This is a genomic window from Pseudaquabacterium terrae (genome assembly GCF_013266755.1).
Lineage (GTDB): Bacteria > Pseudomonadota > Gammaproteobacteria > Burkholderiales > Burkholderiaceae_C > Pseudaquabacterium > Pseudaquabacterium terrae.
Window position 1 is genome coordinate 108,512 of the sequence record NZ_JABRWJ010000008.1, and the last position, 114,069, is coordinate 222,580.

Sequence of the window (114,069 nt, forward strand, 5' to 3'; positions counted from 1 at the left end):
CACGGCGAGGGCCGCAACCCCGGCGCGCCTGACGTGCTGCTGCAGGCTGCGAGCGCCGCCGGCCTGGACGCCGAACAGGCCCGCGCGGTCATCGAATCGAACGCCTATGCCGACGAGGTGCGCGCCGCCGAGCGCCATTTCCAGCAGCTCGGCATCCAGGCGGTGCCGTCGGTGATCGTCGATGGCCGCCACCTGATCCAGGGCGGCCAGCCGCCGGAGGTTTTCGAGCAGGCGCTGCGCCGCCTGGCCGCGTCGGAGCAGGCTGCGCGATAGTCGCTTCATGATCCTTCGCCGTCGCGATGCCCTGATCACGCTGGCCGCCGGCCTCGTGCCGTTGCCGGCCGTGGCGGTCGAGCCGCAACCGATGCCCTGGCCGAAGGCCCGCGCGCTGCCGCCGCTGGCGCTGCCGGCGCTCGACGGCCCCGCCTGGGACCTCGCCGCGGCGAAGGGCCAGGTCGTCGTGCTGAACTTCTGGGCCAGCTGGTGCGAGCCCTGCCGCAGCGAGATGCCCTCGCTCGAGCTGCTGGCCGAGCGGCACCAGGCGCACAAGCTCGCGGTGATCGCTGTCAACTTCAAGGAGACCGAGGCGACGATCCGGCGCTACGTTGCGCAGTCGGCGTTGACCTTGCCGATCGTGCGTGACGCCGACGGTGCGGCCGCGCGGGCCTTCGGCGTGCGCGTCTTTCCGTCGACGATCGTGGTCGGCCGCGACGGCAGGCCGGTGTTCACCATCACCGGCGAGGTCGACTGGACCGGCGCCGAGGCGCGGCGCTGGATCACGCCGCTGCTGTAGCCTCGCGGCATTCCGATTCCCCAGGAGGACCGCTGATGACCCCCATCCACCACCCGAACCGCCGCACGCTGCTGATGCAAGGCTGCGCCGCCGCGGCGCTGCCGCTCATCGCTGGCCGCGCGGCCGCGCAGCAGCGCACGTTCGAGCCGCGCGTCGAGGCCTGGCGCAGCTTCGAGATCACGACGACGGTGAACATCGCCGAGGCGCAGGGCACCACGCGGATCTGGCTGCCGGTGCCCTCGCTGGAGACCGACTACCAGCGCTCGCTCGACAACGCCTGGAGCGGCAACGCCGCGGTCGCGCAATTGCTGTCGGACCCGGCGCGCGGCGCGCGCGTGCTGTATGCCGAGTTTCCGGCGGCGGTCAAGCAGCCGGCGCTGCAGCTGATCAGCCGCGTGCAGACGCGCAACCGCGCCGTCGACTGGTCGCGCTCGGCCAAGGTCCAGGAAGACCCGGCTGTGCTGCGCGCCGCGTTGCAGCCCGCCGAGCTGATGCCGCTCGACGGCATCGTGCGCAAGACCGCGCTCGACGCCACGCGCGGCGCGGCGACCGATGCCGACAAGGCGCGCGCGCTCTACCGCTGGGTGGTGGCCAACGCGCATCGCGAGCCCAAGGTGCGCGGCTGCGGCACCGGCGACATCAAGACGATGCTCGAGACCGGCAACCTCGGCGGCAAGTGCGCCGACCTGAATGCCGTCTTCGTCGGGCTGTGCCGCTCGGTCGGCGTGCCGGCGCGCGACATCTACGGCCTGCGCTTGGTGCCGTCGGCCTTCGGCTACCGCGAGCTCGGCGGCAACCCGGCCAACCTGAAGGGCGCGCAGCATTGCCGCGCCGAGGTCTTCCTGAAGGCCCACGGCTGGGTGGCGATGGACCCGGCCGACGTGCTGAAGGTGATGCGCCAGGAAACGCCCGAGTGGATCAAGGACCCGGCCCATCCGCTGGTCGCACCGGTGGCCAAGGGCCTGTTCGGCAGCTGGGAAGGCAACTGGCTCGCCTACAACGACGCGCACGACGTGCGGCTGCCGCACGCCGCGGCCAAGGCGACGCTGCCGTTCCTGATGTATCCGCAAGGCGAGAACGCGCAGGGCCGCTTCGACGAGCTGGCGCCGGACAGCTTCAAGTACACGATCAGTGCGCGGGAAGTCACTGCGTGAGAGGCTGCCATCGAGAACCCCCTTCGGGCGATTGAGAAGACCCGTCAGCGCCGCTCGTACACCAAGTAACGCCTCAGGCCGACTACCCGAAAGGGTCTTCGCTCCCTAGAGTGCGGAGCATGGAACTGGAACGCGCACGGCCCAATGGTGGGCCCCTGGTGATGCCGGCGATCGTGCTGACGATCGGCGCGGCCTTGTCGCTGGCACTGGGCCTCGCGGCGCGGCAGGAGATCGTCGGCGGCGCACAGCAGCGCTTCGATGCGCAGGCCCTCGAGCTGACGCTGAAGATCGAGGATCGCTTCGATGCCTATTCCGGCGCATTGACCGGCCTGCGCGCGCTGTTCGCCAGCAGCGAGACGGTCACTCGCCAGCAATTCCGCCAATATGTCGCGGGGCTGGCGCGTTCGGCCGAATACGCCGGCTTCCAGGTCCTGAACTACGCACCGCACGTGCCGGCGGCCGACAAGGCCGGCTTCGAGGCGCGGCTGCGCGCCGAACCCGGCGCCGGCGCGCAATTCGCGCGCGACTTCGCGATCAGCCCGGCCGGTGAACGGGCCGACTACTACCCGCTGACCTTCATCGAGCCGCTGGAGGGCAACGAGCGCGCCCTCGGCCGCGATCTGGGCGCCTTCCCCGAGACGCTGAAGGCGCTGCTCGAATCGCGTGACAGCGGCGCGCTGGCCTCCTCGGGCCGCATCATCGCCGTGCAGGATCGCGCCGGCGATGTCGGGCTGGCGATGCGGCTGCCGGTCTACCGCAGCGGCTGGCCGCTCGACAGCGTGCCAGCGCGGCGCGCGGCCTACCTGGGCTCGGTCGGCGCGGGCTTTCGGGTTTCGGAGCTGATGCGCGACATGGTGTTCGTGCAGGCCGCCAGCGGCTGGAACGTGCGGGTGCTCGACGGCGGCCCGCTCGCCGGCCCGCCGCGCGGCCACGGCGAGATCCAGCGCGTCGAGCACCCGTTGGCGGCCGATGCGCAACTGCTGTTCGACAGCACGCCGGCCGAGGCGCGCACGCTCGGCGCCCTGCCGGCCACGGCGCGCGCCGGCGCCGACGACCGCTTCCAGCGCACGCTGTCGTTCGCCCTCGGTGGCCGCGCCTGGGCGGTGGAGGTCAGTGCGCCGGCCGGCGCATTGATCAGCACGACGGCGCAGGCGCTGCCCTGGCTGCTGGGCATCGGCGGCCTGGCGATCAGCGTGCTGCTGGCCGGCATCGTCTACTCGCTGACCACCTCGCGGCGCCGTGCCGAGACCATCGCCCGCGACATGACGCGCCACCTGCGTGCCAGCGAGCAGCAGCTCGAGGAAGCACAGCACCTGGCCGGCCTCGGCAGCTGGGTGCTCGACACGACCAGCGGCCTGCTGCGCTGCTCCGACGAAGCGCGCCGCATCCTCGGCTTCGGCGACGACCTGTCGTCACCGGGCCTCGCGGCGCTGCTCGCGCGCGTGCCGGCGGAAGAGCGCGGCAGCGTCGACCAGCGCATCGCACACGCGGCGCTGTACGGCGGTCGCGTCGAATTCGAGCATCGCCTGCTGCTGCCCGACGGCAGCGAGCGTTGGGTGCAGTCGATCGTCGAGGCCACCGAGCAGGGCGGTCCCGCGGTACTGCGAGGTACCGTGCGCGACGACACGCAGCGCAGCAAGGCAGCGCTGCGGCTGCGGCTGGAGCACGAGGTCGCGCAGCGGCTGATCGGCGACGAGGAGCCGGTCAAGGTGATCACCGCCGTGCTCGAAGCCGCCTGCCGGCGCCTGGGCTGGGACGGTGGCGCCGCGTGGAGCGCCGGCGAGGACGGCCTGGCACGCTGCGGCGCGAGCTGGCACCTGCGCGGCGACACGACCGTCGAGCGCTTCATCGCGCTCGGCTCGCAGCGCGGCTACACGCGCAGCGAGGGCGTGCTCGGCCGCGCCTGGACCAGCGCCGAGCCGGTGAGCTTCGATCCGCGCGAGGCCGAGGCTGATCTCGGCCAGCTCGCCGACCGCGCCGGCCTGACCGCCGGCCTGATCGTGCCGATGTGCTCGGCCGACAGCCTGACGGCGCTCGAATTCTTCAGCCGCTCGGCGCGGCCGGTCGATGCCGAGACCATCGAGTCGCTGCGTGCGATCGCCGCGCAGGTCGACCAGTATGCGCAGCGCAAGCGCGCCGAATCGCGGCTGCGCTTCGTCGCCGGCCACGATGCGCTGACGGGCCTGGCCAACCGCAGCACGCTGCAGCGCGACCTGGTGCGCGCAATCTTCCGCAGCCAGCGCCATCGCAAGTCGTTCGCGGTGATGTTCATCGACCTGGACTGCTTCAAGCGCATCAACGACACGCTCGGCCATGGCGTCGGCGACGCGCTGATCAAGGCCTGCGGCGAGCGCCTGTCGCGCGTGTTGCGCGGCGAGGACTCGGCGGCCCGCTTCGGTGGCGACGAATTCGTGCTGATCATCGAGGACCTGGCGCTGCCGGGTGATGCGGCGATCGTCGCCGAGAAGGTGCTGGCCTGCTGCGCCGAGCCCTTCGTCATCGACGGCGCCGAGCTCCACGTCACCGGCAGCATCGGCGTCAGCGTGTATCCGGAGGACGGCATCGACGGCGAGGCGCTGCTGAAGAACGCCGACACCGCGATGTACCGCGCGAAGGACAAGGGCGGCGCCTGCTACCAGTTCTACACCGCGGCGATGAATGCGCATGGCAACGAGCGGCTGCGGCTCGAGGCGGACCTGCGCCGCGCGCTCGAACGCGGCGAACTGCAGATGCACTACCAGCCGAAGATGAATCTGCGCACGCAGGCCATCGTCGGCGTTGAGGCGCTGATGCGCTGGCGCCACCCGGTGCTGGGGCAGGTGTCGCCGGCGCAGTTCATTCCGATCGCCGAGGACACCGGGCTGATCGTCGCAATGGGCCGCTTCGCGCTGGAGGCCGCCTGCGCGGACGCCCAGGAATGGCGCCGCCGCGGGCTGCCGCCGGTGCAGATGAGCGTCAACCTGTCGCCGCGCCAGCTCACCGGTGCGACGCTGGTCAGCGACATCGCCGGCGTGCTGCAGCGCAGCGGGCTCGACCCGACGCTGCTCGAGCTCGAGATCACCGAGGGCGCGATGATGAAGAGCCCGGAGACCGCCGCGGCGCTGCTGCACGAGCTGCGTGCGCTCGGCGTCGGCCTGGCGATCGACGACTTCGGCACCGGCTACTCGTCGCTGTCGTACCTGAAGCGCTTCCCGCTGTCGACGGTGAAGATCGACCGCAGCTTCGTGCGCGACCTCTCGACCGACCCCGACGCGCGCGCGCTGGCCAACGGCATCATCACGCTCGCCCACGGGCTGCGGATGAAGGTGGTGGCCGAAGGTGTCGAGACCGCCGAGCAGCTCGAGCACCTGCGCAGCCAGGACTGCGACGAGATCCAGGGCTATTGGCTGTGCAAGCCGATGCCGGCCGAGCAGGCGTATGAGTTCATGGCCGAGCGCCGGGTGCCGCTTCCGTGGCAGGCGGAAGTGAATGCCGTTCGGCATCAGACCGCGCGGGGGCTGGTCGTGCACTGAGCCCGCCTCGGGATGTTTGTCGAGAAATTTGACGGTCGTCCGCGGGCCGAAATGTAATCGCTTGTCTAATCAAGCACATAGCGGCGCGGTACGGACATTGCTTCACGCTCGTGTCGGGCTTGTTCCGGGCCCCCGTTAGCGCGAGAGGTAGTTCAAATGAACTTGCGCAACAACCTTCTTGGAGCCGTCGTGTTGGTGGCGGCCCTTTGCGGCAGCACCGCCGCCCACGCATTAGCGGCACCGGTGTCCTGCGCCGGCCCGCCGGGGCTGCGGATCCTCACGATCGATCCAGCGCTGGTCGGCGGCCTGTGCCACACGCAGGAAGGCAACCTCCAGCCCGCCGACATCACTGCTCTGGGCCTCGATCTCTACGCCAAGGAGAATGTCGGCGGCCCGAGCGAGGATCCGTTCAACGTTCTGGACTTCACGATGAACGGCGCCGGCACCAGCGGCACGTGGACCATCGCTGCATCGGTGTGGGCGCTGTTCAACGAGGTCTACCTCGGCTTCCACTTCGGCGGCGGCGGCCAAGGCGACGAGAGCAATCCTGATTCGTTCATCGTGCAGCTGTCACCCTCCGACTTGACCGGCACGTGGTTGCTCGATGGCTTGCCGGGCGTGAAGCTCAACGCCCTGTCGCACATCGACTTGATCGTCTGCCAGGCCAGCGCGCCGGATTGCGAAGGCGGCGGCGGTGGTGGTGGTGGCGCGCCCGAACCGGCCAGTTGGCTGTTGGCCGCGATCGGCTTGGCCGTGGTCGGCGGCCTGCGCCGCATCGCCGCGCGCGTGCCGCCCCTCGCCTGAGTTCGGCCTAGTTGCTGACGCTGACCGTGACGCTGCTGGTGTTGCCGGCAGCGTCGCGCGCTTCGGCGCGCAACGTGTGCGTGCCGGTCGCCACCTTGCGGGTGTTCCAGGTGTAGCTCAGGCTGCTGCCGGTGCCGGTGGCCTTCAGCGTGCCGTCGATGTAGAGCTTCTGCGTGATGCCGGCGGCGCCGGCGTTGTCGCTGGCGGCCAGCGTGATCTGCACGTTGCCCAGGACGCGGCTGCCCGCGACCGGGTTGCTGATCGTCACCACCGGCGGCGTCGTATCGGCCACCACCGCATTCGCCACGTTGACCGACAGCGCCGTCGAGGCCTTGCTGTTGCCGGCGGCGTCGTAGGCGGTCGCGACCAGGCTCTTCATGCCGTTGCTGACGGTCGCGCTGTTCCAGCTGAAGGCGAAGGGCGCGCTGGTATCGGTGGCGACCAGGCTGCCGTTGACGCGCAGCTCGACCTTCGTGACGCCGACGTTGTCGCTGGCCTGCACGTCGACCGGCACGACGCCGCTGACGCTGGCGCTGGCCAGCGGGTTGATGATGCCGATGGTCGGCGCCGTGGTGTCCGGCGCGGGCGTGGCCAGTGCCGCGGCGACTGCCGCAGCGACATTCAGGCGGCCATGGCCGTAGACCGCGTCGCGGCCGGCCGCCCCCAGGTCGACTGATGAGCTGTAGAGCAGCGCCTCGACCTGGCTGCCGGTCAGCGCGGGGTTGGCGGCCATCGCCAGCGCGGCGGCGCCGGCGACGATCGGGCTGGCGAACGAGGTGCCGTTCCAGGCACCGTAGCCGCCGGCGCGCGTCGTGGTCCAGATGCCGGTGCCCGGCGCGGACAACGCGACGAAATTGCCCCAGCTCGAAAAGCTGGACTTGGCGTCGTTCGAGTCGGTGGCCGAGACGGGGATCATCGTCGTCGTCGGCGCGATCGTTTCGGCGATGTTGTTGTTGCCGGCGCAGACGACCACCAGGCCGCCCTTGTTCTTCATGTACTGCGCTGCGTTCTGAACCGACAGGCTGCCGGCGACGCCGACGTAGCTGATGTTGGCGACGCGCGCGCCGTTGTCGGCGGCCCAGGTCAGGCCCTGCGCGACGGTGCTCCAGTAGGCGTAGGCGTTCGCATCGGCGATGCGTACCGGCATGATCTTCGCGCGCCCGGCGACGGCGGCGACACCGACGGCGTTGTTGGTCGCCGCAGCCGCGGCGCCGGCGACAGCGGTGCCGTGGCCATGCACGTCGGCGGTGTTGTTGTTGTTGTCGATGAAGTTCCAGCCCGGCACCAGGTTCGCGGCCAGGTCGGCATGCGTGGCGGAGACGCCGCTGTCGAGGATCGCGATCGTCACGCCCAGGCCCTGCGAGCTGTCCCAGGCCGTCGGCGCGCCGATCTTGTTCAGATGCCAGGCACTGCCGGTGTACGGATCGTTCACCGCCATCGCCGCGGAGACCTTGCGGTCGAGCTCGGCGAACTTCAGGTGCGGGTGGTGCTTCAGCTGGGCTTGCACCGCGGTTTCGGAGGCGTGGGCCGGCAGGTCGACGATGTGCAGGTCGCTGTTGCCGATGCGGCGCGCCTTGCCGCCGTGCGGCTTGACGGCCTTGTCGAGGTCGTCGGCCGAGAGGCCGGCACGCGACATCACGAGCAGGCGGCCTTTGGCCCAGTCGGTCGCTTCCTGCGCGGTGGCCGGTCCGCAGAGGGTCAACGCGGCGAGCGCGGCGGCCAGGAGGGTGGGGAGGGGAGAAGGACGGGAAAACGTGCGCACAGAGTTACTTCCTTGCCGGGGCGGGCCCAGGCACTCTTTGGCCAAGGGGATGACTTGCAGGCTGCAGAAAGCAGGCCAGGTCGCGGGGCCGTTTACGGCCCGACACAACATCGACTTGGCATCCAGCGATCCGTGAATCTGCGCACGCGAGAAATCCACGGACAAGCCTCAAGGTTCGGCGCTTCGGGCCGAGCGGCCGCGATTCTGCCCGCCTGCAACTGACGAACGCCGGCTCAGGCGGTCACAAGGCGCGTCGATCTTGTAAGGACTTGCGACGAGGCTGCCGCTTTATGGCAGTCGCCGCGGCCTACGCACCGTGACGCGCGTACGCCAGGCCGATGTCCCACTGCGCCCGCAGATCGTCGACGAGGCCCGCCGCTACCCGCGCATCGCCGCGCGCGGCGTGCAGCGTCGCGCTCATGGCGTCGGCGATGCGCTCGATCACCTGCTGCGGATGGGCCACCTGGCAGACCGCCCGGCCGAAACCGAGCAAGGCCTCGGTGTCGGGGTAGGCGCGGCTGCGGTCGCCGCGACGCAGGCGCAGCGCGAGCGTGCGGTCCTCGGCCAGGAAGCCGCCCGGACGCTCGTAGCGGTAGATCGCCGTGGTCACGACATCGAACAGCGGCGACAGCCAGGGATGCGCCGGGTCGTCGTAGAGCAGGCCGAAGTTCTTCAGGTGCGCGTCGCCGTTGCGCACCATGATCGACAGCGCCACCTGCTCGAAGAGCCGCTGCAGGTTCTGAATCACGCGGTCGCCGCCGGTCAGGCGGATCGCCTCGGCCACCGCTTCGTACGAGCCGTGGTACTTGCGGTTCGACAGGCGATCGTGAACGCGCAGGCCCATCAGCGCGGCGATGTCCTCGAAACCCAGGCGATGGACGGGTCCGTCGCCGCCAAGGTCGAAACGATCGATCAACAACAGGCTTGCGTCGTCGTTCAGCTCGAAGCGCGGCACCGCGATGCCGGCCGCGGCGGCGGCCGACAGGCAGAGGAACTCGTTCGCCGCCAGTCGCGGGTAGTCGGCGCCTTCGGCCTTGACGATCAGGTCGGGGATCGGGACGGAAGTGCGCGAGGGCAGCATCAGCTTGGGCTGCACGCCGGCCACGCCGATCGAGCTGCCGAGGTAGGCGTCGACCAGGTCCTCGAACACCGCTCCAGCGCTGCTGCGCAACAGCTGCTGCCGGTCGACTGCCGCCGTCGCGCGCGCGGGCCGGTCGTCTAACGCATAACCGACGCGGCCGATGCCGTTGTCGCCCATCAGCGCGAGCAGGTGCATCTTCGTGATGCCGGACTTGCGAAAGCGCTCGTGGATGCGCTGGAACAGGTAACCCTCGGGCAGGTTCATGTCCATCGCCGGAAACAGCTCGCCGTCGCTGAACTCGATCGCCTCGGGCGGCATGAACAGGCTTACCGCCTGGCGCGCCGGCACCCCTTCGGCGTAGCGGAAGCTGTAGACGCTGTGCTTGATCAGTTCGCCGACCGGCGTGTTTGCGCTCGATACGCGCAGGCGGGCGATGCGTTCGGGCAGCACGGCGGGCCTCACTGCGATGCCGGCGGGTCGTCTTCCGGTGTGTCGAGCTCGGCGAAGTGCGCGCTCATCTCCTGCAGCGTCGGCCGGCCGGCGCGCGGGAGCGATAGGCCATGGCCGAGTGCCGCGAGGATGTTGAGCAGCGAGCTGACCGAGACGTCTTGCCCGCGCTCGAGCCGGTTCAGCACGTCGCGGCTGCGGCCGCTGTGGCGGGCGATCTCCAGGGTCGATTTGCCCGACGCACTGCGCAGCGCGCGGATGGCCTCGCCGAGGGCGGTGAGTGAAGTGATGCTGTCCGACATTCCGGACAAACTAGGTCAGAGACCGTCATTTGTCAAGTATTCAGGACAGCCGCACCGGCCTGAAAGCGCTCGCGGATCGCAGCAAAGGCCTGCAGGTACTGCGGAAAGCGCTGGTCGCGCCAGGCGATCTTCAGGGCGTCGCTGATGTAGGCCTCGTTCGGATGGTCGCGGAAGCGCGACACCGACCAGCCCATGCCGAAGGGGTTGTGCGCGACGCTGCGCCAGGGCTGCGTTGCCAGCAGTAGCGAGGCGGCGCGCTCCATCAGGAACACCTTGCGCTGCGCGCCACCGCCACCCGGGCCGGGGTAGCTGGTCGACGCGGTCAGCGCCGCCTTCAGGTCGTTGTCCGGGCCTTCGCAGAGGGCGAACATCGCTTCGTTGAGCTTCAGCCACTCGCGCCAGAACGCCGGCCGGGCGACGAAGTAGTTCGAGAACACCGTCTGGCGCGAATCCATCACCAGCGCGCGCAGCGGCAGCGGCCGGCCGATGTGGGCGAGGAAAGCTTCGTAGGCGGCGATCAGGCCGGGATCGAAGGTCTCGCCCTGCTCGAAGACATTCAGGAAGAAGGCGCCCATGTCGGGCTGCGGCGAGAACAGCACGACGTCGGCCTGCGGGGCCGACTCGCGCACGAAGGCTTGCACCTGCGCGTGCGACAGGCTGGTCTTGTGGCCGAACTTCGGCGAGAAGAAACCGTAGAAGGCGTCGTCGTCGAGCGGCTGGCTCAGCAGGTGGCGGCGGATCGGCCAGTACTCGTACCAATCCGGGCGCTCATTGCCCAGGTTGTCGAGCAGCGCGTAGCCGGGCTCGAGCTTGTCGAGCGTGGCCGGCGAATAGGCGATCTGGTAGAGGTGGACGGCAGTCTCCATGGCACAGGAGTCTCGCAGTCCGATTCGAGCCCGAAAGCGCGAACAGCGCCGCGGAGGCGGCGCTGTTCGCTCGGGGGGGCTGCAAGCCCCGGGGATCAGACCAGCGGCAGGGTGCGCAGCAGCTCGTCGTCGAGCGAGGCGCGCTGGGCCGGCATCACCGCTGCGTGGGCGCTGCCGCCGCTGCCGCCGTTGCTGCCGAGCAGCTCGCCGCTCGGCGCGGACAGCAGCTCGTCGAGCTTCGGCCCGGCGTCACGGCTGAACCAGACGTCGGCCATCTCGTGCGAGGCACCGTCGGCCGTCGTGTAGCTCGACACCAGGCCGACAGCGTTGCCGTTGTCGACGCGGGCGCTCGCCGCGGCGTCCAGGTTGAGCCCGGTGATGCCGAGCTCGACCAGTCCCTTCAGCTCGCCCAAGTCGGTCTTGCCGTCGTGGTTGGCATCGACCCACACCTTCAGCTCGCCGAAGTTCGCGTCGCTGGCGTTGACCACGCCGTCGCCGTTGCTGTCTTCGGCGGCCAGCGCCGCATACCCGTTGCCGGCGCGGTGGCCGTCGGCGAGTTGCGTGCCGGTGCCGTAGAGCTCGCGGCCATCGTCGATCTTCCCGTTGCCGTCGCGGTCGCGCACCAGCAGGCCGTCGTTGCTGCCGACCCAGCCGAAGCGATCGGCGCGGCCGGTGCCGGCGACGTCGAAGTGCACGCCGTTGGCCGCCGCCAGCGTCTGCACGCCGTTGCCGTCGAGGTCGAGCACGATCGGCGTGGCGCTCATCAGCGCGTCGACCTGCGCGTTCGACATCACCTGGATGTCGGCGGCTTCGAAGGCGTTGGCCTGGGCCGTCGTCATCGCCGCGATGTCCGCGGTCTCCAGGCCGGCGATCTGCGCGGTCTGGAAGGCGACGATCTGCGCCGTCGTCAGGTTGTCGATCTGCGCCGTCGTGAAGGCGGCGATCTGGCTCGTCGTCAGCGCAGCGAAGTTGGCGGTCGAGATGCCGGCGACCTGGGCGCTCGTGAGCGATCCCCACTGCGAGGTCGACAGCGAGTTCAGGTCGGACGAACCCATCGCATTGAGCTGCGTGGCGCTGAAGGACGCCAGGCTGGCGGTCGTCAGCGCGGCCAGCTGCGTGGTCGACAGCGCCTCGATCTCGGCGGTGCCGAAGGCGCGGATCTGCGTCGCGCTGAGCGCGGCGAAGTCGGCCGAGTCCATCGCGGCGATATGGCCGGTGTTGATCGCGACGATCTGCGCGGTCGTCAGGCCGCCGAGCTGCGCGCTGGTCAGCGCGACGAGCTCATTGGTCGTCAGGGCGTCGATCTGCGCGGTCGAGAAGGCTCGGATCTGCGCCGTGCCCAGGGCCGCCAGGTCAGTGGTTTCGAGGCTCGCGACCTGCGTCGTGCTCAGGCCGCGGAGCTGCGAGGTGCCGAAGGCGGCGAACTGCGTGGCCGACAGCGCGTTCAGGTCGGCCGTGTCCAGGCTGCCGAGCTGCGCGGTCGTCAGCGCACGGACCTGGTCGGTCTCCAGCGCGATGAGCTGCGTCGTCGACAGGCCGGCGAGCTGCGTCGTCGTCAGCGCGGCGATCTGGCCGGTGCCCAGTGCGGCGAGCGTCGTCGTCGACACGGTCGCGAGATCGGCGGCGCCGAAGCCGCGGATCTGCGCGGAGCTGAGCGCGGCGAACTGCGCGGTGGACAGCGAATCCATCTGCGTGGTCGACAGCGCATCGAGCTGCGTGGTCGTGAAGCCGCGCATCTGCGCGGTCGTCAGGCCCGCGAGGTCGGCGGTGTCGAGGTTGGCGATCTGCGTCGTCGACAGGCCGGCGATCTGCGTGGTGCGCAGCGCGCCGTACTGCGAGCTGCTCAGCACGTTGAGGTCGCTGGTGCCGAAGCTGGCCAGTTGCGCGGTGGTGAACGCGGCGACCTGGCCGGTCGTCAGCGCGACGAGCTGCGTGGTGGTCAGCGAGTCGAGCTGGCTGGTGGTCAGCGTGGCGATCTGGCTGGTGGTCATGGCCACCAGCGACGAGGTGGCGATCCAGCCGATGTCGGCGGTCTCGATGCCGCGGGTCTGTGCGGTGGTCAGCGCGGCGATCTGGCCGGTGGCGAAGCCGGCGAGCTGGCTGGTGGTCAGCGCCTCGATCTGCGCGCTGGTGAAGCCGCGCATCTGGGCGGTGCTCAGCGTGACGAGGTCAGCGGTCTCGAGGTTGGTGACCTGCGTGGTCGTCAGGCGGGCCAGCTGCGAGGTCGACAGCGCGCCGAACTGCGCGCTGGTCAGCGCGTTGAGGTCGGAGGTGGCCAGGCTGGACAGCTGCGCGGTGGTCAGCGCGCGGATCTGGTCGGTCTCCAGCGCGACGAGCTGGGTGGTGTCCAGCGCGTCGAGCTGCGTGGTGGTCAGCGCGGCGATCTGCCCGCTGCCCAGCGAGGCCAGCGTGGTGGTGCTGAGCGTGGCGAGGTCGGCGGTGGCGAAGCCGCGGATCTGGCTGCTCGACAGCGCGGCGAACTGCCCCGTCGACAGCGCGGCCATCTGGCTGCTGGACAAGGCGTCGAGCTGCGTGGTGGTGAAGCCGCGCAGCTGCGCGGTGGTCAGCCCGGCCAGGTCGGCGGTGTCGAGGTTGGCCACCTGCGTGGTCGACAGGCCGGCGACCTGCGAGGTCGACAGCGCGGCGAACTGCGCGCTGCCGAGCACGTTGAGCTCGGCGGTGCCCAGGCTGGCGAGCTGCGCGGTCGTCAGCGCACGGACCTGGTCGGTCTCCAGCGCGACGAGCTGCGTCGTCGTCAGGGCGTCGAACTGCGTCGTCGTCAGCGCGGCGATCTGGCCGGTGCTCAGGCCGGCGAGCGTCGTCGTCGACAGCGTCGCGAGGTCGGCGGCGCCGAAGCCGCGGATCTGCGCGGAGCTGAGCGCGGCGAACTGCGCGGTGGACAGCGAATCCATCTGCGTGGTCGACAGCGCATCGAGCTGCGTGGTCGTGAAGCCGCGCATCTGTGCGGTCGTCAGGCCCGCGAGGTCGGCGGTGTCGAGGTTGGCGATCTGCGTCGTCGACAGGCCGGCGATCTGCGCGGTGCGCAGCGCGCCGTACTGCGAGCTGCTCAGCACGTTGAGGTCGCTGGTGCCGAAGCTGGCCAGTTGCGCGGTGGTGAACGCGGCGACCTGGCCGGTGGTCAGCGCGACGAGCTGCGTGGTGGTCAGCGAATCGAGCTGGCTGGTGGTCAGCGTGGCGATCTGGCTGGTGGTCATGGCCACCAGCGACGAGGTGGCGATCCAGCCGATGTCGGCGGTCTCGATGCCGCGGGTCTGCGCGGTGGTCAGCGCGGCGATCTGGCCGGTGGCGAAGCCGGCGAGCTGGCTGGTGGTCAGCGCCTCGATCTGCGCGCTGGTGAAGCCGCGCATCTGGGCGGTGCTCAGCGTGACGAGGTCAGCGGTCTCGAGGTTGGTGATCTGCGTGGTCGTCAGGCGGGCCAGCTGCGAGGTCGACAGCGCGCCGAACTGCGCGCTGGTCAGCGCATTGAGGTCGGAGGTGGCCAGGCTGGACAGCTGCGCGGTGGTGAGGGCGCGGATCTGGTCGGTCTCCAGCGCGACGAGCTGGGTGGTGTCCAGCGCGTCGAGCTGCGTGGTGGTCAGCGCGGCGATCTGGCCGCTGCCCAGCGAGGCCAGCGTGGTGGTGCTGAGCGTGGCGAGGTCGGCGGTGGCGAAGCCACGGATCTGGCTGGTCGACAGCGCGGCGAACTGCCCCGTCGACAGCGCGGCCATCTGGCTGCTGGACAAGGCGTCGAGCTGCGTGGTGGTGAAGCCGCGCAGCTGCGCGGTGGTCAGCCCGGCCAGGTCGGCGGTGTCGAGGTTGGCCACCTGCGTGGTCGACAGGCCGGCGACCTGCGAGGTCGACAGCGCGGCGAACTGCGCGCTGCCGAGCACGTTGAGCTCGGCGGTGCCCAGGCTGGCGAGTTGCGCGGTCGTCAGCGCCCGGACCTGGTCGGTCTCCAGCGCGACGAGCTGCGTCGTCGTCAAGGCGTCGAACTGCGTCGTCGTCAGCGCGGCGATCTGGCCGGTGCCCAGTGCGGCGAGCGTCGTCGTCGACAGGCTCGCGAGGTCGGTGGTGTCGAAGCCGCGGATCTGCGAGGTCGACAGCGCCGCGAACTGCGCCGTCGACAGCGAGGCCATCTGCGACGACGACAGCGCGTCGAGCTGCGTCGACGTGAAGCCGCGCACCTGCGCGGTCGACAGCGCCGCCAGGTCGGCGGTTTCGAGGTTCGAGACCTGCGTCGTCGACAGGCTGGCGAGCTGGCTGGTGCGCATCGCGGCGAACTGCGCCGTCGTCAGCGCATCGAGCGAGCTCGTGCCCAGCGAGGCGAGCTGCACCGTCGACAGCGCGGCGACCTGGTCGGTCTCCAGCGCGGCCAGCTGCGTCGTCGAGAAGCCGGCGAGCTGCGTCGTCGTCAGCGCGCCGATCTGGCCCGTGCCCAGCGCTGCCAGCGCCGTCGTGCTCAGGGCCGTGAAGTCGCTGGTCGACAGGCCGCGCAGCTGCGCGCTGGTCAGCGCGGCGAACTGGCTGGTCGACAGCGCCGTCAGCTCGCTGGTGGTCAGCGCGTCGATCTGCGTGCTGGTGAAGGCCCGCATCTGCGTCGTCGACAGCACCGCGAGGTCGGTGGTTTCGATCGCCGCGAGCGACGTCGTCGTCAGCGCCGCCAGGCCCCGAGTCGGGATCGCCGCGAACTGGCCGGTCGTCAGCGCGACGATCTGATCGGTCGCGAACGCTGCCCAGTCCTCCGTCGTCAGCCCGGAAAGCGTCGCGGTCGACAGGGCGGCGATCTGCGAAGTGGTCAGGTTCGGAATGTTGGTGGCCATCTCGGACGTCCTTTGGCTCGAAATCGTGGTCAGTGATGCGGGTCTTGGTCTCTAGGGGGCTGGCGGGGAAGCCATTGACGGCTTGCCCTTCCTGCACTTCCTTCGTCCGGTTATCGGGCCTGACTTTCTGTAACTTGAGCGGCCGAACCGAATAGGCGCCGGAATGCCAACTTTTTCGGGCGTTCCGGGCCGGGGCTGGCACGGCGCTGGCGGGCGCGGCGGGATTACCCGGGGTTTCCGGCCGCTTATCCGGCTCAAGTTCGACGGATCGGCCGGCAACATGCCGGCATTGCGGCCCGAGAGGCCGTGTGACGCACTGCCATGGCCGACGCGCAAGACCGCAACCTCCCAGCCTCAGAACGCAAGATCCGCAAGTCCCGTGAAGACGGGCAGGTGGCGCGTTCGCGCGACCTGGCGCACCTGGCGATGGTGGGCGGGGGTGGGGCGCTGCTGGTGGCCTTCGCGCCCGCGCTGGCCGGCTGGATGCAGAAGATCCTGGCGTTGGGTCTGCGCTTCGACGCCAAGCTGTTGACGCAACCCGATGTGCTGACCCACCGCCTCGGCGAACTGGCCGCCGGCTGGCTGCTGGTGCTGCTGGTGATCGGCGGCGTCGGGCTGGCGCTGGCGATCGGCTCGGGCGTCGCCGCCGGCGGCTGGAACTTCACGATGAAGCCGCTGGCGCCGAAGTTCGACAAGCTCAACCCGCTGACCGGCATCGGCCGCATGTTCTCGGCCGACCACCTGTCGCAGGTCGGCAAGGCCTGCCTGCTGGCGCTGCTGCTCGGCGTGATCGGCGCTTTCTATCTAAAGGGGCACCTGGCCGAATTTCACGATGCGCTGAGCATGCCGCTGCCCCAGGCGATGAAGCACACCACGCAGGCGCTGCTCGGCGGGCTGATGCTGCTGGTGATCGCGCTGGTCGTCTTCGCGGCGATCGACGTGCCGCTGCAGCGCTTCATGCTCCTGAAGCGGCTGAAGATGAGCCACCAGGAGATGAAGCAGGAATACAAGGACGCCGAGGGCAACGTCGAGGTCAAGGCCAAGGTCAAGGCGCGCATGCGCGAGATGGCCAAGAAGCGCATGCTGGCCGCGGTGCCGAGCGCCGACCTGGTCGTGATGAACCCGACCCACTACGCGGTGGCGCTGAAGTACGAGGACTCGAAGATGGCCGCGCCGCGCGTCGTCGCCAAGGGCGCCGACCTGGTGGCGATGAAGATCCGCGACATCGCGCGCGAGAACAAGGTGCCGGTGCTGCAGAGCCCGGCGCTGGCGCGCGCGCTCTACGCCCACACCGAGGTCGACCAGGAAGTGCCGCAGCGCCTCTTCTCGGCCGTCGCCCAGGTGCTGGCCTACGTCTACCAGCTGCGCGCGGCGCTCGCCGGCCGCGGCAAGATGCCGGCCGACCTGGCGCCGATCGTCGTGCCGCCGGACCTGGATCCGCACAACAAGCCGGCTACCGGTGCGGCCGACGAGGCCGACGAAGCTTAAAGCGCGGTTTCCCCGCCGCTTATCCGGCTCAAGTTTCCCGGTCGACCCGGAACAATCGCGGCCATGAATGCGTTCATGGCTCAACTGCAGTCGCTGATCGGTCCCAAGGCGGGCGTGCTGAAGGCGCTGATGGCGCCGCTGTTCATCGTGATGGTTCTCGCGATGATGGTGCTGCCGCTGCCGGCCTTCGCGCTCGACCTGTTCTTCACCTTCAACATCGCGCTGGCGCTGATGGTGATGCTGGTGGCCGCCAACATGATCAAGCCGCTGGACTTCGCGGCCTTCCCGACCATCCTGCTGGTGACGACGCTGCTGCGCCTGTCGCTGAACGTCGCCTCGACCCGCGTCGTGCTGCTCGAGGGCCACACCGGCACGGCGGCAGCCGGCAAGGTGATCGAGAGCTTCGGCCACTTCCTGATCGGCGGCAATTTCGCGGTCGGGCTGATCGTCTTCGCGATCCTGGTCGTCATCAACTTCATCGTCGTCACCAAGGGCGCCGAGCGCATCGCCGAGGTCGGTGCGCGCTTCACGCTGGATGCGATGCCCGGCAAGCAGATGGCGATCGACGCCGACCTCAACGCCGGCCTGATCGACGAGAAGGAAGCCAAGCGCCGGCGCATCGAGGTCGGCGAGGAAGCGGAATTCTTCGGCTCGATGGACGGTGCGTCGAAGTTCGTGCGCGGCGATGCGATCGCCGGCATCCTGATCCTGGTCATCAACATCGTCGGCGGCTTCATCATCGGCATCGCGCAGCACTCGCTGTCGGCTTCGCAAGCCGCCGAGAGCTACATCCTGCTGGCGGTCGGCGATGCGCTGGTGGCGCAGATCCCCGGGCTGCTCATCTCGGTGGCCGCGGCGATGGTGGTGTCGCGCGTCGGCAAGGAAACCGATGTCGGCAGCCAGATCCGCAAGCAGGTCTTCGGCAGCCCGAAGGCGCTGGCCATCACCGCCGGCATCCTCGGCGCGCTCGGCCTGATCCCGGGCATGCCGCACATCGTCTTCCTGACGATCGCCGCCGGCATCGGCTGGGGCGCCTGGTGGATGGCGGTGCAGGCGAAGAAGGCCGCCGAGGCGCCGCCGCCGTCGACCCGCCCCGAGCCGCCGGCCAACGCCGAGGCCAGCTGGGACGACCTGCAGCCGGTGGACACGCTGGGCCTGGAAGTCGGCTACCGGCTGATCGCGCTGGTCGACAAGGCGCGCTCGGGCGACCTGCTCAGCCGCATCAAGGGCGTGCGCAAGAAGTTCGCGCAGGAGGTCGGCTTCCTGCCGCCGCCGGTGCACATCCGCGACAACCTGGAGCTCAAGCCCAGCGTCTACCGCGTGCTGCTGCGCGGCGCCGTGGTCGGCGAGGGCGAGGCCTATCCGGGCATGCTGCTGGCGATCAACCCGGGCGGCGCGACCATCAAGCTGCCCGGCACCGCGACCATCGATCCGGCCTTCGGCCTGCCTGCGGTGTGGATCGAGGAGCGCCAGCGCGAGATGGCGCAGATGAACGGCTTCACGGTGGTCGACTGCTCGACCGTCGTCGCCACCCACCTGTCGCACCTGATGCAGGTGAGTGCCGGCAAGCTGCTGGGCCGCGTCGAGACGCAGGCGCTGGTCGAGCACGTCACCAAGCTGGCGCCCAAGCTGATCGAGGATGTGATTCCGAAGATGGTCGGCATCGCCGCGGTGCAGAAGGTGCTGCAGCTGCTGCTGGAAGAGGGCGTGCACATCCGCGACATGCGCTCGATCGTCGAGTGCCTGGCCGAGCACGCCAGCACCGTGACCGATCCGGGCGAGCTGGCGCGGCGCATCCGCATCCACCTGGCGCCGGTGATCGTGCAGCAGATCTATGGGCCTACGCGCGAGCTCGACGTGATCGCGCTGGAGCCCGAGCTCGAGCGCCTGATCACCCAGGCGCTGACCTCGCCGCACGGCGCGGCGCTGGACCCCGGTGTGGCCGACACGCTGACGCGCGAAGCCGCCAATACCGCGATGCGCGCCGAGAACCTCGGCCACCCGGCCTGCCTGCTGGTGCCGGACCTGATCCGCGCGCCGATTGCCCGGCTTCTGAAGCGCGCCGCGCCGCGCCTGAAGGTGCTGGGCCACAGCGAGATTCCGGAGACGCATTCGATCCGCATCGGCTCGATCATCGGCCAGGCCGGTTGATGGACTCCGGCGCAGGACTAGGGCGGTTTTCTCCTCGCTTATCGGCCTTAGGTTTCGCAGTCACCCGGGAACAATGGCGTAACGCAATGCAGACCAGTTCTGGAGTTCCAGCATGAACGTGAAGCGCTTTACCGCCAAGACATCCCGTGACGCGCTGGCGCTCGTTCGCCAGGCGCTCGGCGATGACGCCGTCGTGCTCTCCACCCGCCCCGGCGCCGAAGGCGTCGAAGTGCTGGCGATGGCGCCGGACGGCCTGCAGCAGATCGAACAAGCCGCCGCCAGCGCGCCCACCGTGCGGGCCTCGGCCGAGCCGCGCGCGCCGCGGGTTGCCAATTCCGTCGCCGGCTCCGCCGGTGCCGCCGTCGACCTGCGCAATGCGCGCCAGGTCGAGCACCAGATCCCCGTGCTGCGCCAGGAAGTGGCGCCGCAGCGCAAGGCCCCGCTGGCGCAGCGCGCCGCGCGTGAACGTGTCGAGCCGCAGTTCGCCGGCGCCGAATCGGTCGAGAACGACGTCGAGGCGCTGGGCATGAGCACGCTGACCTTCCAGGACTATGTGCGCGAACGCATGCTCAAGCGCCGGCAGGCCGAGATGGACCAGGGCGCGCCGATGCTGTCCGAGGCGCCCGAAGCGCCGCCGGTGCGCCGCGCCGCTGCGCCGACCGCCGCGCCGCGCCGCGAGATCCCGGTGCTTCGCGACGAAGTGCAGTTCGCCGAACCCGAGCCGATCCGCATCGACCCGACCACCCATGCCGCCGCGCAACGCGACCGCAGCGAGATGATGGGCGAGCTGCGCTCGATGCGTCACCTGATCGAAGAGCGCTTCGGCATGCTGGCCTTCATGGAAAAGCTGCAGCGCAACCCGCGCCAGGCCGAGCTGTCGCAGCGCCTGCTCGACAGCGGCCTGTCGCCGGCGCTGATCCGCAAGCTGGTGGCCAGCCTGCCCGCCGATGCCACCGACGAGATGGCCTGGGCCGCCAGCGTGCTCGAGCGCAACGTCATCACCGACGAAGGTGAGCTGCCGATCGAGGACCAGGGCGGCGTCTACGCGCTGATCGGCTCGACCGGCGTCGGCAAGACCACGTCGACCGCCAAGATCGCCGCCGCCTTCGCGACCAAGCACGGCGCAGCAAACCTGGGCCTGATCACGCTCGACGCCTACCGCGTTGCCGCGCATGAACAGCTGCGTACGTACGGCCGCATCCTCGGCGTGCCGGTGCACACCGCGCACGACCGAGCATCCCTTGAAGATCTTCTCGACCTGCTGTCCGCCAAGAAGCTGGTGCTGATCGACACCGCCGGCATGGCCCAGCGCGACGCCCGCACCCGCGAGCTGATGGAGATGCTGCAGCACCGCTCGATCCAGAAGCTGCTGGTCGTCAATGCGGCCGCGCAAGGCGAGACGGTCGAGGACGTGATGGCCGCCTACGGCGCTTCCACCTGCCGCGGCGTCGTCATCAGCAAGCTCGACGAAGCCGTCAAGCTCGGGCCGGCGCTCGACGCGCTGATCCGTCACAAGGCCAAGGTCGTCGGCGTCGCCAACGGCCAGCGCGTGCCTGAAGACTGGCACCGTCTTTCAGCCCAGGCGCTGGTGCAGCGTGCGCTGCGCGGCGGTGGCGGTTCGTCGTGGCGCCTCGACGCCGCCGAAGTGAACCTGATCTTCGCCGGCCGCCATGCGGTCAGCAGCGCGGCAGCGATGCACGCCTGACGCTCACTTTCCAAGTCATCTCGAACGCTTCCGAACCACAAGCACGAATAACAAGCCGTCCCGAATGCGCGACTTGAACAACCCCCCCCGCCACGCACCGTTCGACCAGGCCCACGGCCTGCGCCAGCTGTTCGCGGCCTCGCGCCAGCGCTTCGTGCCGCTGGTGCACAACCCGCACGTCGCCTTCGGCGGCGTGGCGATGGAACGCCTGTGCGCGGCCTTCGGCGAAGCCGGGCTGCACACGCTGGTCGTCGATGCCGCGGACACCGCGAGCCCGGCGCACGAGCTGGCGCAGGTCGACCTGTCGGCCTGCATCGAGAAGCTCTCCGGCAGCGTCTCCTACCTGGCCGCGCGCGGCCTGCCGATGCGCTGGCTCGATGCGCGCGGCACCACCGGCGGCTTTCTCGCCGCGCTGGCCGATGCCGCGCCGCGCGCCGAAGTGATCCTGGTGCATGCCGGCGCGTCCGACATCGCCCGCCTGTTCTCGCGCCGCATGCCGCGCCCGATCCTGCAGGCCGCCGATGCGCCGCAAAGCCTGACGCATGCCTATGCGTCGATGAAATTGCTGGCGCAGCGCCTGTCGGTGCTGGCCTTCGACCTGGTGATCGCGGCCGACGGCGCCTCGCCGCGCGTGCCGCGCATCGCCGACAGCCTGGCCGACTGCGCCGACCGATTCCTCGGTGCCGCGCTCGCCGACTGGGCGCTGGCCGACCCGACCAGCGATCCGCATGAGCCGGTGCCGCCGGCGCTGTGCCGTCTGGCCGCTGGCCAGCTCAATGAGCACGGCCACGCCGACGCCTCCTTCCACCATCCCGATCCGGCCGCGCGCGCGTTGCCGGTGGCGCGCGGCTGGTCCGCTGCGCACGCGAACTGACCTCCCGGAGCCTGAACAACATGTACACCGCCAAAGGCCGCCTCGACGCCAACGCGATGCTCAAGCAGTACAGCCCGCTGGTCCGCCGCCTCGCGCACCAGATGATCGCCAAGCTGCCCGCGAACGTCGAGATCGACGACCTGATCCAGGTCGGCATGATCGGACTGTCCGACGCGCTGACCCGCTTCGATGCGGGCCAGGGCGTGCAGTTCGAGACCTTCGCCACCCAGCGCATCCGCGGCGCGATGCTCGACGAGCTGCGCGGCAGCGACTGGATGAGCCGCGGCGACCGCCGCCACCAGCGCTCGATCGAATCGGCGGTGCACAAGCTCGAGCAGAAGCTCGGCCGCGCGCCGAACGAGAGCGAGATCGCCAAGGAAATGGGCCTGACGCTCGCCGACTACCAGGAACTGCTGGGCAAGGTGCGCGGCACGCAGCTGGTCTACCTGGAAGACATGAGCGGCGACGACGGCGACGACGACTACCTCGACCGGCACATCGCCGCCGACGAGACCGCGAACCCGCTGTCGCTGTTGAACGACCATCGCATGCGCGAGGCATTGGTCGAAGCCATCAAGAACCTGCCCGAACGCGAGCAGTACGTGATGAGCATGTACTACGAGCACGACATGAATCTCAAGGAGATCGCTGCCGTGCTCGGCGTGACCGAATCGCGTGTGTGCCAGCTGCACAGCCAGAGCATTGCGCGGCTGCGGAGCAAGTTGCGCGAGTGGTGATCGATCGCAGCCGCCGTCGAGGCGACTGACAACGCAAAAGGCCGGCTTGTTGCCGGCCTTCGTGCTTCTACTTCTGGCGAGGCGCCGACGGCCGCAACGGCGCGGCAACGGCCCACGCCTAGCCTTCGGGGCATTCCTGCTACCCCCGAGGAGCCCCCATGAGACTGATTGCTTTCGCCTTCGCCGCCGCCACTGCGGCAGGCGGGCTGGCCAGCGGCCACGCCGTCGCCCAGTACCAGCCGCAACCGCGGATCCTGTACTCGGCGCCGCTGATGGGAAGCAACTCGTACACCTGCAGCGTGGCCAACGTTTCGGCCAATCCGGTCACGATCAGCCAGTTCCGCTTCGACACGCTGGACGGCCCGATCACCCAGCCGACCACCTGCAATGTCGGCATGTCGACGACGCTTGACCCGGGTGAACACTGCAGCACCACGTTGCCTCTCAACGGCCCCTTTGCAGGCCTCTTCACGGTGGCCTGCCGGATCAGGCATACCGGGGGCGAAAACGCGGTGCAAGGGTCCTTGCAGGGTTTCGGGACCCAACCCAGTGGCGCGCCGTCGCTGATGGGCGTCTCGCGGCTGCAGTCGGTGGGATTCACCGCGGCCCCTTGATCAGCTCTGTGCACCCACCGACGAAAGGACTCTTCATGCGACCGACTCTCATCGCCCTCGCCACCACCGCCGTGGTGGGATCGCTGGCCGGCGGCCACGCCGCCGCGCAAGTCCAGACCCCACCGCCGCCGGCCCAGGCCATACGCATCCTGGTCTCGGAACCGCTGAGGTCAGGCAATTGGTACGTGTGCACCGTGGCCAACGTTTCGGCCAGCCCGGTCACCCTCAGCCAATACCGCTTCGACAGCTCGAGCGGTGCAATCTACGAGCCGTCAACCTGCGGAGCGACACCCGTGACACTCGAGCCAGGCCGGCACTGCTTCACCTCCTTGAGGCTCAGTAGCCTCGAGGCGGGCCTCGCCAGCGTGGCCTGCCGCATCAGACACAGCGCAGGCGAGAACGCGGTGCTGGGGTCACTTCAGGGCTTCGTGGATGGCCCCGGCACCGCGCCCTACCTGATCGGCGTCTCGCAGTTGCGGTGGATCGGGGCGACCGCGGCACCCTGATCCGCCTCTTCGCGCGGCAACGCCGCGGCAACGGCCCGGCCCAAGGTGGGTGTGCGGCTCGTTTTCGTATCCACCGGAGTAACTGATGTTCAAAAACTGCTTGCCGGCTTGCGCCGGCGTCCTGGTTCGGCCTGCCCAAGCCCTGGGTCGGGACGCTTCGAAACGGCGGGCACGAGCCCGGCCCGCCGCAATCCTGTGCGGCGCCCTGTTCACTGCGTTGGCGGTCAGCGGGGCTGGCGTACAGGCCGCGATCGTGAACACGGCGCAGGTGGTGGTATCGCCCAGCTTCATCGGTGGCAGCGGCCCGTTCCACGAAGTGGTCAGCAACCAGTCCGGTGCGGCAAGTCTCAGCGGCAGCGCGACCGGTGGCGGCAACTCCAGTGGCGCTGGCATGACGTACGTCGACTGGGGCGTGGTCAAGCTCTCCGGTGAGGCGTTCGGTTCGCTGAACACCATATCCCGGGGCAGCTTTCGCGACGAGGTCCTGATCACCGCCCCGGGCGTCCCCACCGGCACCTTCGGTACGCTGATCTTTTCGATCATGGTCGACGGGTCGCTGGCCGCCGGTTCGGAAGGCGGCACCGTGGCAAGGTGGCAACTCGATGCCGACCTCGGCGGTGGCGCCTACGACATTTCCGCCCGCGGCAGGCAGAACGGCGCCGAGCTCGGTGGCGCGTACATCGGCAGCCCGTTCGGCGAGTTCAGCGGGACGGGGACGTTTCAGTTCGGCATCGCCTCGCAGCTGCTCGTCGAACTCACGGCCTCCGCGCAGGTCGGCTACAGCCAGACGTCGACCGGCCTGCCCAGCGCGTCGTACGACCTGGCCCACTCGCTGTACTGGGGCGGCATCAACAGCGTCTCGCTCAATGGCGTAGCGCTGTCCGACTACAGCGTCAGCTCCGGTTCGGGCACCGATTACCGCGACTCGATGGTGCCCGTGCCGCAGCCCGTGCCGGAGCCCGCTTCGCTGGGCCTGGCGCTGGCCGGGCTGGGCCTGCTGGCCGGCCGGCCGTGGCGCCGCCGGGGTTGATGTTCGGTTCCGTCCCGTTGGCGTCAGCGCAACGCTGGCCCGAATCGGGCGTTCGTGGCGGCCGGTGGAATGGAACCCGACGCTGAGTTGCGCGCCGAAGTCCGCACCGGGAAGTGGCAAGGAGTGAGGCAGTCGATGGCCTGCGACTGCGCACCCGCTGGCATGATCGCCCCATGCTGGCGCTCGAACTGCTCGGCCCCATGGCGCTGCGCCGCGATGGCCGGCCGCTGCCGTTGACAGTCAAGAAGACCCAGGCGCTGCTGGTTCTGCTGGCGCGCGGCGGCGTGCAGCCGCGCCTGCGCATCGCGGCGCTGCTGTGGCCCGAGCTCGACGAAAGTACCGGTCGGCGCAACCTGCGGCGCGAACTGGCCCGCTTGCGCGACGCCGGCGCGGCCGACGCCGTGGCGGCCGATGGCGACATGCTGGCGCCGGCCGACGAGCTCGTCATCGACAGCCGGGTGTTCGAGCACGGTCTCGCCGACGGCCGGCCGGACGACGCGCTGGCACTGTGGCGTGGCCCGCTCGCCGATGGCCTGGTGCTCGATGACGCAGCGCCCTTCGACGAGTGGCTGGCCCAGCAGCGCGAGAGCCTGCAACGCCTGCGCCAGCGCGCGCTGGAAGCCTCGGCGCAAGCGCATGAAGCGCGCGGCAACGCTGTTGCCGCGCTGCAGCGCATCGAGACGCTGCTCGCCGAAGACCCGCTGCAGGAGCAGCGCCACCGCGATGCGATGCGCTTGCTGGCCGCCTGCGGCCAGCGCGAGGCGGCGCTGGCGCAGTACACGCGCTGCCGCAGCCTGCTGCAGCAGGAGCTGGGTCTGCAGCCGATGGCCGAGACCGAGGCGCTGCTGGCAGCCTTGCGCGGCGGCGCCGCGATGCCACAGCAGTTGCCGCCGCAGACGCGGCCGTTGCCCCCGGCGGTCGCCGGCCCGGCCGCGCTGCTGCCCGAGATCCTGCCATTCGTCGGCCGCGAAGCCGAGCTGGCCTGGCTCGAAGGCGCCTGGCGCACCGGCAATGCAGTGCTGGTCGAAGGCGAGGGCGGCTTGGGCAAGACCCGGCTGGTGCTGGACTTCGTGGCCGCGCAGGGCCCCTACGCCGTCTGCCGCTGCCGGCCGGGCGACAGTGAGGTGCCGTACGCCGCCTTCACGCGCGCCCTGCGGGCGCTGGCAGGTCCGGCACCGGTGCTCGACGGCGTGCCGCGTTGGGTCGCCGACGAATTGGCGCGTCTGCTGCCCGAGCTGGGGGTTCCGCCGCCGGCCATCCGCTCCGGCGACGAACACAACCGCTTCTTCGAGGCCTGCGCGCAGGGCTGGCAGCTGCTGGCGGGCGAGAACTTCGACGCTGTCGTGCTCGACGACTGGCACCATGCCGACACCGCCAGCCACAGCCTGCTGGCCTTCGTCGCTCAGCGCCGGCGCGAGTTCGGTTGCCGCGGTGCGCGCGAATGCGTGGTGCTGCGGCCCGAGCTGGCGCCCGAGGCTATGGGCCGGCTGACCGACGGGCTGCAGGCGCTGACGCTGCGCTTGCCGCCGCTGGACGAGGCGGCAGTGTTCGATCTCGTGCGCCTGCTTTCCGGTGCCAGCGGCCCGCACCGGTTTGCTGCCCGGCTGCGCCAGGCCACCGCCGGCAACCCGTTTTTCATCGCCGAGACATTGCGCCACCTGGCCGAGCAGCAGTGGCTGGCCGCCGACGCCGGTGGCGTCTGGTACACGCCGTTCGACGATGCGATGCAGGACTATCACGAGCTGCCGGTGCCGGCCAGCGTGCGCGAAGCCGTGCTCGGCCGCGTCCAGCGTCTGGGCGCGGCGAGTGTGCGGGTGCTGGAAGCGGCGGCGCTGGCCGGTGAGCCGTTCGCGCCCTTGTTGCTGGCGCCGGCCTGCGCGCTGTCGGAGCTGGCGGTGGTGCTGGCGATCGAGGCAGCGGTGGCTGCTCAGCTGCTGCGCGAACACGAGTCAGGCGGTTTCGCCTTTGCGCACGACCAGGTGCGGCAGGCGCTGGAAGCGTCGCTGACGCCCGAGCGCCGGCGCCTGGTGCACCGCCGCCTGGCGCTGGCAGCCGTTGCGACCGATGCCGACCCGGCCCAGACGGCGGTGCATTTCGAGTCCGGCGGCGAACCGGCACGCGCGGTCGCGCTGCGGCTGGCGGCGGGTGACGCTGCGCGGCGCCTGTTCGCCAACCCGCAGGCCCACGAGCATTGGCAGGCCGCGTTGGCTGACGGGCCCACGCCGCGGCAGGCGCTGCAGCTGCAGCTGCGCTGCGCCCAGGTGCAGGCCGATCTGGGCGACGGACCCGGGGCGCTGGAGCGCATCAGCGCATTCGACGGCCTGTCGGTCAGCGCCGGCCTAGCGTCAGAAGAGAGCGGCCCGATGCTGCTGGCGGTGGCCGAGCTCGAGGCCGATCTGCAGCGCGCCGCGGCGGCGCTGCTGCGCATCGATGCCTTGCTCGCCGGCCCGTGCGACGCCGCTCTGCGCGCCAAGGCCTTGCGCGTGCGCGGCCACGCGCTGGTCAAGCTCGGGCGCATCGATGACGCGCAGCAGGCCTTGCAGGCGGCGCTGGACCTGGCCGCCAGCGGCCCGCTGGAGCAGTTCGCGCTGCTCGACACGCTGGCCATGATCGAGTACCAGCGAGGCAACCCGCTGCGCGCGCTCGCGCTGGTGCGCCAGGCCACGGCCTTGTCGAAGGCGCACGGTGATCGGCGCGGCAGCGTCATCGGCCACCACCACACCGGTGTCCTGCTGATGATCCTCGGCGAGGTCGACGCCGCCTGGGCCGAGCTGGAACGGGCTCGGGTGATGGCCGCCGAGATGCACCTGATCGAACAGGAACGCGACGTCATCCTCAACCTGATCAAGATCCACGCCGACCGCGGTGAGGTCGGGCGGGTGCTGGCGCTGGCCGACGAAGCCTGGCGACTGTCGCCCGCTTTCGCGCGGCCGCGCACGCGGCAGAGCCTGCTGCAGGCGCGTTTCCATGGCCACAGCGTGCTCGGACAGCTCGGGCCGGCACTGGCCATCGCCGAGCAGGTGCTGGCCGATGCCGAACGCGAGCCGGAGCCGCATGCCTTCCAGTACGCGGTGCTGGCGGTGCTGGACCTGCTGGTCTTCCTGGGCGATTTCGACCGCGGCCGCGCGCTGCTGCAGCGGCTGGCCGGCCGCGGCACCGATCAGATGGCCTACCTGGGCGTCAAGGTGGCGTTCAACCAGGCTTTCCTGGAGACGCGCGCCGGCAACCCGGTGCTGTCGCGGCACCTGTTGGCCGAGGTCCGTCTGCGTGCGACGCTGGAGGAGCCCCAGGATCGCGCGACGCTGGCGCTGCGCGAGGCCGAGTTGCAACTCGCCGAAGGTGACGCCCGCGCCGCGCTGGCCAGCCTGGAACCGTGGCGCGACGCGGTGCCCAACGTCGAGTTGCTGGCGCTGATCTGGGCCGTGCGGCTGGCGGCCCAGCAGCGTCTGGGCGAGGTGGCACAGGCCGACTGGCAGCAGGCGCGCGCCGCGCTGGAAGCCGGCCGCATGCCGGCGCTGGAGGCCCTGGAGCTGCAGCGTGCGCTGCTCGCCAGTGCGGCGTTGCCGCACGATGCACAAGCGCTGGCCGCGAGCGTGCAGCAGACCACCGCGCGCCTGGCCGACAGCCTGGCCGACTGGCCCGACCATCGCGCGCGTTTCCTGGCACGGCTGGCCGGCTGAAGGCGGCGGGCGTCGCCGCATCACCCCAATCGCCCTCGAGCAGCTCGCAGCAGCGCTGGTACTGCGCCAGCGCTGCGCCGGCCCCCGGCGCCGCTACGGGCGATACATCGTCTGAAGGTAGAACGAGCGCGGCGCCATCGGCAGGTCGTTGGGAATCGACAGCCCGGGCGCCAGCGACGGCTCACGCACGTCGGCGTTGAACAGGTTTCGCACCGAGGCGGTGACTTCCCACCCGAGGCTGCTGCGGCCGCTGCGCAATGTCATGTCAAGCGTCGTGTAGTCGCGGATCGCCGGCCGCGCATCGCCGGCTGCGCGCCGGCGGCCCGCCACGTGATTGACTTGCGCGCCGAGCAGCCAGCCTCCGGCAAAGCGCCCGTCCGAGCGGATGAACAGATGGTGGTGCGGTGCATGGCCGGCATCCCGGCCGCTGGCCGTGTCGATCGAGCGCTGCAAGGCGTAGTGGCCGGCGATGCGCCATGCCCGGCTCGCATCCCAGTTCACTTCCACTTCGGCGCCCCGGCCGCGCTGGCTTCCGGTGTTGTTGAACAGGCTCGCTTCCGACAGGCGGATGATCTGCCCCATGTCGTAGCGGAACAGGCTCAGGTTGACCCGCGTGTCGGGCCTTGCGTGCCATGCCAGGGCTGCTTCCAGCGTCTCGATGGTTTCCGGCCGCAGGTTCGGATTGCCGCGGTTCACCGGGTTGTTGATGCTGTAGAGCTCGATGAACGACGGGGCGCGGAATGCCCGCCCGTACAGCAGCTTGGCCGTGAGGTCCAGCCGCGCATCCCAGACCAGCGCGACGCGCGGATTGGTGGTGCCGCCGAAGTCCGAGAACTGATCGTGTCGCACGCCTGCGGTGAGCGTCCAGTCGCGCGCGAAGCTCCATTCGTCCTGCGCGTAGAAGTAGCTCAGCCTGCGGCGCTGCGGCGCGAGGAACGAGTCCGCCACCGGAAACTCGATCACCGCGGCGCCGGGCGTCGGCGTGGGCAGGCCGGCGAACGGCCCCGAGCTGATGAAGCTGAAGTTCTTGAGCTCCTGTGTCCGGTACAGGTCGAGGTCGTCGTGCCCCGCGCCGAGCCGCAGCTGGTGGTGGATGAACCCGGCATACGTGGCCACCGCCGACAGCCGGACATGCCGCTCCCAGAGGTTCGGCGCGCCGAACATGCCGTTGGGGAACGCGCCGCCGAACGCGCCGGGCGGGAACAGCTGCAAGGGCTGCGGGAACTGCTGCGTGTGGTACAGGGTGCTCGCACTGAAATCCGCGCGCCAGTGCTTCGCGATCTCGACATCGCTCCAGGAGAGATCGGTCGTCGCGCGCACGGTCCTGGCCCGGCCGACCGGGTCGAGCGCGCTGGCCACGCCCGGCCCCACGCCCCCGTTGTCGCGCAGCTTGTAGCCGGCACGCAGGCGCAGCTTGCCGCGGGCCAGGTCGAGGCTGCCGTCGAGCGCGTCGTAGAAGGTGTTGACCGGGCCCGGCGCCAGGCTCGCCCGCGTTCCAAAGAGTGAATCGAGAAGGGTCTGGGCGTCGGCCGCGACGGTGCGCCGCCAGCCCTCGGTGCGCCCGACGCGCAGGTAGGCCGCCACGTCCAGCTCGCCGAGCTTGCCGCCGTACTGCATCCACCCATCGCGGCTGCGGAACGACCCTGCGCGCGCGCCGAGCTCGATGCCGGGCGTCTCGGCGGCGGTCTTGGTGACGATGTTGATGACGCCGGCGTACGCGTCGGCGCCGTAGAGCGCGGAGCCGGGGCCGCGGATGACTTCGAGGCGCGCGATGTTCTCCACCGGCTGGCCGTACCAGACGTTGCCGCGGTTGCCGAAGAACAGCGTCGTCATCGGCACGCCGTTCTGCAGCACCAGCGTCTGCGCGTTGAAATCGCTGTGGATGCCGCGAATCAGGTACTGCGGCGCATACGCCTGCACGCTGCGGCTGACATGCATGCCCGGGACGGCTTCGAGCGCTTCATCGAGATCGACGGCGCCCATCGCGGCCATGTCGGCCGCCGTGATGACGGTGGCCACGGCCGGCGCGCGGCGCAGCGGCTGCGGGCGGCCGGTCACGATGCTGATCGTCGAGCGGTCGCCGAAGGCCATCGACAGCTCGTCTTCCTCGACCATCGATTGCGCTGCCAGGCTGCCCGCCTGCAAGGCCACCGCCCATGCGAGTGCCTGCGAGACACAGGTCGAATGGCGCATCCTCGGCCTCCTTCTCGGCGCTGCCGGCGAAGGATGCACCAGCCGCCCGAGCGGATCAAGGCGGCGTCAGCCCAGTCCGGTCCGTCGCCGCCCGGCCGGGCGGCCTGCCGCGGCGCCCGCTGCCGCGGCGGCCAGCGCCAGCAGTGCCAGCGCCAGCGAGCTCGGCTCGGGCACGCTGACCGCGGCGTCGACGCCCAGGATGTCCAGCGCCCAGGCGGCGCTGCGGCCGTCGAAACCCGTGTTGCCCGCGCCGAGGAAGCCGTCGCCCAGCGTCGGCCCGATGGCGAAGTTCGCGAACTGGCTCAGCGCCACCGTGTAGGTGCCGCTGGGCAGGCCCGTGACCGCCAGCAGCGCATCCAGCGCCGAGCCGGTCGCGGGATCGGTGGCCACGCTGGGGTCATCGTCATTGGACGTTAGCAAGATCGCGCCGATGCCGTTGCCCAGGAACAGGCTGACGATCGGATCGAAGCCGCCGGCGGCGATCGTGTCGCCCGCCGCGTTGATCCCGCCGGCATACGACCAGGTGCGCAGCGTCACGTCGGCGGTGGTGGCCAGCGTGAAGCTGAAGGTCTGCACGTCGTTGTCGCCCGCCAGGTTGCCGGTGAAGGACACGTTCGCGGCCCAGGCCGAGACGCTGCCCGCTGCCACGGCTGCCGCCGCCAATGCGGTTCTCAGAGTTCGCTTCATGGTTGCTCCGTCAGCCGGCCGGGCCGGCCGCATGTGTGGATGAAGGCGCCACCAACCGACACCCCTGTCCGGCTCGATGGCGGGTGGTGATACGCACGGCGGCCGCACACCGGATGCGCTGCGGCATGGATCCCCCCACGGACGTGGGGGGTGCGGAAATTCCGCCGCGCCGCCGCATCCGCCGCCGCAGGCGCCGCGTACAGCAGCAACCACGGCCCACGGTTCGTCGAGCCCGGGCAGTGCGCACGCACAGCTTCCGCGTTAGGAGGCTGCGGCATCAACCTTCTCGAGGAACTGAATCCATGACTCCGATCCGCAAGAACCCGCGACGCTGGATTCGCCGCATCGCCGCGCTCGCGCTGGCCGCCACCGGCATTGCCGCGCAGGCATCGAGCCACCGCGAGGCGCTGGCCGTGTTGAACGAACCCTGCGCCGACAACACCGACACCTACGCCTGGGTCAAGCCGGGCGCGCACGACAAGCTGTACCTGATCATGAACTTCAACCCGCTGCACGAGCCGGGCCAGGGCAACCAGGGTCTGCGCGCGTGCAACGGCTACCGCTACCAGTTCCACATCGGCATGGGCACGAGCCTGGCCGACCGCGTGGTCTATCGGGTGGAGTTCAAGAACACGCTGGTGCCCGAAGCGGCGCCGAGCCCGAGCGATCCGCTGGGCGGCGGCAACGAGCTGCTGTGGCAGCTGACCGGCGGCACTGAGACGATGAAGGTCACCCGCATCGTGCGCTCGGGCCGGCCGATGCCCATCGACGAGGCCGACCCGACCCGCACCACGGTGCTGGCCGACAACCTGCCGGTGCTGCCCAACAACCACGGCCCGCAGACCGACCGCCTGATCTACGGCCTCGGCACGTTCCAGGGTTACGACTCGGGCGACGCCACCAGCCGCGAAGTGGGGCTGTACGACCAGAGCTTCGTCGACCGCTTCATCCATTCACTGGCCAACGGCGGGCGCGTCATCGCCGGGCAGTTCGACGATCCCTACCAGCTCGACGAGAAGGGCGTCTTCGATCTCGTGAACCTCAACCGCGACGACCTGGGCGGCATCCCCGGTGCGCGCCGGCCGCCGGGCAAGGACGTGTTCACCGGCTTCAACGTCTTCTCGATCGCGCTCGAGGTGCCGATCACCGATCTGTTCCCCGGCGGCATCCCGCACAACGGCACGCTGGTGGCCAATTCCACCGACAGCCTGCTGCGGGTGCACTCCAGCATCAACCGCCAGCGCGTGCAGACGGTCGACATGGCCAACGCCATCACCGGCCTGAAGGGCGCGGGTGACTGGGTGCAGGTCGGCCGCAACGGGCTGCCGCTGTTCAATGCCGGCCTGGTGGGCACGCAGCGCCACACGCTGTACCTGCGCTCCGGCCCCGAGCGCGACATCACCAACTTCGGCGCCGACGTGCTGTTCCCGGTGCTGGTGCGCAACGCCGACGCGCTGGGCATCTACCGCGCGCTGGGCGTGCCGCAGTCCGCGGTGAACACGCTGAAGGGCCCGCGCCTGGACATCGTCAACGCCATCAACCTGGGCCGGCCGATTCCGGTGGCCGACGGCTTCACCGGCGACGTGATCACGCTGGACGCGGCCATCGATTCGAGCTTCCCGAACGGCCGCCGCCTCGGCGGCGGCACGGCGCCGAACCGCAACCAGGTGAACGTGAACACGGTGCTGATCAGCCTGATCGTCGCCGGCAACCCGGCCGCCGGCCTGGCCAAGGGGGTCGAGGTCAACGACAAGGACTACCTGAGCCGCTTCCCCTTCCTGGCCCCGGCGCACCAGGGCCTGCTGCAGGGCCATGGCGGGATCAACGTGCCGACGGTGCCGGACATTCCGACGCCGTGACCTGCGCGGCAGCGCGCGGTCAGACGTGAGACGTCAGGCGCGCGGTCGCGGCCAGCAACTGCTCGATGTCCTGCTGATCGTTCAAGGTCGACAGCGACACCCGCACGATGCTGTCCAGGCCGCGCGCGCGCACGTCGAGCGGCGTGTAGCGCACGCCGTTCGCGCCGACACGAATGCCTTGCTCTGCGAGGCTGGCCTTGACCTGCATCGCATCGATCCCGTCGACGGTGAACGAGACCAGGCCGGATTGCGTGCCGCTGCCGAGGTCGCACAGCTGCACACCGGGTACCCGCCGCAGCGCTTCGCGCAGCTGCGACGCGAGCGACTGGATGCGCGCTGCGATGCGCTCGACGCCGATCGCCAGCGCCAGCTCGATCGATCGTTCGAGCCCGAGCCACAGCGCCACCGGTTGCTCGCTGGTCTCGAAGCGCCGTGCGTCGTCGCGCAGCGGCGAGCCGTCGGGCGACCACGGCGCCGACAGCACGTCGACCCACGGCGGATCGAGCCGTTCGAGCAAGCCGCGCCGCACGTACAGCAGCGCCGTGCCGCGCGGCCCCCGCAGGTGCTTGCGGCACGCGCTCTTGAGGATGTCGCATTGCAGCGCCTCGACGTCGATCGGCAGCTGGCCGAGCGCCTGGCCCGCATCGATGAAATAGGGCACGCCGGCAGCACGCGTGATGCGGCCGATCGCCGCGGCATCGTTGATCAGGCCGCCATTGGCCGGCAGCCAGGTCAGCGAGACGAGCTTCACGCGCTCGTCGATCAGCGCGGTGAGCGCCTGCGCATCGACGCTGCCGTCGTCGCGGCAGGGAATCGCTTCGACGCGCGCACCAGCGCGCTGCGCGGCACGTTCGTAGGTCGCCAGGTTGCCGCCCCATTCCTGCCGCCCGACGAGGATGCGGTCACCCGGGCGCAGCGGCGGCAGCGCAGCGAACGCCGCGCCGAAGGCCGCCGAGCCGCTGCCGGCCAGCGCGATCTCGTCGGGGCGGGCGTTCAACAGCCGCGCCGCGCCGTCGCGCAGCGCCTGCAGCCGCGGCGCGACCGCGGCCTCGGCGTCCATCGCGCCGCAGCGCGCCTCGAGCCGCAGGTGATCGCTGATCGCCGTGTGCGCGGCCTGCGGCATCAGCGACGCGCCGGCATGGTTCAGGTGCACGGCGTCGCTCAAGCCGGGCGTCGCCGCGCGCAGCGTCTGCAGCTCGGCTGATCCGATCATGGCCGCGTACTTTCGCTGGCAGGACGCAAACGCAGCAGCGCGTCGACCTCGACCGCCGCACCGGCCGGCAGGCTGGCGACGCCGATCGCCGTGCGCACATGGCGGCCGCGCTCGCCGAGCGCCGCGACGAGCAGGTCCGACGCGCCGTCGGCGACGCGGCTGTGGGCGTCGAAGCCGGGGGCCGCGGCGATGAAGACGCCCAGGCGCAGAACATGCTCGATGCGCTCGCTGGCGCCGTCCAGCGCCGCATCGATCGCCGCCAGCAGATGCAGCGCGGCCTGCTGCGCCTCGTCGCGCGTCGCTTCGACCGACAGTCCGGCGCCGACCGGTCCGGCCTTGGCCGCGCCGACGCGCCCGATCTGCCCGGCCGTCAGCAGCAGCTCGCCGCCCTGCAGGCTGGTGAGGAAGTTGGCCACCGGCGGTTCAACGGCGGGCAGCGTGTGGCCGAGCTCGGCCAGGCGACGGGACAGTGCGCTCATGGGGATCCTTTCGGGTCAGGGAAACAGATTCGATCCAGCGCCGGCGCGACCACCAGCAGCAGCTTGCCGTGCGTGCCGCGCCCGGCCAGCGCGCGATGCGCATCGGCGGCGCCGGCCAGCGGGAACTGGCGATCGATGCGCAGCTGCACCGTGCCGGCGGCGAGCGCGTCGAACACCAGCGCGGCGCGCTGGCGCAGCGTGTCGGAGTCCGCCACGTAGTGCGGCAGCCGTGGCCGCGACAGCGTCAGGCTTTTCTGCATCAGCGCCAGCACCTCCGCGGTGCCGGCTGGCCGCTCGCGGCGCCGAACAACACCAGGTGGCCGCGCGGCGCCAGCGCCGCCAGGCTGCCCTCGAAGGTCGCGGCGCCGACCGAATCGAACACCCCCTTGACACCGCGGCCCTCGGTGCGCAGCAGCAGCTCGGCGCACCAGTCGGCGCCAGCGTCGTAGCGCAGCGGCTCGACGCCGATGCCACGCAACCAGGCCGCCTTCTGGTCCGACGAGACGGTGCCGAACGCACGATGGCCACGGGCCTTCAGCCACTGCACCAGCCAGCCGCCGACACCGCCCGCCGCGGCATGCACCAGCACCGCATCGCCAGGCGCGAGGCGGGCGACATCGTGCAGCAGCATCAGCGCGGTCAAGCCGTGTTCGAGCGCGGCGGCCGCGTCGCGCAAGCTGATGGCGTCCGGCACGCGCACCAGGTGCTCGGCGGGCACGGCGAGCTGCTCGGCGTAGCTGCCCTGCACGCCGGTGGTGAAGGCGACGCGGTCGCCGCGTTGCCAGCCGCTGCCGGCCGGCGCGGCCGCGATGCGGCCGCTGCCTTCGAGCCCGGGCTGCAGCGGCAGCATCACGCCGGGATAGCGGCCCTCGCACTGGTACAGGTCGACGAAGTTGACGCCGGCGTAGGCGATGTCGACGAGCAGCGCGCCTTCAGGCGGCGGCAGCTCGTTGAGCTCCAGCTGCTCCGGTCCGCCGAAGCGGTGAACGACGATGGCTTTCATGCGGTGGGGGACCTCGCTTGCACAATGCGGCGCGATCATCCCGGCCGCCGGCGGCGCTGAACAGCGAGGCCTTGGCACATTGACCTTGAGGATTTCGCACCATGCGCGACCGCTTGCCGCCGCTGTTCTCGCTGCAGGCCTTCGAAGCCGCGGCGCGGCTGGGCAACTTCTCGCGCGCTGCGGCCGAGCTGAAGCTGACGCCCGGCGCGGTCAGCCGGCAGATCCGCCAGCTCGAGGACTGGTGCGCGCTGACGCTGTTCGAGCGCCGCGGCCCGCAGGTGCGCCTGACGCGCGATGGGCAGGAGCTGCTGGGGCGCCTGGGCGCGCCACTCACCGCGCTGCATGAAGCGGTCTACCCGAGCGCCGACGCCGCCGCGCAGACGCTGCAGATCGAGACACTGGCGTCGACCGCGAAGGCCTGGCTGCTGCCGCGCTTGCCGGACTTCGTCGCGCGCCATCCGCAGGTCGCGCTGATCGTGCAGACCGACTACGCGCTGATCCGCCCGCCGCCGCGCGTGCCGATGGTCGCGCTGCGCCATGGCGCGCAGCCGGCGGGCGACGAGTTGGCGAGCGAGCGGCTGTTCGAGGACCGCCTGCTGGCGGTCGCCGCCCGGGCCGGCTGCAGGCCCTCGACGCGGATCTCCGGCGCTGGCCGGCACGCACCTGGCTGCAGCACATCAGCCTGGACGGCCGCGCGTGGTTCGACGCCGCCGGGCTGCCCACGGACTTCGAGGCCGCCGGCCCGGCCTTCAACGACGCCGACGTCGCGCTCGATGCCGCGCAGCACGGCCTCGGCGTCGCGCTGACGCGGCTGTCGCTGGCCTGGCCGCGGCTGCAGTCAGGCCAGCTCGTGATGGCCAGCCCGGTGGTCTGCCGCGCGCCGCGCGACAACTGGCTGATCCTGCGCGAGGACAGCGCCGCGCTGCCCGCGGTGCGGCACTTCGTGCAGTGGATCCGCGGCCAGGCGGCGGACTGGCGCGCGCAGATGGATCAGTTCGACGCCGATGCGTTACCGTCGCGCCCATCGTCGTAGCGTGGGAAAGGGAGTGCGCATGTCGGATTCGAACTCGGACCGCAAAGGCCTGCTGAAGAACATCGTCGACGGCGCCAAGAGCGTCACCGGGCTGGCGAGCAGCTCGCTGTCGGGTGCGGCCGATGCCGTCGCGCGCACGCTGCCCGATGCGCGTTCGATCAAGCAGGGCGTCGGCCGCGCGTTGATCGTCGGCGGGCGCACGCTCATCGATCCGAAGGTCGTGGTCGGTGAGTTCGCGGTGCAGATGGGCGAGCGGCTGGCGGCAGCGGCGCCCGACGACGACTGGCTCGCCCTGGCGGCGGTCGACGATGGCTTCGCGGTGCTCGCCCGCGGCCCGGAGTCCGACGTGCGCACGGCCATCGAGGGCGCGCGGGCCGAGGGCGCCTCGGTGTTGTTGTGCCGCGTCGTCGCGGCACACGCCGGCGCTTCGGGTCGTTGACCCCGGATTTCAGGACGCCGCGGCGCTAACGAACGACATACGCGGCCAGCGCGTCGACTGCGTCACGCCGGCTGGGCCCGCGGGCTGGCGGCGGTCTCGCGCGTCTTGTCGGCCGCCGTGTCGGGCCGCACGGCTTCGCGCTGCCCGAGCGTGAACTCGAACACCGCGCCCACGCCGGGCGCGCCGCTGGCGCTGATCGTGCCGCCGTGGCGCTGCACGATGCGCTGCACGATCGTCAGGCCGATGCCGTTGCCGTGGAAGTCGTCGTTGCGGTGCAGCCGCTGGAAGGGCTGGAACAGGCGCCCCACCAGCTCGGGCTCGAAGCCGGCGCCGTTGTCCTCGATGCGCAGCAGCAGCTGGCCTTCGGCATCGCGCTGGCCGCTGAAGGCGATGCGCGGCCGCGGCACGCGGCGCGTGAACTTCGCGGCATTGCCGAGCAGGTTCTGCAGCACGATGCGCAGCTGCTGCGGCGAGGCCCAGACGACGAGCGCGGGCTCGATCTGCCAGTCGACCGGCGCCGCGCGTTCGAGCACCGGCAGCTGCGCGATGACCTCCAGCGCCAGTGCGCTCAGGTCGACCGCCTGGCGCTCGATCGCCGCGCTCGACGAGCGCGCCAGCTCGAGCAGCGCTTCGAGCGTCGCCAGCATCTCCTGCGCGGCGCGCGACTGCAGGTCGAGCAATTCGCCTTCGCCCGCATCGAGCCGCGCGCCCAGGCGCTGGCGCAGCAGCTCGGCCAGGCCCTGCACATGTCCGATCGGCGTGCGCAGCTCGTGCGCCAGCTGGCGCGCGAAGGCATCGAGGTCGCGGTTGGCGAGCTCGAGCTCGCGCGTGCGCGCAGTCACCGCCAGCTGCAGCTCGCGGTTGTGGCGCTGCAGCATCTGCTCGGTCACCTTGCGCAGCGTGATGTCGCGGCCGACGCCGTGGTAGCCGACGAACTCGCCGCTGTCGTCGAAGCGCGGCGCGCCGGCCAGCGAGAGCCAGATCGTGCGGCCGTCGTCGCGCTGCACCGGGAACTCCAGCGCGCGGAAGGGCTGGCGCATGTCGAGCTCGTCGCGGTGCAGCGCCCATTGCTCGACCGCCAGCGCATCGGGATAGGCTTCCCAGCGCGTCTTGCCGACATTGCGCAGCACCAGGTTGCCGAAGCGCCGCAGCATGTCGGCCGATGGCTGCGGGAAGCGGTGCTGGTCGTCGGTGATCCAGTACCAGTCGGCCGACAGCCCGGCCATCACCGCATAGCGCTGCTCGCTGGCCTGCAGCCGGCGGAAGGCTTCCTTGTTCGAGGTGATGTCGCGCGCCACGCCTTCGTAACCGCCGAACAGGCCGTCGCTGCGAAAGCGCGGCCGGCCCGAGAGGGCGATCCAGCCGCGTTCGCGCGCGCCGAGGCCGCTGATCGCGATCTCGACGTCGCGGAATTTCTCCTGCCGTTCGAGCAGGTCGTGGAAGCTCGCCCAGCCCATCGCCGGCGGCTGCAGAAAGGCCAGCTCGTCGTGGCGCCGGCCGAGCAGGTCGCCCAAAGCGCGGCCGGCGGGCTTGGCGATCGGCGCATCGGCCGAGAGGTTCGACAGCTTGAAGCGCTGGTCGATCTCCCAGTACCAGTCGGTCGACATCTCGACGCGCGCGCGCCAGCGCCGCTCGCTCTCGCTGATCACCCCTTCGACCTGCTCCGCCAGATCGCCGAAGGCCGACGGCACCGCGCGGCGCGGTTCACGCAGGCCGGCAACGGCCGTTTCCCATTGGCCGCGCCGCAATTCCTTGGCGGTCTGGCGCAGCGTGTGCGCGGCGAAGCGTTGCGCGCGCCACAACACGCCGGCCAGCGCGCCGAGCAGCAGCAGGCTCACTGCGCCGGCGATCAGACCCCGCTGCAGCGCGGCGGCCGGCGCACCGGCGAAGGCCGGCGCCAGCCACCACAGCGCCGCCGCGGCGGCCAGCGCCGCGCCGACGCCCAGACAAGCCGCACCGAGCCGCAGCGCGGACGTCGATGACGCCGTGTCTGCGCGCAACGGAGAGGCGCTGTCGGACCAGGGCAAGGTTTCGCCGCCCGGGTCCGCAGGCAAAGCCTGGCGTCCGCGTGTCTTCAATGCTGTGATCCCCAGAACGACCTGTCATCGCGCGGCTGCTGCGTTGGCCGCCGCTGCGTGTCGAAATGTACGTGCTCCCGCCCCAGCTGTCGATTTCGCCCCGCCTCGTTCGTCGTGGGAGCAGGCCCCCAGGCGGCGGCAAATGCCCGCCGCCGCCCCCAAGGGGGTGAGTCACTCGGGAGCGGCCCGTCGTTGACTCAGCAGGCACCCCATGTGCCGCATCGTCCACCCCCAATGCCCAAGGAGGCTTTCCATGAGTTATATCGATGGATTCGTCGTCGCCGTGCCGACCGACAAGCGCGAGATCTACAAGACCCACGCGGCCAAGGCGGCGGATGTATTCAAGGAGAACGGCGCGCTGCGCGTCGTCGAGGCCTGGGGGGACGACGTGCCCGAGGGCAAGCTCACCTCGTTCCCGATGGCGGTCAAGCGCGAGGCGAACGAGACGGTGGTCTTCTCGTGGATCGAGTGGCCCAACAAGGCCGCGCGCGACCAGGGCATGGAAAAGGCCATGTCCGACCCGCGCCTATCGCCGGACAAGGCACCGATGCCCTTCGACGGCAAGCGCATGATCTACGGCGGTTTCGCGACGCTGCTGGACGTCTGATCGGCCAAGCGCAGCGCGCGCCCTCGGGCGCGCGCTGCATCCGAAAACCGTGGCTCAGGCCACGGCCCGCGGTCGTCGGAACTCAGGTCTTGGCCGACTTCTTGGCGGCGTCGCGGGCGGCCTTCTCGACGTCCTTCGCCTGCTTCTTGCAGTCGGATTGCGCGGCACCCTTGAGGTCCTCGCACTTCTCCTTGGCCACGTCGTACTCGGTCTCGGCCTTCACTTCGGCCAGCTTGACCGCGTGCTTCTGGTCGCCGGACTCACGGTACTTCAGGTCGGCCTTGGCCACCTTTTCCTTGGCCTTGGCTTCGGCCTGGCAAACGTCCTTGGCGTTGTCCTTCAGCGCGTCGCAGGCCTTCTTGTCGGTCTTGTAGGCTTCCTCGATGCGATCGTGCTCGGCCTTTGCCTGCTCCTTGGTGAGCTTCATGGTCGAGGGCGCGGTCGTGGTGGCCGAAGGCGAGGGCGCAGTGGGGGTCGTCGTGGTCTGCGCATAGCCGGACGACACGGCCAACAGTCCGGCCAGCAACAGCGAAAGCTTGGTGCACTTCATGATGGGATCTCGGTAGGGATGAGGGGCGCCAGTGTCGGCAAGATGGCGTCGGCGTGGTGCCGGCGCATGCCGAGACTTGGCGTCGGCCGTCACCTACGTGAGCAACCCTTGTGTCGAAGTGCTGCGTGCGCTGCACGCTGGCCGTCGCCCGCGTGGGGCGATGCCCCGCCGCTCAGGCGACGACGGAGGTGCCGCCGCGCAGGCCGTCGGGCAGGCCGCGTGCGCCGTACAGGCCGGCGGCAGCCGCCTTGTGCGGATGGTCGGGCAGCAGCACGTCGATCGCACGATCGAGCGCCGCGGTGGCGCGGGCCAGCGCTTCGCGTTGCGAGGCGACCTGGCCGCTGACGCGCGCCAGGCGGCGGCGCATCGGCTCGGGCACGCCGCCGTGGCGTGCCGCGTGGGTGAAACGCTGCACCGCAGCGGCGAGCGCACGGTGCAGTTCGTTGGCCTTGAACTCGACCGCCGGCGCGTCGCGCTCGCGCAGGGCGTCGGCCAGGGCCGTCAGGCCAAGCTCGACCCGCGCGACTGCGGCTTCGAGATCGCTGGTCTGCTGGAGGGCGTGCTGCTCGGCGGGCGTGGTGATCATGCGGCGTTTGAACCTGAGGGTTGCTGGGGACGAGGCTGCAGCCGGGTCGGCCGGCGCTTCGGGGCCGGCGTGAATGCCGCTTGTCAGCCGCCGCTGCGCGGGCTCAGCAATTCGTGGGCGTTGGCGATCAGCTTGTCGGCGATGGCCTCGGCATTGACTTCGAACTTGCCGTCGCGGATCGCCTCGGCGATGCGGCGGACCTTTTCAGCGTCGAACACCGACTCGCCGCCGCCGGCGCCGAGCAGCGCGCCGGCCGACAGCTCGACCTTGGCGCTCGGCTCGGGCGAAGGCGCGCCGGACGTGCTGTTGGTCTTGCGTTCGGTGATCGCCGGGGAGACGGCTGCTTTGTTTTCGAGGGAACCGATTTTCATGGTGGACTCCTGCGGGGCGGTCACCTGACATTGCCCCGAGACATGCTCGGGGTATCGGCCCGCGATAAGCCGGACTTTAGGGCTTTCGCACATCTTTTCGCTGGATCCCCCGATCCAGGGGGTCGAGCAGCGCGGCCGGCCGCAGCCGCGATTGTCCTCTGGGCGGGGATCTTGTTCACAGCGGAATCTCGACCCGGCGCTCACCCGCGGGCAAACCGCTCAGGATGCGGCCGGATTCGGTGCGCACGCGCACCGGCTGGCCCTCGAGGCCGTTGTTCAGCGCCTGTCCCTCGGCACTCACGGCGTAGCCATTGCCCACGGCGACGATGCGCACCAGGTCGCCGGCCTGGAAATATTGGCGCAGCTTCAGGTCGCCGCGGCGCAGCGTGTCGCCGGCAGCCAGCGGCCGCGCGAGCGTGCGGCCCAGGGGCGCGGCGAGCGTGGTGTAGGCCGGCTCGGGGCTGGCCGCGAGGTCGACCTCGGCCAGCATCAGGTGCCGCGCCTCGATCACAGAGCCGGTCGGCAGCGAGCAGGTCGCCACCAAGGCTTGGCCGAACAGCTTCACGGTGATCGGCAGGTAGACGTTCCACTTCGTCGGCCCCTGCAGGCAGCGCAGGCCGATGCGGCTGCGGCCGAGCGGGCGGGTGCCGGCAGGCAGGTAGGGCTGGATCTGCTGGCAGGGCGCGAGCTGCAGCCGCGCATCGAGCTGGCCCAGCTCGACCTCGACGCGCACCGGCGGCGAGCCGGCGGCCAGCGCCGCGTTCGCCGCTTCGGCGGCCAGACTTTGCAGCTGCTGCGCGAGCGCGGGGTCCAGGGTCGGTGCGCCCGGGTTGGCCGACGCAGCGGCGCTGGCCAATGCGCAGGCGACGGACAGGCTGAGGGCGATCTTCTTCATTCCTCCATGCTCGCCGGGAAGGCCCTGATGCAGTGGCTGGAATTGGGCGGTGATCGGTCCTTTATTCGGGCTCATGTTCGCGGGTCGCTTGCCCACAATGCCGTGGCATCGACCCCTATCCGCCATGCAACGCCTGACCTCCACGCTCGACTTCCACGCCCAGGCGCTGACGCTGCGGGCCGAGCGTCAGCGTCTGATCGCCGGCAACATCGCCAACGCCGATACGCCGGGTTTCGTTGCGCGGGACATGGATTTCGCCAAGGCGCTGCGCGAGGCCACGGGCGGCACGCAAGCAGTGCCCGGCCAGATGGCGGTGACCAGCGCCGGCCACATGGACGTGAGTGCCGGCGCGCGCAGCGACAACGAGCTGCTCTATGCCACCGGTCCGCAGGACAGCCTTGACCGCAACACCGTCGACCTCGACCGCGAACGCGCGGCCTTCGCCGAGAACGCGGTGAAGTACGAAGCGACGCTGCGCTTCATCAACGGGCACATGCGCACGTTGACCGAAGCGATGAAGAACCACAACGGTGGTTGACGACAAGGACTGAGCCATGAGCATGTTCCAGATCTTCGACGTCTCCGGCAGCGCGGTCAGTGCGCAGTCGCAGCGCCTGAACACCGTCGCCTCGAATCTGGCGAATGCCGACACCGTCGCCGGTCCCGACGGCCAGGCCTACAAGGCGCGCCAGGTCGTTTTCCAGACCACGCTGATGGGTGCGGTCGAAGGCGGCCCGCAGGGCGCCGGCGTGCGCGTGTCGAACGTGATCGAGGACGCCACCCCCGGCCGCCGCGTGCACGACCCGAAGCACCCGGGCGCCGACGCCACCGGCTACGTGACCTACAGCAACGTCAATCCGGTCGAGGAGATGGTCAACATGATCTCGGCCTCGCGCTCGTACCAGAACAACATCGAAGTGATGAACACCGCCAAGAGCCTGCTGCTGAAGACGCTGCAGCTCGGCCAATCCTGAAAGCCTGAGCGATGAGCAGTGTCGACACCAGCAACAGCACCAGCGCCGGCGCGGCGCTCGGCGCGACCAGCCCGACGGGCAAGGTCGCCACGGCCAGCGAGCAGACCGACCGGTTCCTGAAGCTGCTGGTCACGCAGATGCAGAACCAGGATCCGCTGAATCCGATGGACAACGCGCAGATCACGACGCAGATGGCGCAGATCTCCACCGTCAGCGGCATCGACGACCTGAACAAGTCGATCGTCTCGATGAATTCGATGATGCTGCAGTCGCAGTCGCTCGAAGCCGCGTCGTTGATCGGCAAGAGCGTGCTGGTGCCGGGCAACCAGCTGGCGCTGGACGCCGAAGGCACGGCCCACGGCGGCTTCGCGCTCGCCGGGCCGGCCCAATCGGTCAGCGTCAGCATCAAGGACGCCAGCGGCAAGGTCATCGACACCATCAAGATGGGTGCATCGGACGCCGGCCGGCTGAGCTTCGACTGGCAGGCACCGAATCCCAAGATGACGGGGCTCACCTTCGAGGTCAGCGCCCAGACCGGCGGCGTCAAGGTCGAAACCATGCCGCTCGTCGCCGACACCGTGCGCGCCGTCTACCAGGACGGCGGGCAACTCACCGTTGAACTCGACCGGGCAGGCGTCGTGCGCTACAGCGACGTCAAGGCCATCTCCCAATCCTGAGTCCTCAGTCCTCAGTCCTGAATCCCCGAAGGAGCCCACCATGGCATTCCAGCAAGGCCTGTCCGGCCTCAACGCGACCAGCAAGAACCTCAGCGTCATCGGCAACAACATTGCCAACGCCAACACCTATGGCGCCAAGGCCTCGCGGGCCGAGTTCGCCGACATGTACGCGAACGCCATGAACGGCTCGGGCGGCAATGCGATCGGCATCGGCGTGAACCTCGCCGCGGTGACGCAGCGCTTTACGCAGGGCAACATCACGACGACCGAAAGCGGCCTGGACATCGCCATCAACGGCAACGGTTTCTTCCAGCTCGATTCGGGTGGCACCACCGTCTATTCGCGCAACGGCCAGTTCCAGCTCGACAAGGACGGCAACCTGGTCAACGGCACCGGCGCCAAGCTGCTCGGCTACGCCGCGAACACCGACGGCGCGATCATCCCGTCGACCGTGCAGGCGCTGCGCCTGCCGACGGCCGGCGTGGCGCCCGCGTCGACCACCGAGGTCGGCCTCGAGCTGAACCTCGATTCGCGCGTCGGCGGACCGGCCGTCGCGCTGCCCTTCGACCCGGCCGACCCGACGAGCTACAACAACGCGACCTCGGTCACCGTCTACGACGCCAAGGGCCAGGAAATGGCGCTGACTTTCTATTTCCGCAAGGAAGACACGGTCGCCGACCCGACGCTGGTCGACACCTGGGACGTCTACATGACCGCCAACGGCCAGCCGATGCCCGCCGCCGGCGGCCCGATCATCGACAACATGCAGTTCGCCACCGACGGCGGCTCGATGCTGTCGCCTGCGGCTCCGGTGCCGATCACCGTCGATGCCGGCGTGCCGCTGACCGCCGGCGGTGCCTCGCTGCAGATCGACTTCGACCTCGACGTCGGCCAGGCCACGCAGTACGGCGCCGCCTTCTCGGTGACCGACCTGACGCAGGACGGCTACGCCCCCGGCCAGCTGACCGGCGTCAGCATCGACAAGACCGGCATCATCAAGGCACAGTATTCGAACGGCCAGTCCAAGGCAGCCGGCCAGCTGGTGCTGGCGACCTTCCGCAACCCGCAGGGCCTGCAGCCGATGGGCGGCAACGCCTGGTCCGCGAGCTTCGGCTCGGGCGACCCGATCATCGGCGCCGCCGGCCAGGGCAACTTCGGCCTGCTGCAGTCGGGCGCGCTGGAAGAGTCCAACGTCGACCTGACCGCCGAGCTGGTCAACATGATCACCGCGCAGCGCGCCTACCAGGCCAATGCGCAGTCGATCAAGACCGAAGACCAGGTCCTGCAGACCCTGGTCAACCTGCGCTGATCCGACTGACCGACCGATAAGCCAGGGGGCCGACGATGGACCGCATGATCTATCTGGCGATGTCCGGCGCGAAAGCGACGATGCAGCGCCAGGACATCGTCGCCCACAACCTGGCGAACGCGTCGACGACGGGCTTTCGCGCCGAGCTGCAGGCCTTCCGAGCCGTGCCGGTGGTCGGCGAGGGCGCCAGCACGCGCGTCTTCGCGCTCGAGTCGACGCCCGGCTACAACGCCGCGCCCGGCCCGGTGCAATCGACCGGCCGTGCGCTCGACGTCGCGATGAAGGGCAACGCCTGGCTCGCGGTGCAGGCGCTCGACGGCACCGAGGCCTACACCCGCGCCGGCAACCTCGACCTCAACACCGACGGCCAGCTGACGACGAGCAGCGGCCTGACCGTGCTGGGCGACGGCGGCCCGATCACCATCCCCGCGAACAGCGAGCTGAAGATCGGCGCCGACGGCACGATCAGCGCGAAGACCGGCAACCAGCGCCCGCAGGTCGTCGGCCGGCTGAAGCTCGTGACGCCCGAAGCGCCGCTGACGCGCGGCACCGACGGCCTGTTCCGCGCCGCCGAAGACCTGCCCGCCGATCAAACGGCGCGCCTGCAGGACGGCGCGCTCGAAGGCAGCAACGTCAGCGCCATCGAGAGCATGGTGGCGATGATCGCCGCCGCGCGCCAGTTCGAGCAGCAGATGAAGATGCTGCAGAGCGCGCAGGACAAGGAACAGGCGGCCTCCAAGCTGCTGTCCAGCACCTGAGCCTGCTTCCCGCTCAGCCGAAGAAAGCGCCGCCTCCGCGGCGCTTTTCGCTTGATGGCGACCCTCAAGTTCCGCGGATCATGACGACATCAATTTCCGCAGGAGCGTCGCCATGATGCGTTCGCTGTTCATCGCCAAGACCGGTATGGAAGCCCAGCAGACCCAGCTGGACGCCATCTCGCACAACCTCGCGAACACCGGCACCAACGGCTACAAGCGCAGCCATGCGGTGTTCGAGGACCTGATGTACCAGAACCTGCGTCCGGCCGGCAGCAACAGCGCCGACCAGACGCAGATGCCCGCCGGCCTGCAGATGGGCCTGGGCGTGCGTGCGGTGGCGATGGCCCGCAACTTCTCGCAGGGCAACCTGCAGGCCACCGGCAACTCGCTGGACGTGGCGATCAAGGGCCACGGCTTCTTCCAGATCCAGATGCCCGACGGCTCGACCGCGTACACCCGCGACGGCTCGTTCCAGCTCAATTCGCAGGGCCAGATCGTGACGCAGAACGGCTACGTGCTGCAGCCCGGCATCACGGTGCCGGCGACCGCCCAGGCGGTGACGATCTCGACCGACGGCACGGTGCAGGCCACGCTGCCGGGGCAGACGGCTCCGCAGTCGCTGGGCCAGATCCAGCTCGCGTCCTTCGTCAACCCGGCCGGCCTCGAGCCCAAGGGCGAGAACCTGTTCACCGAGACTGCCTCGTCGGGCAACCCGCAGGCCGGTGCGCCGCTGTCGGGCGCGCTCGGTGCGCTGGCGCAGAACCACGTCGAGACCAGCAACGTCAACGTCGTCGAGGAGCTCGTCTCGATGATCCAGACCCAGCGCGCCTACGAGATCAACTCGAAGGCGATCCAGACCTCCGACCAGATGCTGCAGCGCCTGGCCCAACTCTGATCGAACGAGCGCTTCGCATGAACCTCCGCGTCCTTCCGCTGTTGTCGATCGCTGTGTTGCTCGGCGGCTGCGCCGCGCTGCAACGCGTGCCCGATGTCGACGTGCTGCAGCCGACCTCGGCCGTGGCGGCGCCGCCGCCGCCGCAGGCCGCCGTCACCGGCTCGATCTTCCAGGTCGACCGCTACCGCCCGCTGGTCGAGGACCACCGCGCGCGCCTGGTCGGCGACACGCTGATGGTGCAGATCGCCGAGAAGATCTCGGCGACGCAGAAGGCCACCAGCTCGGTCGACAAGACCGGCGAGATGGACGCCTCGGTCAGCGCCTTTCCGGGCGTGAAGGCCAATTCCTTCGCCGCCGGCCGCGCGTCGCTCGGCACCAAGAGCGGCAACACATTTGCCGGCAAGGGCGTCACCGAGAGCTCGAACGACTTCTCCGGCGTGATCACCGCCACCGTCGTCAAGGTGCTGCCGAACGGCCACCTGGTGATCGCCGGCGAGAAGCAGATCGGCGTCAACGCCAATGTCGACGTGCTGCGCTTCTCGGGCCAGGTCGATCCGCGCTCGATCGCCCCGGGCAACAGCGTGCAGTCGACGCAGATCGCCAACGTGCGCATCGAGCAGCGCGGCCGCGGCCAGCAGGCTGAGGCGCAGTCGATGGCCTGGCTGGCGCGCTTCTTCCTCACCCTGCTGCCGATCTGAGGACGGCGATGAAAAACTCCCGCGCCGAACGCATCGTCAAGGCGGCGATCGCCGTCAGCGTCTTCCTCGCCAGCGCCGCCATCTGGTGGCCGGCGCAGGCCGCGCGCATCAAGGAGCTGGCCAGCGTGCAGGGCGTGCGCGCCAACCAGCTGGTCGGCTACGGGCTGGTCGTCGGCCTCGACGGCACGGGCGACCAGTCGACGCAGGCGCCGTACACGCCGCAGAGCCTGGCGGCGATGCTGCAGCAGATGGGTGTCACGCTGCCGCCGGGCGTCACGATGCAGCCGCGCAACGTCGCCGCGGTGATGATCACCACCGAGCTGCCGGCGTTCGCGCAGCCGGGGCAGCGGCTGGACATCAACGTCTCGTCGGTCGGCAATGCCAAGAGCCTGCGCGGCGGCACGCTGATCGCCACGCCGCTGAAGGGTGCCGACGGCCAGATCTACGCGATGGCGCAGGGCAACCTGATCGTCGGCGGTGCCGGCGCCTCGGCGGGCGGCTCGAAGGTGCAGATCAACCACCTCGCGGCCGGCCGCGTGCCCGAAGGCGCGACGGTCGAGCGCGCGGTGCCGACGCCGCTGGGACAGGGCGGCGTGATGCAGCTGGACCTGAATGCCAACGACTTCGCCACCGCCCGCGCGGTGGCCGCATCGATCAACCAGATCAAGGGGCCGGGCACGGCGCAGGCTTTCGACGGCCGCGTCGTCAAGGTGCGCCTGCCGGCCGACCCGGCGGAGATGGTCGGCTTCATCGCCGACATCGAGAACCTCAACGTCACGCTGGCCAGGCCGGCGGCCAAGGTGGTGCTCAACGCGCGCACCGGCTCGGTGGTGATGAACGAATCGGTGACGCTGGCCGAATGCGCCGTCGCGCACGGCTCGCTGTCGGTGTCGATCAGCTCGACGCCGGTGATCAGCCAGCCCTCGCCGCTGTCGCAGGGCCAGACGGTGATCGCCGAGAAGGCCGACATCGCGATCACGCAGCAGGGCGGTTCGCTGGTGCAGCTGCCGGCAGGCGCCAAGCTGTCTGACGTCGTCAAGGCGCTGAATTCGCTCGGCGCGACGCCGCAGGACCTGCTCGCAATCCTGCAGGCGATGAAGAGTGCCGGCGCCTTGAAGGCCGAGCTCGAAGTGATCTAGGTTCGTCAGGAAGCACCATGGCCGCCATCCCCAGCACCACCTCCCTGGCCAGCGATTCGCGCGGCCTGGAATCGCTGCGCCGCAATGCCGCGCAGGATCCGAAAGCGGCGGTGCGCGATGCGGCCAAGCAGTTCGAATCGCTGTTCATGAACGAGCTGCTGAAGAGCATGCGCGCCGCGACCGTCGAAAGCGGCCTGATGGACAACGAGGCCACCAAGCTCGGCACGCAGATGCTCGACAGCCAGCTGGCGACCAAGATGTCCGGCCAGCCCGGCGGGCTGGCCGACGTGATCGCGCGCCAGCTCGAGCGCCAGATGGGTTTGTCGCCGGGTCCGATCCCGAGCACGCAGCGCGCCAACAACAGCCTGCCGCTGGTGCCCAGCCGGCCCGACGCGACGCCGAAGATTCCCGAGAAGAGCGCCGCCGGCTTCGTCTCGCAGCACACGCGCGCGGCCGAGGCCGCCGAGAAGTCCACCGGCATCCCGGCCGCCTTCATGATCGCGCAGTCGGCGCACGAGACCGGCTGGGGCAAGAAGGAAATCGTCGGCCGCGACGGCACCAACTCGCACAACCTGTTCGGCATCAAGGCCGGCGCCAACTGGAGCGGCCCGACCGTCGACGTGATGACCACCGAATACATCGGCGGCCGTGCGCAGAAGGTGGTGCAGAAGTTCCGCGCCTACGCCAACCATGCCGAGTCCTTTGCGGATTACGCCAAGCTGATGAAGGACAGCCCGCGCTACCAGAACGTCGTCGCCGCGGGCGCCGACGCGAAGGGCTTCGCGCAGGGCCTGCAGCGCGCCGGCTACGCCACCGACCCGGCCTATGCCGACAAGCTGACCCGGGTCATCAACACCACGCTGCGCCTGCAGCGCGAACAGGCTTAAGGACTCGCCATGTCGATGCTGATGCAACTCGGCACGCGGGCGATGTTCGCCGCGTATGCGCAACTGCAGACGACCGGCCAGAACATCGCCAACGCCAGCACGCCGGGTTATTCGCGGCAGCAGGTGAACCTGGGCACCAGCGAGGGCCAGTACACCGGCTCGGGCTTCTTCGGCCGCGGCGTCACGGTGCAGAGCGTGACCCGGGCGACCAACATGTTCCTGACCGCGCAGGTCGCGGCCACCAAGTCCGAAGCCGCCGGCGACAGCGCACGGCTGGGCATGCTGCAGCAGCTGGAGAAGGTGTTCGGCATCGGCCAGTCGGGCCTGGGCTTCGCGGCGACGCGCATGTTCAATTCCTTCGCCGACCTGGCCGCGGCGCCGGCCGACATGTCGGCGCGCCAGGCGGTGCTGGCACGCGCCGAGGATTTCGCCTCGCTCGCGCGATCGTCGAGCGACCAGATCGAGATGCTGCAGGCCAATGCCTTCAACGACGTCAAGAACTCGATCAGCGACGTCAACACGATGGCCTTCGAGGTCGGCAACCTGAACGCCAAGATCGTCGCCGCGCTGGCGACGAACCACACGCCGAACGACCTGATGGACGCGCGCGATCGGCTGATCACGCAGATCAGCGAAAAGATCGAGGTGCAGACGATCAACGCGTCGGACGGCAGCATCAGCGTCTTCGTCGGCGGCGGCCAGAGCCTGGTGCTCGGCGGGCTGTCGAACAAGCTGGTGGCGCTGAAGGACGACTTCGACCCGTCGCGCGTGGCCGTCGGCATCTCGGTGTCGGGCTTCGTCACGCCGATGCTCGATTCGGCGCTCGGCGCCGGCGCGATCGCGGGCCTGGTCAAGTTCCAGAACGACGACCTGGCCGAAGCGCGCAACCGGCTCGGCCAGCTCGTCGCCAGCCTCGGCACGACGATGAACCTGCAGCAGTCCTACGGCATCGACCTGAGCGGCGCGCAGGGTTCGCCGCTGTTCAAGCTGGGCGCGCCGGCGGCGATGCCGCATGCGGCGAACGCCAGGGATCCGATGGGCGTGCCGATCGGCAGCGTCGCGCTGGCGATCACCGATCCGAGCGCGCTGCAGGCGAGCGAATACATCCTCGAACCCGATCCGGCCGCGCCCGGCAGCTACCGCGTCACGCGCGAGTCGGACGGCCAGATCTTCTCGCCGATCGCCGGCACGGGCGACATCGTCGACGGCTTCTCGATCACCTTCGGCGCACCGCCGCCGCAGCCGGGCGACCGCTTCCTGCTCAAGCCCGTCAGCACCGCGGCGATGAACGCGTCCACCGCGATCACCAATGCGCGCGGCATCGCCGCCGCCAGCCCGCTGCAGGCGGCCGTGCCGGCAACCAACACCGGCTCGATGTCGATCGGCTCGCTCGATGTCGTCGCCGCGCCGGGCGCCGCCTACCAGGCGATGACGGTCAGCTTCACCAGCGCGACCGGCGACTACGACATCCTCGACTCCGGTGGCGGCGTGCTCGCCTCCGGCACCTGGAACGGCAGCGCGCCGATCGCCTACAACGGCTTCGAGCTGTCGCTCAAGGGCGTGCCGGCACTCGGTGACCAGGTGGCCATCAACCTGACGGTGCTGCCCGGCTCGAGCAACGGCAACGCCTTGAGCTTCGACGGCCTCGCGTCGCGCCTGCTGATCAACGGCCAGACCGTCACCGACGCGTATGCCGAGACGCTGTCCGAGCTCGGCGTGCGGGTCCAGGGCACGGCCTCCGCCGCCGAGACCAGCGCCGCGGTCGCGCAGCGCAGCGAAGAGGCGCTGACGAGCGAAATCGGCGTCAACCTCGACGAAGAAGCGGCGCGCCTGATCCAGTACCAGCAGGCCTACCAGGCGGCGGCCAAGATGCTGCAGACCGCGCAGCAGGTGATGGACACCTTGATCTCGCTGGGCGCGCGCTGAACCGGAGCATTTGAATCATGAGTGGACGCGTCTCGAACACCAGCCGCTACGAATCGGCCGTTACGGTGCTGCAGCGCCGCCAGGCGGAAATGAGCGAAGCGCAGATGCAGATGACGAGCGGCAAGCGCGTCAGCAAGCCCAGCGACGACCCGACCGCCGCGGCGCGCGCCGAGCGCGCCTTCATCGCGCAGCAGCGCATCGAATCGGCGCAGCGCTCGGTCGGCGTCAGCCGCAGCGCGATGGCGCTGACCGAATCGGCGCTTGGCCGCGCCGGCGACCTGCTGCAAAACGCGCGCGAGAAGCTGATCTCCGCCGGCAACGGCACCTACAGCGGCGCGGAGCGCGCCGCGCTGGCCACCGACCTGGTGGCGCTGCGCGGACAGCTGCTGCAGCTCGCCAACCAGACCGACGGCGCCGGCGGCTACATCTTCGGCGGCCAGGGCACGCTGGCGCCGCCCTTCGTCGACAGCGCGGGCGGGGTCACCTTTGCCGGCACCAGCGGGCAGGGCCAGCTGTCGACCAGCGAGCAGATGCCGACCTCGGTCGACGGTGAGTCGGTGTGGCTGTCGGCGCGCAGCGGCAACGGCGTCTTCGTCACCGGCGCGGCGGCGGCCAACACCGGCAGCGCGTTCATCGATGCCGGCGGCGTCGCCGATCCGAGCGTGCTGACCGGGCAGAACTACCAGGTGGTGTTCAACGTCGCGCCGCCGGCCGTCACGACCTACGCCGTCTCGATGAACGGCGTGCCGACCGGGCAGACCGGCAACTACATTCCCGGCGGTGCGATCACCGTCGACGGCATGACCTTCGACATCGGCGGTGCACCGGCCAACGGCGACGCCTTCGACATCACGCCCTCGACGCCGGACATGGATCCGTTCGAGGCGCTGGACCGCGCGATCGCGGTCCTGAGCGACCCCAACGCGACGCGCGGCGCGATTGCGCAAAGCGTCAACAGCGGCGTGCGCGACGTCGATGCGGTGATGAGCCACTTCTCGGCCAACCGGTCGGTGGCCGGCGCCGCGTTGAGCCGCCTCGATGCGATCGAGTCGCGCAACCAGGACCGCGACCTGTGGGCCAAGTCGGTGCAGTCCGATGCCGAGGACCTGGACATGGTCAAGGCGGTGTCGGAGTTCCAGAACAAGCAGACCAGCTACCAGGCCGCGCTGCAGAGTTATGCGATGGTGCAAAGCATGTCGCTCTTCGACTACTTGAAGTAGGCATTCCCGGGGGGGATACAGTCCGCACATGAACGAACATCCCGTGCTCGGCCAGGTGGCGCTGGGCTATTCGCCGATGATCGATCGGCACCGCGCCGTCACCGCGGTGCGGCTGACGGTGTTTCCGAACAAGCCCGATGCGCCGCCGCGTGCCGGCGAGCTGCTCGCCGCGCTCGGTGGCACCTGGCCCGCCGATGGTGGCCGCGTCTCGCTGAACATCGTCGGCGAGAACCTGCTGCAGGACCTGCTGCAGACCGAGCTGCCGCTGAACATGATGGTCGAGGTGCCGGCCTTCATGGCCGCCGACATCGCCCACACCGAAGCGCTGCAGGCGCTGCATTCGCGCGGCAATACGCTGCTGATCAAGGGCCGGCCGCTGACGCCGCTGCCGCGCGAGGTGCTGCCGTGCTTCGCGTACTCGATCATCGACCTGTCGGACGAGCGCCGCGACGGCCAGCCCGCGCCCGGCGGCGTCTCGCGCACGATCCCGCACGTGCAGGGCGAGGTGCGCACGCTCGGCCAGATGACCGATGCCTTCAGCCGCGGCGCGATCGCCGTGCTGGGCTGGCCGATCGACGATGCGGTGGTCGCCAGCGGCAAGTCCTCGGCCCAGCCGGACCTGCAGGCGATCGTCGAGCTGATCAACCGCGTCGATCGCCAGGAGCCGGTCGAACGGCTCGAGGCGGTGATGAAGAACGACCCGACGATGGCCTTCAAGTTGATGCGCTACATCAACTCGCCGGCTTTCGGGCTGTCGGTCGAGATCACCTCGTTCCGCCACGCCATCATGCTGCTGGGCTACCAGCGCCTGAAGCGCTGGCTCGCACTGCTGCTGGCTTCGGCCAGCCGTGACGCCAACATGCGCCCGGTGATCTATGCCGCGGTGCGCCGCGGGCTGCTGATGGAAGAGCTGGTGCGCGAGACCGGCGACCCCGAGCGCCGCGGCGAGCTGTTCATCTGCGGCGTCTTCTCGCTGCTCGACCGGATGATGAAGCAGCCGTTCGCCGAGCTGCTGCGCTCGATTCCGGTGCCCGAGGCCGTGCGCGCCGCGCTGGTCGACGAGGATGGGCCGCACTTCCCGTACCTGGAGCTGGTGCGGGCGGTCGAATCGGCCTCGGTCTACGACATCCGCGCCGCGTCGGACAACATCCTGCTCGCGGTCGCCGAGGTCAACCGGGCGGTGCTGCGCGCACTCGCCGCGGCGCGGCAGCTCGACTGAAGCCCCCAAGCTCACTTCGTTCGCTGCCCCCCGAGGGGGCGCAGTCGGCTTGGGAACGGCCCGGCGCCGACTGACGCAACGGCACTGCCCACTCACTCGCAGGCGAAGTAGGTGACGAACGCGCCCGCGCTGGCGACGCCGGCGGATCTCACCTTCGGATCCAGCATGTTGCGATGGTGCGTCTGCACCGCGCGCCAGCCGTGCACCACCTGCTCGGGCTGGCGGAAGCCCTGCGCGACGTTCTCGACACACAGCTCGCTGCCGCTGCGCTCGAAGCGCAGCGCGAAGCCGTCGTGGCTCGGCCGGCGCTGCCGCGCCATCGCGGCGCTGTGCTCGGCGGCCAGCACGGCCAGCGCCGGCGAGTGCTGCAGTGCCGGCAAGCCCTTGGTCTGCCGGTAGGCATTGACGGCGGCCAGCACGCGCACCGCGTAGTCGGCCGATGCATCGGGCGCCTGGGCCGATGACAGCGTCGTCACGCACAGCAGCGCGGCGAGCGCCGGGCGGCGCAAGAGGGTCGAGAGGCACGAAAGGCGGGGCGTCGAGGGCATGCCGCAGGTTACGACGCTCAATGTCGCGCCGCAGCAGCCGAAAACCCGGTGAACCGCCTTCCCACACCTCATGTACCTCTACCCCCAGGGCCGCTCGCGCAGCCCGTGCCCCGCCTGCGGCAGCGAGATCCGTCGCGTGCGCCGCCGCGAGGCCGACCGCGCCGCGGTGTATGCCGGTGCGTGGCGGCGTTATGGCTGCAGCGCGGCGGGCTGCGACTGGCAGGGCATGCTGCCGCGCCAACCCAGCCGCACGAGCACCGCGCACCCCTCGTTGTGGTCGCGCGGCCGGGCCGTTGCCACCGGCACGCTGCGCCGCGGCTGGCCGCTGCTGCTGGCGGCCGGTGCGCTCGCGCTGCTGAGCTTCGGCTCGCTGCCGGAACGTCCTCAGGCCAGCGGTGCGGCAGCCGCACCCTTGCTGCCGGGCGAGCATCACGAAGGCGTCGAGATCGCGCCGCAGCATCCGTTGCTGGCGGCGGCCGGCCCGGCCGCGCCGCAGGTGCAGCCGCTCGGCCTGCGCCAGGGCTGCGCCTGGGGCTTGCCCGGCCGCAATCCGTACCGCGGCTCGGTCGAGCAGGCGCTGGTCAGCGCCAAGCTGCCCGCCGAGGTCGTGCAACGCATCGCGCACAAGGTCAAGGCCGGCGCGCTCGACGATCGCGTGACGATCGGCAATGCGGCGATCCGCACGCAGCGCGATCAGCGCGAGTTCGAGCCGCGCAACGTCGCGATGACCTATGGCCGCACCCTGTGCGTCAACACCCGCGTGAATTTCAAGCCCGGCCATGTCGAGCACGCCAGCCTGTACGAGGCGGCCGACAAGCGCGGCAAGCTGTATTCGGTGATGGTGCCCGACGTCTGCGGCAACGTCTCGGTGCTCGGTGCGCGCATGGAACGCCGGCGCAAGAAGGCCGAGCCGCTGCCGGCGCTGGCCCTGGCCGCCGGCGGCGACGTGCCGGTGCTCGCCGAAGTCGCGCACGACGCCCCGGAGGTCCTGCACATGCTGGTGTCCGACGGCCTGCGCCCGGCGCGCGAGCTGCCGGAGCCGTCGACCTTGGCCTGCGTGCTGGCCGCGCTCGGCTGCGGCGGCGTGATCGGCCTGTGGGCCCGACGGCGCCGCGAAGCGCGCGCAGCAGGTGATCGCTGACACCGAGAACCCCTGAGCGCGCGCCGTAAACTGGCCGCATGTCCGTGCTGTCCCGGCCCCAGGCGCTCCCCACGCACTCGCAGCTCACCGCGCTGCTGGACGGCACCGAAGACGCCCTGCTGCTGTTCGACAACCGGCGCCGCGTCAGCTTCTGCAACCGCGCGGCGATGCGCACCTGGGGCTGCGAACCCGGCCAGGATGCCGAGCCGGCGCTGGCGCGGCTGGCCGAGCCGGCGCACAGCGAGCTGATCGCCGCGCTCGGCGCCGTCTCCGGCGAGGGCCACTGGCATGCACAGCTGGTCGACGGCCGCCGCCTGCACCTGGCGCTGACGATGGCCCCCGGCGGCGGCCGTTGCCTGCGCGCGTTGCCCGAGACCGAACAAGCGGCCGCGCCGCGGGCCGACCCGGCGGCGACCAGCGAGCTGGTGCGCCTGCTGTGGGACGCGCCGCAGCCGCTGACGGTGCAGGACACGCAGTTCCGCGTGGTCGCTGCCAACCGTGCGTACTGCGAGGCCGTCGGCCACTCGCCGCAGCAGCTGCTCGGCCACGATCCGATGGAGTTCGCGCCCGAGACCGACCGCGCCATGATGCGTGAGTCGCGCGAGGTGCTGCTCGCCGCCTTGCACGAAGGCAGGCAGCCCGACCTGCGCGTCGAGCGCCGCTTCATCGACGCACATGGCCGCGAACGCTGGTTCCGCTTCGCGCCGCGCTGGGTCTCGGCCGACAACGGTGCGCCGCTGATGCTGGCGATCCTGCACGACGTGACGCTGGAGCACGTTGCGCGCGCGCAGGTCGACCGCTCGGTGCACGAGCTCGAGCACTGGTTCGACCTGAGCCCGATCGGCATGCTGGTCTACGACCCGGCGGGCCTGATCGTGCGCAGCAACGCCGCCTTCGAGGCGCTGATCGGCAGCGTGCCGCTGGTGCTGCGTGATGCGCCGGCCGAGCTGGCGCAGCTGCTGGCCTGGGAGGACGACCGGCCGAACCCGGCGCTGCGCCCGGACCAGCCCGCGCTCGAGGTGCGCGGCGGCCTGGCGCTGCCCGATGGCCGGCGCCTGCGCCTGCGCTCGCGCCTGCGCGCCTACCGCACCGACTCGGGCCAGGTGCGCGTGATGGCGGTGATCGAGGACCGCACGCTGGAGGACGAGCGCGACCTGGCGCAGCTCGAGATCGGCGCGCTGATGGACACCGCCGGCATCGGCGTCGCGACCTACGAGGCCTCGCAGGGCTGGCTGAAGCCGCGCGGCCAGGGGCGCGGCGGCAGCAGTGGCGACGGTGGCGGCGCCGCCGCGGGCAGCATGCAGACGGGTCTGCAGTCGATCGGTCGCGACCAGGTCGAGCCCGGGTCGCGCGAGGAATTCGAGCGCCTGCAGCGCGCGCTGCGCGAAGGCCGGCGCGCGCAGGTGCGTTATGCCGTCAAGCTGCCTGAGCTCGGCCTGCGCTGGCTGCTGACGCGCGTCGAGCCGGGTGAGCTGGCCGGCGGCCGCACCGCGCTGTCAGTCGTCACGCTGGACATCACCGACCAGGAAGAATCGCACCGGCGCAACGAGCAGCTGCTGCGCGAGCTGTCGACGATCCTCGACGGCACCTCGGCCGGCATCGCCTACGTGCGCGCCGGCACGCTGGTGCGCTGCAACCGCCGCTTCGAGGCGATGATGGGTTTGTCCGAGGGCCATGCCGGCGCGGCGATCAGCGCGGTGTTCGGCGCGCAGCCGGCGGTGCTGGCGCTGGTGCAGCGCGCGCTGGACGAGGACGGCCGCTTCGAGACCGAATTCGCGCACCTCGGCGAGTGGTTCGCGATCTCGGTGTCGCGCACGCTGGCCGAGGCCGAGCCCGAGGCCGTCGCGGTGCTCACCGACGTGACGCGCCTGAAGGCCCAGCAGGCCGAGCTGGAAGCGCTGGCGCGCGAGCGCGAGCTGATGTTCACGCTCACCGACGTCGGCATCGCCTACCTGCGCGACGGCCGCATCGAACGCGCCAACGAAGCGATGGCGCGGCTGACCGGCTACACCACCGAGGCGCTGGCGCAGCTGCCGCTGGTGCGGCTGTTCGAATCCGAGGCCGCCTACGACAGCTTCGCGGCCGAGCAGCGCAGCGCGCTGCAGGCGCAGGGCTGGTGGCGCGGCGAACGACGGCTGCGCCGGCGCGACGGCCGGCTGGCCTGGGTGCAGGTCAGCAAGCGCTGCGTCGCCGGCAACGATCCGGCGGCCGGCCTGATCTGCTCCTACGTCGACATCGACGAGCGCCGCCGCGCGCGCGAAGTCGTGCAGCTGCAGGCCGAGCGCACGCGCGCGATCCTCGACTCGGTGCTGGTGGGCATCGTCACCGTCGGCGACGGCGGCATCGAGTGGATGAACCGCTCGGCGCGGCGCATGTTCGGCGGCGAGCTGGCCGATTTCGTCGGCGAGCCGATCGCCATCGTCGCCACCGCCGAGGCCGAGCATCCGCTGCGCGCGACGCACTACCTGAAGTCGCTCGACGAGGGCCAGGCCGAGACCTTCGAATGCCGCCTGCGCGGCCGCGACGGGCGCGAGTTCTGGGTCGTCGGCAATGCGGTGGTCACCGGGCGCGAGCAGACCGGCGCGCAGATCACCTTTGCGCTGCTCGACATCGAGCGCCGCCGCCAGGCCGAGATCAGCATCGCGCAGGCGCAGGCCTCGCTGCAGCGGATCATCGAGACCGCGCCGCTGGCGATCGCGCTCTTCGACGGCTCGAGCGGCCGCGTGCTGCGCCTGAACCACATGGCGGCGATGTTTTTCGGCCAGCCGGTCGAGGCGGTGCTCGGCCGCATGCCGCAGGAGTGGCTGGGCGCCGACGAGGCCGGCGCCTTGCAGTCCGACCTGCAGCAGGCGCTGGCGCAGTCCGAAGGCCTGCGCCGCGAGCAGCCGCGCAGCCTGGCGGGCGAGGGCGGGGCGCCGGGCGAGCGGCGCATCTGGGACACGCGCATCGTGTCGCTCGAATCGGCCGGCGAGCCGCAATTGCTGCTGGTGGCCAGCGACGTGACCGAGCAGCGGGCCGCGGAACAGGCGCGTTATGAGGCGGCCGTCGCGCAGCGGGAAATGCTGGTGAAGGAAGTGCATCACCGCATCAAGAACAACCTGCAAGGTGTCGCCGGCCTGCTGCAACAGACGGCTGTGCGCCGCCCCGAAGTCGCCGCGCTGATCAGCGAGGCGGTCGGCCAGGTGCAGGCGATCGCCCAGGTGCACGGGCTGCAGGTCGGCGTCTCCGGCCCGCTGCGCATCAAGCCGCTGCTGGAGGCGATCACCGCGTCGGTGCAGCGCACCTTCGGACGGCCGATCCGTGTCGAGATCGAAGGCGAAGCGGCGCATCGCTTCGCGCTGCCCGAAGCGGAGTCGATCCCGATCGCGCTGACGGTCAACGAGCTGCTGACCAACGCCATCAAGCACAGCACGCCGGGCGACGTGCGCTGTGTGCTGCGCTGCGAAGAAGGCCGGGTGGCGATCACCATCGCCAACCCGGGCCAGCTGCGCTCGGGTTTCAGCCTGGCGCAGGTGGCGCCGGGCGTCTCCGGTCTCGGGCTGGTGCGCGCGCTGCTGCCGCGGCGCACCGCGACCCTGTCGCTATTGCAGGTGGGTGCGGAGGTGCAGGCCTGCGTCGTGCTTGTGCCACCGAGCGTCAAGCTGCTGGAACCGCTCTAGGACACAATGGCGGCCATTCGCTTCGGGATCCGGACAGCAACGATGGCCGACAAGGGCAAGATTCTGGTGGTCGACGACGACCGGCTGGTGCTGGCCACCGTGGCCCACGGGCTCGCGCAGGCCGGCTACGACGTGATCGATGCCGACAACGGCGACGACGCCATCCTGCTGGCGCGCCAGCACAAGCCGGACTTGGCGCTGCTGGACATCCGCATGGAGGGCAAGAGCGGCTTCGATGTCGCCGCCTACCTGCGCGAATACCTGCACACGCCGTTCATGTTCCTGTCGGCCTTCGCCGACGACGAGACCGTGCAGCAGGTGCGCGCGCTCGGCGCCGTCGCCTACCTCGTGAAGCCGCTGGACATCGGGCAGATCGTGCCGACCGTCGAAGCAGCGTTCGCGAACCTGCCGTCACGCGCCGTGCCGGCGCCGGCGCGGCCGCAGCAGGCGGTCAACGACGCGGTGGCCGACACCGTCGCGCTCGCCGTCGGCGTGCTGATGCACCGCTATTCGCTGCCGCGCGGCGTCGCCTTCGAGCGCCTGCAGAAGCTGGCCGCCGACGATGGCCGCACGCTGGCCGACCAGGCCGAGCGCCTGGTCGAGGCCGTCGAGCTGCTGGCCCGCGGGCAGGGTTAGTTCTTCAGGGTGAAGTAGAAGCGGGCGCCTTGCCCGACTTCGGACTCGGCCCAGATCTCGCCGCCATGGCGGCGGATGATGCGCCGCGCCGACGCCAGCCCGACGCCGGTGCCCTGGAAGTCGCCGCTCGAATGCAGGCGCTGGAAGACGCCGAACAGGCGGTCGGCGAAGCGCATGTCGAAGCCGGCGCCGTTGTCGCGCACGCAGAAGGCCGGCTGCCCGGCCTGGTCGACGCGCTCGAAGGCGATCTCCGCATGCGTGGCCTTGGCCGAGTACTTCCAGGCATTGCCGAGCAGGTTCTCCAGCGCCATGCGCAGCAGCGTGGGGTCGCCCTGCGTCACCAGATCCGGCGCGATGCTCAGCGAGACCTCGCGCTCCGGTGCGGTGCGCTTCAAGTCCTCGATCACGTACTGCGCCAGCTGCGACAGGTTGACCGGCTGGCGCTGCAGCGGCTGCGTCGACAGCTGCGACAGCGACAGCAGCGCGTCGATCATGCTGTTCATGCGCGCGGCGGCGCTGAGCACGCGGTCGAGGTGGTCGTTGCCGATGCGGTCGAGCGCGCGGCCGTAGTCTTCCTTCAGGATGCGTGCGAAACCTTCGACGACACGGATCGGCGCGCGCAGGTCGTGCGAGACGGTGTAGCTGAACGACGCGTGCTCGGCTGCCAGCGACGCGGTGGTGGTGTCGGGCGCCGATGCCGACGGCGGCGCGCCCGGCACGATGGCCAGCAGCAGCTGCCGTCCGGGGCCGCCGCCGAGCTCGACCAGCCAGGCGATCCAGCCCTCGTGCTCGGCGCTCTGGCCGGGCTCGAGCGCGGGCAGCGCGTGGCGCAGCCGCTCCGGCAGCGCATCGAGCACGCGCGCCAGCGGCACGCCTTCGGCCGGGCCGTCGCCGAGCGCCAGCAGCCGGCGGGCGGCCGGGTTCAGGCGCTGCAGCTGCGTCTGGCCGCCCGGCGGCCGGCGCAGCAGGCACAAGGGCACCGGTGCATCGCGCAGCATCGCTTCGAAGGCCTGGCGTTCGGCCGCGGCCATTTCGGCGCTTTCGGCCGGCTGCGCGAAACCGAGGTAGCCGGTGAAGACACCGCGGTGATCGAAGCGCGGCTGGCCGCGCAGCAGCCAGACGTGGCCGGCGCTCGCGGCGCCGCTGTCGTTGCCGTTCGTGCCCGCGCGCTGCAGCACGCGCAGCTCGGGCAGCGGCGCCTGCGCCTGCAGCCGCGAGCGCATCTGGCCGCTGCCGTCCTCGAATCGCTCCCACAGCGGCTGGCCGCTGAACGCGCCCTCGGCCCACGAGGATGCGGGCGCCGCTTGCGGCGGCTGCAGCCGCACCAGCCGGTGGTCGGCATCGGTCTGCCAGATCCACGCATCACTGAGCTGCAGCAGCAGTTGCTGCGACTGGCGCGCGTCGTGCAGGCGGGCGGTCTGGACCTGGCGCGACCACTCGGCGCCGGCCAGCGCACAGGCGGCGCCGGTCAGCAGCAGCGCCAGCACGGCGAACAAGCCGCCCGCCGCCGGCTGCAGCGCCAGCAGCGCGGCGACGATCGCCGCCGCTGCGAGCACCAGCGGCAACACCGGCAAGGGCCTGCGGGCAGGGGCGCTGGCTTCGCTGGGACGCGGCATGCGGATCATTGTGGCACCGGGCATCGTGCTCAAGTCCACGCCGCGGCGGCCGAAAGGTTCTGAACGACACGACAATGCGAGCGCCGCACCAGGGAGGGTCCGTGGTGGCGCCGAGACAATGAACTATTCCCGAACCGACCTGGGCGGCGTGCATCGCGCAAGGTGCAAACTGCAGTCACCTTGTGTTTCCGGCTTGACGCGCCGAGCCCGCTCCACCATGCTTGACCGCCTGCGGCAGGCAGCGCCAGCGGGTTATGGCGCGTTCAACCCGTCCGTCGCTTGAGACCTCATGACGCAAGCTGCTCCGAAGACTGGCCCGAATGGCGCGGCCGTGCTCGATGCGCAGGCCCTGGCGGGCCTGATGACGCTCGACCCGACTGGGGCCAATCGCCTGGTGCAGCGCGTGCTGTCGACCTACCAGGTGTCGCTGGGCAAGCTGCTGCGGCAGATGGGCGATGGCCGCGAGCGCGGCGACAACGCCGCGATCCGCCTCGCGGCCCACACCCTAAAATCCTCGTCGGCGAGCATCGGCGCGCTGGAGCTCTCGCGCTTGTGTTCGGCGGTCGAAACCGCCGTCCGCGAAGGGCAGCAAGACGCCGTGCCGACACTGGTCGATCAATTGCAGGCCGAGGCCGGCCGCGTCGATCTGGCCGTGCAAGAGTTCCTGTCCCGCTAAGCTGTACCCCAGCCCGCTGCCCAGTTCATGACCCTGCCGCACGCCTTCGACACCGACGACTCGCTCGAGCGCCCCAAGGTGTTGCTGGTCGACGACGACGAGGTCAACCTGATGCTGACCGCCGTCGCGCTGCGCGAGCGCGGCTTCGAGATCACCGAGGCCGGCTCCGGCGAACGCGCGCTGGCGCTGCTGACCGACTGGACGCCCGACATCATCGTGCTCGACGCGATGATGCCCGGGCTGGACGGCTTCGACACCTGCCGCGAGCTGCGCACCTTCGCCGGCTTCGAGAACATGCCGGTGCTGATGCTGACCGGCCTCGACGATGACGCGTCGATCACCCGCGCCTACCAGGCCGGCGCGACCGACTTCTTCGTCAAGTCACCGCAATGGAGCCTGCTCGCCGGCCGCCTGCGCTACCTGCTGCGCAGCTCGCGCACGCGGCAGGAGCTCGAGCGCAGCAAGACGAAGCTGGCGCGCGCGCAAGACCTGGCGCGCATGGGCAGCTTCGACTGGCGGCGCCCGAGCGGCGGCTCGCCCGGCGGCCTGGTGCTGGCGCCCGAAGGGCTGCGCGTGTTCGGCTTCATGCCGCAGGAGAAGGTCTCGCTGCGGCGGCTGCTGCGCATGGTGCCGGCGCCGGAGCGGCGCGGCATGGCGCGCGTGCTGCACGAGGTGCTGACCTACGCCTCGGTGCTGGCGATCGACGTGCCGGTCACGCTGCTCGATGGCCGCCAGCGCATCGTGCACGTCGAGGCCGAGCCGGAGTTCAACGAGCACGGCCATTCGGTCGGCTACACCGGCATCGTGCAGGACGTGACCGACCGGCGCGTCGCCGAGGACCGCATCCGGCACCTGGCGAATTTCGATGCCTTGACCGGGCTGCCCAATCGGCGTCAATTGATCTGGCGCACCGAACGAGCGCTGGACCACGCGCGGCGCCTCGGCCATCAGGCTGCGCTGCTGCTGATCGACCTCGACCGCTTCAAGGTCATCAACGACACGCTCGGCCACGCCAGCGGCGACGAGCTGCTGGTGGAAGTGGCGCGGCGCCTGCGCGGCTGCGTGCGCCATTCCGACCAGGTGATGGAAGGCGCGCTCGAATCGGTGGGTTCACGTTCGCACCGCACGCTCGAAGCGGTCGGCCGGCTCGGCGGCGATGAGTTCGTCGCGCTGCTGCCCGAGGTCACCGACGACAGCGATGCCGAGCGCGTCTCGCAGCGCATCCTCGATGCGATGCGCGAGCCGATCTTCGTCGGCGGCCAGGAATGTTTCGTCACCGCCTCCGTGGGCATAGCAATTTATCCGCGCGACGGTTTGTCGGTCGCCGACATGATGCGCAACTCCGACGTGGCGATGTATTCGGCCAAGTCGGCGGGCCGCAATTCGTCGGCGGTCTATTCGCCGCAACTCGCCGGCCGCGGCCGCGAGAAGCTGGAGCTCGAGAGCGCGCTGCACAAGGCGATCGAGCGCAATGAGCTGGTGCTGCACTACCAGCCGAAGATCGATGTGCGCTCGGCGCGCATGGTCGGTGCCGAGGCGTTGATGCGTTGGCAGCGCGGCAATACGCTGGTGCCGCCGGGCGACTTCATTCCGCTGGCCGAAGAAACCGGCCTGATCGTGCCGCTGTCCGAATGGGCGCTGCGCGAGGCGGCGCGCCAGGCCAAGGCCTGGTCGGTCAGCTTCGGCTTCTGCGATTCGATCGCGGTGAACCTGCCGAACCGCCTGTTCGAGCGCTCGGACCTGGTCGAGCACATCCACCAGTCGGTGTCGACCTACGGCGTGCCGCACCGCTCGATCCAGCTCGAGATCACCGAGACGGGCCTGATGAAGGACCTGCAGAACGTGATCCCGTCGCTGCACCGCTTGAATGAGATCGGCGTCGAGATCTCGATCGACGACTTCGGCACCGGCTATTCGTCGCTCGCGTATCTGACGACGCTGCCGATCTCGGAGCTCAAGATCGACCGCAGCTTCGTGCGCGAGCTCGGCATCACGCCGCAGAGCTCGGCGGTGGTCACCGCGATCATCGCGCTGGCGCGGTCGCTCGGCTTGCGCGTCGTCGCCGAGGGCGTCGAGAACCTGCGCCAGATGGAGGTGCTGCATCGCCTGGGCTGCGGCGTGATGCAGGGCTTCCTGTTCAGCCGGCCGATTCCGCCGGACGACATCGAGAAGTGGCTGCAGCAGACCGTATTGCCGCGCAAGGCGCCGTGGATCGCGCAGGCCGCGGGTGACCGCGCGCTCGACGGCCAGCGTTCGGCGGGGTTGAGGACCTGAGCCCGCCGGGCCGCCCCAAGGGCGACACCGGAGGGCGTAGCCCGAAGGTTTCTCAATGACTACTCCCGCGCAGTTGGCGAAGGGGGCGCTGCGGCGCCTGGCCATGTCGAAGTTGGAGCCGACGCCGGCCAACTACGCGCGCTGTTATGCCGAAGAAGCCGGCGAAGCGGCGCCGGCCGAAGGCGCACTGCCGGCCAAGGCGAAGCCGCTGCTCGAGCGCCTGATCACGCGCGCGAGCGACGACGCCGCGCTGCGGGCCGAGGTGCTCGGCGCGCTCAACGAAGGCCGCTACGACGATGCGCTGCGCACGCTCGATCGCGCGGGCGACGCCAACGTGACGCAGGGCCAGGCCTGGGCGACGCTGGTCGAGCGGCTGGCGCGTGCGCTCGAGCGCGGCAGCAAGCAGTGGACGCCGGCGCGCAAGAAGGACAGCCTGCAGCGCGTGGTCGACGGCAGCCGCAAGGATGCGCAGCGCCTGCAGCAGCGCCTGAAGCAGCTGGTGCACTCGTGGGAGACCGACACCGCCGACGCGTCGGTCGAAGTCCAGGAGGGCGCCGATGCGGCCGGCGAGCGCGGCACGTCGATCGAGGTCGCGGGCGGGGCGGCGGTGCCTGTAGCGGTCGCCGGCGCCGCGCCGCTCGACCACCAGCCGCGCATCACCGATGCGCTCGAGGGCGCGTTGCGCGCCGGGCTGCCAGCCGACCAGCCGCGCGCCGCCGAGCTGGCCGACGAGCTCGCGTCATGGGCGCAGCGCATCCGCGGCGAAGGCGCGACGATCGCGGTCGCCGAAGGCGTCGTCGAGGTCTGCCAGCGCGTGCGGCGGCTGTTCGCGCACCGCCACCACCTGGTCGACGAGCTGATGGCCTTGTGCCGCTCGCTGACCGACAGCCTGACCGAGCTGTCCGAGGACGAGAGCTGGGCGCGCGGCCAGAGCCAGAGCCTGCGCACGCGGCTCGAAGGCGACGCCGGCGCACGCGCGGTGCGCGCCGCACGCGAGCTGCTGGCCGATACGCGCGAGCGCCAGCGCTCGATGCGCAGCGAACGCGCGAAGGCGCGCGATGCGCTGAAAGCGATGATCACGCACATGCTGAGCGAGATCGGCGAGCTCGGCCAGGTCACCGGCCGTTTCAACGACAAGGTGATCGGTTATGCCGACGTCATCGAGCGCGCGGATTCGATCGAGAGCCTGGCCGATGTCGTGCGCGAGCTGGTCGGCGAATCGCGCGCGGTGCACGAGGTGATCGCCGGTGCCCGCCAACGCATGGACGCCGAGCATGCGCGCGCGGGCGAGCTCGAAGCGCAGGTGCTGAAGCTCGAAAGCGAGCTGCGGCGGCTGTCCGACGAAGTCTCGACCGACGCGCTGACGCAGGTCGCCAACCGGCGCGGGCTGGCACAGGTGTTCGACGCCGAGCGCGCGCGCGTCGACCGCGGCGGCCCGGCATTCGCCGTCGGCCTGATCGACATCGACAACTTCAAGAAGCTCAACGACACGCTCGGCCACGCCGCCGGCGACGTGGCGCTGAAGGCGCTGGCCGCGCGCGTCAAGGAGTGGCTGCGTCCGGTCGACCACGTCGCGCGTTTCGGCGGCGAGGAATTCGTCGTGCTGCTGACCGCGACCCCGGTCGACGAAGCGCAGCAGGTGCTGACGCGGCTGCAGCGGCAGTTGAGCGCCAGCCTCTTCATGCACGACGGCCGCGAGGTCTTCGTGACCTTCTCGGCCGGCGTCACCACCTACCGCGGCGGCGAGGCGCTGGAGCTGGCGCTGGAGCGCGCCGACGAGGCCTTGTACGAGGCCAAGCGGACCGGGAAGAACCGGACCTGCATCGCCTGAGTCGGTCCAGGTCAGGCGCCCACGCCGATCAGCTCGATGCTCGGCGCGCTGTCCAGCAGCGCGGCTTCCAGCGTGTACGGGACGGCACCGGAGCTGCCCGAGCCGCTGGCACCCAGGTAGTGCGTGCCGCTGCTGCTGGCGGTGTAGGTCAGCACAGCGGAGGTCTGCCCACGCGAATCGCTGAGCACGCCGTGGAAGTGCGGGTCGTACAGCATCAGGCCGGCATCGAACTCGCCGGCGCCGTCGACCGCGGCGAGGTGGAACGCGTAGGTCGCGCCGGCCTGCAGCTCGACCGCGAACAGATCGCGGTCGCCGGCCACTTCGATCAGGCCGCTCGACGCAGGGCCGTCGACCGTCAGGCGGCCGTTGCCGCTGCCGACGCTGCCGTCGATGTCGTCGGCTGCGGTCGTGAACATGAACGCCTGCGCGCCGGTCCAGCCGACGAAGGCATTGCCCGCCTTGTCGCGCAGCGCGCCGGGTTCGATCTCGAGGTAGTACGTGCTCTCCGGGGGCAGCTCGACACCCGGCTGCAGCCTGAGCTTGCTGCCGCTGATGCTGACGTGCCGGTAGTCCGTCGCCGGGCAACGACCGACCTCGGCACCGCTGGCGTCGCGCAGCACGACGTCGCCGGCGCCGGCGACCAGGTCTTCGCTGAAGGTGAAGGCCAGGCTCGTCTCGCGATGCACGGTCGAGCCGCTTCCTGGGGCGTGGATGACGGCCACGGGCGGCAGGATGTCGGCCTCCCGGACGTCGATCGAATAACTGCCGATGTCGCTGGCGCCACCGCTGGCGCGCAGGTAGTAGGCGCCGCTGGTCGCGGGCGTGTGTGTGATGCGCGCACCGACCTGCGCCGGTCCGCCGTACTCGCCGGACGCCAGTGCCTCGTGGGACGGGCTCAGCAGCGTCAGCAACGGAGTGGCCAACGGCGAGTCGCCGCTGCCGCTCAACTCGAAGTCGTAGCGCACACCGGCCGTCAATCGGACCCGGTAGAGATCCACGTCGCCGTAGGTTTCGACGTGGCCGGCCAGGGCGTCCGCGGCGAGCTCGATCCGGGCCGGGCTGCCGGGGTGCGCGGGAACCGTGTCGTGCGCCACCACGGCCGTGATCCGGTAGGCACCGCCTGTGTCGGGGTAGCCGGTGGCCTTGAGAAAGCCGGGGCCGGAGACCTCCGGCACGTAGGTCAGGCGCACTGGCGCCGCTTCCGGCGAACGGGTGCCGGAGGCCAGCAGGTATCCCTCGGCCGCGGTGAGCCGCAGCGAAGCGTCGACCGGGCCATCGAGGGCCGACAGCTCGAAATGGACCATCACGCCGGCCTGCAGGTTGACGCGAAAGGCGTCCTCGTCGCCGCGGTAGTCGAACACCGCTTCGGTGGCGGAGTCGTTCACGCTGATCCGACCGGTCGTGGTCGCGTCGCGTGGATGATCGTCGACCAGGCGCGCGGCGGTGGCTTCATAGGCGCCCTGGTAGCCACCGGCGGCGGACGACACGTCCAGGTAGTAGGTGCCGTCCGCGTGCGCGACGAAGGTGATGCTCGCCGGATTCGTCGCGTCGCCGCGGTCGACAGACGGCCAGGCGATGCCTAGCGGGTCGATCAACGCCAGCGCCGGATCGGCCAGGCCGTTCTCGCCGGCCGCGGCGAGCGTGAAGCGATAGGCCTGCCCGGCCTGCAGCTCGAGCTGCAGCAGGTCGTGGTCACTGATCGCGTCGATCGTGTCGATGACGCTGCTGCCGATCGCCAGCGTCGCGGCGGGCTCGGTGCTGAAGCCGTGCGCATCGGCGGCGGTCAGGCCGGCAAACGCATTGCCCGCCGCGTCGACGAAGGCGCCGGGCGTGATGCGCAGCGTGTAGGTGCTGCCCGGCTCGAGCGCGTTGCGCGGCTGGATGAGCACGTCGCCATGGCTGAAGTGGACCTGCTGGACGTCGCGCACGTCGAACGAGCGGGCGAGGCTGCCGTCGGGATGGTGCAGCGTGATGGTGCCGCGGCCGGCACGTACCGGCTCGTCGAAGCGCAGGCGCAGCGGCGCCAATGCGTAGGCGCCGCTCGAGTCGTCGGCGGGCAGCGTGCCGATCAACCGCGGTGCGGTAGCGTCCGTGTGCTGGGCCAAAGCGTGTTCCTCCCGGGGTTTCCGGGCGGATTGTGTCGCTCATGTTGAGCGATAGGGACCCACGCTCTTGGGATTGCCGCTTTCGCGGCAGGGAGGATCAGCTGTAGCCGAGACCGCCCGCCACCAGCCCGGCGAAATCGATGTTCAGCAGGTTCTGCTCCTGCACGCCAGCCAGCTGCGCCAGCGTGATCGGCGTGAAGCTGCCGTTGGCGAGCCAGCCGGTGTAGAGGCTCAGCGCGGCGGCGGGCGGCGGCGAGCCGACCAGGTTCGTGTACAGCAGCTCGACCACCGCCGCGTGGCTGGCGCCGGCGCCCAGGCGCGCGTCGAGCGCCAGCTGGGTCAGCGCCTGCGGGGTCATGCCGCCGTCGAGCAGGCTCAGGCCGATGCCGGCATAAGCGGCGTTGTGCACCGCCGCCGGACCGAACACGACGCCGAGCAGCCGGGCGACTTCACCGGCATGGCCGTCGAGGTCGAGCGCCAGCCGGGTGTCTGCGAACTGCAGGCGCTCGATGCCCTGCAGCAGGTCGCGGCCTTCGAGCCCGCGGCTGTCGTTGACGGTCCAGCCCGTGTCGTCGTGCTGCAGCGTGAATGCCGAACGCGCGCCGGCGTAGACGACGCGGTCGATGCCGGCGCCGCCGTCGATCAGGTCGTTGCCGCTGCTGCCGCCGAGCACGTCGGCGGCGGCGCTGCCGCGCACCACCGGTTGGTTCGCGGCACTCAGCCGGTAGCCGCCCATGCCGGTGGCGACATCCGCGGCGCTGACGTAGTAGGTGCCGGCGGTCGCCGGCGTGAAACTCAGGCGCGCATTGCCCTGTCCGCCGCTGTCGTCGTCGAAGGCCAGCAGCTTGCCCTGGCCGTCGAACAGCATCAGGTAGGGGTTGGCCAGGCCGTCGGTGACGCGCTGCAGATCGATGGTGTAGTTCGCGCCGGCCGAGAGGCTCAGCGCGAACATGTCGCTGTCGGTCGGCGCGGTGATAACGCCGAAAGTGAACGACCCGTTGGTCTGCAACACGCCGCTGGTGGCGGTGGAGGCGAGGTAGTCGTCGGTGGGCTTGCCGGCCGAGATGCCGTAGCTGCCGGTGGCGCCGCCGTTGTCCGAGGCCACGACGTAGTAGCTGCCGCTGGTGGTGGGCGTGAAGTGCAGCTGCGCGTCGTCGGCGCTGCCGCTGTCGTTGTCGGTGGCGATCAGCTGCAGCTCGGGCTGCGGGCCGTACAGCACCAGGTAGGGATCGACCGCCGCGCTGCCGGCCAGCATGTCGAAGCGATAGAGCGTGCCGGCGACCAGCTCGACCTTGAACATGTCGCCGTCGTCGGCCGCGTCGATGCGCCCGCTGACGAAGCTGCCGCTGGTGGGCAGCACGCCGGTGCTGTCGACGCCCATCGAGAAATCGTCGCCGGCGATCGGTGCGGTGGTGCTGAAATTCCACGCGCCGTTGCCGCCCAGGCCGGCAAAGGCATTGCCCGGGGCGTCGCGGAATGCGCCGCCGTCGATGCTGACGGTGTAGGACGCGCCGTTCGCGAAGGCCGCTGTCGGGTCGATCGTGACCTTGTTGCCGTCGAGCTTCACCTGCGCGCTGTCGGTCACGGCGATGTTGATCGCCGGCTGGCCGCCGCGCTGGATCACGATGTTGCCGCTGCCGACCGACACGGTCTCGTCGAACTCGATCACCAGGTTGGCGTTCAGCGCCACCTTGCTGCCCTCGTCGGCCGGGCTGAAAGCGACGATGCGCGGCGCGCTGCTGTCGACGCTGGAGGTGCTGAAGTTCCAGCTCGCCGCATCGCTCCAGCCGGCGAAGGGGTTGCCGGCCAGGTCGGCCAGCGCGCCCGCGGCCACGGTGACATAGACGCCGCGTGAGGCGGGCAGGTTGGCGGCCGGATCGATGATCACGCTGTTGCCGCTGAAGCTCAGCTGCAGGCTGTCGCTCGCCGCGATGCTGCGCAGCAGGGTGCCGTCGGCCGCGTGGATGTTGATGTTCCCGCTGCCGGCGCGCACCGCTTCGTTGAAGCTCAGCACGAGGTTCGCGCCGATCGTCACCGCGGTCGCGCCGTCGGCCGGGCTGCGCGATTGCAGCTGCGGTGCCGCGCTGTCGGCGCCGGGAATCAGCTCGGCCAGCAGCCGCGTGACGTCAGCGAAGCGGAAGCGCTCGATGTTGGTGGCGCGGTCGACGCCGCTCGGGCCGTTCAGCGTCACGGTGCTGCCGGACACGGTGATCGTGTACGACGATGCGGTGCCGTCGAACACCGCGGTGTCGGCGCTGCCGTCGCCGCCGTCGAGCGTGTCGTTGCCGGCGCCGCCGATCAGCGTGTCATCGCCGCCGAGACCGTCGAGCTGGTCGTTGCCCGAACCGCCGATCAGCTGGTTCGAGGCGGCATTGCCGGTGATCGTGTCGTTGCCCGCGCCGCCCACCGCGTCCTCGATCACCGTGTCGTAGCTGATCGCGACGTTGTTCGTCATGCTGTTGGCCGACGAGAAGCCGCCGCCCCGCAGGTCGATGACGCTGGCGCTGTTGAAGCCGCTGAAGTTCAGCGTGTCCAGGCCGCCGGAGTCGAAGATCGTCAGCACCGGATGGGCGTTGCGGCTGAAGTCGTAGATCGCGCCCAGGCTGCCGGTGATGTTGCTGTTGAAGCCGTACACCGTGCTGCCGCTGCGCGTCGTCGTCGACGCGCCGTAGATGGCCTGGATCGCCATGATGTCGTTGAGCATCGGCGTCTGCGGCGCCCAGGTGTTGCCGTTGCCGTCGGTCCAGTCGGCCTGCATCACGTCGGGCGAGTACAGCGCCGAGGCGTTGCGCGGACCGAAGTACGACATCACCGACAGCACCTCGGTGTCCTGGTACGACGACGGCGACCAGCCGCCGGCGCCGTTGTAGTCGCCCATGTGCTCGAGGCCCAGGGCGTGGCCGATCTCGTGCAGGAAGGTGTCGAAGCCGTAGCCGCCGACCACCGGGCTGACGAGATCGGACTCGGTGACGTTGAACCACACGCTGCCGAGGGTGGGCAGGTAGGCGTGGGCGTAGCCGATGTCGGTGCTGGTGTAGCCGAACTCGATGTTCGTCGACCCGCTGCCCTGCGCGAGGGTGGGCGCGATCAGTTCGTCCCAGGCGGTCAGCGCCAGCGCCAGCACGGTCTGCCGCGAGGCATTGACGCTGCGAAAGCCCGCCGCCTCGCCCTGCGAGTACAGGCCGCCGGCGCTGGTCGGGAACGAGTAGGTGATCGTGCTGCCGGACCACTTGTAGCCGGAATTCAGCTGGGACAGGACCTGGGCCTGGGTCCAGTTTGCAATTGCCATTGCGCGAATCCTCCCTCGGGCGCGTGCGGCGGGGCGCGGACCCGCCGGCATCTCTTTATCGGTCAAGTCGGGCGCGGCGGGAACGTGGAACGAGCCCGGGCGTGAAAGCTGGACGATTTTGCCGGGGGCGAAGTGCCCGCCCCCGTCCGCAGGCGCTTCAGCCGGGCAGGAAATCGAGGCCTTCGGCGGCCAGGCCGGTCAGGCCGATGCGCTGCGCCGTCAGGTCCAGGCCAGCGGCCCACCACAGCAGCGAGGCCTGGGTGTACGCGCCGCCTGTGATCAGGCTGCTGAAGTAGGCGACTTCCGTTGGCGCCGCGGCGTGACCGACGAGGTTGGCGTAGACGTGGCCGACCACGGCGTCGTTCGAGCGCGAGCCCGCCAGCGACAGGAACAGCGGATCGGCGAGTGCGCGCGTGACGAGTTCCTCGCCACCGGCACCGGTGTCGGCCAGTGCGAGATAACGGCCCACCAGCGCGGCATTGTCGAGCTGCGTCGTGCCGAAGACCGCGCCGACCACGCGTGCGACCTGGCCCGCGGCGCCGCCGAGGTCCAGCGCCGTGCTGCGGTCGCTGAACTGCAGGCGTTCGACGCCGATCAGATGGTCGGTGTCCGCCGGCGCGGTGCCCACGGTCCAGCCGCCGTCGAGATGCCGCTGCAGCGTGGCCGCGCCGCGCGCGACGGCCACGACCACGGTGTCGGTGCCGGCGCCGCCGTCGACGACATCGCGGCCCGGCCCGGTGGCGACGCGGTCGTTGCCCTCGAGCGCCAGGTAGCGCTTGGAGCCGGGGGCCGCGGCCAGCGTCTCGGCCTGCGCCGTGCCCTGCACGACGGGCAGCGCGGCCACGTTGACGGTGGCGGTGTAGACGTTGCTGCCGCCCTGGCTGTCCTTGACGCTGAAGCGGAACTGATCGCTGCCGGTGGAGGCGATGGCGGCTTCGTAGGTGTAGCGGCCATCGGCCTCGAGGACCAGCCAGCCGTGCCGCGGGTGCTCATGGATCAGGTAGCTGGTGCTGTCCGCATCGGCATCCAGCGCGGCGGGCAGGCGGCCGGTCGTCGTGAGACCTTGCGTCGCCGCCAAGGCGTGGTCCGCAGCGATGGGGGCGCGGTTGCCCGCCAGCGTGCTGAAAGTCAGCGCCTGGCCATGCTCCATGCCCACCGACCGGTTGCCGTCGGCGTCCTTCAGCGCCCCGTTGTCGATGCTGACGTAGTAGCGGATGCCGGCTGCCAGGTCCTGCGCGGGGTTGATGGTGACGAGCGGGCCGGTGATGCTGACCTGGCTGGTGTCGCTGATCGAAATGCGCTGGACGATGCCGCCATCGGGCGAGGTCTGGATGTTGACGAAGCCGAGGTGGGACTGCACCGGCCGGTCGAAGCTCAGCACCAGGTTGGCAGAACGGGCGACGTCGGTGGCACCGTTCACGGGTGTGGCCTCGATGACCGACAGCGCGGTCACGGCCGACAGCTGGTAGCCGCCGGTGAGCCGGCCGTTCCCGGAGGCCTCCAGGTAGTAGGTGCCGGTGCTCGGGGCCATGAACGTGAGCGCCGAGCTACTGCTCTTGCTACCGGCGTCGTCGTTGGCGGCGAGCTCGCTGCCATCAGGCCCCAGCAGGCGCAGGTAGGTATCGAGCGACGAATCCGTGCCGGCGAGCGAGAACCTGTACGACGTGCCGCCGACGAGGGCGACCTTGAAGAAGTCGGTGTCCGCCGGTGCGTCGATCCGCCCCGTGCTCTTGGCGCCGTTGGTTATCACGGTCCCCGTCGTCGCCATCGAAGAGGGATGGTCGTCCGGAACAGTCGTGGCGCTCAGGCTGTAGCTGCCGGTGGCATTGCCGCCCCAGGGACTCACGATGAGGTAGTAGCTGCCGTCGACGGGGGGCAGGTAGCTCAGCGGCTCCCTGGTGACGGCATCGAGGCCGTAGCTCGCGTCCCCGGTCGGCGTCTGCACGAGCAGGCTGACCACGTCTCTCGAGAGACCTTCCATCCCAAGCTGGATCAGCACGCCGGCGCGCAGGTCGAGACGCAGCCAGTCGGAGTCGCCCGGGCGTTCGAGCGCGCCGCTGACGGCGGGGCCATCCACCCTCACGACGCCCGCTGTTGCGCTGCTGGCCGGGAAGTCGTCATGCGTCGCGCTGAGGCTGTAGCCGCCGACTTGGCCGACATCGCTGGACACCTCGAGGTAGTAGGTGCCGCTGGCCGGGGCCGTGAAGCTGAGCCGCGAGCCGCCCTTCTTGGTGCCTGCGCCGTCGTCGTCGGACGCCAGCTCGCGGTTGTCGTCGGCGTGCACGCGCAGGAAGGTGTCCTGCAGGGCCGTGCCGCCGATGCCCTGCAGCGAGAAGTCGTAAGTGGCATTGGCTTCGAGCACCACCTTGAAGTAGTCGACGTCGCCCCACCGCTCGAGTTGGCCCGAGGCAGACGGGCCGTTGGGGATCACCACGCCGTTCGTGCTGCTCGAGGCGGGGTAGTCGTCGGCCGGCGTGACCGGATCGGGCGGGGGCGTCACCACGGTGGGCGATGTGAGGCTGGCCCGCACCGTGTAATTGCCGGTCTCGCGGCCGGGGCCTGCGGCGTCCAGGTAGTAGGTACCGCTGCTCGGCGCGGTGAAGTCGATCTGGGTGGGCCCGTACTTGCTACCGCTCGTGTCTCTGGCGATGCTCGAACCGTTGCTGTCGCGAAGAACCAGTTCCGAGGTGTACAGCGCGCCCTCGAGCTGGAAGCGGTAGCGCTGGCCGGCGCCGAGTTCGACGCGGAAGCGATCGATGTCGCCAGCGACACCGATGACGCCGGGCTGCGCTGCGCCACCGATGGCGATGGTGACGTTGTCGCCGGTGGTGTCGGGATGATCATCGGCTGCGCCGGCTGCCAGCGGAAGCCCGGCGGCGGGTGGGGTGGAACCGGGCAGGACTTGCGACATGGGTTGGACGCTCATGTTGGGAGTTGGGCGGATGCGGGAGGGCGTGAACCCGTCCCCGGATCCGGCGTCACGCGCCGTGGTCGAACCAGGTAGCGGCCTCGCCGGTCGCCTGTCCGACCAGCTCGACCGCGGCCGAGGCGGACCCGCTGCCCGGGGCCAGGTCGACCTCGACGGTGTAGCTGCCGGTCTTTTCGTCGGCCAACGCGATGTCGAGGTAGTGCGTACCGGTGTTGAGCGCCTTGTAGGTGAGCCATCCGTTCGCCTGGCTCAACCAACCCAGATCGGGCGTGAACAGCGTCACGCTGCCGTGGGAGTCGCTGGTCTCCGTGAGCAGGATCTGGATCGTCTGGCCTGCGACGAGGTCGAGCTTGAAGCGATCGACGTCGTTCGCCACCTCGATCGCGCCGCTGACGGCACTGCCGCCGACGGAGAGCGCAGCGAGGTTGGCGCCTCGCGCGTCGTGGTCGTCGGTGGCGGTCGTGAAGTTGTATGCGCTGGAACCCACCAGGCCGGCGAACGCATTGCCGGCGCTGTCACGCAATGTGCCTGCGCCGATCTCCATGTAGAAGTCGCTCGCCGCCGCAAGCTCGATGCCGGTGTGGAGGGTCAAGGTACTCCCGTTGAACCAGACATGGCTGTAGTCGGCGATGTCGTAGCTGGCCACGGCGGCGCCCGAGCTGCTGCGCAGCACGATGCTGCCCGTGCCGGGCAGGATGGCGCCATCGAAGCGGATCACGAAGTCGTCGGTGCGCGAGATCACGCCGCCATCGACGGGATCGAGCTGGGCCACGACCGGGCCCGCGACATCGGCCTTGTCGACGGCGATCGCGTAGCTGCCGATGCCGTTGGCGACGTCGCTGGCGCGCAGGTAGTACGTGCCGCTGGTCGTCGGCGTGTAGCTGAACTGCGGATCGGCCTTCGAGCCGCCGTCGTTGGCGACCAACTGGGCTTTCGTCGGGCTGTAGAGCGCCAGGCGCAGGTCGGGCGCCAGCACCTCGCCGGCGCGCAGCAGCTCGAAGTCGTACTTGACCCCGGCCGTCAGGTCGACCTTGTAGAAGTCCGCGTCGCCGGTGAACTCGAGGTGGCCGAGGCGCGGGCCGGCGTCGACTGTGACGCTGGCCGGCGTCGTCCAGGCGGCCGGAACCGTGTCGGTCGCCGTGCTGGCGCGGACCTGGTAGCGCCCGGTCGCGCCGTTCTCAGTGGCAGCCTCGACGAAGTAGTTGCCGGTCGACGGTGCAATGAACGTGACGTGGGTCGTCCCTGCCGCGAAGCCGAGGCCCTGGTGATTCCCCGCCAACAGCATGCCGGCTTCGTTGTAGACCCCAAGGCGGGTATCGAGCGGGGCGTCGAGCCCGGACAGGTCGATGTGGTACATCCGCCCCGCCGTCAGCGCCACCTTGAAGCGGTCGGCATCGGCCGGCGACTGGATCTCGCCGCGGCTGGCCGCCCCGTTCAAGGCCAGGCGGCCGGTGGTACCGGCGCTCGCCAGGAAGTCGTCGGTGATTGCAACGGCCGCCACCTGGTAGTTGTTATGGGTGCTGTCGTTCGGGTCGTAAGTCCAGTTGCTGGCCTTCAGGTAGTGCGCGCCGCTGGTCGCTGCGGTCACGTGGAGACGGTAGGTCGACGTGCCGCCGATGTATTCGACGAACGTGAACGGATGGATGCCGTTGTCAACCTGCACGCCCAGCTCCGGATGGCCGGCGTCGGCCTGCACGCTGAACGTGTAGCTGCGGCCCGCGACCAGGTCGACGCGGAACAGGTCGCGATCGCTGTAGTCGTCGATGTGGCCGCTGCGCGTGCCGCCGATTGGCAGCACGGCCGCGCCTTCGGGATTGGACGCAAAGTCATCGCCCGGGATCGTGCGCGTGGTGAAGTTGAGCGCATCCGTCGTGGTCAGGCCGGCAAACGCATTGCCCGTCGCGTCGACGAAGGCGCCTGGGGAGATGCCGATGTGATAGGCCGTGCCCGGCGCAAGCTCGAAGCGCGGAACCATGAAGACGAATTCGCCGGAAACAAGGAGCTGCGCCGGGTCGGTGACCGGAATCGTCCGTTGTGCGACGCCATTGGCGTAGAGGACGATGTCGCCCTGGCCCGGGAATACTGGCTCGCTGAACCTCAGCGCTAGGCTCCCCCACTCGAAGTAGCCGGTCGAGTTGTCGGCCGGTTGAGCGCCGACGAGGAAGGGCACGGTGCTGCTGGTGGCCGACAGCTGGTAGGCCCCGAATCCACGGCCTTCATCCATCGCGCCGAGGTAGTAGGTGCCGCTGGTCGTGGGCGTGTAGTGGATCTGCGCGTCGGTGGAAGCCTTCGAGCCGAAGGTGTCGAAGGCGATGCGCTCCTGCTGGCCCGCCGAATTGAGCAGGAGCAACTGCGGATTCAAGTTGCCCGGGCTGGCGGCGTCCTTCGCCAGCGTGAAGGTGTACGTGACGCCCTGCTGCAGTTGCACCGCGAACATGTCGGCGTCGTCGGGCATCTCGATGCGCCCGCGGGTCGCCGCGCTGTCGACCGTGACCACGCCCGCCGTGCTCGTCGCCCACGGGAAGTCGTCTGCCACGGCCAGGGTGTGGAAGTTGTGTGCCGTCGGATCGCTGAGCCCGGCGAACGGCAAGCCGCTCGTGCCGACGAACGCCCCCGCGTCGATGGTGAGGTAGTAGGCCTGGCCGGGCGTCAGGTCGCTGCTCGGGTCGATCGTTACGGTGTTGCCGTTGACCTGGACCTGCGCCGTGTCGCCGGACCAGATCGAGCGCGCGACGCTGCCATCGCCGTTGTGCAGACGGATCCACCCCTGGCCCGCCATCACGGGTTGCGAGAACGTCAGCTGCAGGTTGCTCGACACCGGGACGTCGGTCGCGTCATCGGCGGGCGACACGCTGGTCAGGAGCGGCGTCGCGCCCGCCGTCAGCCGGTAGCCTCCAATGGCGCTGCCCTCATCGGCGGCGCCGAGGTAGTAGGTGCCGGTCGTCGGCGCGGTGTAGCTCAGCCGCGCTGTGCCGTCCTTGGAGCCGCCGCCGTCGTAGTCGATGGCCAGCGTCACGCCCGACGGATCGAGCAGCGTCAGCAGCGGATCGAACCCGCCGGCGCTGCCGTCGCTCTCGAGCTTGAACACATAGCTCTGGCCGGCCTGCAGCTGCACCGCGAACATGTCGCCATCCCCGGCGAACTGGATCCGCCCGGTGCTGGACGTGCCGTCGGTCGCGACCTGGCCCGGGGTGCTGGTCGACCACGGGTAGTCGTCGGCCGGCGCCGCGGTGCTGAAGTTGTAGGCGCTCGTGCCGCCGAGGCCGGCGAAGGCGGCGCCGTCGCTGCCGACGATCGCGCCGGTGTCGATGCCGACGAAGTAGTCGCGGCCGGCGAGCAGGTCGGCCGCCGGGTTGATCGTCACGCTGTTGCCGTTGAACTGCACCTGCGTCGTGTCGCTCGCGGCCATCCAGTGCGAGCCGCTGCCGTCCGCCCGGTAGACCACGATCGCGCCATTGCCGGCCTGGACCGGCTGCGAGAAGGTCAGCGTCAGGTTGGCGTCGACCGGGACGCCGGTCGCGTCATCGGCCGGCGACATGTCGGTCAGCGTCGGCGCCGTCGCCGCCGTCGCGAAGACGCGGTAGCCGCCGGTGGCGGTGTTGGTTTCGTCGGTGGCGCCGAGGTAGTAGGTGCCCGTCGTCGGCGCGGTGTAGGTGATGCGCGCGGCGCCGTTCGTCGAGCCGCCGCTGTCGGTGTCGGTGGCCACGGTCTTGCCCGCCGGATTGAGCAGCGTCAGCAGCGGATCGAGCCCGCCGGCGCTGCCGTCGCTCTCGAGCTTGAAGACGTAGGTCTGGCCCGCCTGCAACGGCACTCGGAACATGTCGCTGTCGCCGGCGACTTCGATCGTGCCGGTGCTCGGCGTGCCGTCGGTCGCCACCTGGCCCGTGGTGCCGGTCGACCAAGGGTAGTCGTCGGCCGGCGGGGGCGAGCCGGCCGTCGTGAAGTTGAAGCGCGTCGGGTCATCGAGTCCGGCGAAGGCTGCGCCGTTGGTGCCGACGATGGCGCCCGGCTGGATGCGGATGTAGTAGCCGCGGCCGGGTTGCAAGTCGCCGGGCGGATCGAGGGTCACGGTGCTGCCGTCGAAGCTGATCTGTGAGCTGTCGCTGGCGGGGATCGAGAGGGCCACGTTACCGTTGGCGTGGACCAGGTCGATCGTGCCCTGGCCCGCGGTCACGGGCTGCGAGAAGGTCAATCGCAGGTTGCTCGACACCGGCACGTCGGCGGCATCGTCGGCCGGCGTGGTGCCGACCAGGATGGGCACCTCGATGCCGGTGGCCGTCAAGCTGTAGCCGCCGCCGGCGAGGCCGGCGCCGTCGGCGGCCACGTAGTAGTCGCCATCGACGGTGGCCGTGTAGGCGATGCTGACGCTGCCCGTGCCGCTGGCGCTCTGGAGGACGGCGCTGGATCCATCGGCATGCGGTGGCCACAGCAGAAGGTGGGGTGACTGCAGGCCATTGCTGTCGCCCGCCAGCGTGAAGGTGTAGCGCGTTCCGGCGCTCAGGCTCACCTTGAACATGTCGGTGTCGTGCGCCCGCTCGATGCTGCCCGTGGCAGCGACGCCGTCGGTCGTCAGCACTGCGCTGGTGTCGAACAGATGGGTATGGTCGTCGGGCCGCGATGCGCCGTGGTCAAGGGCGTCCAACCGATAGGTGCCTGTGCCGCCGGCCTCGTCGGCGGCTCTCAGGTAGTACAGGCCGCTGGTCGCCGGCGTGAAGTTCACGATCTGCGCCGTTCCTGTCTTCGAGCCGCCGCTGTCGAGATCGCTCGCCACGACCTGGCCCGCCGGGTCGACGAGCGACAGCATCGGATCGAGCCCCGTTTCGCCGGCCGAGCGGTCGAGCGCGAAGCTGTAGACGTTGCCGGCCTGCAGCTGCACGGCGAAGTCGTCGGTGTCGCCGAGGACCTCGATGTGTCCCGTCGCGGCGCTGCCGTTCAGGGTGACCTGGCCCGGCGCAATGGCCGGATAGTCGTCGGTCGCCGCCAGCGTCCTGAAGTTGTAGGCCGTCGAGCCGGCGAGGCCGGCGAACGGCACGCCGTCCAGGCTGACGATCGCACCCGCGTCGATGGTCAGGTAGTAGCCGCGGTCCCCCACGAGATTGCCCGTCGGGTTGATGGTCAGCGCGTTGCCGCTGAAGTTGACCTGCGTGTGATCGGAGATCGCAATCGTCCGCTCGACGCTGCCATCTGCGTTGTGCAGCACGACAGCGCCTTGTCCGGCTTGCACCGGCTGGGAGAAGCTCAGCTGCAGGTTGCTCCACACCGGCACGTCCGCGGCATCGTCGGCCGGCAGCAGCCCGGTCAGCACCGGCGCCACCACGGCGGTCGCCGCGAGGCGGTAGGCACCGGTCGCAACGCCTTCGTCCGTCGCGCCCAGGTAGTAGGTGCCCGTGCTGGTCGGCGTGAAGGTCAGCCGCGCGCCGGTGGACTTCGACCCCGCCGAATCCCGATCGGTCGCCAGCGTCTGGCCCGCCGGGTCCAGCAGCGTCAACATCGGATCGAGGCCGCCCACGCCGCCGTCGCTGTCGAGCGCGAAGCGATAGGTCGTTCCCGCCACCAGCAGCACCTGGAACATGTCGCCGTCACCGGCGATTTCGATGCGGCCGGTGCTGGGCACGCCGTCGGTCGCCACGGTTCCGGGCGTTTGCGTGGACCACGGGAAGTCATCGGCTTCGGACGGCATCGGCGTGGTGGAACCGGTCTGGACTTGCGACATGGGTTGGACGCTCATGTTGGGAGTTGGGTGGATGTGGTTGGTGGGCGCTCAGGTCGATGTCCAGCGCCGGCGCATGCGCTGCAGCCGCGCATCGGCGTCGAACTCCGAGCGCAGCAGGCCGTTGACGTGCAGGTCGATGCGCTGGTCCCCGTCGGCCAGGTGGCTGCGCAGCAGGCCTTCACGTGTGAAGCCCAGGTGCAGCGTGTTGGCCTGCGCCACCGGGTTGTCGCCGTAGACGTAGCTGACGAGCTTGTCGAGCTGCAACCGATCGAAGGCGAAAGCAATGGCGCCGATCGAGGCCTTCAAGGCCAGCGCTTCGGCACCGCTGCGGTAATCGGTGTCGGGCACGCCGACCAGCAGCTCGCCGCGCCGGTTCAGGAAGTCGATGTCGACGATCGACACCAGGCCGGCGGCGCGGCCGGCGCGGTCGACGACGATCCAGTCGCGGCGGCGCGTCTCGCGCGGCGGGCGCTGTGCGCGCTCGACGAACTCGCGCACGGCAGGCTCCTCGCCGCGCTGGTAGCGGTGGAAGCGCGGCATGAAGGCCGTGTCGTTGAACGCGGTGCGCACGAAGGGCAGGTCGTCGGACAGCGGCAGGCGCAGCGTCGCGCCGCCGATGGGCTGCGGCTCCCACCAGCGGCTGGCGAGCGCCGCGCGCGCTGCCTGCATCGGTTCGGGCAGGCCGGCGCCGGCGGTCGCGGCGAGTTGCGCGGCGCGGTCCCCGGCATCCGCGGCCTCGGACCAGCGGCCGGCCGCCTGCAGCGCGAGGCACAGCTTCTCGAGCGCCGGATAGGCCTGCGGTGCCCGGCGCACCAGGCCGGCGGCCAGTGTGCACGCTTCTGCGCTCTCGCCGGCATCGATCAGCGCCTGGGCCAGGTTGACGAAGTGCAGCAGGTTGCCCGGCTGCAGCCGGCAGGCATGCCGCCAGTCGGCGACGATGCGCGCGCCGCGCTCGGGCGTGCGCTGCGCGCGTGTCAGCAACAGCGCGTGTGCCGCGTACTCCAATGCAGTGGACGGCTCGCGCTCCCCGAAGTGAGCCTGCAGCCTCGGCCAATCGCCACGCTGCAGCCACGCCTGCAGCTCTCCCTCACGGCTGGCTTGCACCATCGCCGCTCCTCCCCTTCCGGCCGAATCGTTGCGGCCGGTCCCCTGTTCATAGTGGGGCGGAGGCTAGCATGTGGTTACAGCGGAGAAGCCCCCGTGGTTGCGGGGGATCTGGCACTTGATGGGCGTTGCGGCTGAAGTCGTCGAACTGCTCCTTGGATACCGGCTTCAACGGCCGGACTTCAACAAGCTGCACCCACAGCGGGCCAGCTCGTCGTCTCGGCACTGAGTTCGTCGCCCGACGTAGCGAATGCTGTGCAGGCGCGGCAGGCCGGTCTGCTTTGACCGATGGTGCGGAAGTCCGGAAATCGGCGTACGCGCACGCACACAGGTCGCGCTAGTCCGGCAGCGTGATCCTGTCGGCCGAGTCTGACTCGTTGGTGCGAACCCAAAGCAGCGTTACGCCAATGACGGCGAGCGCGGCGTCGCAGCTTGGGTTGAATGCGGCGTGTTTCCAAATGCCGAGCCCACTCAATGGGCCGAATGGCTTGCCGCCTACCACGATCCGTCGTCCCGTGGTGGCCATGTTGTGCACGACGAGTACGCCGCTTTCGCCGATCAACCCGAAGGAGTCGCGGCATCCGATGTCAAGGAGCAAGCGTGCGGGGCCCTCTCGCGGCTCCAACGAGGTCATTTCACCGGATCGGACGTCGCCGAGAATGGCCGAAAGCGTGGAGTACTCGTTGTATCCGACCCACGGGGTGATCGGCCGATCGGCAGACAAGACCGTGCCCCGGATCTGATTCGCCGCGACGACAACGCGACGACCGTCGGCGAGCAACTTGGGAGGTGCCAGGGGCAATTGCGCCTTGGCCTCGATGATCCGGGTATCGGCTTGCGACCGTTGGTCGTACACGAAAACGTCATGTGCGGCGATCACCGCCGGGCGGATGCGCCGCGGGTATGGGGTCGTTCCCTTGGACACCTGCTGGGCGGCCGAGCGCAATCCCCAGTAGAACAGTTGGCCATCGGCGCCAATGGTGGGCAGAAAGGCGGGCAGTGATGTCTTGATCGTCCTTTGCGTGCCAGTGGCGGTGTCGATCAGGACGAGCTCGGAACTCAGGTAGTCGCACGCGCCTTCAGGGCACAGTTGTCGAGAGGTCGCGATCGTGCCCTGGTCCTTCGAATACGTTGCGCTGTCGTACGAGGCTTCAGCCACCTCGTCGCGAATGTAGATTCGCTCCCAGTGGCGCTCCGCAGTGCTGAACTTCCACGGGCGGCAGTACAGGCGATTCCAACACAGCGTCACCAGAAAATGATCCCCTGTGGGTGCCAGTTGAACGAGCCTGGGGATCCATCGAGGTGGGTCCGTCGCCTGGGCTGAGCGGCCAACGGTCAGCGCAGACAGCACAAGGACCAGCTTGATCATCGGCGTGATCACCGAGCCAACGAACGAACTGAGAGGAAGTGCTGCCATGGAGGTCAATGCCCAACGCGGCGTTGGGCCCGCTGGTGGCGGAAGCGGTGTCTTTAGAACCGTCAGGATTGGCGCGGGTTAGCGGGCAGATTCTAACCAGTTCCCCCATCCGTACCCCCATCGCGTGGAGGAGGGTATAGCGAAATAGCGGTGATGGACTGCGCGGCTCGCCCCGCCAACACTGACTCGTCACTTCAGCACGAGACACAGCATGCCGCAACCACTCTACTACCGAGAATCCCAGCTCATTGGCCGGCGAGCCACGCCGACGCGCAGCGCGCGGACGGGTCTACTCCCGTTCAGCAGCGCCACACTTTGGCGCATGGTCAGGGCTGGCAAGTTCCCCAAGCCGGTGAAGCTCGCCGATCGAGTCACTGCATGGCCTGCCTCGGATGTCGACGCGTGGCGGCAGTCGCGCACTGCCGCCTGAAAAGCGAAAGCCCGCTGCGACAACAGCGGGCCCTCTATCGAACCAGAGTCTTGGGGGACTCGTGTCAAATCATACGTACAAACTAGACGCGCCGCAACCGCCGTGCGCCGTCTGCAGCGGCAGCACCGCGCGACGTGGCGGGACCGCTCTTGCCTTCCCACTCCTCGGCCTATTCGTGCGCATATGCCACGTGTGCACCGCACATGGCGAGGCAACCGACGAAGCGGCGGCCCGCATCGTGCGCGTGGCTATGCGTCGCAGCGGCTGGGATGCCGAATTGGGTCCGGGTCGCTGATGTCTACGGCAAACCTCGGGCCGCTGCAGCCGCTCGCCGCGTACCGGCAATTCATCGTCGTGAAGCTGGCCCCGAAGCCGGACGGGAAAACGCTGAAGCTGCCAATCCACTACGAGACGACGCGCGCCGTCGACGCGCACGACCCGCAGAACTGGACCGACTACACAACGGCAGCAGCCGTGGCGGGCGTCCTCGGGGCCGATCATTGCGTCGGGTTCGTGCTGACGAAGGCCGCGAACGTCTGGTGCCTCGATATCGACAACTGCGCGACGCCCTCGGGCTGGTCGCCGCTGGCGAACGAACTGTGGCAGGCGCTGCCGGGAAGCGTGATCGAGGTGTCGCAGTCTGGGCGCGGCTTGCACCTGTGGGGCTTCGGGCCAGTTCCCGAGCACTCGATGAAGAACACCGCACTCTCGTGCGAGATGTACTCGGACAAGCGATTCATTGCGCTTGGTTCGGGCGCTGTCGGCGAGATGGCGTCGAGCTGTCCAGGCATCGCCGCTGTCATCGCGCGCTACTTCCAGCCGCATGCAGTGGCCGGGGTCGACGTGCCGGCCACTGGTCCGCGAGCGGATTGGAGCGGACCAGAGGGCGATGATGAATTGATCGAGCGCGCGATGCGGTCGCAGTCGGCCCGCGCTGCTTTCGGCGGGGGCGTGTCGTTCGCCGACCTGTGGGAGTGCAACGAGGCAGCATTGGCCGCCAAGTGGCCCGGTACCGGCGACGCGTTCGACCGCAGCGCGGCCGACATGGCGCTCTTTCAGCACTTGGCGTACTACACCGGTTGCAATCAGGGGCGCATGCGTGACATCGCCGAGCGCTCGGCGATGCGTAGGGCGAAGTGGGACGATCGAGCCGATTACCTGCCGCGCACCATTGAGCGGGCGTGCTCGCTGCAGCGCGAGGTTTACAACGACGGGCGGCGGGCCGCTGCGCCAGAAGCGGCGGGACCGGAGCCCCAGGCACCGCCGGTTCGCACCACGACCCTAAGCGCCAAAGACCCGTTGAACAGCGCAAGAGCGATCGTCGACAAGGCCTACCAAGGTCCCGGCGGATATCCGGCACTGCGCTACTGGCAGAGCGTGTTCTATCGCTGGGCAGGCGCGGCATGGGAGGACCTCCCCAACGATGATGTCAAGGCCGAGGTTTACCGCTTCATCGATCGGCACGGCTTGACGTTCAAGCCCGATCAATCAAGCGTTGCCAAGGTCGTCGACGCATTGAAAGCCGAAGTGAACTTGACGGCGCAGCACGAACCGCCGTGCTGGATCGATGGCAGCACGGGGCCGACGCCCCTGGAGTTGATTTCAGTCGACAACGGACTACTTCACTTGCCCACGGGTCAACTGCATCCGCCGGACGTTCGACTCTTCACATTCAATGCCGTCCCCTGCAAGTACGATCCGCATGCGCCGCTGCCGTTTCAATGGCATCACTTCTTGCGCAGCATCTGGCCGAACGATCCCGAGGCAATCTCTACGCTTCAAGAGGTATTCGGCTACTTGCTCACGGCTGACACGAGTCAGCAGAAAATCATTCTCATTGTCGGTCCGAAGCGATCCGGCAAAGGAACCATTGCACGCGTACTTACAGAGCTATTGGGGAAGCGAAACGTCTATGGCCTATCGCTGTCGAGCCTGTCCGAGACGTTTGGGCTCCAACCCCTTATCGGCAAGCTCGCTGCGGTAGTGTCTGACGCCCGGATCAGCGGACGGACCGACCAGCAGAGCGTCGCGGAAAACCTTCTGCGGATAAGCGGCGAAGATGCGGTCGGCATCAATCGCAAGAATCTGCCGCACGTGTCTTTGACGCTCAACAGCCGCTTCATCCTGCTTACCAATGAGTTGCCAAGGATTGCCGACTCGTCCGGCGCGCTCGCGTCGCGCTTCGTCGTGCTCACCATGAATGAGTCCTTCTATGGCCGCGAGGATCGCGGGCTGACGGCTCGACTGCTTGGGGAACTACCCGCGATCCTGAACTGGTCCCTTGAGGGCTGGAAGCGCCTCAACGCTCGGGGGCATTTCGCGCCGCCGCGGTCTTCGGAAGAAGCCGCAAGCGACCTGGCGGACCTGGCATCGCCGATGCTGGCTTTCGTGCGCGAGTGCTGCACCTTGGCGCCGCTGGCCGAGGCGCCGCTCGACGCGCTCTACCTGAGGTTCCGCATGTGGGCGGGGGACCAGGGAATGACTGGGATGCTGCCAACCAAGCCGGTATTCGCCCGCGACCTCAAGTCGGCGCTGGCGGGCAAGATCACACGGCACGAGCGCCGCAACACGGCCGGCAAGAAGGAACCGTTCTATCGGGGCCTGTCTGTCCAGGGGTGTCCGGGGGTCCAGAGCATCGCGGCAACATAGCGTCAGTAAATACAGAGAAGAAGAGAGAGGGAAGGGAAGAGCAGTGAGAAAGACCCCCGGACACCCCCAGCCGGCAATCAAAGTAGTGCAAGATGCGCGGCATTCGCTGCCACTACGTTTAAAAGAAATGACACAAACGCGCAGCGCATGGCATCATGTGGCCGTCAGTCGCTAAATAGCGGCCCAGACAAAGACGAAGGCCCGATGCTGCAGCAACAGCCCGGGCCCTCTGACCACTCGCAGCTAAACAGGAGCGTGCGCAATGGCTATCCACGAGTCTACGTCTTGCCCGGTCGATCCGGCATCCCCAGTTTTCTACATCCTGGCCGACGGCATCAAGCGTTTCGCGCCGCGAGCCGACGAACTGTGTTGGCGCGACCTCCCCCCGGAAGAGGGCCGCATCGTCAGCTACGAGCCCTTCACGGAATGCCCAGTGCTCCGGCTCGCAAACGCATCGGCGTCGGCAGCGGGCTATGCGTCCGCCGAGGGCTGGGCCGCGCTGCGTGATGATCCGTTCCGCGCCGTCGGGCTGTTCGCCAGCGCCGAGGCCGCTCTCGGGGCCGCAATCGATCTGTTGGAGGATGCAGACGACGATGGCGAGCATCGCCCCACCGTGCGCGCCCTGCGAGCGCTTGAAGTCGAAGCGCGCCGCGGGCACTGGCGCGCGTGCCTGCGGTACTCACGAAATACCACGAGGACAAATTGATGATGGACGCCGACAAGATCCCTACGCTGGAACGACTCGCTGCTGCAGCCGACGTGCTGTCGTGGCTTGGCAATCGAGCAAGTCTCTTACCCGACGACCAACCCAACGGCGTGACGATGGGGCTGCAATTGACACTCGCCGCTTCCTACCTCGTGGAGTACCAAAGGCACCTCGTCGACGGCATGGAACCTTACGATGCCCTCTTAGCCACGGCACGAGGCGAACTGCGGCTGACCTGAGCCGCGCTTGGGCGGACCGGCAGATGACAGTGGACAGGCGTCGGGAGACGCCCCACGCGTGGGCGCCGCCTGACCTCACGCGCGACGAGATAGCGGAGATATGCCGACCGCTGCAGCAAGGGGCCGCGCAAGTGCGGTTCCTTCGCTCGCTCGGGCTGCGCGTTGAGCGTCGACCGGACGGCTCGCCACTGGTGAACCGTCAGCATTACACCGCGGTCCGCGGCGCCGTCATCCAGCCGGCGATGCTCACCAGTCGGGATGACTGGCAACCGCCGACGCGGCGCAAATAGTTTCCGGGGACCCAGCGAAACGACAGACGCACACGGGGGGGCAAAGACGCCCACCCGTCGGCGAGTTTTGGGCTCGGAAATCTTGAACATGCGTGGGTTCGCAGGGTTCGCTGCGCCGTTTCGGTCGGCTGCGATCGATCCATAGCGAAATCGCGGTGATTAACTTGCGTTCGCTGCGTGCGTACCGTTCGCACCGCAATGCAGCCCGACTCCACCCCCCGCCTCGAACGCTTGAGCAGCTTCGCACGAGAACTCGGCGTGTCCGAGCACGTCGCGAAGCGGCTTCTCACGGACGGGCAGTTGCCGATCCGTTTCGTTGAAGTCGGGGACCACCGCAAGGTCACGTTCGTGCACTCGGCCGACGCGGCCCGGTGGCGCGAGGAATACGACCGGCCGCATCCCGCCCTGATGACGGATCACCAATGAAGAACTTGAACATGCTGCAGGCATGGGCGCGCACTCTTGGGCGCCCGACTTCCCGGCAGCACGAACAGCATCGCTGCGCGGTGTTGCTCGACTGGATCGGCGAGGAGGACGTGCCCACCGAGTCGGCGGCCGAGTTTGCCGAGCGCTTCGAAGAGGTCAAACCGATCCTTGATGCGATTGACCGCGACCGTGCGCGCAAAACGCCGAGGCAAGCCGCCGCAGAGATTCGCGCCGCCCTGGCGAAGCCGAAGACGATCGCGCCCGCCGAGTACGACCCGCAAGCCGTGTGGCTTGCCCTGCGCGCGAGGAGCGCCAAGTGAACGAACGACTCGCACAACTACAAATCCGGCTCGCGTTGCTCAATGCTCAAACTGCGGGGCTGTCGCAAGCTCGGGCAGCGGCCGCCGAGTATCACTCGCGCTTTCGTGCAGCCATCTCACGCCATGGCGCGATGGTGTCTGCCGCCGACTTGCCCGCCCTTGCCGCGCTGCCCGCGAGCGAGCTGCAAGCACAAGGCGTCGACCCCGGCGACTTGAACCGAGCAATCAAAGACGTTCGTTTCTGCGAGGCGATCGAGCGAGAGCACAGGCGCTTGATTGTCGAAGTGGAACCGCTCCGCACGTTGATCGAGCGAATCGAAAAGGAGAGGTCGACCGACGATCAATGGAAGGCCGCATCATGACGACCGACTTCAACACCCTCCGCGCGCGCATCCAGGCGCTGACGGAAGAGCGCAAGCAGCTCGACTTCTACGCGCTGAACACCGCCGAGACGCGCGCCGCAGTCGAGCGCGCTATGACGACGGCCGCCGAGTCCTACCGTGGCGGCAAGCTGCGGCAAGCGGCAGGCGATACGGCAATCAAGGGCGTGTTCCACCTTGATGTGGCCGCATCGGACGTGCTGCCGCTGCTCGCAACGGTGCTTAGCCCGAAGAAGGTAGCCGAGGCACTCACGAGCAACCTTGCCGAAGTCGAGGACGGCCCGAAGGCGTCCGACCGCAGCAAGCGTGTCAAAGAGATCGAGGCCGAACTGCTCGAACTGGGACGCGAGGAAGAGCGCTTCATCCGCGCCGCCGAAGCGAAGGGCCACTACATCCCGCGGCGTGCTGATGCCGACGCGTCGATTGTGCTCGCGGAGACCCTGCAATGAAGGGCCGTTTCCGAGATGCCAAGGCCGTCGCGGACTTCATGGCTCGTTACGACGCGGGTGGCACCGGCCGCCGCGTCAAGTCCTGGCAGCCGCCCAGCAGCGGCCCACGCGACGCACTTCAGCCGGGCTTCGAGCGCCTTCGCAACCGGGGCCGCGACGTAGCGCGGAACGACTGGGCAGGCGAGTCGGGCGTTCAGAAGTGGACGACTACGCTCATCGGCACCGGCATTCAACCGCGATGGGCCGACCCAACCGTGAATGAAGCGTGGGAGCGGCAAGGGCGTACCTGCGACGCAGACGGCGTCAGCGATGTCTACGGGATGCAGGCGCTGGGCGTGCGCTCGTGGATCGGCTCGGGCGAGGTCTTCTTGCGATTGCGCGTCCGCAATGACTCGCTCGTGGCTCGTGGGTTTCTCGCATCGCCGGTGCAGTATCAACTCATCGAGTCGGATTTCTGCCCGATGTTCGACGCGGATCAGTGGGACGGCATGCCGAAGGACCACTACATCCGGCAGGGTATCGAGCTGAACCGGTACGGCCGCCGCGTGGCGTATTGGATGTACCCGGAGCACCCGGGCGATCGGTCGCGCGGCATCTCTCCGGGCAAGCACGACCTCATCCGCATCCGCGCGGAGGAAATCAGCCACGTGTTCGAGCCGCTGCGCCCGGGTCAACTCCGCGGCGTGTCGCCGCTGGCGCCGATTCTGGTCAGGCTGCGCAATGCGGCCGACTTTGAAGACGCAACGCTTGACCGTCAGAAGCTCGGCAATCTCTTTGTCGCGTTCCTGAAGCGAAACATTCCGGCTGGCGCGCACCTCGAATACGATCCGGTCACCGGCTTGCCGGTCTTCTACAACCAGAAGGGCGACCCGCTCGCAGGCCTCGAACCTGGCATGTTCCAAGAGCTGATGCCGGGCGAGGAGATGCAGTTCGCGAACCCGCCTGACCCCGCGGCCTCGTACCCCGATTTCATGCGAGTGACCAATCGAGGAACCGCGGCAGGGCTTGGACTGCCCTACGAGCTGTTCGCCGGTGACATCCAAGACGTCAGCGACCGCACGCTGCGCGTCATCATCAACGAGTTCCGCCGCTACGCCGAGCAGCGCATCTGGACGATCGTCATTCCGAAACTGTGTCAGCCTATGGTCGATTGGTGGGCGATCTACGGCGCGGGCAACATCGCCCATTCGGTTGCGAGCCGCCCGACGTGGCACCCGCAGGGCTGGCCGTACATCCACCCCGTGCAAGACGTGGAGGGCAAGGTCAAGGCGATCGAAGCCGGCCTCACATCGCGATCGGCGGTGATCAGCGAACGCGGCGACGATCCGCGCGGAGTCGCGCGCCAGATCGCGGAAGACGCCGAGCTGTTTCCCGTAGCGCCGCCGACGGTTGCGCCCGCGGTCGCGTCGATGCCCGATGACCTACGGCGCTTCGAAGCCCGCGCCGCCGACCAGCAAATCGCGATGGTCAACATCCTGGCGAACCTCGTTCCGGCCATCACCGGCAAGGCCGATGCCGCGTCGCTGACGCGTGCAATCGACGCTATCAAGGTGACGGCCGAGGCAGCCAAGGCCGCCGCGGAGAAGGCGATCGACGTGAACGTGTTGATGCCCGATCGCAAGCGAGAGACCAACGTCGAGTATGACGCGGCGTCCGGCGAGATCGTCAAGAGCACGACCATCGAAACGTCCCTGCTGCAATGATCGACCCGAACATCATCCCCAACACGTCGACGCAACACCGCGTGCTCGACGAGATCGCCCGCCGCGGGCTGTCACTCGTTCGCCGCCCGGACGAGTCGCTTCGTCTGTCGGGCAACGGCTGCACGATCGTCGTCACCGAACTGTGCCGGCTGACGCTTGAGCACGTGCGACGCGCGAGCGAGGGGCGATAGATGGCAACCGGATCGAAGCGTGACGTTACGCTCGGCGTCGAGGTCGAGACGACCGGTGAACAGGGGCTGCGCGACCTCGCCGGGGAGATGCGCGGCCTATCGACCGCAGCGGCTGCAGCGCAGAAGGCCGAGGCTGCAGCCCGCGCTGATGACAACGCAGCGAAGGCTGCCGTCCGTGAGCGTGCCCTGGAGCTGCGCCGGCTGAAGACCGAGACCGACGCCGCGAGTCGTGCCACGGTCGAGCACCAAGAGGCGGAGCGCGCCGCAACCCGTGCCCTGAACGATGCGCGGGCAGCGGCGAACGGTACTGCTTCGGCGCTCGCAAAGAAGGCCGCCGAGACTCGCCAGGCCGCTGCAGCCACGGAGCAACTGCAGACCGAGATCGACGCCACCACGCGAGCGAGTGTCGCGGGCAACAGCGCGCTATCTGACTCGCTGAAGTCTGTAGGCGGGCAGCTCACGCTGCTTCGCGGCATCGCAACCGCGGCCCTCGGCGGGACGCTGGTCGGCGGACTGGCCCGGGAACTTGCCGAGACTGCCGATGCGGCCGCGAACCTCCAGGCAAGCGTCAAGCTCGCAACCGGCGAGGGCCGAGCGTTCGCCGAGGCGTGGGCCGGCATCGGGCAGATTGCGCAGCGTACCGGCGCGGACCTCGAAGCGACGGGCACGCTGTTCGCGCGCATCTTGCAGGCGGGCAAGGAATTCGGCCTGGCGCAGCGTGACGCGCTCGCGCTGACCGAGGCCATCAATCAAGCCGTCGCGGTGTCGGGCGCATCAGCGCAGGCCAGCCAAGCGGCGATCACGCAACTGATCCAGGGCTTGCAATCGGGCGTCCTGCGAGGCGAGGAGTTCAACAGCGTGATGGAGCAGGCCCCGCGCCTCGCTCGCGCGCTGGCCGATGGGCTCGGCGTCACCACGGGTGAGCTTCGCAAGATGGCCGAGGCAGGCGCGCTGTCCTCGCAGACCGTCATTCAGGCGCTGCAGAGCCAGAGCAACACGCTGAAGCGTGAGTTCGAGTCGCTGCCGCCCACCGTCGGCCGCGCCATCACGCAACTGTCGAATGCCTGGACCATCTATGTCGGCGAGACCTCGCAGGCGACCGGCGCGTCAAAGACCGCGGCCGATGCAATCTCGTTCCTCGCCGCGAACCTCCGCACCGTGGCCGACCTGCTGTATGGAGTCGGCAAGGCCGGAGCGGCATACGTCGCTGTCAAGCTTGCCGCCGCGTTCATCGAGTCCGCAACTGGCGCGCGTGCCGCTGCTGCAGCGACGATCACCGCGACCGCTGCCACGACGGCCCACACCGCGGCGACCGTTGCCAACACCGCAGCGCAAGGGGCGAACGCTGCCGCCAGTGCCGGCGCTGCCGCCAGTGCTGGCCGGTTCGCGTCGATCATCGGATCGTTGAAGCTTGGCGCCCTTGCCCTTGTGGTCACGAACCTGAAGGAAATAGGGACCGCGATCGGCGAAGGCGCGGCCCGGCTCATGGGCTACGGCAAGTCGATCGATGCACTCGACGAGTCGCTGCGACGCGAGGAGGAGACGACTCGGCGCAATGCTGCGGCGAAAGCCGAGCTGACCCAGCGCACCCTACAGGCAAGTGACGCGGCCCTCGGCCTCGGCAAGGAATCCAAGCGGCTGATCGGTGAGTTCGAAGGCGTCGAGCGCAAGGCGGGCAATGTGTCCGAGGCGCTGGAGAAGCTCGCCAAGGAATTGCGGCTCGGCGACATCAGCGGCATTCAGGCTGCCGGCGCTGCGCTAGACGCGCTGGCCGTCCGGGGCAAGATCAGCGCGGACAACGTGCGCGACGCGCTGTCAGCAGCGCTGAAGACCGAGGACTTGCTGCGCTTCGAAGTTCAGGCGCGGGCTGCCTTCGACGGCAGCGAGCAAGGCGCTCGCCGGCTGAAGGCCGCACTCGACGCGATCGCCGACGAGTCCCTGCGCCGTGCTGGCACCAGTGCCGAAGAGCTGGCTACCGGGTTCAGCAAGGCGACGACAAGCATCATCAACGATGTCGACATCGTTGCGAAGACTCTACGCGACCTCGGAGTGACCGGCGAGGATGCCGGCCGCGCGTTGACGGCGGCACTGGACAAGGCGACGGCCGCAGCGAGCACGGAACGCGCCGTGCAGGCTGTTATCGACCGTCTGCAGGCGCTGGGCAAGGAAGGGTTGCTAAGCGGCGAGCGCGTCGCCGCAGGCTTGGAGAAGGCGAAGGCCAAGCTCGACGACTTGAAGCCGGGCATCAACTCACTCGACGAAGCGCTGAAGAACTTCGGACTTCAGACGCAGGCGCAGATACAGCAAACGGCCGACAAGCTCGCCGAGTCCTACCGTGTGATATCCACGTCGGCCGGTGTCTCGCTGCAGCAGCAGATCGAGGCCTACGGCAAGTGGCGCGCAGCCGCCCTTGCTGCGTCGGGAGGTGTCGAGTCCGGGCACCTTGCCGAACAGCGTGTGATCCTGCAGAACCGCGCCGCTGTGGCTGGGCTCGGCGACGACTACGAGCGCCACATCGGCGGGCGAGCGCGACGGGCAATCCGGGAGGTGGCGGGCGAGCTTGCGCAACTGAACGCGCAGGCCGGTTCCCTGTCGTCGTCCTTCGACAAGACCAGCCAAGCGGCGCGCAGTATCGTCGGCGGTGCGACCTACGACAAAGACAACTTTGCGACGGGGCCGGACGGGCAGCGCATCACCGCGGGCTCGCAGCTCGAACCCCCGGACAAGTCGGGCAACTGGACGTTCATCAGCGACGCGTCGGCGTCGGCCGGTCAGCAAACGGTGACGCTGCCTAACGGCCGGCGCACGACGGGCATCGGCGTTGCGCGGGTCGGCTACTGGGTGCGCACGGACGGGCCGGGCGCGTCGTTCGGATTCCGTGCGTTCGAGGGCTCCCAGCAGTTCGGGTTCTTCGGCGGGCCGAACCTCAACGACTTGGGCTCGACCACAACGGCCCCCGCGCCGACCGTGCGCGCTCCCTCGGCCGCTCCGGCGCCGTCGAGCGGCACCCCCGTGACCATCAACGTCAACGGCAAGCCGACAACGATCAACGTAGCCAACGATGACGAGGCGGCCGCGCTGGCGCGACTGGTCGAGCTGCTCTCACAGGGTTTCATGGCTTCAGAGGGGGGCGTATGACCATTGGACTGCACGAATACGGCGGGTTCGCCATAAGCCCCCGGCCGTTCCCTGCGCCCGGCGCTGTGTGCGCCGTGGTCGAGCTGGCCGAGCTTCAGGCCTTGCACGCCCTCGCGCGCCAGATGTTCGAGCACATCGCTGCGATGCCCGACAACCGCCTGGCGGTGCACTTCGCTGATCGCGTTGTGCGGCGCATCGGCGCGCTGCCGCAACACGTTGCTGTTATGCCACCCCGCGCCGACCGGCGCACTTCACCTGAGAACGACCCCCTATGAGCAATGATGCCGCGCAGGAACTGAAACAAGGAGGCGTGGCCCTTGTGGCCGCCTTCGACTCCATAAAGTCATGCCTCGATCGGCTTCGCGCCGCCCTCGAAGCCGTCCATCCGGGCGTACCGGGAACGTACGAGGCGGGAAGACAGACAGCCGAGGCGATATCAACCGGCGCTGATATGAAGCTCATCGTGCTGGAGAGCCGCAAGCAAGCGCTGGCGTTTTTCGAGGGCATGAAGGACGAATTTCAAAGCATCTACCAACAAGCACCTTCCGCGAACTCTGAGGAATCATCATGACCATCACCGCAACCCGTACCGCCGAGATGCACGCAGCGATTGCCGCAGCACGCGTCAACGACCACATGGAGAGCAACCCCAAAACTTACCCCAGCGGCATGACGACGTTCTACGAACTCGGCAAGCAACGGGCCGCCGAGTCGCTGAGTTGGGCGCAGGCAAAGGCGATCGTCGACAAGAGCGACGCTACCCTGGCGGCCGAGCTGATCGGGACCGAGATCGAGCCCGCCGGCGCACTGTGGGAGACCATCGCTCAGGTGAGTGCGTACCGCAGCGGCGTGCTGGAGGTCCACGACGCGCTGCTGGCGACTGCCCGCGGGACCAACCCGCTCCACCTGTGACCATCCGGTCAACGTTTTGCCTCGGCACGCGGGGCTTCTCGCCGCCGGGAGCCGCGGTCTTCACCGTCAACGCCGAGGACATGCTAGCCCTCGCCAAGGCAGTCAACGCGGCGGCCGTGCTCGCTGAGGAAGGCGGTAGTGAGGCGCAAGTCCGCCAAGCGGCGACCGCTGCGAATCGCGCGCTGCTGGCGGCCCGCTGCAGCCAGGGGACGAACCCGCTGGACGCGCTGAAGGCCTTCGCCGAGTCGATCCGGGCCTACGCGCCGCCCCCGTGAACGTCGGTCGATCGCGCAGGACGACGTAGCCTGCAGCAAGTCCTCTAGAACGGAACGTCTTCGTCAGAGATGGATGCTGGCATCCACGGGTACTTTTCGGCCTCGGTAACGTAGTCTGTGCCGTAGTCCCCCATGGCTCCCCAATATTCGACGCTATCAATTTCGCTCAAGTCAGTACCAAGCTTTCGCGTGTCGACAACCCAATACTCGTTTCCGAAAGAAGCGGCCTTCTGAAGGCTCGCCGAGACTTCCTTTGCTTCAATCAATTCACCGCGCGCCAAGTTGTCTTGCTTCACCAGTTCGGTTTCCTGCTCCACTTGCAGCGCCATGTCCTTCAAGGATTGAGATATATCGATCACCTTGGCAGTCAGCGTCGGCTCCGAGAACACGATGTTGATCGATCGCTGCACGATCGGCGCGTCCCCCCTTACCTCAGAGGATGTATGCCCGTCGGAAATGAAGATGCACGCGTCTCGAATCTTCTCGAAATGCTTTACAACTTGAGCCGTGCGCAGCGTCGTCACGCGACTTGTCAGGTAGTCACGATCGCTGTACATGTGGTTCCTGAGAACGGTGCAGCGTTGGGTCACTCGTATGCGAATCCACTTCTCGTCGGGACTTGAGAAGATGTTTGTCGCGAAGTGTGGGTTACCAATCGGCTTTATTTGTTTGTACCATTCTCGATCGGAGTTTGTTGGCACGACATTCCGAATGCCCGATATCCGTCCTAGACAAGCCTGAACCTCTAGCAGCACATGCTTCGTTGTTTGCTTTATCAATTCGACGTCATCTTGGCGAATCGGGCGGAAATGGGCCAGTGAATTTCTGACGGTATTGATTTCTGCAAGCTTGGTTTGAATTACACCCTGCTTTGCTCGGAAGTACGGCGCAAAATGCTTCCAATAGGACTCGTGGAGCATGATTGTCGTAAGGTCGCCGCTGCTTAGAAACAGCATTGGGGACGTCACGACCTCACCGACATACCCGTGATCGTTGGCCTGAGCAATGCGCTTTTTGGTTTCGCTGCGGATTGTTCCGGCCCCGCCAATGCTGGCGCTGTCCCAGTCCTTGCCGAGGCTATCCTTTAGGACGACATACACAAACAAGCGCAGCGCGTTCTCGAATCTGAAGAGAATGTTTAGCGCTTCGTAGTAGTAGAGATGTAGCCAGCTCCCGGGAACCTTTACCATCCCGTCCGTCACCTGAGCCGCCTTCCAATCCATAGCCATCACGCGCCCCTCCGCATCAAGCGGGGAAATATAACCTTGGGGTGGCTACCCGAGGAACTCCGCCCACTCCGCCATCAACGCGCGCCGCTTCTCGAACAGATCGCCGCGCCGATACGCTGCCTCGGTCTGATCGCCGATAGCATGGGCTAGGGCCATTTCGCGGACCTCCGCCGGGGTCGCGGTCCGCTCGGCGCACCAGTCCGAGAACGTGCTGCGCAACCCATGCGGGACGGCCGTCAAGTTCATCCGGCGCATGACCGCCGTCAAGCTCATGTCCGACAACGGCTTGTCAACGTCACGGCCCGGAAAGATCAACTCGACGTCTTTGAGTCGGGGGAGGGCCTTCAACAGCGCGACGGCAGCCGGGGACAGCGGCACGCGGTGCTCACGACCGGACTTCATCACGTCCGCCGGACACGTCCACACGGCCGCCTTGAGGTCGACGTTCCCCCACGTCGCCGCCCGCACCGCGCCGGTCCGGCTGGCCGTCAGAACGGCGAACTCCAGCGCTCGGGCGCTCGTGCCGGCCGTTGCCCGCAGTCGCTTCATGAAGGCGGGCGCGTCGTCGATCGGCAGGGCCTCGAAGTGCGCGCGCTTGTTGACCTTGCCCGGCTTCGGCAGGGCCGCGTCGAGATTGCCGCGCCAGCGCGCCGGGTTGAGGCCTTCCGGCCGTAGCTCGCGCTGCACGGCATAGTTGAGAACCAGCTCGATCCGGCTGCGCAGGCGGACCATCGTCTCGTTCTTCGTCGACCACTCCGGCTCGATCGCCGCCAGGACATCGGCCTTGGTCACGTCGCGCACGTGCTTGGCGCCGAACGTGGGGTAAGCGTACGTCTGCAGCGTGTTCTCCCACTGCTGGGCGTGCTTGGCGTTCTTCCAGCTCGGCCGGTGCGCTTCGATGTAGGCCTCGGCGGTTCGCTGAAAGGTCCACTCGATCGTCTGCCGCGTGGCTCGACGTGACGCCGCGGGGTCGACGCCGGCCTTGATCTGCTGCAGCGTCGACCGAGCGCTCTCGATCGCCTGCGCGAGCGTCACCGTGGGGTAACCCCCGAGCCCCAGCTCGGCCCGGCGCGCGCCGACCATCGTCCGCAGGACCCACGACTTCGTGCCGCTGGGCTTGACGTACAGGCGCAACCCGCTGACGGTGCCGACCGGGTGCAGGCCTGGCACGGCGAGGCGCTTGACCTCCAGGGCTGACAGCGGCTTGGCGAGCTTCGGCATAGTTCCTCCCGTCTCCCCCATCTGTTCCCCCATCGATCGATGAGGTTGACTGACATGAGGCGAAGTGACGTGATTCGAACTATACGGGAGAAGAGGGCTGTTTTTGGGGGATCTGATGCGTCACGAGGACGCCTGCCACCCCTAGGTGGCGGAAGCGGTGAGATTCGAACTCACGGAGGGGATGAACCCTCGCCGGTTTTCAAGACCGGTGCCTTAAACCGCTCGGCCACGCTTCCATCGATCGGCGCTCATCGTAGCGCCGGTTTTGCCTGCACTTCACGGCGTGCGCGGAGCGCACACCGGACCGCGATTCTCACATGTACCCGATCCCGGTCTCCGCCAGACCGACGAGGTCGATGTTGATCGCGTTGAGCTCGGTCTCCGCGGCCAGCACGCCCAGCTCGGCGGGCGTCATGACGCCGTTGTCGAGCAGGCCCCGGTAGAAGGCCATGTCGGCGGCCGGTGGCGCGAAGCCGACGACGTTGGTGTAGAGCAGCCGCACGACATCGGTGTGGCTGGCGTTCGCCCCGATCGCGAAATCGAGCGCCAGCTGCATCAGCGTTTCGTAGTCCATGCCGCCATCGAGCAGCTGCAGGCCGACACCCACATAGGCCATCTCGTAGATCGATTGGGCACCGAACACCGCGCCGAGGATCTTCACCGTGGTGCCGGCGTTGCCGTCGAGATCGATCGCCCAGCGCAGGTCGTCCCACTGGAGCCGCTCGACGCCGTAGAGCAGGTCGCGGCCTTCGCCGCCCGGCTGATCGTGCGCCACGGCCCAGCCGGTTTCCTGCGGGCCGAGGAAGTAGGTCTGCGCGAAGCCGGCCAGGCGCGCGGTGTCGATGCCGTTGCCGCCGTCGAGGATGTCGTCGCCCTCGCGCCCGCGCAGCACGTCGTTGGCGTTGCCGCCATTGAGCGTGTCGGGGCCGGTCGTGCCGCTGAGGCTGTCTGCCGCGGCGCTGCCGTTGATGACGTTGCGCTGAAGCGCGGAGATCGTGTAGCTGCCCGTGCCGGTGTCGAAGTCCGAGGCCGAGACGTAGTAGGTGCCCGTCGCCGACGGCGTGAAGGTGATCTGCGAGTTCAGCCCGACGCCTGAGTCGTCGTCGAAGGCCAGGGCCTGGCCGGCGCCGTTGGACAGCGTCAGGTAGGGATCGTCGAGCTGGTTGGCGACGAGGTCGATCGTGTACTGGACGCCGGCGTTCAGCGTGATCGCGAACATGTCGCTGTCGGTCGGCACGCCGATGTTGCCGGCGACGGCGGCGGCGCCGACATTGACGCGGCCGCTGGTGTTGGTCGCGGCGCGGTAGTCGTCGTCCGGCACCTGCGACGAGATCGTGTACGTGCCCGTGTCTTCGGAATAGTCGAAGGCGGCGAGGTAGTAGTTGCCGCTGACGCTGGGCGTGAAGTACAGCCGCGAGTCCAGCGGCAGCGGGCCGCTGTCGTCGTCGTAGGCAATGAGCTCGACATCGTCGCCGCCGTACAGCGCCATGTACGGATCGACGTTGCTGCTCAGCGGGCTGACCATGTCGAACTGGTAGGTCCGGCCGGCCTCGAGCGGCACGCGGAACAGGTCGCCGTCGTTCGGGGTGTCGATGCGGGCGTTGATCGCGCCGGTGCCGCCGTTGAGCACGCCGCCCGTGTTGACGTCGAGCGGAAAGTCGTCGGTGGACGACGGCACAGCGGTTCTGAAGTTCCAGGCCGTCGAGCCGCTCAGGCCGGCGTATGCATTGCCGGCGCTGTCGCGGAATGCGCCGGCGCCGATGTTGACGTAGAAGGCCGTGTTGCCCGGCAGGTTCTCGCCGGGATCGATCGTCACGCTGGCGCCGCTGATCTGCACCGCCGGGTCGTTGACGCTGATCTCGCGCAACAGCGTGCCGTTGCCCGCGTACAGCAGCACGCTGCCGTTGCCGCGCTGCACCGCTTCGCTGAAGGTCAGCACCAGGTTCGCGGTGACGTTGACCTGGGCCGCATCGTCGGCCGGGGTCACGCTCTGCAGGCGCGGTGCGCCGCTGTCCTGCGTCGCCGTCGTGGCACTCAGCGTGTAGCCGCCGGTGCCGAGGCCGAAGTCGAAGGCGCCCAGGTAGTGCGTGCCGCTCGCGGTCGCGGTGTAGGTGATCAGCGCGGTGGAGCCGCCGCCGCTGTCGTCGTCCAGCGCGATGTAGCTGCTGCCGGGCTGCGGGCTGAGCAGCCCCAGGTAGGGGTCGGCGAGGCCGGTGCTGGTGAGCGTGAAGGTGTAGGTCGTTCCGGCCGCCAGCGTGACCGTGAACAGGTCTTCGTCGAGCACCGATTCGATGACGCCGGTCCGCGCCGGGCCGTTGACGAGCACCTGGGCGGTGGTGTCGAAAGTGAACGGCACGTCGTCGAGCACCGATGCCGGGCTGGTGCGGAAGGTCCACGCGGTCTGCGAGCTGATGCCGGCATAGGCGATGCCCGTCGCATCGCGGAAGGCGCCGGCATCGACCGTGACGCTGAATTCGGTGTCGGCGGCCAGGTCGGCCGGCGGATCGATGAACACGGTGCTGCCGCTGATCGACACCCGGTTGGCATCGGTGGCGGCGATCGTGTGCACGACGTTGCCGCCGCTGCGGATCACGATGTTGCCGCTGCCTGCGACCACCGGCTCGCTGAACTGCATCTGCAGGACGGCCGAGCGCGACAGGTTGGTGGTGTCGTCGGGCGGCGTCAGCCCGGCGAGCTGCGGTGCGCCGGTGTCGGTCGTGCCGGTGCTGAAGTTCCACGTCGTGGTGTTGTTGCCGGTGCCGGCCCACGCGTTGCCGGACGGATCGGTGATCACGCCGGCGCCGATCTGCACGTAGTAGCTCGCGCCGGCCACCAGGTTGAGCGTGGGGTCGATCGTCGCGGTGTTGCCGGTGAAGCTGACCTGCGCGGCATCGGCCACCGAGATGCTGCTGAACAGCGAGCCGTCGGCGTTGAAGATGTTGATGCTGCCCGTGCCCGCTTCGACCGCTTCGTTGAAGCTCAGCATGAGGTTGGCGCCGATGGCGACGCTGCCCGCGTTGTCGGCCGGGCTGAAGCCCTGCAGCACCGGTGCGCTGCTGTCGCCGCCGGGCGCCAGGTCGTTGACCGTGCGCACCGCATCGGCGAACTGGAAGCGTTCGACGCCGCTGATGCGGTCGCTGCCGCTGGCGCCGCCGCTGATCGTGATCAGGCCGGCGGCGACGCTGATCGTGTAGCTGGCGAAGGTGCCTTCGAGCACCGCGGTGTCGTTGCCGCCGCCGCCCTCGATCGTGTCGTTGCCGGCGCCGCCTTGCAGCGTGTCGTCGCCGTCGCCGCCCGTGAGCTCGTCGTTGCCGCCGCCGCCTTCGAGGCGGTTGGCGGCCTCGTTGCCGGTCAGCGTGTCGTTGCCGGCGCCGCCGCGGGCGTTCTCGATCGTCGTGTTGTAGGCGATCGCGATGTTGTTCGTCATGCTGTTCGCAGACGAGAACTGTCCGGCGCGCAGGTCGATGCGGCTGGCGGTGCCCCAGCCGCTCAGGTCCAGCGTGTCGGTGCCGCCCGAGTCGTAGATCGTCAGGATCGGGTTGGCGTTGCGCGCGAAGTCGTAGATCTGGCCGGTGGTGCCGCCGATCGTGCTGCTGAAGCCGTAGACGGTGTTGTCCAGCCGCGTCGTGGTCGAGGCACCGTAGATGCGCTGGATCGCCGCGATGTCGTTGAGCATCGGCGTCTGCGGCGAGTGCACGACGTTGCTGGTGTCGGCCCAGTCGGCCTGCATCACCTCGGCCGAGTAGTTCGGGGCGGCGTAGCGCGGCCCGAAGTACGACATGATCGACAGCACCACGCTGTCCTGGAACGACGACGGCGACCAGTTGCCGTTGCCGTTGTAGTCGCCCATGTGGTTGAGGCCGAGCGCATGCCCGATCTCGTGGATGTAGGTCTGAAAGCCGTACTGGCCGATCGCCGTGGTGACGAGGTCGGCCTCGGTCGAGTTGAACCAGACGCTGCCGACCTGCGGGTAATACGCGTGGGCGTAGCCGATCTCGGTGCTGGTGTAGCCGAACTCGATGTTGGTGGCGCCCGGCGTGCCGGGCATGAAGGTCTGCGTGACCAGCTCGTCCCAGGTCGCCATCGCCAGCGTCATCAGCGCCTGCTGGCTCGGATTGACGGCGCGAAAGCCCGCTGCCTCGCCCTGGCCGGAGATGCCGTTCGAGCTGGTCGGGAAGGCGTAGGTGATCGCATTGCCCGACCACCGATTGCCCCCATTGAGCTGATTGAAAACCTGTTCCTGGCTCCAGTTGGCCGCCATGCTGATCACTCCACCGAGGGGCTCGGATATCGAATGGCGGTCATTGAATCACTTTGGGCGGTGGCTGCGTAGGCACCAAAGGAGCCATTGGTCATATGCCCGGCGGGCTAGTCGCACGGAACCTGAACCAGTTCACGCCGCCCGCCATCGACCCGCACCGCGCTCAGGCGCCCGCCCCAGACGCAGCCGGTGTCCAGCGCCATCAGCTTCGGCTCCATGCGCAGCCCGAGCGTCGACCAGTGGCCGAAGGCGATCGGCGTGTCGGCGCTGCGCCGGCCCGGCACCTCGAACCACGGCCGGAACCCGGGCGGCGCGCCCGCGCTGCCGTCCTTGGTCTTGAATTCGAGCGTGCCGTCGTCGCTGCAGAAGCGGATGCGCGTCAGCACGTTGATGACGAAGCGCCAGCGCTCGGCGCCGCTCAGGCGGTCGTCCCAGCGCAGCGGCTCGTTGCCGTACATCACGCGCAGGAAGCCGGGCAGGTCCGGGCCGCGCAGCAGGTGGCTGACCTCGTCGGCCAGCGCCAGCGTCGTCGCCGCGTCCCATTGCGGCACGACGCCGGCATGCACCAGCAGCCAGCCGTGCGCCGTGTCGGCCAGCGGGCACTGGCGCACCCATTCCAGCCAGGCTTCGCGCTCGGGGCTTTGCAGGATCGGGTCGAGCGTGTCGCTGGCATGCAGCGGGCGCACGTGCTCGGCGGCGGCCAGCAGGTGCAGGTCGTGGTTGCCGAGCAGGCAGGTCGCCGCCGCGCCGAGCCCGCGCAGGCGTTCCAGCGTGGGCAGCGACTGCGGGCCGCGGTTGACCAGATCGCCGAGCACGTGCAGGCGATCGCGTGAGGGCGAGAAGCCGATCTCGGCGAGCAGGCGCTCGAACGCGTCGCAACAGCCTTGCAGGTCGCCGACGAGGTAGTGCATCAGCGCCCGCCCGGCCGCCCGAAGGGCGCTGAGGCCCCCTCGGGGGGAGCGAACGCAGTGAGCAGGGGGCAGGTCACTCGCGGGGAGCAGTCCATGCGGCCGATTCTGCTACGCTCGCGTCCCTCGCCTTTTCAGGGGCGCGCAGCCCGGTACGACCACGGGAACGGCGCCACCGCATGGACGTTGCGCTGCTGGTATTCCTGATTCTGCTGAACGGGCTGTTCGCCATGTCCGAAATGGCCCTCACCGCGTCGCGCAAGGCACGCCTGGCGGTGATGGTCGAGGCCGGCGAGTCCGGCGCCCAGGTGGCGCTGGACCTGCACGACCACCCGACGAAGTTCCTGTCGACGGTGCAGATCGGCATCACGTCGATCGGCGTGCTCAACGGCATCGTCGGTGATGCGGCGTTCTCCAAGCCGCTGGCCGCATGGCTGCAGGCGACGTTTCCGATCGGTCATGCCGTTTCGACGGTCAGCGCCACGGCGCTGGTGGTCGTCATCATCACCTTCCTGACGATCATCTTCGGCGAGCTGGTGCCCAAGCGGCTGGGCCAGATGTACCCCGAGACCGTGGCGCGGCTCGTCGCGCGGCCGATGGAATGGCTGTCGGCGGCGACGCGGCCCTTCGTCTGGCTGCTGTCCATCTGCACCGAGACGACCTTGCGCCTGCTCGGCATCCGCGAGGCGCCGTCGCGCAGCGTCACGGAAGAAGAGATCGCCGCCAGCCTGGAGGAAGGGCTGGAGACCGGCGTCATCGAGGCGCAGGAGCACCAGATGGTGCGCAACGTGTTTCGGCTCGACGAGCGGCAGATCGGCTCGATGATGATTCCGCGCGCCGAAATCACCTGGCTCGACATCCATGCGCCGATGGACGAGCTGTTGGCGCTGATGGCCGAGCACGGCCGCTCGCGCTACCCGGTGTGCCGCGGCGGGCTCGACGATGTCGTCGGCGTCATCGAGGCGCGCTCGATGCTCCAGCCGCTGGCACGCGGCGGGCAGCCCGACATCGGCGCGCTGATGCAGCCGCCGGTGTTCGTGCCGGAGACGCTGTCGGGCATGGAACTGCTGGAGCACTTCCGCAATACCAGCGCCGAGCTGGTGTTCGTCGTCGACGAATACGGCGCGGTGCAGGGCGTGATCTCGGTGCGCGATGTGCTCGAGGCTATCGCCGGCGAGTTCAGCACGCCGAGCGCCGAGGACGCCTGGGCGGTGCAGCGTGCCGACGGCAGCTGGCTGATGGACGGCCTGATCCCGGTGCCCGAGCTGAAGGACCGGCTCGAGCTGAAGGAGTTGCCCGAGGAAGACCGCGGCCGCTACAACACGCTGGCCGGCATGGTGATGCTGCTGCTGGGCCGGCTGCCGCGCACGGCCGATGTGGTGGAATGGGAGGCTTGGCGTTTCGAGGTCGTGGACCTCGACGGCAAACGCGTCGACAAGGTGCTGGTATCCCGCATCGCCCCCTCCGAACAAGGTAGTACGAACTCATGATCAACGAAAACCTGCACAAGAAGCCGGTCGCGCTGGACCGCCAGAAGCACCGCAATCTGAAGCTCGATCGCAATGCGCGCGACATGACGCGCAGCAAGGGCCTGAACGCCTTCTTCATCGCCGCCGGCGAGTTCGCCGAAGCCTGCAAGGACTACCCGATCGTCTGGGTGCCGGCGGGCCAGGATCCGAAGGGCAAGGCGCAGGTGGCGCCGATCGCGGTGTTCGGCCTGACGGCCGGTCAGAACCTGTGCATCGACGCCGCCGACCGCTGGCGCGTGCGCTACGTGCCGGCGATGCTGCGCACCTATCCGTTCGCGATGGCCCGCACCACCGAGACCGAATTGCTGCTGTGCATCGACGAGGAGTGGGTGGGTCTGTCGGAAGAGACGGGCGAGCCGCTGTTCAAGGCCGACGGCAGCCCGACCGAGCTGATCCTCGGCGTGCAGCAGCAGCTCGAGCAGCTCGAAGGCGACATCGAGCGCACGCGCCGCTACGGCGAGATGCTGGTCGAGAAGAAGCTGCTGCGCGAGATGCAGTTCGACGCCACGATGCCCGACGGCAACAAGATCCACGTCAACGGTTTCCTGACCATCGACGACGAGCAGATGACCAAGCTGTCGGATGCCGAGCTGCTGGAGCTGGCCAAGACCGGCCTGCTGGGCATGATCCACGCGCACCAGATCTCGCTGTCGAACATGAACCGCCTGGCCGAGTGGCAACTGGAGCGCGCGGCCGCCGAGGCGCCGATGCCCGACATCAACAAGCCGATCGGCAACGCCTGAGCCTCGCGCGGCCGCTGAAGCGCGGTCGTCGCAACCATCGCCCGCCGCGGGGAAGCCCGCGGCGGGCGATGTGCATTTCGAGTGCGGGTTTTTACCTAGACTGGGGTTTTCGGCTCCAGACAGAATACATGCTGTATACAAACGATGGATTGCAGCATGGCTCAGTTCCCCCTCAATGCCTGGTACGCGGCGGCCTACGACGTCGAGCTGAAGCCCGCTCTGCTGGCCCGCACGATCTGCAATCAGAAGGTCGTCCTCTACAGGAAGACCGACGGCCAGCCGGCCGCTCTCGAAGACGCCTGCTGGCACCGCCTGCTGCCACTGTCGATGGGCCGGCTGGAAGGCGACGAGGTGGTCTGCGGCTACCACGGTCTTGTATTCAATGATGAAGGCCGCTGCACACACATGCCGTCGCAGGAGACGATCAACCCGTCGGCCTGCGTGCGCGCCTACCCGGTGGTCGAGAAACACCGCTTCGTCTGGCTGTGGCCGGGCGACCCGACGCTCGCCGACCCGGCGCTGATCCCCGACTTGCACTGGAACCACGACCCGGCCTGGGCCGGCGACGGCCAGCGCATCTCGGTGCAGTGCGACTACCGGCTGGTGATCGACAACCTGATGGACCTGACGCACGAGACCTTCGTGCATGGCAGCTCGATCGGCGACCGCGCGGTCGCCGAGGCGCCGTTCGTTGCCACGCACGGCGAGCGCTTCGCGACCGTCACGCGCTGGATGGAGAACATCACGCCGCCGCCGTTCTGGGCCGGCCAGATCTTCCAGGGGCGCGGCTACCGCGGGCCGGTCGATCGCTGGCAGATCATCCGCTTCGAGGCGCCGGCGACGGTGGTCATCGATGTCGGCGTCGCGGTCGCCGGCACCGGCGCGCCGCAGGGCGACCGCAGCCAGGGCGTCAACGGCCACGTGCTGAACACGATCACGCCGGAGACCGACACCACCTGCCACTACTTCTGGGCCTTCGCGCGCAACTACTGCCTCGACGAGCAGCGGCTGACGCACGAACTGCGCGAAGGTGTCGCGCGCATCTTCCGCGAGGACGAGACGGTGCTCGAGGCGCAGCAGCGCGCGATCACCGAGCGCCCCGGCTACCGCTTCTACAACCTGAACATCGATGCCGGCGCGATGTGGGCGCGGCGCTTGATCGATGCGCAGATCGCCGCGGAGGCGCCGGCGCTGCGCACGATCCCGCTGCGGCCGGCGGCCTGAGGTCCACGATGGCTGCCACCGTGCACGACCTTCCGCCCACCGAAGATCCCGCCGCCTCGCAGACGGTGCGTGCGCAAGCCCGGCTGCGCGAGCTGATCGTCAGCGGCGAGCTGGCGCCCGGCGCGCGCATTCCCGAGCTCACGCTGGTCGAGCGGCTCGGCGTGTCGCGCACACCGGTGCGCGCCGCGCTGCTGCGCCTGCAGGAAGAAGGCCTGCTCGAGGCCTTGCCCGGCGGCGGCTTCGTCGTGCGCGAATTCGGCGAGGCCGACATCCACGACGCGATCGAGCTGCGCGGCACGCTCGAAGGCCTGGCCGCGCGGCTGGCGGCCGAGCGTGGCTGCGGCGCCGTGGTGCTGGCGGGCCTGCGCGACTGCCTGGACCGCATCGACGAGCTGCTGGCGCGCGAGGCGATCGACGACGAGTCTTTTGCAGGTTATGCGGCGCACAACGGGCGTTTCCACCGCCTGCTCGCCGAAGCCGCGGGCAGCCCGACGATCCGGCGCCAGATCGAGCGCGTGGTGACGCTGCCGTTCGCCTCGCCGAACGGCTTCGTGCGCGTCGGCGCCGGTGCGCCGGCGGCGCGCGACACGCTGGTGATCGCGCAGGCGCAGCACCATGCCGTCGTCGAGGCCATCGTGCAGCGCGAGGGCGCACGTGCCGAGAGCCTCATGCGCGAGCACGCGCGCATCGCTCGCGGCAAGCTCGACGAGGCACTGGCGACGCAGCAGGGGCTGCAGTCGTTGCCCGGCGCCGGCCTGATCCGCCGCGCCGGACGTTGAACGGAATCCAGAGAACCCATGAAGCAATCGACCGACTGGCAATCCGCCCGCATCACGCGCATCACCGCGCTCAGCCCGACGGTGCGCGAATTCGAGATCACGAGCGACGCGCCGTTCGAGCGCTGGACGCCGGGCGCGCATCTGCAGCTGCAGATCCCCGCCCGGCCGGGCGGTGGCGCCGAGACCACCCGTTCGTACTCGCTGGTCGGCCTGCCCGACGCGGGCGTCTACCGCATCGCGGTCAAGCGGCTGGCGGCGAGCCGGGGTGGCTCGAGCGGGCTGCATGCATTGGCGGAGGGCGCGGCGCTGCGCGTGCTGCCGCCGCACAACCACTTCGAGCTGCCGCCCGGCGCGCGGCCGACGCTGCTGATCGCCGGCGGCATCGGCATCACGCCGATGGTCGGCATGGCGCTGGCCCTGGCCGCGCGCGACGCGCCGCTGCGCGTGGTCTACGCCGCGCACAGTGCCGACGAGCTGGTGTACGCCGATCTGCTGCGCAGCGCGCTCGGCGAGCGGTTGGCCAGCTTCGCCGGCGACCGCGGCGAGCGCCTCGACCTCGCCGCCGAGATCGCCGCATTGCCGGCCGATGCGCAGGCGCTGGTGTGCGGCCCCTTGCGCCTGCTGCACGCGGTGCAGGCCGAGTGGGCGGGCGCCGGCCGGCCGGCGGCGCAGTTGCGCTTCGAGACCTTCGGTGCCGGCGGCACGCAGCCGGCGCAGGCGTTTCGCGTCAAGCTGCCGCGCCACGGCCTCGAGCTCGAAGTGCCCGCCGACCGCAGCCTGCTCGACGTGCTCGAAGCCCACGGCGTCGCGGTACTGTCCGATTGCCGCAAGGGCGAGTGCGGGCTGTGCGCGATCGACGTGCTGGCGCAGGAGGGCGAGTGCAGCGTCGACCACCGCGACGTCTTCTTCAGCGCCGCCGAACGGCACGAGAGCCGGCGCCTGTGCGCCTGCGTCTCGCGTGCGGCCGGGCCGGGCGCGACGCTGGTGCTCGACGACGCCTGGCGCGCCGACCCCGCCGGCTCCGAGCTGAAGCCATGCCGCCGCGCGATAGCTGCTATGGGCTGAACATGGGTTTGCCTGCGGGCCGCACCGGGTCGGCAGCTTGGCGGCCGCGCCGCACAATGAATCTCAGCAGGGAAGGATTCCTTCGATGAGCACCCGCAGCACCCCCCCGTTCCGCGCCGACCACGTCGGCAGCTTCCTGCGCCCGAAATACCTGCTCGATGCGCGCGCGCAATTCGCGCAGGGCGAGATCGATGGCGCGCAGCTGCGCGCCGTCGAGGACCGCGCGATCGCCGAGATCGTGAAATTCCAGCAGGACGTCGGCCTGCAGAGCATCACCGACGGCGAGTTCCGCCGCACCTACTTCCACATCGATTTCCTCGAGCAGCTCGGCGGCGTGCACTGCGATGCACCGACGACGATCATCAAGCCCGACGGCAGCGAGGAGCTCGCGCCGCCGGTGATGCGCGTGACGGGCAAGGTGCGCCACGCCAGGGACATCCAGCGCGCCGATTTCGAGTACCTGAAGTCTCAGGTGGCCGCCGGCCGCACGCCCAAGGTGACGATCCCGTCGCCGACGATGCTGCACTTCCGCGGCGGCCGCGCCGGCATCAGCCGCGAGGCCTACCCGGAGCTCGAGCCCGAGTTCTACGACGACGTCGCGCGGGCCTACGGTGACGAGCTGCGTTCGCTGGCCGCCGCCGGCTGCACCTACGTGCAGATGGACGACACCAACATGGCCTACCTCTGCGACGAGCGCATGCGCGAAGCCGCGCGCTCGCGCGGCGACGACCCGAACGAGCTGCCGCACCGCTATGCCAGGTTCATCAACAAGGTGGTGGCCCAGAAGCCCGAGGGCATGACGCTGGCGATGCACCTGTGCCGCGGCAACTTCAAGAGCACGCATGCCGCGGCCGGCAACTACGAGCCGGTGGCCGAGGCGCTGCTGGCCGAGATGCATCTCGACGCGTACTTCATGGAATACGACGACGATCGCTCGGGCGACTTCCGCCCGCTGCGCTTCCTGCCCAAGGGCAAGACCGTCGTGCTCGGGCTGGTGACGACGAAGTTCGGCCAGCTCGAGGACAAGGACGCATTGAAGCGCCGCATCGACGAGGCCGCGCGCTACGCACCGCTCGAGCAGCTGTGCCTGTCGCCGCAATGCGGCTTCTCCAGCACGGTGCACGGCAACAACATCGCCGTCGAGGCGCAGCGGGCGAAGCTGGCGCTGGTGGTCGAGACCGCGCACGAGGTCTGGGGCTGAGCGTTTCCACCCATGGCGCCGCCGCGCTCGCGTCGCAACAGTTGTTTGCTCAAGAACGAAGGAGACGTCGCATGAACAAGATGATCCGCCGCTCGCTCGCCCGCCTTCCCGTGGTGGCTGCCGGTCTGGCGCTTGCCGGCGCCGCGCAGGCGCAGGAGGTGACGCTGAAGTTCCACCACATCTGGAACACGCAGGCGATGGCCTCGGTGCAGCTGATCACGCCGTGGTGCGACAAGATCGCCAAGGAGTCCGCGGGCAAGATGAAGTGCCAGGTCTTCCCGGCGATGTCGATGGGCGGCACGCCGCCGCAACTGGTCGACCAGGTCAAGGATGGCGTGGCCGACCTCGTGATCACGCTGCCGGGCTACACCGCCGGCCGCTTCCCGGCGTTGGAGGTCTTCGAGCTGCCGTTCATGACCAATTCGGCCGAGGTCGGCGCCCGCGCCGCCTGGGACTACCTGCAGAAGTACGCGTTGAAGGAGTTCCCCGGCACCAAGATCCTGGCGATCTGGGTGCACGACGAAGGCTACGTGCACACGCGCGAGAAGCCGGTCAAGACGCTGGCCGACTTCAAGGGCCTGAAGATGCGCGCGCCGACGCGGCAGACCAACAAGCTGCTGGCCGCGCTCGGCGCCTCGCCCGTCGGCATGCCGCTGCCGGCGATCGTCGATGCGGTCAGCAAGGGCACGATCGATGGCTTCCTGCTGCCGTGGGAGGTGATGCCCTCGCTGAAGCTGCACGAGATGGTCAAGTACCACAGCGAGACCGATCCGACGCGCCCGGCGCTGTACAGCGCGGTGTTCGTCTTCGCGATGAACCAGGCCAAGTACGACAGCCTGCCGGCGGAGCTGAAGAAGGTGGTCGACGCCAACAGCGGCGCCGCGTTCTCGCAGGACATCGGCAAGATCTGGGACGCCAGCCAGGCGGTCGGCCGCAAGCTGGCGCAGGACCGCGGCAACAGCTTCTACATGATCCCGGCGTCCGAGCTGCAGAACTGGGTGCAGGCGTCGCAGCCGCTGTACCGCGACTTCGTCGCCGACATGGACAAGAAGGGGCTGCCGGGCCAGCAGATGCTGCAGGACGCGCGCGAGCTGCTGACCAAGTACAAGAAGTAAGGCGCGGGCCGCGTCGTGCAGTTCATGCTGGTGCCGCTGGCGCGGCGTTTTGCGCTCGCGGGCGGCGCGGTCGCGAGCGGGCTGGCCATCATGACGGTGGTCAGCATCGCCGGCCGTGCGTTGTGGTCGGTGCCGATCCCCGGTGACGTCGAGCTGATGCAGATGGGCATCGCGTTGTGCATCTCGCTGTGCCTGCCGTGGTGCCAGCTGCATGGCTCGAACATCATCGTCGACTTCTTCACCCAGGCGCTGCCGCAGCGCGCCACGCGCGCGCTCGACGGCATCGGCGCGTTGTTGCTGGCGCTGATGTGCGCGCTGCTGTCGCTGCGCACTGCTGCCGGCGCGATCGCGGTGCACGCGGCCGACGAGCAGACGATGATCATCGGCCTGCCGATGTGGTGGGCCTACGCGATGCTGGCGCCGGGGCTCGGGTTGACGGCCGTGATCGGCGTCTGGCAGGCGCTGCGGCTGTTGCGCGGCCTGCCGGCGATTCCGGAAGCGGAGCCGGCGCGATGAGGCGGGCCGAGCGCCGGGCCGCTCCCAAGCCGGCCCGCATCCCCTCGGGGGATCGGCCGCGGTACTCCGCGGACGAGGGGCAGACATGAACCCCACCGCCATCGGCCTGCTGATGTTCGCGGCGATGCTCGGCCTGATGGCCGTGCGCATCCCGATCGCCGCGGCGATGTTCATTCCCGGCGCGCTCGGCTACTGGGCGCTGGCCAACGACATGGCGCTGCTGAACCTGATGAAGGGCAGCGCCGTCGCCCGGCTGACGGTGTACGACCTGTCGGTGATCCCGCTGTTCCTGCTGATGGGCCAGTTCGCGACGCAGGGCGGCTTGTCGCGTGCGCTGTTCCAGGCGGCGGCAGCATTCGTCGGGCACATCCGCGGCGGGCTGGCGATGGCATCGGTCTTGTCGGCCGCGGCCTTCGGCGCCGTCTGCGGCTCGTCGGTCGCCACCTCGGCGACGATCACGCAGGTGGCCTATCCCGAGATGAAGGCCCACGGCTACCAGGGGCGCCTGACGACTGCCGCGCTGGCCAGCGCCGGCACGCTGGGCATCCTGATCCCGCCCTCGGTGCCACTGGTGGTCTACGCGATCCTCACCGAGCAGAACGTCGCCAAGCTGTTCGCCGCGGCGATGCTGCCAGGGCTGATCGCGACCTTCGGCTACATCGTCGTGATCGGCATCCTGTGCCGCCTGAAGCCCGAGCTGGCGCCGCCGAGCGAACCGGTGCCCTGGCGCGACCGCTGGCACGCACTGCTCGGCGTGTGGCCGATCGCGGTGATCTTCGTGGTCGTCTTCGGCGGCATCTACCGCGGGGTGTTCTCGCCCACCGAGGGCGCGGCGGTCGGAGCGGTCGGCACCTTCATCGCGGCGCTGGCACGGCGCGAGCTGACGCTGGTCGGCATCCAGCGCAGTTTCCTCGGCACTGCGGAGACCTCGGCGATGGTCTTCATGATCTTCCTCGGTGCCGACATGATGAACTCGGCGCTCGCGCTGACGCAGATGCCCGCGCGCCTGGCCGACTGGGTCGGCCACCTGCAGGTCGCGCCGCTGGCGATCGTCGGCGCGGTGCTGTTCGGCTACATCGTGCTCGGCTGCGTGATGGACGAGCTGTCGATGATGCTGCTGACGATTCCGGTGATCTTTCCGGCCATCATGAGCCTCGACCTGTTCGGCCTGCAGCCCGAGGCCAAGGCGATCTGGTTCGGCATCCTGGTGTTGATGACGGTGGGCATCGGGCTGACCGCGCCGCCGGTGGGGCTGAACGTCTACGTCGTCAACAGCATCGCGCGCGACGTGCCGATGAGCGAGACCTACAAGGGCGTGTTCCCCTTCCTCGCCACCGACGTGGTGCGCATGCTGCTGCTGCTGTTCTTCCCGGCGCTGACGCTGTCGTTCGTGGAGCTGTTCTTCAAGTAGTCGGAGTAGGCTTGCGGCGATTGAACCGAAGGAGACCCCGATGTCCGAAGCATTGATCCTCGCCGCGACCGAAGGCCCGGTACGCACGCTGACCCTGAACCGGCCCGCCGCGCTGAACAGCTTCACCGCCGCGATGCACGCCGAGCTGCGTGCGGCACTCGCCGAGGCCGCCGCCGACGACTCGGTGCGCTGCCTGGTGCTGACCGGCGCCGGCCGCGGTTTCTGCGCCGGCCAGGATCTCAACGACAGCGAGATGGCAGGTGACGTCGAGGGCGTCGTCGAGCGCCACTACAAGCCGCTGGCGCTGACGATCCGCAGCTTCCCGGTGCCGGTGATTGCGATGGTCAACGGCGTCGCTGCCGGCGCCGGCGCGAATTTGGCGCTCGGCTGCGACTTCGTGATCGCCGCCCGCTCGGCGAGCTTCATCCAGGCCTTCAGCAAGATTGCGCTGGTGCCCGATTGCGGCGGCACCTGGCTGCTGCCGCGGCTCGTCGGCCGCGCCCGCGCGCTCGGCCTGGCGATGACCGGCGACAAGCTGCCCGCCGAGGAAGCCGAGCGCATCGGCATGATCTGGCGCTGCGTCGACGACGCGGCATTGCTCGACAGCACGCAGTCGCTGGCGGCCAAGCTCGCCGCGCTGCCGTCGAAGGCGCTGGCCGAGACGCGGCGGCTGATCGACTCCGCAGCGCCGATGGACTTCGCGCTGGCGCTCGGCCAGGAGGCGAAAGTGCAGGGCGCGATGAGCCGGGCGCCCGATTTCGCCGAGGGTGTCGGCGCGTTCCTGCAGAAGCGCGCGGCGGTGTTCAAGGACCGCTGAGCTTAGTCAGGCGCGCTTGAAGAACTGGCCCCCGGCTCTCGGGCCGTGTGGGCGACCGCGACGATCAGTACGCTCTCGTCGCGCACGGCCTAGAGCATGCGGAAAGGGAAACCGCGCAGGAGGTACGCCCTGATGTCGCGTTCGACCAAGCGAAACGAATCGGGCCTGCGGGCAATGAGTTGCTCGGCTTCTTCGATGGCACGAATGAAGCGTTCTCCCAACCCCGGCGCAGCGGCCTCGTAGCGGTCCACCTGCGCGAGGTACTCGGCCTTGGCCGGCGGAAGGTAGCAAACTTGCATCAGCGCAGACGGGATCGCGCCGCGCGATGGACCTCGTCTGCGGGCTCGGCGGTCACCTCGCCGCGGTCGTAGGCACCGAGGCGCTCGCGTGCGACCACGTTCCACTGCTGGTCGACCGCTTCGCTGGGCTCGCCATCGAGTGATCGCAACAGGTCGAGCGCGAGTTGCGCTCGCTCATCGGCGTCGAGTTGCCGCGCTTCGCGTTTCAGGTCAAGCAGATTCGCCATCGGTGAAGCATACGCGCTCGGCGTGAGGCTCAGGTCGCCGGCTCCGGCCGCTTCGGCGCCTCGGGCCCGATCTTGAACAGGCCGCTGATGCGCAGGCAGGGCACGCCGTCGGCGGTGGCCAGGCCTTGTGCGAAGACCATGTTGCGGGTCGTGCGCAGCACCTGCGCCTCGCCTTGCACCCAGGCGCCGAGCGGCGCCGGCGCGAGGTAGTCGATCTGCAGGCCGATCGTCGGCAGGAAGCGGAAGCCGATCTCGCTCTTGCGGTGCACCGTCACCGGCAGCAGCATGTCGGCGAAGGTCGCGAGCATGCCGCCGTGGCAGATCTTCAGCGGGTTGGTGTGGCGCGGCTCGACACGAAAGCCCAGCAGCACCTGGTCGCCCTCGTGCTTCAGGTACAGCGGGCCGTTGTGGCGGATGAAGTCGCCGCCGATCGGCAGCGGCGCGAAGCCGGCGGGCA

Annotated in this window: 94 protein-coding genes and 1 tRNA gene (2 of these 95 only partly in view); 63 read left to right on the forward strand and 32 right to left on the reverse strand. The window is 69.4% G+C overall.

The annotated features are described in order from the left end of the window. The 5 genes from HLB44_RS25115 to HLB44_RS25135 all read left to right on the forward strand — a co-directional run. Positions 1–273, forward strand: the end of a protein-coding gene (locus HLB44_RS25115) for a DsbA family oxidoreductase (protein WP_173129042.1). 375 nt of this gene lie to the left of the window's left edge; the window shows 273 of its 648 coding nt (coding positions 376–648); its start codon lies beyond the left edge, outside the window; it ends in the stop codon at positions 271–273. A 7-nt stretch (positions 274–280) separates the two neighbouring features. Further along, positions 281–793 carry a TlpA family protein disulfide reductase gene (locus tag HLB44_RS25120; protein ID WP_173129045.1) on the forward strand — a complete coding sequence of 171 codons (513 nt, stop codon included), beginning with the start codon at positions 281–283 and terminating at the stop codon, positions 791–793. A 35-nt stretch (positions 794–828) separates the two neighbouring features. Then, the gene (locus HLB44_RS25125; RefSeq protein WP_173129048.1) at positions 829–1,947 is read left to right on the forward strand and encodes a transglutaminase-like domain-containing protein; all 1,119 of its coding nucleotides are present in this window, start codon (positions 829–831) and stop codon (positions 1,945–1,947) included. A 119-nt stretch (positions 1,948–2,066) separates the two neighbouring features. Next, complete coding sequence (locus HLB44_RS25130) at positions 2,067–5,459, forward strand: bifunctional diguanylate cyclase/phosphodiesterase (RefSeq protein WP_173129051.1); 3,393 nt, start codon at positions 2,067–2,069, stop codon at positions 5,457–5,459. Between the two features lie 156 nt (positions 5,460–5,615). Continuing rightward, the gene (locus tag HLB44_RS25135; RefSeq protein ID WP_173129054.1) at positions 5,616–6,263 is read left to right on the forward strand and encodes a hypothetical protein; all 648 of its coding nucleotides are present in this window, start codon (positions 5,616–5,618) and stop codon (positions 6,261–6,263) included. 7 nt (positions 6,264–6,270) lie between these two features. Here HLB44_RS25135 and HLB44_RS25140 read toward each other — a convergent pair whose 3' ends face one another. The 5 genes from HLB44_RS25140 to HLB44_RS25160 form a co-directional block, all read right to left on the reverse strand. Then, entirely contained in the window at positions 6,271–8,025 is a 1,755-nt protein-coding gene (locus tag HLB44_RS25140) for a S8 family serine peptidase (RefSeq protein WP_343051543.1), read from the reverse strand. Positions 8,026–8,332: 307 nt separating this feature from the next. Continuing rightward, positions 8,333–9,556: a HipA domain-containing protein gene (locus HLB44_RS25145; protein ID WP_173129057.1), complete on the reverse strand. Its 1,224-nt coding sequence runs from the start codon at positions 9,554–9,556 to the stop codon at positions 8,333–8,335. Between the two features lie 8 nt (positions 9,557–9,564). Then, positions 9,565–9,855 carry a helix-turn-helix domain-containing protein gene (locus HLB44_RS25150; protein WP_173129061.1) on the reverse strand — a complete coding sequence of 97 codons (291 nt, stop codon included), beginning with the start codon at positions 9,853–9,855 and terminating at the stop codon, positions 9,565–9,567. A 32-nt stretch (positions 9,856–9,887) separates the two neighbouring features. Next, positions 9,888–10,721: a hypothetical protein gene (locus HLB44_RS25155; RefSeq protein ID WP_173129064.1), complete on the reverse strand. Its 834-nt coding sequence runs from the start codon at positions 10,719–10,721 to the stop codon at positions 9,888–9,890. A gap of 95 nt (positions 10,722–10,816) precedes the next feature. Next, a complete protein-coding gene (locus HLB44_RS25160) occupies positions 10,817–15,541 on the reverse strand; it encodes a beta strand repeat-containing protein (protein WP_173129067.1) in 4,725 nt (1,574 codons plus the stop codon). Positions 15,542–15,862: 321 nt separating this feature from the next. On the opposite strand from HLB44_RS25160, the gene flhB reads away from it, so the two are divergent. The 9 genes from flhB to HLB44_RS25205 all read left to right on the forward strand — a co-directional run bounded on the left by flhB (position 15,863) and on the right by HLB44_RS25205 (position 28,326). Then, positions 15,863–17,029: a flagellar biosynthesis protein FlhB gene (gene flhB, locus HLB44_RS25165; protein WP_173129070.1), complete on the forward strand. Its 1,167-nt coding sequence runs from the start codon at positions 15,863–15,865 to the stop codon at positions 17,027–17,029. Between the two features lie 63 nt (positions 17,030–17,092). Continuing rightward, entirely contained in the window at positions 17,093–19,180 is a 2,088-nt protein-coding gene (flhA, locus tag HLB44_RS25170; protein ID WP_173129073.1) for a flagellar biosynthesis protein FlhA, read from the forward strand. Positions 19,181–19,292: 112 nt separating this feature from the next. After that, on the forward strand, positions 19,293–20,885 hold the full coding sequence (gene flhF, locus HLB44_RS25175; protein ID WP_173129076.1) for a flagellar biosynthesis GTPase FlhF: 1,593 nt from the start codon (positions 19,293–19,295) through the stop codon (positions 20,883–20,885). A 73-nt stretch (positions 20,886–20,958) separates the two neighbouring features. After that, the gene (locus tag HLB44_RS25180; RefSeq protein WP_173129079.1) at positions 20,959–21,759 is read left to right on the forward strand and encodes a MinD/ParA family ATP-binding protein; all 801 of its coding nucleotides are present in this window, start codon (positions 20,959–20,961) and stop codon (positions 21,757–21,759) included. 20 nt (positions 21,760–21,779) lie between these two features. Continuing rightward, positions 21,780–22,496 carry an RNA polymerase sigma factor FliA gene (locus tag HLB44_RS25185; RefSeq protein ID WP_173129082.1) on the forward strand — a complete coding sequence of 239 codons (717 nt, stop codon included), beginning with the start codon at positions 21,780–21,782 and terminating at the stop codon, positions 22,494–22,496. Positions 22,497–22,654: 158 nt separating this feature from the next. Then, positions 22,655–23,110, forward strand: a complete 456-nt coding sequence (locus tag HLB44_RS25190; RefSeq protein ID WP_173129086.1) for a hypothetical protein — start codon at positions 22,655–22,657, stop codon at positions 23,108–23,110. A 35-nt stretch (positions 23,111–23,145) separates the two neighbouring features. After that, positions 23,146–23,616 carry a hypothetical protein gene (locus tag HLB44_RS25195; protein ID WP_173129089.1) on the forward strand — a complete coding sequence of 157 codons (471 nt, stop codon included), beginning with the start codon at positions 23,146–23,148 and terminating at the stop codon, positions 23,614–23,616. A gap of 85 nt (positions 23,617–23,701) precedes the next feature. Then, on the forward strand, positions 23,702–24,646 hold the full coding sequence (locus HLB44_RS25200) for a PEP-CTERM sorting domain-containing protein (RefSeq protein ID WP_173129092.1): 945 nt from the start codon (positions 23,702–23,704) through the stop codon (positions 24,644–24,646). 173 nt (positions 24,647–24,819) lie between these two features. Then, positions 24,820–28,326, forward strand: a complete 3,507-nt coding sequence (locus HLB44_RS25205) for an ATP-binding protein (RefSeq protein WP_173129095.1) — start codon at positions 24,820–24,822, stop codon at positions 28,324–28,326. Between the two features lie 93 nt (positions 28,327–28,419). Here the strand turns inward: HLB44_RS25205 and HLB44_RS25210 are convergent, their stop codons facing one another. Both HLB44_RS25210 and HLB44_RS25215 read right to left on the reverse strand, forming a co-directional pair. Beyond that, a complete protein-coding gene (locus tag HLB44_RS25210; RefSeq protein ID WP_173129098.1) occupies positions 28,420–30,519 on the reverse strand; it encodes a TonB-dependent receptor plug domain-containing protein in 2,100 nt (699 codons plus the stop codon). 66 nt (positions 30,520–30,585) lie between these two features. After that, positions 30,586–31,206: a DVUA0089 family protein gene (locus HLB44_RS25215; RefSeq protein ID WP_173129101.1), complete on the reverse strand. Its 621-nt coding sequence runs from the start codon at positions 31,204–31,206 to the stop codon at positions 30,586–30,588. Positions 31,207–31,508: 302 nt separating this feature from the next. Between HLB44_RS25215 and HLB44_RS25220 the strand changes: the two genes are divergently transcribed. Continuing rightward, positions 31,509–33,065, forward strand: a complete 1,557-nt coding sequence (locus HLB44_RS25220) for a DUF4331 family protein (RefSeq protein ID WP_173129105.1) — start codon at positions 31,509–31,511, stop codon at positions 33,063–33,065. A gap of 19 nt (positions 33,066–33,084) precedes the next feature. On the opposite strand, the gene HLB44_RS25225 is transcribed toward HLB44_RS25220, so the two are convergent. Genes HLB44_RS25225 through HLB44_RS25235 form a run of 4 tightly spaced genes read right to left on the reverse strand, consistent with a single transcriptional unit; the run spans position 33,085 to position 35,760 of the window. After that, a complete protein-coding gene (locus HLB44_RS25225; RefSeq protein WP_173129108.1) occupies positions 33,085–34,278 on the reverse strand; it encodes an aminotransferase class V-fold PLP-dependent enzyme in 1,194 nt (397 codons plus the stop codon). Continuing rightward, the gene (locus tag HLB44_RS25230) at positions 34,275–34,757 is read right to left on the reverse strand and encodes a RidA family protein (protein WP_173129111.1); all 483 of its coding nucleotides are present in this window, start codon (positions 34,755–34,757) and stop codon (positions 34,275–34,277) included. Before HLB44_RS25230 ends, HLB44_RS25225 begins: the two co-directional genes overlap by 4 nt. Further along, a complete protein-coding gene (locus tag HLB44_RS37425; protein WP_246312467.1) occupies positions 34,754–35,017 on the reverse strand; it encodes a zinc-binding dehydrogenase in 264 nt (87 codons plus the stop codon). The genes HLB44_RS25230 and HLB44_RS37425 overlap by 4 nt, the downstream gene beginning before the upstream one ends. Beyond that, positions 35,017–35,760, reverse strand: coding sequence for a zinc-binding dehydrogenase (locus tag HLB44_RS25235; RefSeq protein WP_246312468.1), 744 nt, complete (start codon positions 35,758–35,760; stop codon positions 35,017–35,019). Before HLB44_RS25235 ends, HLB44_RS37425 begins: the two co-directional genes overlap by 1 nt. Before the next feature lie 101 nt (positions 35,761–35,861). Here HLB44_RS25235 and HLB44_RS25240 point away from each other — a divergent pair, with 101 nt between their 5' ends. The 3 genes from HLB44_RS25240 to HLB44_RS25250 are packed head-to-tail and all read left to right on the forward strand — an operon-like array spanning position 35,862 to position 37,232. Next, positions 35,862–36,566: a LysR family transcriptional regulator gene (locus HLB44_RS25240; protein ID WP_173129114.1), complete on the forward strand. Its 705-nt coding sequence runs from the start codon at positions 35,862–35,864 to the stop codon at positions 36,564–36,566. Beyond that, positions 36,476–36,793 (forward strand): LysR substrate-binding domain-containing protein, encoded by a 318-nt coding sequence (locus HLB44_RS37430; RefSeq protein WP_173129968.1) that lies wholly within the window; start codon positions 36,476–36,478, stop codon positions 36,791–36,793. The genes HLB44_RS25240 and HLB44_RS37430 overlap by 91 nt, the downstream gene beginning before the upstream one ends. 19 nt (positions 36,794–36,812) lie before the next feature. Further along, on the forward strand, positions 36,813–37,232 hold the full coding sequence (locus HLB44_RS25250) for a hypothetical protein (RefSeq protein WP_173129117.1): 420 nt from the start codon (positions 36,813–36,815) through the stop codon (positions 37,230–37,232). A 62-nt stretch (positions 37,233–37,294) separates the two neighbouring features. Here the strand turns inward: HLB44_RS25250 and HLB44_RS25255 are convergent, their stop codons facing one another. After that, on the reverse strand, positions 37,295–39,232 hold the full coding sequence (locus HLB44_RS25255) for a sensor histidine kinase (protein WP_173129120.1): 1,938 nt from the start codon (positions 39,230–39,232) through the stop codon (positions 37,295–37,297). A 331-nt stretch (positions 39,233–39,563) separates the two neighbouring features. Here HLB44_RS25255 and HLB44_RS25260 point away from each other — a divergent pair, with 331 nt between their 5' ends. Continuing rightward, positions 39,564–39,917: a DUF1428 domain-containing protein gene (locus HLB44_RS25260; protein WP_173129123.1), complete on the forward strand. Its 354-nt coding sequence runs from the start codon at positions 39,564–39,566 to the stop codon at positions 39,915–39,917. Between the two features lie 82 nt (positions 39,918–39,999). Here the strand turns inward: HLB44_RS25260 and HLB44_RS25265 are convergent, their stop codons facing one another. The 4 genes from HLB44_RS25265 to flgA all read right to left on the reverse strand — a co-directional run bounded on the left by HLB44_RS25265 (position 40,000) and on the right by flgA (position 42,319). Then, on the reverse strand, positions 40,000–40,467 hold the full coding sequence (locus HLB44_RS25265) for a hypothetical protein (RefSeq protein ID WP_173129126.1): 468 nt from the start codon (positions 40,465–40,467) through the stop codon (positions 40,000–40,002). 172 nt (positions 40,468–40,639) lie between these two features. Next, complete coding sequence (locus HLB44_RS25270) at positions 40,640–41,053, reverse strand: hypothetical protein (protein ID WP_173129129.1); 414 nt, start codon at positions 41,051–41,053, stop codon at positions 40,640–40,642. Positions 41,054–41,136: 83 nt separating this feature from the next. Beyond that, positions 41,137–41,424: a flagellar biosynthesis anti-sigma factor FlgM gene (gene flgM / locus HLB44_RS25275; RefSeq protein ID WP_173129132.1), complete on the reverse strand. Its 288-nt coding sequence runs from the start codon at positions 41,422–41,424 to the stop codon at positions 41,137–41,139. A 175-nt stretch (positions 41,425–41,599) separates the two neighbouring features. After that, positions 41,600–42,319 (reverse strand): flagellar basal body P-ring formation chaperone FlgA, encoded by a 720-nt coding sequence (flgA, locus tag HLB44_RS25280; RefSeq protein ID WP_173129135.1) that lies wholly within the window; start codon positions 42,317–42,319, stop codon positions 41,600–41,602. A 124-nt stretch (positions 42,320–42,443) separates the two neighbouring features. Between flgA and flgB the strand changes: the two genes are divergently transcribed. The 12 genes from flgB to HLB44_RS25340 all read left to right on the forward strand — a co-directional run bounded on the left by flgB (position 42,444) and on the right by HLB44_RS25340 (position 54,021). Then, on the forward strand, positions 42,444–42,857 hold the full coding sequence (gene flgB / locus HLB44_RS25285; protein ID WP_173129138.1) for a flagellar basal body rod protein FlgB: 414 nt from the start codon (positions 42,444–42,446) through the stop codon (positions 42,855–42,857). Positions 42,858–42,873: 16 nt separating this feature from the next. Beyond that, positions 42,874–43,293 carry a flagellar basal body rod protein FlgC gene (gene flgC / locus HLB44_RS25290; protein ID WP_173129140.1) on the forward strand — a complete coding sequence of 140 codons (420 nt, stop codon included), beginning with the start codon at positions 42,874–42,876 and terminating at the stop codon, positions 43,291–43,293. Between the two features lie 11 nt (positions 43,294–43,304). Then, positions 43,305–43,970, forward strand: coding sequence for a flagellar hook assembly protein FlgD (locus tag HLB44_RS25295; RefSeq protein ID WP_173129143.1), 666 nt, complete (start codon positions 43,305–43,307; stop codon positions 43,968–43,970). A 40-nt stretch (positions 43,971–44,010) separates the two neighbouring features. Further along, the gene (gene flgE / locus HLB44_RS25300) at positions 44,011–45,279 is read left to right on the forward strand and encodes a flagellar hook protein FlgE (RefSeq protein ID WP_173129146.1); all 1,269 of its coding nucleotides are present in this window, start codon (positions 44,011–44,013) and stop codon (positions 45,277–45,279) included. Between the two features lie 35 nt (positions 45,280–45,314). After that, positions 45,315–46,037, forward strand: a complete 723-nt coding sequence (flgF, locus tag HLB44_RS25305; RefSeq protein WP_173129149.1) for a flagellar basal-body rod protein FlgF — start codon at positions 45,315–45,317, stop codon at positions 46,035–46,037. A gap of 112 nt (positions 46,038–46,149) precedes the next feature. Further along, a complete protein-coding gene (gene flgG / locus HLB44_RS25310; RefSeq protein WP_173129152.1) occupies positions 46,150–46,932 on the forward strand; it encodes a flagellar basal-body rod protein FlgG in 783 nt (260 codons plus the stop codon). 17 nt (positions 46,933–46,949) lie between these two features. Further along, the gene (locus HLB44_RS25315) at positions 46,950–47,630 is read left to right on the forward strand and encodes a flagellar basal body L-ring protein FlgH (protein WP_173129155.1); all 681 of its coding nucleotides are present in this window, start codon (positions 46,950–46,952) and stop codon (positions 47,628–47,630) included. Between the two features lie 8 nt (positions 47,631–47,638). Continuing rightward, on the forward strand, positions 47,639–48,769 hold the full coding sequence (locus HLB44_RS25320) for a flagellar basal body P-ring protein FlgI (RefSeq protein ID WP_173129158.1): 1,131 nt from the start codon (positions 47,639–47,641) through the stop codon (positions 48,767–48,769). A gap of 17 nt (positions 48,770–48,786) precedes the next feature. Next, a complete protein-coding gene (gene flgJ / locus HLB44_RS25325) occupies positions 48,787–49,656 on the forward strand; it encodes a flagellar assembly peptidoglycan hydrolase FlgJ (RefSeq protein ID WP_173129161.1) in 870 nt (289 codons plus the stop codon). A gap of 9 nt (positions 49,657–49,665) precedes the next feature. Continuing rightward, complete coding sequence (gene flgK / locus HLB44_RS25330; protein ID WP_173129164.1) at positions 49,666–51,582, forward strand: flagellar hook-associated protein FlgK; 1,917 nt, start codon at positions 49,666–49,668, stop codon at positions 51,580–51,582. A gap of 17 nt (positions 51,583–51,599) precedes the next feature. Next, positions 51,600–52,802, forward strand: a complete 1,203-nt coding sequence (flgL, locus tag HLB44_RS25335) for a flagellar hook-associated protein FlgL (RefSeq protein WP_173129167.1) — start codon at positions 51,600–51,602, stop codon at positions 52,800–52,802. A gap of 28 nt (positions 52,803–52,830) precedes the next feature. Further along, positions 52,831–54,021 (forward strand): EAL and HDOD domain-containing protein, encoded by a 1,191-nt coding sequence (locus HLB44_RS25340; RefSeq protein ID WP_173129170.1) that lies wholly within the window; start codon positions 52,831–52,833, stop codon positions 54,019–54,021. A gap of 92 nt (positions 54,022–54,113) precedes the next feature. On the opposite strand, the gene HLB44_RS25345 is transcribed toward HLB44_RS25340, so the two are convergent. Next, positions 54,114–54,569, reverse strand: coding sequence for a CAP domain-containing protein (locus tag HLB44_RS25345; protein ID WP_173129172.1), 456 nt, complete (start codon positions 54,567–54,569; stop codon positions 54,114–54,116). 70 nt (positions 54,570–54,639) lie between these two features. On the opposite strand from HLB44_RS25345, the gene HLB44_RS25350 reads away from it, so the two are divergent. Genes HLB44_RS25350 through HLB44_RS25360 form a run of 3 tightly spaced genes read left to right on the forward strand, consistent with a single transcriptional unit; the run spans position 54,640 to position 60,005 of the window. Next, positions 54,640–55,710: a hypothetical protein gene (locus HLB44_RS25350; RefSeq protein ID WP_173129175.1), complete on the forward strand. Its 1,071-nt coding sequence runs from the start codon at positions 54,640–54,642 to the stop codon at positions 55,708–55,710. Positions 55,711–55,748: 38 nt separating this feature from the next. Beyond that, the gene (locus tag HLB44_RS25355) at positions 55,749–59,369 is read left to right on the forward strand and encodes a PAS domain S-box protein (protein WP_173129178.1); all 3,621 of its coding nucleotides are present in this window, start codon (positions 55,749–55,751) and stop codon (positions 59,367–59,369) included. A 42-nt stretch (positions 59,370–59,411) separates the two neighbouring features. Beyond that, entirely contained in the window at positions 59,412–60,005 is a 594-nt protein-coding gene (locus HLB44_RS25360; RefSeq protein WP_173129181.1) for an ANTAR domain-containing response regulator, read from the forward strand. Here HLB44_RS25360 and HLB44_RS25365 read toward each other — a convergent pair. Next, positions 60,002–61,621, reverse strand: a complete 1,620-nt coding sequence (locus tag HLB44_RS25365) for a sensor histidine kinase (RefSeq protein WP_173129184.1) — start codon at positions 61,619–61,621, stop codon at positions 60,002–60,004. The two genes, HLB44_RS25360 and HLB44_RS25365, sit on opposite strands and share 4 nt — an antisense overlap. A 331-nt stretch (positions 61,622–61,952) precedes the next feature. On the opposite strand from HLB44_RS25365, the gene HLB44_RS25370 reads away from it, so the two are divergent. From HLB44_RS25370 to HLB44_RS25380, 3 genes are read left to right on the forward strand one after another with little or no spacing between them, the layout of a single operon-like run. Beyond that, positions 61,953–62,297 (forward strand): Hpt domain-containing protein, encoded by a 345-nt coding sequence (locus tag HLB44_RS25370; protein WP_173129187.1) that lies wholly within the window; start codon positions 61,953–61,955, stop codon positions 62,295–62,297. Positions 62,298–62,324: 27 nt separating this feature from the next. Beyond that, positions 62,325–64,571, forward strand: a complete 2,247-nt coding sequence (locus HLB44_RS25375) for a putative bifunctional diguanylate cyclase/phosphodiesterase (RefSeq protein ID WP_173129190.1) — start codon at positions 62,325–62,327, stop codon at positions 64,569–64,571. Between the two features lie 55 nt (positions 64,572–64,626). After that, complete coding sequence (locus tag HLB44_RS25380) at positions 64,627–66,402, forward strand: GGDEF domain-containing protein (RefSeq protein ID WP_173129206.1); 1,776 nt, start codon at positions 64,627–64,629, stop codon at positions 66,400–66,402. An 11-nt stretch (positions 66,403–66,413) separates the two neighbouring features. Here the strand turns inward: HLB44_RS25380 and HLB44_RS25385 are convergent, their stop codons facing one another. The 6 genes from HLB44_RS25385 to HLB44_RS25410 form a co-directional block, all read right to left on the reverse strand. Beyond that, complete coding sequence (locus HLB44_RS25385; protein WP_173129209.1) at positions 66,414–68,507, reverse strand: Ig-like domain-containing domain; 2,094 nt, start codon at positions 68,505–68,507, stop codon at positions 66,414–66,416. Positions 68,508–68,604: 97 nt separating this feature from the next. After that, positions 68,605–71,796: an Ig-like domain-containing protein gene (locus HLB44_RS25390; protein WP_173129212.1), complete on the reverse strand. Its 3,192-nt coding sequence runs from the start codon at positions 71,794–71,796 to the stop codon at positions 68,605–68,607. Between the two features lie 157 nt (positions 71,797–71,953). Continuing rightward, the gene (locus HLB44_RS25395; RefSeq protein WP_173129215.1) at positions 71,954–74,707 is read right to left on the reverse strand and encodes a pre-peptidase C-terminal domain-containing protein; all 2,754 of its coding nucleotides are present in this window, start codon (positions 74,705–74,707) and stop codon (positions 71,954–71,956) included. Positions 74,708–74,774: 67 nt separating this feature from the next. Beyond that, a complete protein-coding gene (locus HLB44_RS25400; RefSeq protein ID WP_173129218.1) occupies positions 74,775–80,453 on the reverse strand; it encodes an Ig-like domain-containing protein in 5,679 nt (1,892 codons plus the stop codon). Positions 80,454–80,486: 33 nt separating this feature from the next. Next, positions 80,487–81,545 carry a GNAT family N-acetyltransferase gene (locus tag HLB44_RS25405; protein ID WP_173129221.1) on the reverse strand — a complete coding sequence of 353 codons (1,059 nt, stop codon included), beginning with the start codon at positions 81,543–81,545 and terminating at the stop codon, positions 80,487–80,489. Between the two features lie 334 nt (positions 81,546–81,879). After that, positions 81,880–82,959, reverse strand: coding sequence for a hypothetical protein (locus HLB44_RS25410; RefSeq protein ID WP_173129224.1), 1,080 nt, complete (start codon positions 82,957–82,959; stop codon positions 81,880–81,882). A 211-nt stretch (positions 82,960–83,170) separates the two neighbouring features. Between HLB44_RS25410 and HLB44_RS37975 the strand changes: the two genes are divergently transcribed. The 16 genes from HLB44_RS37975 (at position 83,171) to HLB44_RS25490 (ending at position 95,067) form a co-directional block, all read left to right on the forward strand. After that, positions 83,171–83,389 (forward strand): helix-turn-helix transcriptional regulator, encoded by a 219-nt coding sequence (locus HLB44_RS37975; protein ID WP_173129227.1) that lies wholly within the window; start codon positions 83,171–83,173, stop codon positions 83,387–83,389. 294 nt (positions 83,390–83,683) lie between these two features. Then, a complete protein-coding gene (locus tag HLB44_RS25420) occupies positions 83,684–86,038 on the forward strand; it encodes a phage/plasmid primase, P4 family (RefSeq protein WP_173129230.1) in 2,355 nt (784 codons plus the stop codon). Between the two features lie 262 nt (positions 86,039–86,300). Further along, the gene (locus HLB44_RS25425; protein ID WP_173129233.1) at positions 86,301–86,744 is read left to right on the forward strand and encodes a hypothetical protein; all 444 of its coding nucleotides are present in this window, start codon (positions 86,301–86,303) and stop codon (positions 86,742–86,744) included. Positions 86,745–86,746: 2 nt separating this feature from the next. Then, the gene (locus HLB44_RS25430) at positions 86,747–86,983 is read left to right on the forward strand and encodes a hypothetical protein (RefSeq protein WP_173129236.1); all 237 of its coding nucleotides are present in this window, start codon (positions 86,747–86,749) and stop codon (positions 86,981–86,983) included. Between the two features lie 23 nt (positions 86,984–87,006). After that, the gene (locus HLB44_RS38385) at positions 87,007–87,273 is read left to right on the forward strand and encodes a DUF4224 domain-containing protein (protein ID WP_173129241.1); all 267 of its coding nucleotides are present in this window, start codon (positions 87,007–87,009) and stop codon (positions 87,271–87,273) included. 198 nt (positions 87,274–87,471) lie between these two features. After that, positions 87,472–87,699 carry a hypothetical protein gene (locus HLB44_RS25440; protein ID WP_173129244.1) on the forward strand — a complete coding sequence of 76 codons (228 nt, stop codon included), beginning with the start codon at positions 87,472–87,474 and terminating at the stop codon, positions 87,697–87,699. Beyond that, positions 87,696–88,019 (forward strand): hypothetical protein, encoded by a 324-nt coding sequence (locus HLB44_RS25445; RefSeq protein WP_173129247.1) that lies wholly within the window; start codon positions 87,696–87,698, stop codon positions 88,017–88,019. The genes HLB44_RS25440 and HLB44_RS25445 overlap by 4 nt, the downstream gene beginning before the upstream one ends. Then, entirely contained in the window at positions 88,016–88,381 is a 366-nt protein-coding gene (locus tag HLB44_RS25450; RefSeq protein WP_173129249.1) for a hypothetical protein, read from the forward strand. Before HLB44_RS25445 ends, HLB44_RS25450 begins: the two co-directional genes overlap by 4 nt. Further along, the gene (locus HLB44_RS25455) at positions 88,378–88,848 is read left to right on the forward strand and encodes a hypothetical protein (RefSeq protein ID WP_173129252.1); all 471 of its coding nucleotides are present in this window, start codon (positions 88,378–88,380) and stop codon (positions 88,846–88,848) included. The genes HLB44_RS25450 and HLB44_RS25455 overlap by 4 nt, the downstream gene beginning before the upstream one ends. After that, positions 88,845–90,551, forward strand: a complete 1,707-nt coding sequence (locus HLB44_RS25460; RefSeq protein WP_173129255.1) for a phage portal protein — start codon at positions 88,845–88,847, stop codon at positions 90,549–90,551. Before HLB44_RS25455 ends, HLB44_RS25460 begins: the two co-directional genes overlap by 4 nt. Further along, positions 90,548–90,742 (forward strand): hypothetical protein, encoded by a 195-nt coding sequence (locus HLB44_RS25465; protein ID WP_173129258.1) that lies wholly within the window; start codon positions 90,548–90,550, stop codon positions 90,740–90,742. The genes HLB44_RS25460 and HLB44_RS25465 overlap by 4 nt, the downstream gene beginning before the upstream one ends. Continuing rightward, the gene (locus tag HLB44_RS25470) at positions 90,743–93,880 is read left to right on the forward strand and encodes a tape measure protein (protein WP_173129260.1); all 3,138 of its coding nucleotides are present in this window, start codon (positions 90,743–90,745) and stop codon (positions 93,878–93,880) included. It abuts the gene before it with no gap. Further along, entirely contained in the window at positions 93,877–94,155 is a 279-nt protein-coding gene (locus HLB44_RS25475; RefSeq protein WP_173129262.1) for a hypothetical protein, read from the forward strand. Before HLB44_RS25470 ends, HLB44_RS25475 begins: the two co-directional genes overlap by 4 nt. Next, positions 94,152–94,451, forward strand: a complete 300-nt coding sequence (locus HLB44_RS25480; protein ID WP_173129265.1) for a hypothetical protein — start codon at positions 94,152–94,154, stop codon at positions 94,449–94,451. Before HLB44_RS25475 ends, HLB44_RS25480 begins: the two co-directional genes overlap by 4 nt. Beyond that, the gene (locus HLB44_RS25485; RefSeq protein ID WP_173129269.1) at positions 94,448–94,792 is read left to right on the forward strand and encodes a hypothetical protein; all 345 of its coding nucleotides are present in this window, start codon (positions 94,448–94,450) and stop codon (positions 94,790–94,792) included. Before HLB44_RS25480 ends, HLB44_RS25485 begins: the two co-directional genes overlap by 4 nt. Beyond that, a complete protein-coding gene (locus tag HLB44_RS25490; RefSeq protein ID WP_173129275.1) occupies positions 94,789–95,067 on the forward strand; it encodes a hypothetical protein in 279 nt (92 codons plus the stop codon). Before HLB44_RS25485 ends, HLB44_RS25490 begins: the two co-directional genes overlap by 4 nt. Before the next feature lie 44 nt (positions 95,068–95,111). Here the strand turns inward: HLB44_RS25490 and HLB44_RS25495 are convergent, their stop codons facing one another. From HLB44_RS25495 to HLB44_RS25535, 5 genes are all read right to left on the reverse strand, one after another. Then, entirely contained in the window at positions 95,112–96,296 is a 1,185-nt protein-coding gene (locus HLB44_RS25495; RefSeq protein ID WP_173129280.1) for a Swt1 family HEPN domain-containing protein, read from the reverse strand. A 45-nt stretch (positions 96,297–96,341) separates the two neighbouring features. Beyond that, positions 96,342–97,517: a tyrosine-type recombinase/integrase gene (locus HLB44_RS25500; RefSeq protein ID WP_173129283.1), complete on the reverse strand. Its 1,176-nt coding sequence runs from the start codon at positions 97,515–97,517 to the stop codon at positions 96,342–96,344. Between the two features lie 146 nt (positions 97,518–97,663). Continuing rightward, a tRNA-Ser gene (locus tag HLB44_RS25505) sits at positions 97,664–97,753 on the reverse strand. A 77-nt stretch (positions 97,754–97,830) separates the two neighbouring features. Then, a complete protein-coding gene (locus tag HLB44_RS36820) occupies positions 97,831–101,778 on the reverse strand; it encodes an Ig-like domain-containing protein (RefSeq protein WP_217283807.1) in 3,948 nt (1,315 codons plus the stop codon). A 107-nt stretch (positions 101,779–101,885) separates the two neighbouring features. Further along, on the reverse strand, positions 101,886–102,689 hold the full coding sequence (locus HLB44_RS25535; protein WP_173129288.1) for a symmetrical bis(5'-nucleosyl)-tetraphosphatase: 804 nt from the start codon (positions 102,687–102,689) through the stop codon (positions 101,886–101,888). 176 nt (positions 102,690–102,865) lie between these two features. Here HLB44_RS25535 and HLB44_RS25540 point away from each other — a divergent pair, with 176 nt between their 5' ends. The 10 genes from HLB44_RS25540 (at position 102,866) to HLB44_RS25585 (ending at position 113,086) form a co-directional block, all read left to right on the forward strand. After that, entirely contained in the window at positions 102,866–104,176 is a 1,311-nt protein-coding gene (locus HLB44_RS25540; RefSeq protein ID WP_173129292.1) for a hemolysin family protein, read from the forward strand. After that, positions 104,173–104,958, forward strand: a complete 786-nt coding sequence (locus HLB44_RS25545; RefSeq protein ID WP_173129296.1) for a SapC family protein — start codon at positions 104,173–104,175, stop codon at positions 104,956–104,958. Before HLB44_RS25540 ends, HLB44_RS25545 begins: the two co-directional genes overlap by 4 nt. 156 nt (positions 104,959–105,114) lie before the next feature. Beyond that, positions 105,115–106,182 (forward strand): aromatic ring-hydroxylating dioxygenase subunit alpha, encoded by a 1,068-nt coding sequence (locus HLB44_RS25550; protein WP_173129299.1) that lies wholly within the window; start codon positions 105,115–105,117, stop codon positions 106,180–106,182. Between the two features lie 8 nt (positions 106,183–106,190). Next, positions 106,191–106,961, forward strand: a complete 771-nt coding sequence (locus HLB44_RS25555; protein ID WP_173129302.1) for a GntR family transcriptional regulator — start codon at positions 106,191–106,193, stop codon at positions 106,959–106,961. An 18-nt stretch (positions 106,962–106,979) separates the two neighbouring features. After that, positions 106,980–108,026 (forward strand): PDR/VanB family oxidoreductase, encoded by a 1,047-nt coding sequence (locus HLB44_RS25560; RefSeq protein WP_173129305.1) that lies wholly within the window; start codon positions 106,980–106,982, stop codon positions 108,024–108,026. An 85-nt stretch (positions 108,027–108,111) separates the two neighbouring features. Beyond that, the gene (locus HLB44_RS25565; RefSeq protein ID WP_173129308.1) at positions 108,112–109,227 is read left to right on the forward strand and encodes a 5-methyltetrahydropteroyltriglutamate--homocysteine S-methyltransferase; all 1,116 of its coding nucleotides are present in this window, start codon (positions 108,112–108,114) and stop codon (positions 109,225–109,227) included. A 71-nt stretch (positions 109,228–109,298) separates the two neighbouring features. After that, entirely contained in the window at positions 109,299–110,342 is a 1,044-nt protein-coding gene (locus HLB44_RS25570; RefSeq protein WP_173129313.1) for a TRAP transporter substrate-binding protein, read from the forward strand. A gap of 24 nt (positions 110,343–110,366) precedes the next feature. Beyond that, positions 110,367–110,858 (forward strand): TRAP transporter small permease, encoded by a 492-nt coding sequence (locus tag HLB44_RS25575; RefSeq protein WP_173129974.1) that lies wholly within the window; start codon positions 110,367–110,369, stop codon positions 110,856–110,858. Between the two features lie 85 nt (positions 110,859–110,943). Then, complete coding sequence (locus HLB44_RS25580) at positions 110,944–112,269, forward strand: TRAP transporter large permease (protein ID WP_173129316.1); 1,326 nt, start codon at positions 110,944–110,946, stop codon at positions 112,267–112,269. Between the two features lie 40 nt (positions 112,270–112,309). Next, the gene (locus HLB44_RS25585; RefSeq protein WP_173129317.1) at positions 112,310–113,086 is read left to right on the forward strand and encodes an enoyl-CoA hydratase-related protein; all 777 of its coding nucleotides are present in this window, start codon (positions 112,310–112,312) and stop codon (positions 113,084–113,086) included. Between the two features lie 89 nt (positions 113,087–113,175). Here HLB44_RS25585 and HLB44_RS25590 read toward each other — a convergent pair whose 3' ends face one another. The 3 genes in view from HLB44_RS25590 to HLB44_RS25600 are tightly spaced (at most 29 nt apart) and all read right to left on the reverse strand, a layout consistent with a single transcriptional unit that may run on beyond the window. Further along, the gene (locus HLB44_RS25590; protein WP_173129320.1) at positions 113,176–113,385 is read right to left on the reverse strand and encodes a hypothetical protein; all 210 of its coding nucleotides are present in this window, start codon (positions 113,383–113,385) and stop codon (positions 113,176–113,178) included. Then, positions 113,385–113,612 carry an addiction module protein gene (locus HLB44_RS25595; protein ID WP_173129323.1) on the reverse strand — a complete coding sequence of 76 codons (228 nt, stop codon included), beginning with the start codon at positions 113,610–113,612 and terminating at the stop codon, positions 113,385–113,387. Before HLB44_RS25595 ends, HLB44_RS25590 begins: the two co-directional genes overlap by 1 nt. Before the next feature lie 29 nt (positions 113,613–113,641). Next, positions 113,642–114,069: the 3' portion of a PaaI family thioesterase gene (locus HLB44_RS25600; RefSeq protein ID WP_173129326.1), read on the reverse strand. Its footprint extends 28 nt past the window's final position; only the last 428 of its 456 coding nucleotides appear in the window; the start codon falls outside the window, past its right edge; it ends in the stop codon at positions 113,642–113,644.

Excerpts from the sequence above, each read along its gene's own strand:
- HLB44_RS25250 (WP_173129117.1), top strand. The coding sequence starts at position 36,813 with ATGTCGGATTCGAACTCGGACCGCAAAGGCCTGCTGAAGAACATCGTC.
- HLB44_RS25270 (WP_173129129.1), bottom strand. The coding sequence starts at position 41,053 with ATGATCACCACGCCCGCCGAGCAGCACGCCCTCCAGCAGACCAGCGAT.
- HLB44_RS25360 (WP_173129181.1), top strand. The coding sequence starts at position 59,412 with ATGGCCGACAAGGGCAAGATTCTGGTGGTCGACGACGACCGGCTGGTG.
- flgL (WP_173129167.1), top strand. The coding sequence starts at position 51,600 with ATGAGTGGACGCGTCTCGAACACCAGCCGCTACGAATCGGCCGTTACG.
- flgM (WP_173129132.1), bottom strand. The coding sequence starts at position 41,424 with ATGAAAATCGGTTCCCTCGAAAACAAAGCAGCCGTCTCCCCGGCGATC.
- HLB44_RS25215 (WP_173129101.1), bottom strand. The coding sequence starts at position 31,206 with ATGAAGCGAACTCTGAGAACCGCATTGGCGGCGGCAGCCGTGGCAGCG.
- HLB44_RS25500 (WP_173129283.1), bottom strand. The coding sequence starts at position 97,517 with ATGCCGAAGCTCGCCAAGCCGCTGTCAGCCCTGGAGGTCAAGCGCCTC.
- HLB44_RS25130 (WP_173129051.1), top strand. The coding sequence starts at position 2,067 with ATGGAACTGGAACGCGCACGGCCCAATGGTGGGCCCCTGGTGATGCCG.
- HLB44_RS25315 (WP_173129155.1), top strand. The coding sequence starts at position 46,950 with ATGAACCTCCGCGTCCTTCCGCTGTTGTCGATCGCTGTGTTGCTCGGC.
- HLB44_RS25160 (WP_173129067.1), bottom strand. The coding sequence starts at position 15,541 with ATGGCCACCAACATTCCGAACCTGACCACTTCGCAGATCGCCGCCCTG.
- HLB44_RS25460 (WP_173129255.1), top strand. The coding sequence starts at position 88,845 with ATGAAGGGCCGTTTCCGAGATGCCAAGGCCGTCGCGGACTTCATGGCT.
- flgG (WP_173129152.1), top strand. The coding sequence starts at position 46,150 with ATGATGCGTTCGCTGTTCATCGCCAAGACCGGTATGGAAGCCCAGCAG.
- HLB44_RS25425 (WP_173129233.1), top strand. The coding sequence starts at position 86,301 with ATGGCTATCCACGAGTCTACGTCTTGCCCGGTCGATCCGGCATCCCCA.
- HLB44_RS25550 (WP_173129299.1), top strand. The coding sequence starts at position 105,115 with ATGGCTCAGTTCCCCCTCAATGCCTGGTACGCGGCGGCCTACGACGTC.
- HLB44_RS25225 (WP_173129108.1), bottom strand. The coding sequence starts at position 34,278 with ATGATCGGATCAGCCGAGCTGCAGACGCTGCGCGCGGCGACGCCCGGC.
- flhB (WP_173129070.1), top strand. The coding sequence starts at position 15,863 with ATGGCCGACGCGCAAGACCGCAACCTCCCAGCCTCAGAACGCAAGATC.
- HLB44_RS25560 (WP_173129305.1), top strand. The coding sequence starts at position 106,980 with ATGAAGCAATCGACCGACTGGCAATCCGCCCGCATCACGCGCATCACC.
- HLB44_RS25320 (WP_173129158.1), top strand. The coding sequence starts at position 47,639 with ATGAAAAACTCCCGCGCCGAACGCATCGTCAAGGCGGCGATCGCCGTC.
- HLB44_RS25470 (WP_173129260.1), top strand. The coding sequence starts at position 90,743 with ATGGCAACCGGATCGAAGCGTGACGTTACGCTCGGCGTCGAGGTCGAG.
- HLB44_RS37425 (WP_246312467.1), bottom strand. The coding sequence starts at position 35,017 with ATGCAGAAAAGCCTGACGCTGTCGCGGCCACGGCTGCCGCACTACGTG.
- HLB44_RS25545 (WP_173129296.1), top strand. The coding sequence starts at position 104,173 with ATGATCAACGAAAACCTGCACAAGAAGCCGGTCGCGCTGGACCGCCAG.
- HLB44_RS25595 (WP_173129323.1), bottom strand. The coding sequence starts at position 113,612 with ATGGCGAATCTGCTTGACCTGAAACGCGAAGCGCGGCAACTCGACGCC.
- HLB44_RS25350 (WP_173129175.1), top strand. The coding sequence starts at position 54,640 with ATGTACCTCTACCCCCAGGGCCGCTCGCGCAGCCCGTGCCCCGCCTGC.
- flgB (WP_173129138.1), top strand. The coding sequence starts at position 42,444 with ATGCAACGCCTGACCTCCACGCTCGACTTCCACGCCCAGGCGCTGACG.
- HLB44_RS25420 (WP_173129230.1), top strand. The coding sequence starts at position 83,684 with ATGTCTACGGCAAACCTCGGGCCGCTGCAGCCGCTCGCCGCGTACCGG.
- flgK (WP_173129164.1), top strand. The coding sequence starts at position 49,666 with ATGTCGATGCTGATGCAACTCGGCACGCGGGCGATGTTCGCCGCGTAT.
- HLB44_RS25120 (WP_173129045.1), top strand. The coding sequence starts at position 281 with ATGATCCTTCGCCGTCGCGATGCCCTGATCACGCTGGCCGCCGGCCTC.
- HLB44_RS25390 (WP_173129212.1), bottom strand. The coding sequence starts at position 71,796 with ATGGCAATTGCAAACTGGACCCAGGCCCAGGTCCTGTCCCAGCTGAAT.
- HLB44_RS25405 (WP_173129221.1), bottom strand. The coding sequence starts at position 81,545 with ATGGTGCAAGCCAGCCGTGAGGGAGAGCTGCAGGCGTGGCTGCAGCGT.
- HLB44_RS25220 (WP_173129105.1), top strand. The coding sequence starts at position 31,509 with ATGACTCCGATCCGCAAGAACCCGCGACGCTGGATTCGCCGCATCGCC.
- flgF (WP_173129149.1), top strand. The coding sequence starts at position 45,315 with ATGGACCGCATGATCTATCTGGCGATGTCCGGCGCGAAAGCGACGATG.
- HLB44_RS25440 (WP_173129244.1), top strand. The coding sequence starts at position 87,472 with ATGCAGCCCGACTCCACCCCCCGCCTCGAACGCTTGAGCAGCTTCGCA.
- HLB44_RS25580 (WP_173129316.1), top strand. The coding sequence starts at position 110,944 with ATGAACCCCACCGCCATCGGCCTGCTGATGTTCGCGGCGATGCTCGGC.
- HLB44_RS25200 (WP_173129092.1), top strand. The coding sequence starts at position 23,702 with ATGTTCAAAAACTGCTTGCCGGCTTGCGCCGGCGTCCTGGTTCGGCCT.
- HLB44_RS25135 (WP_173129054.1), top strand. The coding sequence starts at position 5,616 with ATGAACTTGCGCAACAACCTTCTTGGAGCCGTCGTGTTGGTGGCGGCC.
- flgE (WP_173129146.1), top strand. The coding sequence starts at position 44,011 with ATGGCATTCCAGCAAGGCCTGTCCGGCCTCAACGCGACCAGCAAGAAC.
- HLB44_RS25340 (WP_173129170.1), top strand. The coding sequence starts at position 52,831 with ATGAACGAACATCCCGTGCTCGGCCAGGTGGCGCTGGGCTATTCGCCG.
- HLB44_RS25475 (WP_173129262.1), top strand. The coding sequence starts at position 93,877 with ATGACCATTGGACTGCACGAATACGGCGGGTTCGCCATAAGCCCCCGG.
- HLB44_RS25355 (WP_173129178.1), top strand. The coding sequence starts at position 55,749 with ATGTCCGTGCTGTCCCGGCCCCAGGCGCTCCCCACGCACTCGCAGCTC.
- HLB44_RS25535 (WP_173129288.1), bottom strand. The coding sequence starts at position 102,689 with ATGCACTACCTCGTCGGCGACCTGCAAGGCTGTTGCGACGCGTTCGAG.
- HLB44_RS25190 (WP_173129086.1), top strand. The coding sequence starts at position 22,655 with ATGAGACTGATTGCTTTCGCCTTCGCCGCCGCCACTGCGGCAGGCGGG.
- HLB44_RS25585 (WP_173129317.1), top strand. The coding sequence starts at position 112,310 with ATGTCCGAAGCATTGATCCTCGCCGCGACCGAAGGCCCGGTACGCACG.
- HLB44_RS25240 (WP_173129114.1), top strand. The coding sequence starts at position 35,862 with ATGCGCGACCGCTTGCCGCCGCTGTTCTCGCTGCAGGCCTTCGAAGCC.
- HLB44_RS25455 (WP_173129252.1), top strand. The coding sequence starts at position 88,378 with ATGACGACCGACTTCAACACCCTCCGCGCGCGCATCCAGGCGCTGACG.
- HLB44_RS25210 (WP_173129098.1), bottom strand. The coding sequence starts at position 30,519 with ATGCGCCATTCGACCTGTGTCTCGCAGGCACTCGCATGGGCGGTGGCC.
- HLB44_RS25365 (WP_173129184.1), bottom strand. The coding sequence starts at position 61,621 with ATGCCGCGTCCCAGCGAAGCCAGCGCCCCTGCCCGCAGGCCCTTGCCG.
- HLB44_RS25465 (WP_173129258.1), top strand. The coding sequence starts at position 90,548 with ATGATCGACCCGAACATCATCCCCAACACGTCGACGCAACACCGCGTG.
- HLB44_RS25445 (WP_173129247.1), top strand. The coding sequence starts at position 87,696 with ATGAAGAACTTGAACATGCTGCAGGCATGGGCGCGCACTCTTGGGCGC.
- HLB44_RS25555 (WP_173129302.1), top strand. The coding sequence starts at position 106,191 with ATGGCTGCCACCGTGCACGACCTTCCGCCCACCGAAGATCCCGCCGCC.
- HLB44_RS25570 (WP_173129313.1), top strand. The coding sequence starts at position 109,299 with ATGAACAAGATGATCCGCCGCTCGCTCGCCCGCCTTCCCGTGGTGGCT.
- HLB44_RS25125 (WP_173129048.1), top strand. The coding sequence starts at position 829 with ATGACCCCCATCCACCACCCGAACCGCCGCACGCTGCTGATGCAAGGC.
- HLB44_RS25410 (WP_173129224.1), bottom strand. The coding sequence starts at position 82,959 with ATGGCAGCACTTCCTCTCAGTTCGTTCGTTGGCTCGGTGATCACGCCG.
- HLB44_RS25185 (WP_173129082.1), top strand. The coding sequence starts at position 21,780 with ATGTACACCGCCAAAGGCCGCCTCGACGCCAACGCGATGCTCAAGCAG.
- HLB44_RS25565 (WP_173129308.1), top strand. The coding sequence starts at position 108,112 with ATGAGCACCCGCAGCACCCCCCCGTTCCGCGCCGACCACGTCGGCAGC.
- HLB44_RS25395 (WP_173129215.1), bottom strand. The coding sequence starts at position 74,707 with ATGTCGCAAGTCCTGCCCGGTTCCACCCCACCCGCCGCCGGGCTTCCG.
- HLB44_RS38385 (WP_173129241.1), top strand. The coding sequence starts at position 87,007 with ATGACAGTGGACAGGCGTCGGGAGACGCCCCACGCGTGGGCGCCGCCT.
- HLB44_RS25155 (WP_173129064.1), bottom strand. The coding sequence starts at position 10,721 with ATGGAGACTGCCGTCCACCTCTACCAGATCGCCTATTCGCCGGCCACG.
- HLB44_RS25430 (WP_173129236.1), top strand. The coding sequence starts at position 86,747 with ATGGACGCCGACAAGATCCCTACGCTGGAACGACTCGCTGCTGCAGCC.
- HLB44_RS25150 (WP_173129061.1), bottom strand. The coding sequence starts at position 9,855 with ATGTCGGACAGCATCACTTCACTCACCGCCCTCGGCGAGGCCATCCGC.
- HLB44_RS37975 (WP_173129227.1), top strand. The coding sequence starts at position 83,171 with ATGCCGCAACCACTCTACTACCGAGAATCCCAGCTCATTGGCCGGCGA.
- HLB44_RS25485 (WP_173129269.1), top strand. The coding sequence starts at position 94,448 with ATGACCATCACCGCAACCCGTACCGCCGAGATGCACGCAGCGATTGCC.
- HLB44_RS25230 (WP_173129111.1), bottom strand. The coding sequence starts at position 34,757 with ATGAGCGCACTGTCCCGTCGCCTGGCCGAGCTCGGCCACACGCTGCCC.
- HLB44_RS25235 (WP_246312468.1), bottom strand. The coding sequence starts at position 35,760 with ATGAAAGCCATCGTCGTTCACCGCTTCGGCGGACCGGAGCAGCTGGAG.
- HLB44_RS36820 (WP_217283807.1), bottom strand. The coding sequence starts at position 101,778 with ATGGCGGCCAACTGGAGCCAGGAACAGGTTTTCAATCAGCTCAATGGG.
- HLB44_RS25345 (WP_173129172.1), bottom strand. The coding sequence starts at position 54,569 with ATGCCCTCGACGCCCCGCCTTTCGTGCCTCTCGACCCTCTTGCGCCGC.
- HLB44_RS25575 (WP_173129974.1), top strand. The coding sequence starts at position 110,367 with ATGCTGGTGCCGCTGGCGCGGCGTTTTGCGCTCGCGGGCGGCGCGGTC.
- HLB44_RS25195 (WP_173129089.1), top strand. The coding sequence starts at position 23,146 with ATGCGACCGACTCTCATCGCCCTCGCCACCACCGCCGTGGTGGGATCG.
- flhA (WP_173129073.1), top strand. The coding sequence starts at position 17,093 with ATGAATGCGTTCATGGCTCAACTGCAGTCGCTGATCGGTCCCAAGGCG.
- HLB44_RS25375 (WP_173129190.1), top strand. The coding sequence starts at position 62,325 with ATGACCCTGCCGCACGCCTTCGACACCGACGACTCGCTCGAGCGCCCC.
- HLB44_RS25260 (WP_173129123.1), top strand. The coding sequence starts at position 39,564 with ATGAGTTATATCGATGGATTCGTCGTCGCCGTGCCGACCGACAAGCGC.
- flgA (WP_173129135.1), bottom strand. The coding sequence starts at position 42,319 with ATGAAGAAGATCGCCCTCAGCCTGTCCGTCGCCTGCGCATTGGCCAGC.
- HLB44_RS25295 (WP_173129143.1), top strand. The coding sequence starts at position 43,305 with ATGAGCAGTGTCGACACCAGCAACAGCACCAGCGCCGGCGCGGCGCTC.
- HLB44_RS25205 (WP_173129095.1), top strand. The coding sequence starts at position 24,820 with ATGCTGGCGCTCGAACTGCTCGGCCCCATGGCGCTGCGCCGCGATGGC.
- HLB44_RS25265 (WP_173129126.1), bottom strand. The coding sequence starts at position 40,467 with ATGAAGTGCACCAAGCTTTCGCTGTTGCTGGCCGGACTGTTGGCCGTG.
- flgC (WP_173129140.1), top strand. The coding sequence starts at position 42,874 with ATGAGCATGTTCCAGATCTTCGACGTCTCCGGCAGCGCGGTCAGTGCG.
- HLB44_RS25400 (WP_173129218.1), bottom strand. The coding sequence starts at position 80,453 with ATGAGCGTCCAACCCATGTCGCAAGTCCAGACCGGTTCCACCACGCCG.
- flgJ (WP_173129161.1), top strand. The coding sequence starts at position 48,787 with ATGGCCGCCATCCCCAGCACCACCTCCCTGGCCAGCGATTCGCGCGGC.
- HLB44_RS25590 (WP_173129320.1), bottom strand. The coding sequence starts at position 113,385 with ATGCAAGTTTGCTACCTTCCGCCGGCCAAGGCCGAGTACCTCGCGCAG.
- HLB44_RS25540 (WP_173129292.1), top strand. The coding sequence starts at position 102,866 with ATGGACGTTGCGCTGCTGGTATTCCTGATTCTGCTGAACGGGCTGTTC.
- HLB44_RS25480 (WP_173129265.1), top strand. The coding sequence starts at position 94,152 with ATGAGCAATGATGCCGCGCAGGAACTGAAACAAGGAGGCGTGGCCCTT.
- HLB44_RS25495 (WP_173129280.1), bottom strand. The coding sequence starts at position 96,296 with ATGGCTATGGATTGGAAGGCGGCTCAGGTGACGGACGGGATGGTAAAG.
- flhF (WP_173129076.1), top strand. The coding sequence starts at position 19,293 with ATGAACGTGAAGCGCTTTACCGCCAAGACATCCCGTGACGCGCTGGCG.
- HLB44_RS25380 (WP_173129206.1), top strand. The coding sequence starts at position 64,627 with ATGACTACTCCCGCGCAGTTGGCGAAGGGGGCGCTGCGGCGCCTGGCC.